This window comes from Brucella tritici (assembly GCF_008932285.1).
Taxonomy (GTDB): domain Bacteria; phylum Pseudomonadota; class Alphaproteobacteria; order Rhizobiales; family Rhizobiaceae; genus Brucella; species Brucella tritici.
Map to the genome: position 1 here is coordinate 1 of NZ_WBVY01000002.1, position 114612 is coordinate 114612.

Sequence of the window (114612 nt, forward strand, 5' to 3'; positions counted from 1 at the left end):
CATCAACAGAACTCTCATCCCGCCAATGCCGCCGATCTACTCAAGCCAAACATCGCTGTCAAACTCTTTCAACCAACTCAAGGGACGAACCAGTCTGCCGCTAGCAGCGTCGCCGCCCTCGTTGTGGCGCCATATAGACCCCACTAAACAAATCTGTCAACGCAGTTTCGTAAAAAAGCAGGAATTTTCTTTCCACAGCCAATATGGTCCTTTTTAACCAAATTTCAACTGGGAAAAACTGGCCATTCGAACGGTTGCGACGATTCCATGACAGTTACCATGACAATTGGATGAACGAGCATGAGGCCTATGCCCTATATACTGGCAGTCGATGGCGGCGGCACCGGATGCCGGGCGCTACTTGCCGACAGCAATGGTGACCCCATAGGCCGAAGCACGAGTGGCCCTGCCAATATTGGCGCAGATCCGGCGACGGCTCTGGATAATATCATGCGCGCAGCGACACTGGCCGTGCACGATGCAGGACTGGATGTCTCTATATTGAATGAGACCTGCGCCGTGTTCGGGCTCGCAGGCGCAAACTCGCTCCCGGACAAGGATCGCGTTGAACAGAGCCTACCCTTCGGCAAGGTGAAGATCGTTTCCGACGCTGTTACCGCCCTGCAAGGTGCTCTCGGTTCGGATGACGGTGCGATCGTCATTCTCGGCACCGGATCGGTCTTCGTTAAAAGAGAACAGGACGCATTCGAGATTGTCGGCGGGCGCGGCTTCATGCTGAGCGATCATGCGGGCGGCGCGCGGCTTGGTCGGGAACTTCTTGAAGAGACGCTGCTTGCTCTCGACGGCATGACGGAGCACACGGAACTTGCCGATGCCGTGCTGGCACGGTTCGGCGGTGACATGCGCCAGATCATCACCTTCTCGCGCACGGCGACGGCCGCAGACTACGCCACCTTCGCTCCCATCGTCTTCGACTATGCGCATAAGGGCGATGCGCTCGGCCTTTCGATCCTGCGCCGCGCCTGCTCTTATATTGCCCGTGGTCTGGATCGGCTCGACATTGAAACGCTTGGCCGGTTCAGTCTGACAGGAGGTCTTGCACCATCCTATGCAGCGCTGCCATTTCTGCCGCATCGGGAACTCTTTCGGCCCGCACTTGGCGATGCGTTGCAGGGAGCATTGTCGCTCGCCATGCTGGCAAACCGACGAAATTAGCCGCCAGAACGCCATGCGCCGTCGCGGATGCTCCACACTATAGAATTCACGCATCCTGCTTGCTGAAAAGCGATTCCGATTTTCGGGCCGATGCTGTAGCGGCAAAAAGACTTGTCGCGGCGGGGTTTACCCCCTAACTTCTTATATACAGGCACTAACAGATATTCGGCCTGATTTTGCGAAACGGTGCCGGTTCACACTGGCGGCGTGTGTGGTGTATTCTTTTCTTGCATTTCCGGACGGAAACCGGTTTCCGTTCCCAGAGGAAATGCCCCACAGGGGTGGCATGCTGACTAAAAAAGGCAAATATGGTCTGAAAGCCATGGTGCATCTGGCGGGCGTTACAGATGGACAACTGGTTTCGGCCAGCGAAATCGCCGAAAAGCACCATATACCGCGCAAGTTTCTCGACAATATTTTCACCGAGCTTCGCAATGCCGGATTCGTCCTGAGCCGCAAGGGCAAGGGCGGCGGCTTCTGTCTGGCCCGTCCGGCCAACGAAATCGCCATCGGCAATATTATCCGCGCACTCGACGGAGCACTTGCCCCCATCGCCTGCGCCAGCAAGACAGACTATCGCCCGTGTGACGATTGCGATGAGGACGAATGCGAAGTGCGCCATATGATGCTGGATGTGCGCGAAGCCATTGCCAGCGTTCTGGATCACCGGACGCTCGCTGACAGCAAGGCCATGGATATAGCCTCACTGTCTGAATAGGCCTCAGGCGGCTGCCGACCAGTTCGGGAACGGATCATTCAGCCCCGACCAGCGCTCCGGCACGAAGTCTTCTTCCTCAAGGAGACATTGATCCAGCTCATCGACGAGCGCATCTTCCTGCATCGGATCGACACCGATGAACACAATCTCCTGACGCCGATCACCCCATATTTTATGGAAGTACGGTTCCATGGCGCGCTGCCATTCGGGTTCTGCCGGCCAGTATTGTCTGGGCACGGATGACCACCAGCGCCCTCTTTTTCCGGTGCGCACCAACGCGCCCGCCTGACTGATTTCACCGACAAAATCCGGACGGGTGGCAAGCCAGAAGAAGCCCTTTGCCCGCACGACGCCCGGCCAGCCCTTATCGATGAAGGACTGGAACCGTTCGGGATCAAAAGGACGCCGCGCGCGATAGACAAAGGAGCGAACGCCATATTCCTCGGTCTCGGGCGTATGCGAGGCAAAGCCATGCAGCTCCTTGTACCAGAGCGGATGCTCATGCGCCTTGTTGAAGTCGAAGAGCTTCGTGTCCAGTATGGCGTCGAGCGTCACTTCACCGAAATCGACCTCCTCGATGCGGGCATCGGGATTGAGCGAGCGGATGACCTTGTGCGCCAGATCACGCTCCTCTTTTGAAGCGGTCGATATTTTGTTCAACACGACGACGTCGGCGAACTCGATCTGTTCGACCAGAAGATCGACAAGCGTGCGCTCGTCATCTTCACCAAGGGATTCTCCGCGATCGCGCAGAAAATCGCTCGACGCATAGTCCTTCAGCAGATTGGCGGCATCCACAACCGTCACCATCGTATCGAGCCTGGCGACATCCGAAAGACTGTTGCCCTTCTCGTCGCGGAACTCAAACGTGGCGGCAACCGGCAACGGCTCGGCTATGCCGGTTGATTCGATCAGCAGGTAGTCGAAGCGTCCCTGCGCTGCCAGTTGCGAAACCTCTTTCAGGAGATCATCGCGCAATGTGCAGCAGATGCAGCCATTGGTCATTTCAACCAGCTGTTCATCCGTGCGGGAGAGATTGGCGCCGCCCTCACGAACGAGGGCGGCATCTATATTCACTTCACTCATATCATTAACGATCACCGCGACGCGGCGACTCTCGCGGTTATTGAGCACGTGATTGAGCAGTGTGGTCTTTCCGGCCCCGAGAAAACCGGACAAGACCGTAACAGGCAGTCTCTTTCTCATGACTCCGTTCCTCATCAAACTGGGTAGAATCAATCGTGATGGTGATGATCGAGGTTGAAGGTCAGCGTGGTGAAATAGCTGAGCTTGTCCGCTTCCTTAGAATCAGAGAGCGGCCTGGAATAGCCCGCCCCAACAACATTGAGGCCTGCGTTGCGGATATTGATTCTGGCGATGCCTTCCGCATCGGTTTTCGCCGGTGCCGCATGACTGTCATTGACATAATCCGCCGTGACCTCGACGCCTTCGACCGGCTTTCCGTCAAACAGAACCTGCACGTGAAGCTCATTGCCTGCCTGCAATATTGTCGGGTCCATCAACGGAACGATTTCGAAGGGCAAGCCTTGGGCCTCTGGCTTTTTGCGCAGATGATCCAGAATGGCGACAGCGAATTTCTGACTCTGGCTGGACTGTTTTGCGCCCGGCACTTCCGATTTCGGCTTGTTGACCCACTTGCCGTCCGGACCCTCAGCCCAGAAGCCATTGTCGAACGTGCCGCTGACCACGACTGCGTCCTGGGGCACGCCCAGCAGAGCATGATCTTCCTGTCGCCTGATTTCCACGGCGACATCCTTGCCTGTTACATCCTTGGCCGTAACCGTTTTGAGCTTCTGCGGATCATAGGCCTCGTCGCTTGCGCCGTGACCGTAAACAACAGCCTGCGTTCCGTGTCGCTCGGCAATCCAGATGCCATGCGCACCCGCAACTGCGGGTGCAAGAAAAGTTAAAACCGCACCGGCTTGAAGCGCCCTCACAAAGCTACGCATTCTCTTCTCCTTAATGTTATATCATTACAACTCTAGCGGCGAAAATAGGCGGCCTGAGCCGCCCTTGGGTGTGTGGAAATGAAAGTTTCGATCTGCGTCAATCAGATCGCTTCGAACTCAACAGTGCCGGGCTTCCCGTTAGTTAAAGCAGGGTACAGCCCGGCACATTTGCAGCCGCCTTCTGAATGCGCGGACATTCAGCAAATCGGCAGCAAAGGGAAGCGGCTGCGGCTGTTATTTCGAAAGACAGCCCTTCAAAGAATCCGCCAGATTGCGGATGAGTTGCGGATAGAGATCCGGACCATCCTTCAATTCTGCCCCCAACGGATCGAGAACACCGGTCTTGGCATCCGTGCCGTCGATAACGGTTTTCACCAGCTTCGGCTCGAACTGCGGTTCGGAGAACACGCAGGTTGCGCCAAGCGTTTTGATTTTCTCGTGAATTTCCTTGATGCGCGCAGCGCCCGGCGCCTTTTCCGGGCTGACCGTGATCGACCCAGCCGCCTTCACACCGAAACGATTTTCGAAATACTGGTAGGCGTCATGGAAGACGATAAACGGCTTGTCCTTTACCGGCTCAAGTTCGCTGGCGACGTCCTTGGTCAGCGCATCGAGTTTCTCACCATAATCCTTGGCGTTCTTTTCATATTGCGCGGCATGTTCGGGGTCGCTTTCGCCGAGCGTCCTGGCGATATCCGCCGCCAAAACCTTGCCATTTTGCGGGTCGAGCCAGAAATGAAGATCATATTCACCGTGACCATGGTGATGCTCATGCCCGCTTTCCGAAGCTTCGGCGGCATGATTGTGCCCCTTGTCGGCATCCGCGGCATCCTTCTTGTCATTGTGAGCATGGTCATGACCTTCGGCGCCATGGTCGTGGCCTTCATGGCCATGGTCATGCGCCTCGAACGGGCCGCCTTCGCGGAACTTCAGCTTGGTCAGGCCATCTGCCTCGCCAAGCGCGACAACCTTTGCGCCATCGCCAAGCGTATCGATGGGCTTGTCGAGGAAGGTTTCCATCGACGGGCCGGCCCAGAAAATCACCTTGGCGTGCTCGATTGCTTCGGCATCGGACGGTTTCAGGCTATAGACATGCTCCGAACCCGCCCCCTGAACGATCAGTTTCGGCTCGCCCACACCCTGCATGACGGCGGAAACGATGGAATGGAGCGGCTTGATCGATACCACGACGCCGTCGCGTTCTGCGGCAAGTGAGACATTTGCCGTACCGGACAAAAATGCTGAGGCGAGGAGGAGGGAGCGGAGATGTTTCATGGTCTCTCTCTTGTACGATTGGGGAAGGGCATCATATTCAAGTGATATGTTATTTTATTACGTCAGTTGCGTTATGCTATAACGTCTGCCATAAGGTGAGGCAACCCCCATTTTGGAAAAATCACAGCGGCGGATGATCCGTGTGTGGGACAAGAACATGCAGGCAGTGAAAGCCCCGAACAGATGAGCAGGAAGACCGCCCTCCCCGCCGAAAAGGCGCGGGAAACATTGATCGAACTGAAAGATGCCGGCGTCTATCGCGACGGGCGCTGGCTTGTGCGCAATGTCGACCTTGGTGTCGAGCGCGGGGAGATCGTCACCCTGATCGGTCCGAATGGCGCGGGCAAGAGTACTGCCGCCAAGATGGCGCTGCGCATCCTGAAGCCCGACGAAGGAAGCGTGATCCACGCACCGGGCCTGCGCATCGGCTATGTGCCGCAAAAGATCAATATCGACCGTACGCTGCCACTTTCGGTCGAGCGCCTGATGACTTTGACGGGGCCTCTCTCACGCCAGGATATTGAGACGGCGCTGGAAGTGGTGGGCATTCCGCATCTTGCAAAGGCGGAGATCGCCAACCTTTCGGGCGGCGAATTCCAGCGGGCGCTGATGGCGCGGGCACTTGCCCGCAAGCCGGACCTCATGGTGCTGGATGAACCGGTGCAAGGCGTCGATTTCTCCGGCGAAGCGGCGTTGTACGAACTGATTGCGAAACTGCGCGACGATACAGGCTGCGGCGTGCTTTTGATCTCGCATGACCTGCATCTGGTCATGGCGGCGACCGACCGCGTGATCTGCCTCAACGGACATGTTTGCTGCAGCGGGACGCCGCGCGACGTGACGGCAAGCCCTGAATATATGCGGCTGTTCGGCAGCCGGGCCGTTGGGCCGCTTGCCGTTTATGAGCATCACCACGATCACACGCATCTGCCCGATGGGCGCGTGCTTCATGCCGACGGTTCGGTGACGGAACACTGCCATGCCGATGACGGCCATCATCATGAGCATGCACACGGACATGACCACGAACATCATCATCACGAAGGGAGCGCGCCGCGTGCTTGACGATTTCTTCACCCGCGCCATCATCGCCGGTGTCGGACTGGCGCTCACCACTGGCCCGCTCGGCTGCTTCATCGTCTGGCGACGCATGGCCTATTTCGGCGACACCATGGCCCATTCCGCCCTGCTCGGCGTGGCGCTGGCGCTTGTTTTCGACATCAATCTGATGATTGGCGTGTTTGCGGTTGCGGTGGCCATTTCAGCCATTCTGCTGCTTTTGCAGCGTCGGCATACATTGTCGGCGGATTCGCTCCTCGGCATCCTGTCCCATGCCACGCTGTCGCTTGGCCTCGTCCTCGTCGCCTTCATGACATGGGTGCGTGTTGACCTGCTGTCGTTCCTGTTCGGCGATATTCTTGCCGTCTCGCGAATGGATATCGCCTTCATCTATGGCGGTGGAATATTCGTGCTGGCGATTCTGGCCTGGCTGTGGCGACCTTTTCTTGCCGCCACCGTCAGCGAGGATATTGCGCGCGCCGAAGGCATGAACCCGGCCCTGTCGCGCATTGTTTTCATGCTGCTTCTGGCCATCGTCATCGCCATTGCGATGAAGATTGTCGGAATTCTATTGATAACTTCGCTGCTCATCATTCCGGCTGCGACGGCACGCCGCTTTTCCTCCACGCCCGAGCAGATGGCCATTCTGGCCTCATTGATCGGAGCCGCGGGGGTTATCGGCGGGCTTTATGGTTCCATTCATTTCGACACGCCATCCGGCCCTTCCATCGTGGTCGCGGCGCTTGCCATTTTCATTTTGAGCCTGCTACCCCTACATAAGAGGGAACAGGCATCACCGAAACGGATCGCTGGACAATGAGCACGCATCACCATCATCACGCCCCGCAGGACCTGACCCGCAATCAGACACTGGTTTTCGACGTTTTGTCCAAGGCGGAAGGGCCGCTCAGCGCCTATACGATCCTCGACCAGTTGCGAGACGACGGTTTCCGCGCACCGCTGCAGGTCTATCGCGCACTGGAAAAGCTGCTCGATTACGGGATGATCCATCGCCTCGAAAGCCTCAATGCCTTCGTTGCCTGCGCGCATCCGCAATGCCATCAACAAGGTCTGGTGGCTTTCGCGATTTGCGAGAAATGCGGTCAGGTGACTGAGTTCTCCGACGCGGCCATCGAGAATCTTGTCAGCGCATGGAGCCTTCAGAACGGTTTCAAGTCGCGCAAGACGACACTGGAGCTGCGCGGCCTCTGCGAAGCCTGCGGCGAGCACTAACAAACAGGAACCTGTTCAAGGTAACCATGTCCGCAAAATCCCGGTTTAAAAAGTAACGCATCGGCAATCGAAACCTGCTAGATTAGCCTCGGGAAACTGCGCATCGTACTTTCTGAAAATCGTTTCCGATTTTCAGGCCGATGCAGTGGGGAATAGCAGGTAAGATTTCGATATGGCACGGGTTAAGCCATCGCATGAACGTCGCAGGGAAGAGAGGCAGCGTACAAGGCTGCGCTCCGGAAAGATTGTGGGCCTCGACGGACGGTTTATCATTGAATGCCAGTTCAGCGATATAGCACCCCATGGCGCCAAGCTGAGAACTGTCGAAGTTCCCACCCTGCCTGAACGCTTCTGGTTGTTTGACGATTATTATGGGCGCGCGCTTCTGGCCCGCATTGCCTGGCGCAATGGCCGTGAATTGGGCGTGGAGCTTGTATCTGACCCGGCAGTCGCACCGCTGGACGAAGAGCGCCTCGCCCAGCTTGCAGGAAAATACTATTCGCTGTGACTGACAGGCTCTGCATTTGCCTGCTTCTCCGGCTCATGTTTGGCCGGTGCCGTCGGTGTCGGCGTGCCGCGCATGTTCATGGCGCGGATTTCTTCCGCTGAAATATAGTTGAACTGCTCGACCAGAAGGTCCTTGATGACCGGCTCGGGGAACCGCGCATTGAGATCGGTGATGATCGAGGCGCGTACGTCCTCGAAACTCACCTTCTCGACCTCTTTCGTATCCGAATAGCTGCCATAGAACTTGCGGAAGATTTCATCGCTGATGAAGAATTCGAGCGGCACGGTCAGCTTCTTGCGAATGTTCGAATCGATCGTATAGACAAGCTGCGTCACCACATAACCGGCAACGCCACCATTCGAGATGATCGGCACGCTCATCACATCAGTCTTGACGTAATCCACGCCGCCAAATCCGCTGGTCGCGGCCTGCACCCCATCCGAAGATGAGGCATTCTGGCGAACCGCCAGGAAAAGCGAGCCGAAAGCAACGGCGCAGATCCACAGACCGATGGCAATGATGCGGATCATCTTGCGTGACCGAGCCTCACGCTCTGCATGCTGTAGGTGCCGTCAGCTTCCTGCGTTTCCAGCGCACCGCGAATGAGGTCGGCCAGTTCACCGACGGCACGCAGATGCAATTGCAGCGCTTCGCAATTCTTCTCGAGCTTCTGCTTCAGGCTGTCGAGCAGCGGCTGAAGCCGCTTCATCGTCGCCGGTTCGGCAGCGCTGGCCGCTTTCTTGATCGCCTTGTTGAAATCGTAAAGCCCACGGCTCTTGCGGGAGTTGATTTCCGCCAGATCCGGATTGCCGCCTTCCAGCAGAAGACGCGTTTCAGTATCGATGACATCTTCCAGACGTTGGATTGCCCGCACGACCGGCTTCAATGTGGGGTTCTCGGCCTGTTCCTCTGCCAGTGCCTGACCCGGTTCGCTCGTCATAGCGACGATTTGCGAATCCTCTGGCGGCAGGCTGTTTTCAGAGCTTGTCTCGGTCATTTAGGGGTCCTCAATTATGAAGCATGGCGGACGCTTGTCGTTGCGGGCCAATCAGCCGCGCGCGCTGTCCGTATCGCTGTTGTTGTCTAGAGCGGTCCCGGTAGAATAGAGCCCTGGGAACCGCTCTATCTCTTTATTTTTACGCATGTCTTTTTCCCATCGTAGCGGGATCAGAAATCAGTCCAGTGGACTGATTTCCCCGCGAAGGCGGTTCCCGCTTTTGGGAGACATGCTCAAGTTGCTTTTGAATGAGCTTGCGTTCGAAGCCATGCACGATGTCCTTCGATACGCCGTTCTGGCTCACACTTTCTCCCAGATTATTGATCACGTCTCCTAACGCTATCGTCGTCGGCGCGTCTGCCCGCCCGTTGCGCGCCGCCTGTTCTTCAAGCAACTTGGCAATGCCGACACCGCCGCCATCCGCCATCTTGTTTGCCATGGCTTCCGCCATCATGGACTTCCAGTATTCACCGGCAATCCCCTTCCCGAAGGTCGCCGTCGTGTCACTGGTGAACATCGACTGCACGAAGGATTGCAGCATGAAGGCCTCAAACTTGCGGTAGGCCGGATTGGCCACATTTTGCGCATCCGGTCGCACGCTGACCCCAGCCGCAAGGCTGTCGGAAAAGCTGGCGAAATTATCCCGCGTCAGCCCGTCACCGGCGGCGGATGCCACCATGGTCCCGGATGCGGACGGCGCTTTCAACCGTTCCGCTGCCATACGATAGGCTTGCGGATCGGCGGCACGCGCCACGTCCATCACCAGATCTGACGGCGGGTTGATCGCCATGCACCATTCCTTCTTCTGTTGATTGCACCATAATGGGTCAAACTTGACTGAAACTTGTGCGTGCGTTCAGCCTCGATTTTGCGCTCAATCAGGGTTTTGCGGCCTATTTGTCGTTTTCCGGCTAATAAATTCCTCGATCAGGCTGAAAAGTTCGCGCCGTTCGCGATCATTTTCAGCATCCGTCAGGCGATCTTCCAGCAACTCGACACGTCTTTGTTCCTGCAAAAGTGCTTTGCGTTGTGATTCGAGACGCTGCTCAAGCTGCTGCGATTCGGCAGCGTTATTGCCGAGGCGCTTGATGAGCAGCGACGGATCGATATTAAGCGCATCGCCATCATAGCGGCGATCCTGCATGGCGATCAGCGCCTCTCGCTCTTCATCCAGCGCGCCCTTGCGCGCATTGGCTGCAGCAAGAGCCTGTTCCAGCCGGGCGCTTCCGAGCTTTTGCAGTTCAATGAGCTTCTTGAGATTGCGCGGATTCGTCATAGCTGCCCTCAAAACAGCTCGCGAAGCTGCGTCGCAGTTTCGTTGGTGAAGAAACGCAGGAGTTCCGGCAGGATGAAATAGACCACCAGCAACCCTCCCCCCAGCACGAATGGCATCGATACGAAGTAAACGGGTATGGTCGGCGTCAGCTTGTTCACCAGACCGATGGCGAAATTGACGAGAATCGCAAAAACGATGAACGGCGCTGCGATACGCAGCGTTGCCAGAAACGCCGCCGAAAGCGCATCGGTGAAGTCGATCATTGCCGCATCGGGGCGAAACTGCCCGTCAACCGGAATCGCCACATAGGAATTGAGCAGTGCCCGGAAGATTTCCAGATGCATATCGGTAATGAAGAACAGGAACAGAGCGCTGAAAGTGACAATGGTTGCAAGTGTCGCCTGCGGTTCGCTTTCGGTGATGGCATCGGCAGGAGAACCGGAATAGCCGACTGAAACCGCCATCGTGCTGGCCATGAATTGCAGCGCCCAGAAATAGATATGCGCCAGAATGCCGATCACCGCGCCGACGAACATTTCGCTCGCCATCAGGCGGAACAGGGTCCACGGCTGCCCGGCATCGACAACGGTAACGATACGCTGCAACACCAGCGGCAGAACCGCGAATGAACAGGCCAGTGCAATATAGAGCCTGACCTGCAACGGAATGCGCGCACTCGAAAGCCCCGGCATCAGCATCAGGCACGCGCCAATGCGGCAGAACGCCAGAACGGCGGCCAGGATGATTTCGTTGAGCGGCAGTTGCGCGACAGGCACTCAAGGCCCTTTCATCGTATGAAGCAATAACTACTCCCCCTCGCCCTTCGAGACGCCAAGCCTCGGCAAGCTCGACATGGCTCCTCAGGATGAGGGGTGTGGACGCTAGAACTCTTTCCTCATCCTGAGGAAGTGCCCTGAGCGCGGGCAGGGCGTCTCCAATCCTCGCTCCCCTCATCCTGAGGAGGTTCCCTGAGCAAAGCGAAGGGAACCGTCTCGAAGGATCGAAGGATCAGAGGATCGACGAACGCTGACCTTCTACGAAATCGCACCCAGTGACTTCACCTCCACGCCACGCGCGATTTCAACATGGGACAGCACCGGCAGGGTGGCGAACAGCCGCTCGATAATCATGCGAATATACGGTCGCGCTTCCGGTGACGAAACCAGCACGAAACGCTCGCCATTGTCGAAATGCTTGCGAATGACGGTGGAGGCCTCCGTACCGAACTGTTCCAGCAGGCGCGGATCGATGTCGAATTCGACGATTTCACCTTTGGCGTCACGCTTGAGGCTCTGGTGGAAGACCAGATCCCAGCGATTGCCGAGACGCAGAACGTTCAGCACGCCATTGTCGGAAAGATCGCCGCAAATCTGCTGCGCCATGCGCATGCGGACATGCTCCACAATCATTTCCGGACGGCGAACGAGCGGTGCGATTTCCGCAATGGCTTCAAGGATCAGATGCAGGTTGCGGATGGAAATGCGTTCGGCGAGCAGCAGCTTCAGCACCGCCTGCAGGCCCGAATAGGAAATATGCGTCGGACAGATATCTTCCAGAAGCTTGCGATATTCAGAGCCGAGACGGTCCAGCAGAATGCGCATATCCTTGTAGGAAAGAAGCTGGGCCAGATTGTTGCGGACGATTTCGCTCAAATGTGTCAGCAGGACTGAGAGATTGTCCACGGTCATATAGCCATCGCGGCGGAGATCGGACGCAAAGGTTTCCGGTACGGAATAGGCGCGCATACCGAAGGCCGGTTCGCGCACTTCCTCACCCGGAATGGACGGGATCGGGCGGTCGCCAAGCACGACAAGCGTTTCACCGACACGCAGCTCGTGACTGGCGACTGCCGTGCCGTGTATCTTGATGCGATAGCTTTTCGGCGGAAGCGCGATATCGTCCGTGACCTTTATTTCAGGGATGACGAAACCGTATTCCTGCGCAAACTTGCGGCGCATCTTGTTGACGCGGTGCGCCAGCTCCTGCTGCGATGCGATCAGGCGGGCAGAAAGCTGCTTGCCGAGGCAAAGCTCGATCTGGTTGGTTTCGAGCGATGCCTTGACGGAATTGCGCTCCTGCTCTTCCGCTGCGCGCTGCTTCTTGCCGGCCTCATTGGCTTCCGCCTCGCGCTGGCGCGCTTGTCGACGGGGCACGGCGATGCCGATGAAAGCCATTGCGCCACCCAGCATGAAGAACGGGAAGGCTGGCAGGCCCGGCATGATGCCGAGGACGAAAAGCAGCATCGCCGCAACCAGAAGCGCCTTCGGATAGGCGCCAAGCTGACCGAAGATCGCCTGATCGGCGGAGCCGCGCGTGCCGCCCTTCGACACCAGAAGACCGGCGGCAAGCGAGACGATCAGGGCCGGAATCTGTGTGACCAGACCATCGCCGACCGACAGCTTGGTGAAGACATCGGCTGCGTGCGCAATATCCATGTCGTGGCGCGTAGCGCCGATGATGATGCCGCCGAAAATATTGACGGCGGTGATGATGAGACCCGCAATCGCATCGCCGCGCACGAATTTGGAAGCACCGTCCATGGAGCCGAAGAAGGAGCTTTCCTCTTCCAGCTCGCGACGGCGCGCTTGCGCTTCCTTTTCATCGATCAGGCCGGAGGAGAGATCGGCATCAATCGCCATCTGCTTGCCGGGAATGGCATCGAGGGTGAAGCGCGCGCCCACTTCCGCGATACGCGTCGCGCCCTTGGTGATAACGAGGAAGTTGACGATGATGAGAATGCAGAAAACGACCAGACCGATGACGAAGTCGCCGCCCATCACGAATTGCGAGAAACCATGGATCACATGCCCGGCGGCGAGATAGCCCTCATTGCCATGGGTGAGAATCACGCGCGTCGTCGCAATATTGAGCGACAATCGCATCATGGTGGCGATCAGCAGTACCGTCGGAAAGGCGGAAAAATCGAGCGGGCGCTGAATCCAGAGCGCAACCATCAGGATCAGAACCGAGAACGCGATCGAAAATGCCAGGCCGATATCCAGCACGACAGCCGGAACAGGCAGGAAAAGCACCGTCAGAATGATGATGATGCCAACCGCCAGACCCATATCGCTGCCGGTCAGAAGTCCGCTTTTCATCAAGGGTTTAGCCGCTGCCTGCTGCACATCCGTCTCCTGTTACGAAGCGGACCTTAGCTCGCGAAGCTTGCGCGAAGGCTACGCGGAGGAAGGGGAAGCCTTAGCCACCAAGGAGTTGGCATTGACGGTCTTCCCACCCGGGAGAACACTGGTTCTTTTGAAAGAACAAATCATGGATACATGCGGGAGCGGACCTAAACGGTCAGACACAGCGGTTGTTTTCTGCTGGTATGATGGCTTCCCAGACCCGGATGAAATTGCGGCATTCTTCACCCGAAACGCCGGATCAACCTATATTTCCCACACGGATATTCAGTGGGGCCGTGCGCTGGACGCACAAAGATGGAGTCCCGATCTCCACCGGAAGATTGCAGATCTCGCCATTCAGGCCAAAGGGCGTGGGGGTGGGACATCGCCGGGAATCCGGCTTGTCACAGCCAAAGCCGGTCATGGATTGGCAGGCATCGCCTTTCTTACGGCACGACCCGACGCGGATCGGCCTTATGCGATACTGGAGGACCTGCTGGTCGGCAGCGACCATCGCGGCATGGGGATCGGCTCATCCATGCTGCAATGGGTGCGGGATCAGTGCCGCCTCGCCGGTATCGAAAAGATGTTTCTCGAAAGCAATCTCGGCAACGAGCGGGCACATGCGCTGTTTCACCGGTTGGGTTTTACGCCGCTTTCTGTCGTCATGTCCTGCGACTTATGAAGGCGGTCAGAAACCCTTCTCGATGCGGGAATAGGCCAGCAGCGTGAAGGAATTGATCTGTGCACCGACGAATGGCGCGGTCAGGGCCAGCACAACGAAAATGACGATGATCTTCGGCACGAAGGTCAGCGTCATTTCCTGAATCTGCGTCAGCGCCTGGAAAAGCGCGATGCCGATGCCTGCAAGCATGGCGGCAAGCACCGCCGGGCCGCTTGCCATAAGCACGGTCCAGATTGCAGAATTGACGATATCTAGCGCGTCGGCTTCGTTCACCGCGTCGGTTCCTAGCTGATCTTGACGCCTGCGCCGATCATCAGCGTCTTGCCGTCTTCCAGTTCGGCCAGCATGCCGTTCGACTGAATGGTAACGGATTTCACGACGCCCGATATGCTGCCATCGGCATTGGTCAGCGTGCGGCCGATCCAGCCTTCGGCCTGTGTCAGAGACGTGTTGGCGATCAGCGTTTCAAGCTTGCTGTTCATCTGGACGGACTGCTCGACATTGGAGAAGGTCGCAAGCTGCGAAACATATTGTGTCGCATCCATCGGCTGCGTCGGGTCCTGATTCTGCATCTGGGTCACCAGAAGCTTCAGGAAGGAATTATAATCGACGCTTGCCTTGTTGGCCGCAGAATTGCTGTTGTTCGTCGTGTTGTTATTCGTCGTATTCGTGCCAATCGGCGATGTCGTGGTCATGGGTTTGCCTCCGCAGATTTCCGGGTTGCAGCCGCGGGCAAAGCCGGGCTTTCATGGCCCATCAGTTCGGCCTCGCGTGGATATTGCGCGCGAATTGTCTTGAGCGCCTCGAAGACACGCCCGTTATGAACCAGCTCGTCGACCAGCTTCAGCGCGTTCAGGATTTCCGCATCCTTGAACGTCGAGAACATACCCTTCAGCATCTGCGCGAAAGTGGTGTGGGCCTGCTCTCGCATGGCCGGTTCGATCAGCATCACCTGCGCCGCGAAATAAAGCTGGCGTAGCGGCGTCGTCGTGTCCTCCGGCTGGAGAACATGATTTTCCAGGAGAAAGGTCGCATCGTTCAGAAGTTCGAGCGAAACCTTGCGGTCGGCTCTCAGTACTGCACCATTGATAAAGATTCTTTCACCTGCGCGCAGCGAAAGGCGAATGGCCGGCTTTCCGTTTGGGGTCATTTCAAAGCCCATCCCGGATCGACTGCGTGATCTCGATCAGCGTGGCGTAATCATTGCTTTCGCCCTGGCGGATGCGCTCGATTTCCTTCAGCACGAAAATACCGACGGAAATGATCGCGGCCTTCAGTTCCTTCGGCAGCACATTTTCCTCGGACCCCAGATCGTCGATGATCGTGGTCCAGAGCTTTGTCGTGAAATAGGTCGCGTCAATCGCCTCGCGCGAGCCGCTGCCATTTTCCTTCGCCGCCTCGAGCATTGCGATGGAACGGTCGAACAATGCCCGTTCCCGTTCCTTGGCGCTCGCCATATCGTCATTCATGACATCTTCGTAGCGCATCTGATACATGGTTTCTCCGTCTATCAGTTCGGACGGGCTCGCATCATGCTGCGTCCGTCCTCATTTCATCTCAACTATCTGAGATAGTTGAGCAGGCTCATATTCTGCAGCTGGACCGTCAGCGAATAGGACGTTTCGATCTGCGTCTTCAACGCGTTGACACGCGTCGCCGCTTCATAAGGATCGACTTCCTCGAGATTGAGTACGGACTGGTTCAGGATCTTTTGCTGCGCCGCGATGCGTGTCGTCGCCGCCTCGGTGCGCGACTGGGCGAGACCGAGCGTCGTCTGTTCCGAGGTCGTTTCGGTGATCGCCGTCGTCGTCGTCTGCATGGCCTGATGCGTCAGGGCTTCGAAAGCCGAGTTATTTAGGCCGATGGTTGCAAATTCGGCCACCATGACCGCCGACATGATCGTCTTGCGGAAACCGTCCGCATTGGCAGAAATCGATGTATCGGCAGTTTCGGTCGGCGAGATGCGGCTCTTGATGACCGTGTCCGACGCATCCGACCAGTTTGCGGCCCAGTTGGCATCGTTGAACTCGTCGGCGAAATCACCCTCCAGAAAGGCCTTCATCTCGTCGCCGGTGATGTTCGCCACCTGCGGATCGTCGATGGCAAAACCGAAATGCGTCTGAAACGCCTGGCGCACCGCTGTCTGCGCTGCGCTGCCTTCGGTATAGTCGGCAACCGGCTTCACATCGGTGTTTACACCGGCAAAGATATATTCGCCATTATAGCTGGTGTTGAGCAGGCCGGTGACGGAGTTGAGAATGGACTTTGCCGACTTTGCAATCGTGGCAGCACTTTCAGCGGTATTGTTGGCGCCCGTCAGGTCGCCCAAAAAGTTCTGCGTATTCTCGATGATCGTACCGGCAGCGGTCTGCGTCGCATTCATGCGCTGCTGCACCAGCTTGTTCATGTCTGTGAGCACGCTCAGGCGATCATATTCCTTGCGCAACGATACGGTCTGGCCGGACTTGGAGCCGAGCGACAGGCCGACATCGAACACGGTTCCCGTGGTCGCTTCCTGCTGCGCCTTCAACATTTCGGCCTTGTTCTTCGCCACAAGGGCTCGCAGGGCTGACGTTGCGCCATAGGTGGAAATCGATTGCGCTTTCATTGGCCTCACACCGCGTTGAGAAGATCGTCGAGCATTGCGCTGATCGTGGTCAGCACCCGGCTCGATGCCTGATAGGAATGTTCAAGATCGAGAAGCAGCGCCATTTCGGTATCCATATCGACACCGTTGGCGTTGGAGAGGGCTGCATCTGCCTGGCCGGCAATCGTCGCATTATAGGAGAATTCGCTGTTGGCCTTCTGGCGCTTGCCTTCAAGCCAGCTTATCGACGATGAGCTATAGTCCGTCAGGCTGGAATTTGTCGCCAGACCCGCCACCGAATTGAAGGTCATCGGCTCGGAAAACGCTTCATTGAGCGCGCGCAGGCGATCGCTGAAACCAGCCGCACCTTCGGTATTGTATTTGTAGTCAGTCCCGTTAGCTCCGCCATCACGTAGAAGAAGCGAACTGCCGCCTTCAGATGTAACGAAGGCCGAAGATACCTTGATGGTGCCTGCAATGCCTGCCGAGATGCCCGCGCCTGGAACATCCGGCGATCCGGCCCAGCTGAACAGACCCGTCTTGTCTGCGCCAACGCCGGTCTGGTCGCTTTCGGCAAACATCGTCACCAGATTGCGCGCAATTTCGTCAAGCTGCATCTGGTATTGCGGGGCGATCTGGTCGCGCAACTGAAGCAAGCCGCTCAGACGACCCGTTCCATAAGGCTGGTCGAATGTCTCGTGGTTGAGCGGAACGCCATCCACCAGCACCGCCTTGCCTGCAATGCCCGGCGCCAGCACGGTCGATTGCTCGAAGCTCACCTTGCGCGCCGTCGTCTCGAACAGCGTCACGCCGTTTTCAGCAAAAATGACCATATCATTGTCGCCGCGCATCATGGTGGTGATGCCAATCTCGCCGGAAAGCTGCTTCAGGATCGAGTCGCGCTGATCCATATAGTCGGAGACATCGCGATTGGCCCGCGTGCCACCGACGATCTCCTGGTTGACCTTTTCGAACTTGGCGAGAAGATCATTGATGTTGGCAACAGAATCCGCGATTTCGCGGTCCGCATCATTGCGCAGGGACTGGACCTGCTTGGTTCCGGCATTGAGCGCATTGGCAAGCGATTGCGCCGTGGATACGACACTGTCGCCGAGCGCGCTGTTGGACGGCGATGCGGCATAGGTCTGAAGCGCATCGCGCAGATCGCCGATCAGCGCCGACGGCGAGCCGGAATAATTATCCGCCGAATAAAGCGACGAAAGGCGGTCAAGCCCGCCTGCGAGAATGGAAGAGGAAGAGGCCGTGCTGTTCGACTGGATGAACTTGTTGAACAAGGCCTCATCCGCCGACCGGCTGATGCCCACGTAGAGGGAACCGTAAGGCCCCGATACGAGAGAAGCCGTGCGCCGGGAATAATCCGGATCGTTGGCGCCCGCAATATTGCGAGAGACAACGGAGGTCTGCTTGGACGTTGCCGCAAGCGAACTTTTGGCCGTCAGAAGAGCAGAACTAAGCGACATCTTACCCCATCCTACAAGTGCATCCCCGAAAAGCGCGAAGCGGTTTCGCGTCCGGAAATGCGGCTAAAACAAACACCTGGAAAGCCCCTGATAATTCCGCTGGTATCGGAACTGCCCCATGTGCGGACCGTGTCTGTTGCCTGAACGGTCCGTATTCTCAATGCTGCAATTCCGGGGAAGACTTCTTTGCCATCCCCGGAATCGTCTCGACTTATCTCTTCAGATTGACCAGCACGTCCATCAGTTCGGAACCGGTCTGGAATACTTTCGAATTGGCCGTATAACTGCGCTGCGCCTCGATCATGTCGGTCAGTTCCTGCGCAATATCGGCGTTGGATTCCTCCAATGTGCCCGACATGACCTTGCCCATGCCATCGCTCTGCGGGAAACCAAGGCGGACATCGCCCGATTCCGCGCTTGGCAGGAACACGTTTCCGCTCACGACCGTCATGCGATCCGGGCTTGCGACATTGGCGAGCGGAATGCGCGCCAGAACCTTCTGCGTGCCGTTTTCGTAGATGGCGACAACCGATCCGTCATTGGCCACATCCACGCCCTTGACCGAAGATGGCGCCTGACCGTTAATCTGAGCCTGCGAGATCGTGTAGTCACCGGCGCGCTGCGTCGATGCACCCAGATTGAGGTTGAGGTTTTGACCGCCATAAGGTCCAAGATCGATCGCAATGCCACCGGCAGACGTCATGTCGCCCGTTGTCGGATCGAATGTGAGCGTCGTCGGGCCACCGACCACGGCATCGTCCGCTGCATTCTTGACCGTGACGCTCCATTCATCCGCACCGGTCTTGGTGAAATAGACGTCCAGCGTGATCTTCTCGCCCTTGTCATTATAGGAGATCAGCGACGTCTTGTGATTGAACTCGCCCGCCGCCGGGATCTGATCGGTAGACGGCAAATTGACCGTGAAATTGCCGGACGTGCTGGCCTCCGGCGGAAGTGCTGCGCTGTTGACATTGATGATGTTCAAACCGGCCATTGTCAGCGCGCCAGCCGGATCGTTCGGGCCTGCGCCCAGCAGATAATAGCCGGCTGAATTGACCAGGTTGCCGTTCTTGTCGGGAACGAAGGAACCGGCGCGGGTCAGGAAGGTCGAGCCATCCGCTCCCTGCACCACAAAATAGCCGTTGCCGTCGATGGCAAGGTCGGTCGTGGAGGAGGTGGAACGGATGCCGCCCTGATCGGAAATGCCGTAGCGCACATTGGTCAGAACGCTGCCGGAATTATATTGTCCGCCAGTGCTGGGCAGAACGAGCGACGAAAACTGGGTTTCCGCGCGCTTGTAACCGACGGTGCTTGCATTCGCGATGTTGTCAGCGACCGCCGACAGGCGGTTTGCCTGCGCGTTCATTCCCGAAACACCGGTCCGCATCATACCGTAGAGGCTCATTGGCAGCTCCTGATTAGTTGTAGCAACCAGCTCAAAGTCTGAAACTTTCAAGCTGGAATTCGTAAAACCGAGCGGTGGAATCGGCGCGGCGACCCACTCATCCGCGATAAAGCTAACGGACCACGCTTGCGTGAAACTGTAGCCTCGGGATTTTCTACGCTTTTACTGGGGGACCGACGCGATTCCGGGAATTCGTAAAAAGGCTCGAAATCGCGATACTGGGGAATGCGGAAGATGCAGCAATATCACTCGATATTGATGCAGTAGCCGAGGAAGCGCTTGGAATCGATCGGATCGAACCCCATCTGCTCACGCAGCTTCTTGCGCAACTTGCTGATATGGCTTTCAACGACGTTCTCTTCGACTTCACTGTCGAAAATACCGTAGATCGCGCTGAAAATCTGCGCCTTGTTGAGGCGGCGACCGCGATTGGCGATCAAATATTCCAGAATGCGGCGCTCGCGGCGCGGCAGCGGAAAATCGATGCCATTGATCTGCGGGTCGCGGCCATCGGAGAAAACACGGATCGGGCCAAGCTCGGTGCCGCTGTCGTTGGAAGCGGCGGACGCGCCTGCGCGGCGGCGGATCGCATTGATGCGCGCAAGGATTTCACGCACATGCACCGGCTTGCGGACAACATCGTCAACTCCGGATTGAAACAGCTCAAGCGTATGTTCCAGTGACGGGCGGTCGTTGACGGCGATCACAGGCGCCTTGCAGCGTTCACGAATCCGGGCCGGAAGCCGATGCTGATCCGCACATTCGCCAATCAGGAAGGCCTCGACAGCCATGATATCCTGCTGCGGAACGCTCTCCACCCATTCATCGAAATCGGTAGGGGTAAAACCCGTTGTCGTGATGCCCTCGCGACCGAACCAGGAAGAGTACCCTTCAGTCACTAAATCTCTGTCGTCTACGACAACAATCATCGGCCCGCCTTCCGAATCAATATGTTAGCCCAAGCAAGCTAGGAATAACTGGGGGAAGGAATCAGCAACAATGGCAATATATTGCCCGCAATATATTGGGAGGTAAATTAGCATATTATAATTTATGAGGAATCGCGCTGATTGCAAAGCGCCTACCTCTTTAGACGTAAGAACCTTAACCGGATGTTAACGGCTCACAAACTTTTACGATTCTTTACAAGGGCTTAAAAATCCACCCGCTAATTTAGTGCATATTATGCACACCAATCACAGGTTGAGTTCTATTCAGTCGGGTGCATCTGACGATCTGTTACAACCTGTAAAATTTTAATGGATTGCTATTCAGCCGAAGCAGAAGCTTCGCGCCTGCGGCGTCCAGTTTCCGAAACCGGAGGCGACCATATTCGTCATCACGCGACAGACGTAACGCTTCTGGGCGGGGTCGTTATTCGGGCCTGCGTGATAGCGCGCGACAGCCATCGTCCAGTTGCCCTCGCGCTGACGAAGCTGCTTTAGAAAACGAGCCGCATAATCAACATTCAGGCTTGGCATCAACATCGCGGCGACTGACGGAAATTCCTTACCGTGATAGTGGTAATTGATCTGCATGCAACCGAGGTCGATCAGTTTCGCACCTTCGGCCCGCACCTCGTCGAAACGTCTCACCGCTGCCATCTGCGACGGCATGAATTCGGCACGGCCTTCAATGTTCATCGCATAGGGTTGCAGGGAATTCTTGCGGCCGGTTTCCGTGAGGCCGACAGCATAAAGGATGCCAAGCGGAACATCGTAGCGGGCGGATGCCCGGTGCATTTCGCGCTCACAGATGTTTTCGGCGCGAGCCGGGTTGCTATCAGACAACCAGGCCGCGGTTGCGACCACCATTGCGAGAAGTGCCGTTCCCGCTGTCCTGAGCGGCTTGCATGTCCGAACGCTCATGTCCTGCCTGACCGGATTCGCCATTCTGCCTGCCCTCACCGCCCATAAAACCAGCCTGCGCCTGGGCGCCGTTTCGCCCGTCGAAGCCTTGCTGCATGTTGAAAGCCTGCTGCTGGCCCGGTTGCTGGCCCGCATTCTGCGATGCCTGCGCCTGCTGCACGGCACCCGCCGCGTTGCGGTCGGCGACGGTCACTGAAATTTTCGCATCGTCTGCAATGCCCGCCGCCTTCAGGGCTTTCTCGATCATCGAGCGGTCAGCAGCGAGCGCGTCCGCCCCATGGGTCTTTTCAGCGACGAGATGCACCTCGACACCTTCCGACCCCACGCGAATGCGGGCCGTCACCGCGCCAAGTTCCACCGGATCAAGCCTGATCTGCAAGGTCTTGACCGTGCCGAAGCTGCGCTCGGACACCACCTGAATGTCTGCAATCCGGGCCGCCGCCTGCGATGGCGTAGTGGCCGCCTTGATGTCCGCAGGCGCATTGCCCTTTACGGTTGGCTGCTGCTGGATATCGGTTCTGTCAGGCATCTGACCTGACTGCTGCTGCGCCTGTCCCTTATCTGTTTTCAGAAGGCTGGCGAGATCGTCCCCGGAACTTTCGGCCTGACTATCGCCGATGGCCGTCGATGCATCTCGATTGGTTGCCTGATCCGGTTTGGCGCTGGCCGATGGGGTTGCCGCCGTCTTCGATGACACCGGTTCAAGCGCGCGTTTCTTCTGATCAGCCTGTAGATCGGCTTGTAGCTCGCCCCCCTGCCCTTCGACCTGTTTCGGGTCGATGTCTTTAATTAAGGCAGAAAGCGGATCCGAGGCATTTGTGTCGTTTTTCGCAGTATTCGGCGTGGAAAAGCCGCGATTAGCCCCTTTCAAATCAGGCGAAGAAGCGTCCAAAGAAAGGAGATTTTGTGGCAGGGCAAACAGGGCGACCGGCTTTGAGCCTTCCTCATCCTTCGCATCTGCCTCATCCGAACCCGCATTGGCTTCGCTGTCATCCTTCTTCTCGACCTTGCCCTGCGGCCTTTCGAGAAGTGAACTGAACAATTTTGCCGGATCAGCATTATCCTGTCCCTCGCCCTCGGTTTTAGCCTGGGAAGGACCCGAATTCCGGGCGAGCGAAGCAAGTCGGCTGGTGGAGTTCAGCAAAATATCAATGCTCATTGAACGGTCTTTCCTAGCAGGGCATCGATCTCGGCAAGCTTGCGCCGCGCATCTTCCATCGTTTTCTGCAAGTCGTCTTCCGGCTGGTTCTTGACCGGCTTCATGCTGATTGCCACCGGGGTCGGCTCAGGCTTTACGGCCTCATGCTCCTGCGAATCCGCCACTGCCATCGAAGGCACATCCCGTTCGGTGAGGGCCGGTTTTGCAGGCGGCAAAGCATCTGGAGTGCGCGTAACCACCGTGCCCACCGCTTCGGCGGCCTTCAGCAATTTCCGGTCACGCTCCTGCAATTTGTCGGGCGAAATCTGTGACAGCTCGCGCAGCGCGCTACCCGCCGAATCCGAAGCCACATCGCTTGCCGCCGCATAAAGATTGGCGCGGGTGGGGTCGGTTTTCAGTCTGTCGGCAAGCTTTTTCGCCTCGGATGACATGAACCGTGCCCGTTCCGTCTGGCCATCAACGAGCGCACCGCGCGCGATTTGCAGATAAAGCGAATATTGCATCACCGGATCAGCCGATCCGATCAGTTTTGCCAGTTCCGAATTGCCGATACGGTCGTTGAGCTTCACTGCGGCATCGACAAATTGCGCCATGAAATCACGCATATAGGGCGAACGCGGAAAGCGCTGGAGATAGTTGCGCGACAGGAGCCTGATCTTGTCGGCATCGCCAAGCTTGGCAGCAATCGGCATCGAACGACGGATCGCCGCTTCCTCAAACAAGGTGCCCGGCGCATCAAGCCGCACCTGATCGAGCCGCATCAAGGCCGTCGCCGGATCGAAGGCGGTCATCTGGCTGGCGGTCACGAGCACGATGGATGCCTTCAGTTCTGCCGGAACATCGTCTGACAGCGGAACCGAGAAAAGCTTCACCACTTCAATCGTCTGGCCGGAAGCATAGGCCAATGCGCCCTTGACCAGTTCCGGCGGCACCGCATCCGTCTTGAGGTCGGCAAGAACCTTGCGCACCGCTTCCGGATTACCGCCGTTGAAGAGATAGATGATCGCCGCATAGACATTTTCCGGATTGCTCCAGACGTCATTCGACGCTCGGCCCATATCCGCACTGACAAAGCCCAGAAGCTTGTTCAGCATCACCACCGCTTCCGGCTTTCCGGCAACAACCTGATCCTGCAACATGCGCAGCGAACGCACGAGCTTGTAGGGTTCCAGCACTGGCAGCGTACGGGTCTCGGCCAATGCCTGCGTTTGCGCAATGGCTGGATAAGCCGCTCCCATCAGGGAGAAACCTGCAACACATGCCAGCAAAGAGCGCATGGCGAGCTGCCTCCCGGATTGCCTCATGGAGCGGACTTCAGGAAAATATCGATGCGGCGGTTCTCAGCCGCATTCGGATCGTTGGTGTTCTTGGGCTGGCGGTCGGCATAGCCTTCCACACGCAGCACACGCTTTTCATCGAGCCCGCCGCGCACCAGCATATAATAAGCCATCTGCGCGCGCGCCGAAGACAGACGCCAGTTGTCATAGGTTGCGCTCTTGAATGGGCGCGCATCCGTATGTCCGCTGATGATGACGTCGCCCGGCTGGCGCGCAATAACCTGCGCTATACGCTCCAGCATCTGCACCACGCGGGCATCCGGCTTGGCCGATCCGATGGTGAACATGCCATAATCGATCTTGTCGGTGAGCTGGATCATCACGCCGCCATCGACCGGAACGACCGTCACATCGGGCATTGGCTCGGCTTTCTTCGCCTCAGCGCCTTCTTTCGCGGCTTCACCCTCAGCCGCCTTTTTCAGGTCGGCAATCAACTGTTCCTGCGTTTCTGCGGGTTTTGCAGCCTCTTCCGGCTTCGCCTGGGCTGCTTCCGGCTTGGGTGGCGTGGCAGGCGCAGCATCGGGCGGGGTCAGGTCTTCGACAGCCTTGCTCGACCAGTAATCCGGGCTGAACGGATCGCGATAGGCTTCACCGCCTTCGGCACCGGTAGCGGGGCCGGATTGCGACGTGCCGCCATCGCCCTTGGCCGACTGGTTCTGCAACACACCGGTTTCGTGGGCGAGTTCTGAGAGGACTGCATAGGGTTCGCGGAAAAGCTGGCGCTCTTCCTGGTCGCTTGGCGGAGAAACAGTCGTGTCGTTGATGACCTTGGTGCTGTTTTCGACCTGCTGGTCGCTTTCATAGCGAACCTTGCCGTCTTTCTCCTCGACATCCTGCACGCCCTTGGGGCTTGAATGCCGGTCCATCAGTTTGACGGGGTTGAAGTAGCTGGCAACCGCTGCCTTGGTTTCCTCATTGGCGGCATTGATGAGCCACATGACGAGGAAGAAGGCCATCATTGCAGTCATGAAGTCGGCATAGGCGATCTTCCACACACCACCATGATGGCTGTCATGGTCGTCATGTCCACCCCGGCGAACAATGATGATCTCACGTTTGGTTTCGGGATCGATGCTCATTGAACCGCAGCCTTCAATTCTTCAAGAAGCGGCGCGATGCGTGTTTCAAGCATCCGGTCGCCAAAGGAAAAGGAAAGTTCGTCCGCACCGGTTTCCGAAAACCGGCAACCATGCGGCAACAGGGCTGCATGATCGCGAAGCGGTGCAACCAAACGCGCCGGGCCGGAGATTTCCGGTGCTTCGCCATCGAGCGCCAGCGCCGCAATGCGCCGCGCAAATTCCGCGACAGCCTCGCGTTCCATTTTTTCAACCAGCAAAGGCATCAGGATTTCGGCAATCTGGCCGGAATAATTTCGCTCAAGCGCGGTCAGTGCTTCGGTCAGACTACCCGCCAAGAGCAGGGCCTGCTCACGCGAGAATGCAGCACGCAAGGTCTCGATTTCGGCCTCGTGCTCGCGGACAAGCCGTGCCTTCTCGGCCTCGTAAAGCGCCTGTGCTTCCCGGTGGCCGTCCTCGCGCCCTGCTTCGAATGCCAGGCGCTTTTCTTCCTCGATGGTGATGATGGCGGCGACCTCGGCCTGCTCGGCAGCGGCGGCTTTTTCAGCCGAGACGGGGCACTTCGCTCCATCGCCGCCCGCCTGTGGCGAGGGCGTTTCTTTCAGCGGCTTCGGCGGCACAGGTGCAGCAATGATCTCGACCGCCTCATCCTCGATATGATGGGTCGAAAAATCGGGAAGATAACGGCTGAGGGAAAGCGCGCTCATCGTCAGGCCGCCTCAAGCTCCGGCATGGCCGAAGCCTTTACGGCCGATTCCCTCAATGGTTGGGCTTCGCGGCTGGCAGCGGTTTCGTGAATCCACTGCTTGAGAATGGAGGCAACGCGCTCCTCATCCATGTCGATCATCTGTTCCAGACGCAGCTTGGCAGGCATGCGCATGCGTTGGCGAAGATCGCTGAGGCTGGTCTTCATCTGGTCGGCATAGGCTTCCGGTCCGCCAATGACGGCCTGCACGCCTTCACCAGCCGCCTGACCACCGACGAAATTCGGCATCGCCACTTCGCTCGTCTCGCGGACTGCCACTTCCGTGCCGGTTGGCTTGGCATTCTGGTCACGCAGCAATGGACGCAGGCCGAACCAGATCAGGAGACCGACAGCGGCAAGAATGGCGAGCGCATTGACATAGGAACCGCTCTGGCGAAGCACCGTATCGGTCCATGGCGTGGAGACCGGCTCCATGTCTGCACCGGCAGGATCAAGGAAGTTCACCGCCGTTACATTGATGACATCGCCACGATCAGCATTGAGACCGGCAGCGGTTGCAACGAGATCACGGATCTTGGTGATCTGCTGATCGACAAAATTGGCTGGCGGCGGCGTGGTTCCCGCAGTTTCCAGAAGCCGCGCCTGATCGATGACCACGGCAATGGACAGCCGCTTGACGGCATAGCCGTCGCTAACGGTGGAGACCGTCTTGCTGTTCATTTCGTAATTGGTCAGCTCCTCGCGGCGGTCGGTCTTTTCCGTCGAGCTTTCGCCATTGCGGTTCTGGATTTCTTCCTGCGGAATGTTCTGTTCGACGCCGGTTGCATTGTCGTTGCGGTTGTTACGGGAATCGCCGCTTTCACGGACGACACGCACGGAACGCTCAACGCGGGATTCAGGATCGTAGGTCGTCTCGTTGATCTGGCGGCGATCCGTATCGAGTACGGCCTGAACGCTCGTCTGGAAATGGCCAATGCCGAGATAAGGCGCCAGTGCCTTGCGAATGCTGTCATCCACATTGCCTGCAACCTGTTGCTCCAGAGAAGCGGTCATGAGGGCTGCGCCGTTGGCGGCTTCGCCAGCCGATGCCAGCAGGCGGCCGTTGGTGTCGAGAACGGTCACGGCAGAAGCATCGAGAGATGGAACGGCGGCGGCGACCAACTGGCGGATGGATTGGGCGGATTCGGCAGCAAAGCCGCCTTCGGCGCGAATGACGACCGAGGCGGATGGCTTCTGGTCGCCACGACGGAACGACCCTTTTTCTGCCATGACGATGTGAACGCGCGCAGCTTTCACGCCACGAATGGCCTGGATGGTGCGGGCAATTTCGCCTTCGAGCGCACGCACGCGGGTGATTTCCTGCATAAACGAGGTGAGGCCGAGCGAACCCATATTGTCGAACAGCTCGTAACCGGCATTGTTCGAGGTCGGCAGGCCCTTTTCTGCCAGATACATACGGGCATTTTCAGCCTTGCCGATGGGCACGAGGATGGACGAGCCGTCGGCTTTTACGTCGAAAGGAATGCCTGCTTCACCGAGCGCAAGACCCATGCGGTTCACGTCGTCGCGCGAAAGGCCGACATAGAGCGTCTCGTAGGATGGGCGGCTCAGATAGATGCTCGTATAGAGGATCGCGCCCATGAGTGCTGCGCCCACCAGTCCGAGCGCGATGAGTTTTCGCGCGCCGAGCTTGCCGAGCGTACCCCTGAGCTGTTCGATCAATTGCTGGAAATTCTGCTGCATCCACACCACCGCCATAATGATGGATGCAAACTAGCCCGCGAAGCTTGCGCGAAAGTGGCGGCTGATGAAGCAAGTGCTTCCGGAAACTGGAAATGAGCGCAAAGAATTGGGGCGCGGAATAAATCCCGCGCCCCGTTTTCCGCCCAAAGACATCCGATCCGATCAGGTCGGTTCGGATGCGAACCCCTGATTTACCTGAGAACTCGCGAGCGCCGGCAACCCGGCGCCCTTGCTGTCTACTCAGATTAGCCGCGGAACAGCGACAGGATCGACTGGTTCGACGAGTTGGCGATCGACAGAGCCTGGACGCCGAGCTGCTGCTGAACCTGCAGAGCCGACAAACGTGCCGATTCCTTGTTCATGTCAGCGTCAACAAGCGTGCCAACGCCCTTTTCGATGGAGTCCTGAAGACCGGACAGGAAGCTCTTCTGGCTGTCGATCTGCGACTTGGCCGCACCAAGCGCTGCTGCGCCGGTGGTCAGCTTGCTGAGAGCGTCTTCCACCTTGTCAAGAAGACCTGGCGTGCGAGTGCCATCAGTCGCCACCGAGCCACCGATCTCAGCGTCGGTTAGGGTCGACACAAAGAAGTCATCGGCGATGATATCCTTCACCATCTCCTTGGCATCGGTGTCTTCCTTAGCCACTGTGATCTTGTCGATAGTAACTTCCGCGCCCTTACGATTGTAAGAAGCAACCACCGCCAGATCTTCAGTTGGTCCGTTTAGCAAGTTTGAACCGGCATAATTGGCATTGCTAAGCGCAGACTTGATATTCGAAACGATCGATTCGATTTCAGTCTGGATCTTAGCTTTGTCGTCAGCGCTAGCACCAGTTGCAGTAACAAGCTTTTCTTTAATCTGATCGACAGATTCCTTGATCTTGTTGATCGCGGAATAAGCGGTATCGACCTTGCCTGCGCCGAGGCCGAGAGCGTCCTGAACTGCCGAGTTGGCCTTGTTGTCGGACTTCATCGACGTCGCGATGGACCAGTACGAAGCATTGTCCGAAGCTTCGGAAATGCGAAGGCCGGTCGAGATGCGGTTCTGGGTCGATTCCAGCGACTTGTTGGTCGAAGAAAGCGTCTGGAGAGCGGTCAGAGCCGACGAATTTGTAAGAATGCTAGCCATAGTATTTTGCCCCTTGGGAAAAACAATCTGAGGGACAGGCCGGATTTTTAGATTACCGGCATGGTGGAGCGGCATCATGCCTGTTACCGCGTAACGCGCGGAAACCCACCATGAGCCGACAGTTAGAACCCAAACATTAATTAAAGGCTAATTTATTCGGTCGAAATTTAATGGATTCGCAGATTCTCACTCAGAATTCTGGCTTGCGCGATCCGAAGCGTACCAAAATGGGTCAGGAGAAGGATCGTATGAGGCTTCCGACCAGAATATTCCAGCCGTCGATCAGCACGAAGAACAGAATCTTGAATGGCAGCGAGATCACCGTCGGCGGCAGCATCATCATGCCCATGGACATGGTGAGCGTCGCCACGACGAGATCGATCACCAGAAATGGCAGTACGATCAGGAAGCCGATTTCAAAGCCACGCCGCAGTTCCGAAATCATGAAGGCTGGAACCAGCACGCGGAAATCAACGATGCCGTCATCGCCGGTGCGGAAAGACGGATCGGCGAGGTCTTCAAAGAGCCGCAGGTCCTTGTCACGCACCTGCCCCATCATGAATTCACGGAAAGGCTGCGATATTTCACCGAATGCAGCTTCCTGCGTGATTTCATTGCGCATCAAAGGCTGCACGCCATTGTTCCAGGCCCGGTCGAAGGCGGGTGCCATGACATAGAAGGTCATGAACAGGGCAAGCGAGATCATCACCATGCTGGCAGGCGCGGTCTGGAGACCAAGCCCTGAACGCAGCAGCGAAAAGGCGATGGCAAAGCGCGTGAAGCTCGTCACCATGATGAGCAGGCCCGGCGCAATGGAAAGCACCGTCAGAAGCCCGAACAATTGCACGATCTGCCCGCTCGCAGCACCGCTGCCCGCAGGCAGAAGATTGTCGAGCGTCAGCGCCTGTTGCGCCTGTTGCGCTTGTGCTGAAACGGTAAGAGCGAGCGTCAGGATGAGGCCGAGGCCAAGGAGTTTTTTCATTCTACGACCAGTGCCGAAATAAAGACCCGGTCGACCGCACCTTCCGAACGCAGGCGCGCACGTTCTTCCAAATCAGAGCGGAGATAGGCAAGCCCCGCCGCGCCCTGCAATTGCATGAGATTGACGCTGCGCAGGAAGCTCATGAAATCATCGCCCACGCTTGCCGCCACCGCAGCCGGAATTTCATGACCTGGCTTTGCCACCAGCGAGGCTTCAAGACGCACCCATGTGTTCTGCGGAATGCCGAGATTGGTGATGATCGGCTGCAAAGGCACGACAGTACCGATGGAGCGCGATTCGAAATCGCCCTGCTTCGGCTTGTCTTCCTTGCCGGAGTGCTTGGCCGATGCGAGCTGATCGGCGGAAATCATGCCGCCCATATACCAGCCGCCACCGCCAGCGATGACGGTCAGGACCGCGACAGCCGCCAGCAGCCCCGTCAGGGAGCCTTTCGCCTTGCCGTCTTTTTCCGTTGCCGTCGTGTCACTCATGTGCGGCGTACCTTAAAAGGGAGAAACCTGATCGAGAATCTGCTGGCCGTAAGGCGGCTGCTGAATCTCGCTGAGACGCCCACGACCGCCATAGGAAATGCGGGCCTCGGCGATCTTGTCGTAGGAAATCGTGTTGTTGCCGGAAATATCGCGCGGACGCACGACACCGGCGACATTGAGCACGCGCAGCTCGTTATTGACGCGCACTTCCTGCGACCCGCGAATAATCATGTTTCCGTTGGGCAGCGTATCGGTGACGATGGCCGCGACCTGCAGGCGGATATCTTCACTGCGCTCGATGGTGCCCTTGCCCTTCGACTTGCTGTCGGAATGGGTGTTGACCGAAGCATCCATGTCGCCGCCAGCGCCAGCACCCGTGCTGCTGCTGGTCGCGAACGAGCCGCCAGCGCCGTAAATGCCCTTTGACACTCGCTCGCGATCCGTCTTGTTATCCAGATTGGCGCGGTCGTTGATAGAAATGATAACCGTCAGGACATCGCCCGGCGTGGCCGCACGCGGGTCCTTGAAGAAATTGGTCGAACGCTGGTCCCAGAGCGAATAGGTCGCCTTGCTCGGGCGCGCCGGATAGCCGTTGAACTGCGGATTGTTCTGCATGCCAAGATGCGCCGCGACCGGGGACAGATCGGGCGCCCGACCGATTTCCTCCGGCTTGGTGGCGCAACCGGCCAGAAGAACCGCTACGGCTGCCGCAAGAGTCGCTTTGTTCATGTTGTTTTTCATTGAACCGTATTCCCGGACTGTGCCGCGGCACGCTGATCCTTCACAGCCTGCGGCGCGGTCGTCGTGCGCTGCGAGCCGACGATGACGCGCGCCAGTTTGGCCGCCTTTTCCGGCGGCATTTCATTGAGGATGATGCTGGATACGCGCGGATTGAGCTTGAGGATCAGGGCTGCCGCCGCTTCGTCGCCGATCAGCGTCATCTGTGCTGCCGCTGCTTCCGGCTTCATTTTCGAAATGATGTCGACCAGCGAATCCTGTGCCTTGCTCACGAACTCGTCCCGGCGCTTCAGCCACATTTCATATTCCCGGCGCTTTTCCTCAAGCGCGCGCATCCGTTCCTCGACATCGGCCTTCAGATCGGTCAATTGCCTGGCCTGCAGCGCATAGCGGGCATCCGCCGCCTGATCGTCGATATTGCCGCAGAACTTGCGAATCTCATCAAGGTTGCCGAGCGGCGGCGGAGAGGCAAGCTGCTGTGCCGCCGATGCTTCGACCGGCGCAGGAGTAGGCGTCTGCGCGAAAGCCGGAGCAGAGGCAGCCAGAAGCAGCGCCACTGCCGAACCATACCGGATCATTTTATGAGCCATGGTCATTGCACCACCAGTTCCGCATGAAGTGCGCCGGATGTCTTAATAGCCTGCAATATTGCGATGATGCCGGTCGGCTTCACGCCGATCTGGTTCAGGCCCTTCACCAGATTTTCAAGATTTGCTCCGGTCAGAATGCCGATCTTGGCGTTCTGCTGGTTGACGGCGATATCGGTGTTCGGTTCGACAGCCGTTACACCGTCGCTGAACGGCTCCGGCTGAACAACCATCGGCGTTTCCGTTACACGAACCGTCAGGCTGCCATGGCTGATCGCCACTTTGGAGATACGCACCTTCTCGCCGATGACGACGGTTCCTGTCCGCTCATCGACCACCACACGCGCCACTTCGTCGGTCGTGATCGGCAGACCTTCAAGTTCTGCAAGAAAGCGCGCGGCAGGCACGTTTTTCGGACGCGACAGGCGGATCGTCTTGGCATCGCGCGCGATGGCGACACCGCGACCGTAACGGCGCTTGGCAAAGACGTTGATCGTATCGGCAGCGCGCACCGCAGTGGTGAAATCGGGATCGCGCAGCTCGACGATCATTTCGGTTTCCTTGCCGAAATTGCCCGCCACTTCGCGCTCGACCAGCGCACCATTGGGGATACGACCGGAAGTCGGGACGCCCTGCGTCACGCTTGCGGCATCACCTTCCGCCGAAAAGCCCGACACGATCATGTTGCCCTGCGCGACAGCATAGATCTGGTTGTCGGCACCCATGAGCTGGGTCATGACCAGCGTGCCACCCTGCAGCGACGTGGCATCGCCGAGCGACGATACAGTCACGTCGATGCGCGAACCCGCACCGGCAAAGGCAGGCAGATTAGCCGTCACGATGACCGCAGCCGTATTCTTGGAACGGGTGGAGTTGCGCGGCGCGCTGATGCCGAGATTGTCCAGCATGGCGCGCATGGACTGTTCGGTGAACGGCGAATTGCGCAGGCTGTCACCGGTGCCCTTGAGGCCAATGACAAGACCATAACCCACAAGCTGGTTTTCACGCACGCCCTGAATGGTGGCAATATCCTTCAGGCGCGCAACCGCGCTGCCCCGGCCAAGTTCGGCATAGGCCATTTTCGACGGATCGCCGCCCGAGCCGAGCCAATCGGCATCGGCATCCACTGCGGAACCGAATTCCCGCGCATTCTTCGACGACTCATCAGCAAAGCCCGCGACGGGCTGGAAAACGAGCGCCAGGACGGCGAACAAAGTGGCGATCTGGGCGGCGCAAGTTTTTCTCACTGCATCCCCACCTGAATGCGCCCATTGGCCAGCACCGTGCCGGACACGATGATGCCGCTGTCGACGTTACGAACCTTGATGAAATCGCCAGCCGCACCGGATTCGAGCGGCGTCCCCATGGCGGTTATGGTCAGCGTGCCGGCGGTAAAGACCAGCGGTGCCGGAACGCCGCGTGTAACCAGAGACGGCTCGCCCAATGCGGAAACGAGGATCGGCTTGCCGGGCAGCAGCGTCTTGCGCGCTACCTTGCCTGCCGCCTGATCCGCCGACAGAACATATTGGTTCGCCGCTGGCGCATTGATAAAGAACTGTTTTTCCAGCAACGCCGTATCGCTCACGATCTGGCCAGGATAGACCGTGGCCGAAGGCACGACAAAAGCGATGCGGTCCGCAGCACCCGCGCCAGCCATTGCGGCAAGCAGGAAGCCACCGGCAAGAGCCAGCCTTTTCTTTTGAAAGATCGCCTTCACACAGCCCATCGCCATCACCGTCAGCGCAAGTTCTTCGACACGGTTGCCGCCATTTCGTCGGCAGCCTGAATAACCTTGGAATTCATTTCATAGGCACGCTGCGCCGTGATGAGATCGGTGATTTCCTTCACCGGATCGACGTTCGACGCTTCGAGATAGCCCTGCTTGATCGAGCCATAGCCCGGATCGCCCGGAACACCAACCAGCGGACCGCCGGATGCTTCCGTCTCGCGGTAGAGATTGCCGCCGAGCGGCTCCAGACCCGCTTCATTGGTGAAGTTGGCGAGGGTCAACTGGCCGAGATCTACCTGATTGACCTGATCCTGCAGCTTGGCGAAAACCTGTCCGGTATCGGTGACCGTCACTTCAACGGCGTCTGGCGGAATGGTGATCGCCGGTTCGACCGGATTGCCGTCGAGTGTCACAAGCTGACCATCGGCATTCTTGTTGAACGCGCCAGCGCGCGCGTAAAGCGTCTCGCCGGTCGGGCTTTGAATCTGAAACCAACCCTTGCCGGTCAAAGCCAGATCGAATGGATTGCCGGTCTGGTTGAAACTGCCCTGCATATGGAGATTGCGCACCGCTGCCGTCTGCACGCCAAGGCCAACCAGAGCGCCTTCCGGCACGATGGACTGGTTTGCCTGATTGGGCACACCTGCCGTACGCTCGGACTGGTAAAGAAGGTCGGAAAATTCCGCACGCGCGCGCTTGAAGCCCGTTGTGTTGATATTGGCGATGTTGTTGGCAATCACTTCCAGATTGAGCTGCTGGGCGTTCATGCCGGTGGCGGCAATCGTCAGGGCTTTCATAGCTTATTTATCCTTGGCTACCGCAAATCAGATGGGCATGCGGCTGATTTCGAGATAGGCCTGCACGATCTTGTCGCGGATCGCGATGGCCGTCTGAAGCGACTGTTCGGCTTCCATGACGGAACCGACCACATCGCGCACCGGCGCATCGCCCTTGATGCCCTGAATGGATGTCGCTTCAGCCGCCTGCAGCTTCTGGCCGACGGAATCCGTCATCTGCGACAGAACTTCGCCGAACGAGGCACCGGGAGCCGCCGGAACAGCCTGCGGCGCGGAAGTGGAACCCACGCCCTTTTCGGCTACGGTTTCCGAGAGGCGCGACAGGGCATTGCGCGCCGAAATGCTCATGATCGAGTCGTACATTATGTGCTCCTCAAGAGATCGATGGTCATGGAGATCAGCTCGCGGGCTTGTTTCACGACCTGCAAATTAGCTTCATAGGAACGATTGGCTTCACGCATGTCCGCCATTTCGACGACCATGTTGACGTTTGGATAGCGGACATAGCCGCGCTCATCCGCTGCGGGATGGCTCGGCTCGTATTGCTCGATAAAGGCCGATGTGTCCTTGCCGACTTCGGCAATGCGAACTTCGGCTGCACCGGTGCCCTGCTCCAGCTCGGTACGGAAGGACACCGTCTTGCGGCGATAGGGATCGGCGTCGGCAGTCTTGGCGGTGGACTGCGCATTGGCGATATTCTCGGAAACGATGCGCAGACGCGTCGATTGGGCCGAAAGGCCCGACGCTGCGATCTTCAATGTGCTTTGCAAGGCATCGGAAGACATAATTACCCCTTCGCGACCGAAAGCATCATGCGATGAAACGCTTTGACGATGCTTGTGTTGAGCGAATATTCGCGGGCGATTTCACCAGCCTTCATCATTTCCTGTTCGACATCGACCGTATTGCCGGAATGGGTCTGCTCGGTGATGTCATCCGGGCGCAAGCGCGCACCGGCGATCCCGTCCGCCTCGGCTTCCAGATGCAGGGGGCTGGTGGCAGCCATGGTGAGCTGCGTCTTGTCCAGCACATCCGCGAAGGGCTGCACGTCCCGCGCCCGGAAGTCCGGCGTGTTCGCGTTGGCAACATTGCCCGCAACGGTGGCCTGTCTCACCGACAACCACTGCGCCTGCCTTGCAGCCAGATCGAAAAGATGAATGGAGCTCATGGAGTTTCCCGCCTTTACAGTTGGTTAACTTAAAGGCCGGAACTTGCGTCAAGCTTGCGGGGTGTAGGGCAGTAGGGCAGTAGGGCAGTAGGGCAGTAGGGCAGTAGGGCAGAGAAGGGTATGGCCGGCGCTGTCATCCGCAATCAGAACATATTCCCTGTTCACATAATGCCTTACTGCCCTATTGCCTTATTGCCTTCCCCTTACCTCCGCATCTCAATCACATCGCCCGACGATGTCGTAAGCTGCCAGGTGCCAGCACCGCGACCGATCGAAACAAGGTGACTGCCATCCGGCAGCAGCGAGCCTTTTTCGACAAACCAGTAGCCCGACGTGTCCTCGATCATTGCCATGCCGCCGACGACTTCGCGCAGCGCGAAAACCGGCTTCGGAAACGCCTGCCCTTCCCCGCCGCCGTCGCCACCAGTGCCCATCCCGGTTCCCGGAAGCCCCTTGCCGTTCGACATGACGGAACCTGTCATCGTGTTGTCCACGTCAGCATTCGGCGCGACTTGTTCGGACGGGCGGAAGGACGGGAAACGGCGCACGGTTTTCTGTTCCGAGCGGTCCAGCGGATCGATGATCTTGCGTTCGGCCTTTTCGGGCGACCCCAGATCAACGCGCTGAAGATAGGTGACGAAAGGCAGCATCGCACTTCCGGCGGCGAGCGTGATGGCCGCGATCTTCAGGTAGCGATCCACCTTGCTTTGCGGCTTCTTCATGCCTTCCTGTCGCGCAGCGGCCTCGACCTCCGCCGTCAGGTCTGCAAGGAGTTTCTCTTCCTTTGTCTTGCGAAAGCCCGTCATCATGCGTGTTGCGCCTGTCTGTCGCCGCGCAGAGCCGCGGCAAGGTCGTTATAGGGATCGTCCGATAGGCCGGTTTCCGGCGATTGCTGCAAGGCGTCGTAAATGCGCGGCACGAGATCGACCGCCTGATCCAGAAGCCCGTCATGGCCTTTCTGGTACGCCCCGATGGCCCGCAGGTCGCGCGTTTCCTCGAAACGGGCAACCATGCCCCGCAATTGGCTGACCAGCTTGCGTTGTTCCGGCGTCCAGTTGTGCTTCGCAAGACGCGAAACCGAGCCGGGAATATCGACTGCCGGAAAGCGCCCCTGTGCAGCAATCGCGCGGTCGAGCACGATGTGACCGTCCAGCGTGCCGCGGATCGTGTCGGAAACCGGATCATTGTGATCGTCTCCATCCACCAGCACCGAATAAATGCCGGTGATGCTGCCGCCTGCTTCCGTAATACCGGGACCTGCACGCTCCAATAGGCGCGGCAACTGGCTGAAGACGCTTGGCGGATAGCCGCGCGAAACCGGCGGCTCCTCGGCGGCAATCGCCACTTCGCGCGCGGCATGGGCAAAGCGCGTGACGGAATCGACGATCAGCAGGACATTCTGGCCAAGATCACGGAAAAATTCGGCAATGGCCGTCGCCGTATTGGGTGCGAGGCGGCGCATCATCGGGCTTTCATCGCCCGTTGCAACCACGGTTATGGTCTTGTCGAGATGCCCCGCCATGGTCTCTTCCAGCATCTCGCGCACTTCGCGTCCGCGCTCGCCGGTCAAAGCCAGCACCACCGTGTCGAAATCTGCCGCGCGTGTCATCATGGCAAGCAGGGTCGATTTACCGACGCCCGATCCTGCAAAGATGCCAATACGCTGGCCAAAGCAAAGCGGCGTGAAAATATCGATGACATTGACACCTGTACACAAGCCACGATCCACCCGCCCGCGGCGCAAGGCAGCCGGTGCAAGGCTCTCTGATGCCATCGGTCGGGTGCCGGGCTGCAATGCGCCCTTCCCGTCAACTGCCTGCCCAAGCGCATTGATGACACGCCCGCGCCATTCCGGTGCCGGGTGAATACGCAGCGGCCCTTCCTCGAAAACCGCAGCGCCAAGCGAGGGAATGATGCGGTCATCGAAGGGCTTCACCAGCACCTGCGTGTCAGCCACCCGGATGATTTCGGCAAGGCTCTGACCGCCTCGCGCGTGGATCGCCACCGCATCGCCCAAACGCGCATCGCGCGAAAGCCCGCGCACGGCAATCGCCGAACGTGAAACGTCGCTCACCGTTCCGCCGATACCGGTCAGCGGCTTTGGCGCCACCAATTGCTGACGGGCAAAAGCGGCCAGACGGGAGAGCGGCAGATCAGGCGTCATCCGTTTCTGGAGCCCAGGGTCTTGATCGCTTCAGAGACAGTGCTTTCCTGCTGCGACAAGAGATTGTTAACCTGCTCGAAGGCGCGGCTCACGCTGATGAGGCGGGTCATCTCCGTCATGGCATCGACATTCGATCCCTCGATCATGCCCTGTACGACGCCAACGCTGTTGTCGTCAGCCACCGGCTGCGCGGGTTTGTTCGGGATAACACCGGATGTGCCTGCATAGGTCAGGTCGGCATCGGCCGGGATAGTGTAAAGACCGATGGCGCCAATCTGCGCGCCGTTCTGATAGATCGCGCCATCGCTCGAAATCTTCGGTGCACCGCCACCTGGATTGAGCACGATGGGCGCACCGCCGACATCGAGAACCGGATGTCCGGTGATGGAAACGAGATCACCTGTCGGCAGCATGTTCATGCGCCCGTCGCGGGTGTAAATCTGTCCCTGCGGCGTCGAGACCGACATCCAGACATCGCCCTTGACCGCAACATCCAGCGGATTGTCGGTCTTGATCATAGGGCCTGCTTCGGTACGGATGAAGCTCTTGCCCGCCGTGGCGAAACTCACATCGTCGCTGGCCTTGTTTGAAACGATGGTATCGAACTTGGTGCCCTCGCCCCTGAACCCGACCGTTGAGACATTGGCGACGTTGTGAGCGATGGCATCCATCCGCCGTTCCAGCGTGATGAGCGACGAAAGCCCGACATAGATCGAATTGCTTTGCATTGCCTAACGCCCGCCCGGCTTGAAATTCTGCAAGGTGCTGAGAATATCCATCGAAATGCCGACGGACGAGGTTCCGCCCAGAAGCAGGGACGCAATCGACGCCGGGCTGCTCGCCGTTGGATTGTTCATCTCATACATGGCGGTAAAGCGCGAAATGAGCTTCGACACGTAATCGGGATCGGACATCTTGGTGAAGTCGATCTTGTCCTCGATCATCTTCGCCTGCTTGTCGATATCGGCATTGGATATGCTGGATGGCCAGCCAAAAGTCGTCTGGATCATCGACACCAGCGCCTTGTCGCCAAGGATTTCGTAGGCATTGGTGATGGTCGGCGCCTTGCGTGCAAAATAAAGTGCCAGCCGCACGCCTTCATTCTGGCTTCCGGCTTCCGTTTCCAGCGTCTGACGAAGATATTTGTCCACGACGCCTTGTTGGGCCGCCGTGCTCTCGGTCGCCTCCGCACCCTTACCGGCGAAATCGAAGACGGTCGCAAATTCCTTGTAGCGCTTGTCGGTCAGCTTGTTCGCCATGGCATCATCGCTTGTGATGCCTTCGGTCAAAATCTTGCGGACAAACGCCTTGGCGAAGGCCATGTCTTCCAGGCCAAACGCCTTCATCGCGTAATTATAAAGGCGACTATCGGCCATGAAATCATCAATGGATTTCACCTTGCCGATATTCTCCTTGTAGTAGGCGGTTTCCCGCTCCACCAATGGTTCCTTCGAAACACGCTGCAACGACCGCGTCATATCAGCCGCGATCAGGCGATAACTCGTCATCGTATCGACCATGCGCATGACCCCCTTCCGGTATTTCGATCCTTTATGAAAGACCAAGCTTGTCCGAAGCTGATTTTATTTGCGCGCTACAGACAAGGTTCGCGCAAGCCGCGGCGCTTAGGTTCCAGACAAACAGAATGTACGCGGGAGTCTCGAGCATTGGGCATTATAGTCGGTCTTGTCATCACACTGGGCTGTATGCTGGGCGGCTTTATCGCCATGGGCGGACATGTCAGCGTGCTCATCCAGCCCTGGGAATTCGTCATCATTCTGGGTGCCGCACTCGGGACCTTCTTCATCGCCAACCCTTTCTCGCTCGTGAAAGACACGGGCCGCGCCTGCATGGAAGCATTCAGCAACGCGGTTCCCAAGCAGCGTGACTATCTCGATGTTCTGGGCGTGCTCTACAGCCTGATGCGCGAGCTGCGCGCCAAATCGCGCAACGAAGTGGAAGTGCACATCGACAATCCGAAGGAATCGTCGATCTTTCAGGCCTATCCGAGCGTATTGAAGAAAGAGGACCTCACCAATTTCATCTGCGATTATTGCCGTCTCATCATCGTCGGCAATGTGCGCTCGCACGAAATCGAGGCGCTGATGGATGAGGAAATCCACACCATCGCCCGCGACAAGCTCAAGCCCTACCACGCAATGGTCAGCATTTCCGAAGCCCTGCCCGCACTCGGTATCGTTGCCGCCGTGCTGGGCGTCATCAAGGCCATGGGCGCACTCGACCAGTCGCCGGAAGTGCTGGGCCACCTGATCGGCGCCGCCCTTGTCGGCACCTTTGCCGGTATCTTCTTCTCTTACGGCGTCGTCGGCCCGATCGCAGCCAAGATCAAATCGACCCGCGAAAAGAACAATCGCCTCTACATCGTCGTGAAGCAGACGCTCCTCGCCTATATGAACGGCTCCCTGCCGCAGATCGCCGTGGAATATGGCCGCAAGACCATCTCCGCCTATGATCGCCCGACCATCGATGTGGTCGAGCAGGAAACCATGGCGAGCGCGCCGACCCAGCAGGCAGCGTAAGATGACTACGTTGGGGCAAAACCGCAAAAATGATGTTCTGGCCGAGAACCTGCTGCGGGCAGCGGGCCTTTCGGGCGACGACCTGAAATCGCTTGCCCATGTGTTTAAGGATGCCTCAACGCATTTCTGTGACCGGCTGAAACATGGCTGCGCTGCCGCATTCGACGTTGAGGCAGGTCAGGTGGAAAGCACCGACGATGCTGCCTTTACCGATATTCTCGACAAGGCCGCGATCATCGCACCTCTGAAGGCCGAGCGTTGGGGCTGCACTGTTTATCTCACTGCCGATGCGACGCTCGTTTTCTCCGTGATCGAAGCCATGTATGGCGCCCAAGGTAATATGGGCAATGTCGGCTCTGTCGACGAGGACCGACCTTTCGGCATGCTGGAACAAAAGATTTCCGCTCTTCTTGCCGGTCATCTCGCCAGTTCGCTTGATCAGGTTTTTGCCGGAAACGGACGGGCGAACGGACAGGCGCTTTTTGCCGCCGGTGAATGCACTGACACAGCCGAATTCGACCGTGAGAATTTCGAGCGCTCGCGCCTTTTCGCCTGCCGCATCGATGTTACTGCCGCGGGCAAAACCGGCCAGGTGCACCTGCTTCTGCCCCGCAGCACACACAAGCCGATGCAGGATGCCGTGGCAGCCTTTTTGCGCCGCCCCATGAACCAGACCGATCCGAGCTGGGCGAAGAAGATGCGGCAGGAAGTCAGCCGTGCGCGCATCGAACTCGAAGCTTTCATCCAGCAGGGATCGATGACGCTGGACGCATTGTCGATGCTCGAAATCGGTCAGGTTCTGAAATTGCCCGCCGATGCCATGGAACAGGTGCGCCTGCGCGCCGGCGATCAGCAGCTTTTCAAGTGCACGCTCGGCAAATCGGGCATTCATTTCACAGTCAAGGTCGGCGACCCGGTCAATCAGGAAGAGGATTTCATCGATGAGCTTGTTGCTGGCTAACGTGCTTTCCACATTGATGGCTCTTGCCTCGCTTGCCGCGCTCATCGTGGTTGGCCGCAAGGCCAACGAGACGATCAAGCTTGGCAAGGTGCTGGCGCTGCGCGTTGCAGCCGCATCCAACGGTTTGGAGCGCGCCGTCAAGGCGATCCAGAGCGAACGCACCGACCTGACGGACGAAAGCAACAAGCTTGAAGCCCGTCTTGCCGAAACGCAGCGCGTGCGCCGCGAAATGGAAGAGGCCATCGAAGAACTGAACAGGCTGCGCAAGGCCCTGACTCGCGACATCCGCCATGCGCGCAACGTCGCCGACAGCACGCCACGAGCACAAGAAAAGATCGCGACCGCCACCGAACAATCGCTCCCGAAGGAAAAGAACGCGCTGCCGGTCTTCGTGCGTCGCGCGGTCAAGAAGGCAACAGTTGAGATTGCGGGACAGGCATGAGCGCTGACAACAAGGACAAGAACATGCAGCAGGAACTGGACGAAGCCATCGAGGAACTGCGCGAAGAAAAGCCGCGCAGCACGCAGAAAGGTCCATCCAAGCCCAATCTCGAACTCATCATGGGCATTCCCGTGGATGTTCAGGTTGTTCTTGGCGGTACGACCATGCCGGTTGCCAATCTGATGAAGCTCGGTCGCGGTGCGGTTATCACCCTCGACAAGCAGATCGGTGATCCGGTCGATATCGTGGTCAATGGCCGCGTCATCGCCCGTGGCGAAGTGATCGTCCTTGAAGACGATTCCTCGCGTTTCGGTGTCAGCCTTACCGAAATCATCGGCAAGTAACGGACGTGACCATGGCCGACCATGAACAGCAAGCCCTCGCGGAAGATATTGAAGGTAGCGCTACCGGCCTCGTCGATACGTTGACCGGCCCGCAAAAGGCTGCGGCGATCCTCGTTGCTATCGGACGGCCTGCCGCCGCCCGTCTTCTGAAGCATTTCAATGCCGAGGACCTGCGCAAGCTTGCCGGTCATGCCCGCACGCTGGAACCAATTTCTCCGCTTGATTTCGAACAGCTCGTCAAGCAGTTCGAGGATTCCTTTGCCGAAGGCGCGCCGGTTTCAGAAGCCGCCCAGCGCTTTGAAGGCCTGTTGCGCGAAGCACTGCCGCAGGAAGAAGTCGATGCGGTTCTTGAAGACCGCGTGCAGCCACAGCTCGTTCAGGAATCGGTCTGGGTGCAGCTTGGACGCCTGCCGGTAGAAAGCCTGCAAGCATATTTGACGGATCAGCATCCGCAGATCATCGCCTATATCGTGTCGAAGCTGCCTTCCGACCTTGCAGCCCGGCTGTTCGTCGTCCTGCCGCCGCAACTGCGCAATGCCGTCGTGCAGCGCTCACTCCATATTGGCAATGTGGCGCCAGCGGCTGCGGAACTTCTCGAAGACGTGCTGCGGCGTGATCTTCTTGGCCGCAGCGATTCCGGACCGGTCAAGGCTCATCACGGCCAGATCGCCAACATCTTCAACCAGCTCGACAGAAGCGAGATGGAAGAACTTATGGCGAGCCTCGAAGACCTCAACCGTGACGATCTCAACCGCATCAAGGCCAAGCTCTTCACCTTTGAAGACATCGAGCGCCTGTCGCAGCGCGCGCGCCTGCTGCTCTTCGATGAAGTGCAGACGGAACAGATCGCCACCGCGTTGCGCGGAGCCGATGCAAGACTTCAGGAACTTGTTCTCTCGTCGCTCTCGACCCGTGGCCGCCGCATGGTGGAAACCGAGCTTGGCGCCGAGCAGGGCAACATAACCGCACAGAACATTGCCGATGCGCGCCGCACGATAGCCCGTATCGCCATCGATCTTTCCGAACGCGGCATCATCACCCTCGACGCTGGCGAAGCTTCGTCCTGATTGCGGTGACCCATGGCAGATGATGCTGACAAGGAAAGCAAAACAGAAGAAGCCACCGAGCAGAAGATCCGCGACGCCTTGGAAAAGGGCAATATGCCCTTCTCCCGCGAAACGCCGATCCTCGCCGGTATTGCTTCCTTTCTGATTATCGCAGTCTTTGTCGCTGGGCCTGCCACCACGAAGCTGGCTGTCTTCCTGCGCGAACTGATCGACCGTCCCGAAGACTGGCTCCTCAACAGCGCGGAAGATGCAAGCCGCCTGTTTGGCGTGCTGGCGCTGGCCGTCGGTGCAGCCCTGGTGCCGGTGTTCATCATCATCCCGCTTGCCGGTATTGCAGCCTCCGCATTCCAGAATGCGCCGCGTTTCGTTGGCGAACGCATCCGCCCGCAAGCGTCCCGCATATCCCCGCTCAAGGGCTGGCAGCGGATTTTCGGGCGCGCCGGTCAGGTCGAGTTTCTCAAATCTCTCGCCAAATTTCTGGCTGCGAGCGTCATCGTGTTTGTTGTTTTCTTCAACGGCAACAGTCTTTTCACCGACGCGGTTGCTTCCGATCCAAGCGCCTTGCCAGAATTTCTGCGTGAGAACATGGTGCGCCTGCTCGTCGCCAATGTTCTGGCCATTACCGCAATTGCGGCTTTCGATCTTGCGTGGTCACGCATTCACTGGCGGCAGGAACTGCGCATGACGCGACAGGAAGTGAAAGACGAACTGAAGCAGTCGGAAGGCGACCCGCTGGTCAAATCGCGTTTGCGTTCGCTTGGCCGCGACCGTGCGCGCCGCCGCATGATCAACACCGTTCCGACGGCAACGCTGATCGTCGCAAATCCGACTCATTTTTCCGTAGCACTGCGTTACAAGCCCGATCAGGATGCCGCTCCGATTGTCGTCGCAAAGGGACAGGATCTCATAGCATTGAAGATCAGAGAAATAGCAGCACAGCACTCCATCCCGATATTCGAGGACGTTCCGCTGGCGCGCGCGCTCTATAAGCAGGTCAATGTCGACCAGATGATCGCGCCGGAATTCTACAAGGCGGTGGCCGAGCTTATCCGGGTCATCAATACGCGGCATGCGATACATTGATGGTTGGCCATGATATTTATATATTTCAGAACAGTGACAGCCTGTTCCCCCAGATCGGCGGTGAGACCATGAAGAGCCTGCAATTCTCGAACGAACGCGAGGCGATCATTGCCCGGAACCTGTGCGAGGTCGCAACCGATCTTCGTCTGGTCGATCCAGCGGATTACATTGCTTTCATACGCTGCGAGCTTTTCGCCAATATTGCCGATATCGTCAGTTCGGCGACCGAGCTTTATTTCTTCCCCGGCACGCTGGAACTCGGCCATGGCGGCGAATATCTCTGCGACTGGCAGTCAGCACCCGCTATCGTGCTCGACATGGAGTTTCGCAATCAGGGCGTCTATGCCTATTTCCGCCTGACGCTGACCGACAAGACTGCCGGTGTGGAGCTGAACCATATCGCGTTTGAGGACGCGGACGAAGACCCTGCCAAAAATACGGCGAGGCTCGCCAATGCTTTCGACGCAGCGCGCCTGCCGCTTCGAAAGCGGGCTTGAACAAAAAACACCGGATGCATGAAACACCCGGTGTTGCTTTCATCTCACATCGCTGTCGCAACTACACCAGATGGTGAACCTCCGGCATTTCGATGATGCCGAGCGACAGCGCCGTTGCCACCGCCGAAGTACGGTTGGAGCAATTGAGCTTGATCTTCGCGTTCTGGAGATAGGTCACGACGGTCCAGCGCGCGATGCTAAGAATTTCCGCGATCTCTCCATCCGTCTTGCCACTTGCAGCCCAGCGCAGGCAATCAACCTCACGCGGGGTCAGAAGGCTCGCAACCGTCGCGACATCCTTGCAGCCACACAAGGCTGAATGAATGATCCCCGACAGGCTCAGCAGTCGCGGGCGAAACTTGGCCACAAACTGTTCGCGATCCTCATCGGGGCTGATCTCGAAGCTGAATAGGGAGCAGCCGACTGCACCTTTCTGGCTGCGAGCCGACACGGCAATGAGAATATTGCCAAGCCCGTGCTTCTCGGCGTCCTGCAGGTACTCAGCAATGTCCGGGCAATTGCTGGCGTCTTCCTGAAGATCGCGAACAATGCCGCTGGCATCGTTTTGAAAATAAGGCGCGTCTTCGTGAAAGATCGGATCGATGACAAAATAGTTCCTGGCGGAATAACGCGCAGCCCAGTTGGTGGGTACTGTCATCACAACCGTAAGATCGGAGGAGTTGGTCTTTGCGCAATCGCCCATACGTCCGCGATAGGTGTGCAGGATATGACGGCAGCCGATCTCGTCGCGAATTCGCGTCAAGAGAGCCAGCGTATCGCTTTGGAAGGCCGTTCCAAAGAAGGTCTTTTTGAAATTCGGAAAATGAATGAGATCGAGTGTCATTTCTATAATATCCTTGGTACTCAAGCTCAATCGCTACCAGTTACTGTATTTGAAATATCAGCGAATCGCAGCCAAAGAGCTTTTCAATCATTTATAAGTGACATAAAAAATGGGGCCTCTGACAACCCGCAACTAATAGAGTGCAAACCATTACACACAAGAACAGTGCGTAAATTAAGACCCTCACGCGAAATTTATAGGCTGAGTGAAAAATAAACGTATCTAAAGTGATTTTTAAAAATCAGCTGTTCTCTTTTTGAACACTTCGCTGATCCCGACCGTAAGCACGGTAGAGAAACTCGATCGCCAGTTCGACATTCCTACGAATCGTTTCCGCTGACGGCGGCTCGGACAATACGCCGAACAAGCGGGGCCTATAGAGGCCTGAAAGAAACAGGTCGGAAAGCTGATAGGCCATCTTTTCAGGATCGAAAGGCTCCAGTTCCTCCCTCTCGATCATATCCTTGAGATATTCAGCCATCAGGACGAGACTACGCTTCGGGCCACGCTCATAGAAACGTGCCGCAAGTTCCGGCTTGCGCTCGCTGACGCCCAGAACGATACGCTGCGCGCGCACTGCCGTCGGTGACGTTATCAGCGTCACCAGCGCCACGCCAAAATCGGTCAATTGCTGGCGTGAGTTGAAACCCTTGTCGAGTTTGTCGATCAATTCACGAAACATTGTATCGCGATAATGCTCGCATAATGCGACGAACAAATCTTCCTTGCTGTTGAAGTAAACGTAGATCGTTCCCTTCGACACGCCAGCCTCGCGCGTGATGTCGTTCATGCTGGCTGCATCGAAACCCATGCGCAGGAACACATCCTGAGCGCCTTCAAGGATTTGGCGGCGTTTCGCGGGGTCCTGACCAGCGCCAAGCCGTGTGCGACCGCATTCCGTATCGGAGCAGGACGATTTTCTATCACCGGGTCGGCCGACACCTTTTTCATCATGCCGGTTCCGGTCATGCATCATCGTATCTGTCGTTCCTTTGGCGTTGCGATCGGGCTTCATTCTTCGAGACTCTTAACTTTTTTCGAACCAAGCGGTTCGATATGCTCTTGATATGCGCATCTTATTGATCTATGTCAACATCGAACCGAGCGGTTCAATCCTATGGATGTGCAGAAAGTTTCCCTATGTCCGCCCCGAAGTCCGTTGATAAGGCCGATATTCATCCGTTCCCCAACGCCAAGAACTTCGCCTCGGCAACCCAGCCGGCGACGAGTGAGGCGCCTCTGAACGAGAGATCGCAGCCCCATACCGTACCGAACCCGCAGGAAGCCGCGCCCAAGGAAACCGGTGAAACCGCCAAGGGCGGCAAGAAGAAGGGCTTCGGCAAACGTGTCCTGCTTCCCGGCATTCTGGTGGTCGCTGTCGCTGGCGGCCTCTGGTACGCCTATGACTGGTGGACGGTCGGACGTTTCATGGTTTCGACCGACGACGCTTATGTGCAGGGCGACATCGCGTCCATCGCACCCAAAGTTACCGGCTATGTCGAAAACATCCCGGTGGTTGCCAACCAGAAGGTCAAGGCTGGAGATGTGATCTTCCAGCTCGATGCAGGCGATTACCAGATCGCGCTCGACGAAGCCGAAGCCAAGCTCGCGACACAGAAGCAGACCCTCATCCGCATCAAGGCTGAGACGGATGCCGCGCAGGCAGTGCTCCAGCAGGCCAACGCAGACAAGCAGGCCGCAACCGCTGTCCTGACCAACGCGCAGAACACGATTGCGCGTGTACAGAAGCTGCATGAAACGCGTTTTGTCGCGCAGGCCGATCTCGATACCGCCCAGTCCTCTCTGGATCAGGCACGCGCCAAGGTCGCCGGTGGCGATGCGCAGATCGCGTCTGCCAAGGCCAATATCGAAGTGCTCAACGCTCAATATAGCGAAGCCGAAAGCACAATGAAATCGCTGGAACTTGCCCGCGATAAAGCCGCACGAGATCTTTCCTTCACGACGCTGCGCGCGCCGTTTGACGGTGTCATCGGCAATCTTGCAGGCAAGAAGGGCGATCTCGTTTCGCCCGGCCAGAAGATCGCGGCCCTTGTTCCGGTCAATGAGCTTTATATCGACGCGAACTTCAAGGAAACGCAGCTCGCAAAGATCAAGACCGGTGAAACCGCGCATATCTATGTCGACGCTATCGACGGCACGAAGTTCGACGGCAAGGTCGCGTCCATCGCGCCTGCCTCGGGTGCGGTATTCTCGCTTCTGCCGCCTGAAAATGCGACCGGCAACTTCACCAAGATTGTTCAGCGCGTTCCTGTTCGCATCATGATCCCGAAGGAAGCGCTGGAATCCGGCAAGATTCGCGCGGGCTTGAGTGTCGTGGTCGATATCGATACGCGCACTGCGCCTGACGAAAAGGCCAACTGATCGAACCTGCGGGTTGACTTGAAATAACAGATGGCGGCGCGGCGAAACGGGTTTCGCGCCGCCTTTCTCTTCCATTCCGGAGTGCGCCGTCATGGCCGCAGACACGACAATGGGGCCAATGGCCCCCGCAGATGACCGCATAGACCCGAAGAAGGCCATCGGCTTTCTGGCCATGGTGTTCGGCATGTTCATGGCGATCCTGGACATCCAGATCGTCTCGGCATCGCTGGCCGAAATCCAGGCGGGCCTGAGCGCCAGTTCTGACGAAATCTCGTGGGTGCAGACATCCTATCTGATCGCGGAAGTGATCATGATTCCGCTCTCGGGCTTCCTTGGGCGCCTGTTGTCGACGCGCGTGCTCTTCACTTTCTCGGCGGCGGGCTTCACCCTTGCCAGCATGCTCTGTGCGACCGCGACCAACATCGAGCAGATGATCGTCTACCGCGCCATTCAAGGCTTCATCGGCGGCGGCATGATCCCGAGCGTGTTTGCAGCGGCCTTCACCATCTTCCCGCCTTCCAAGCGTTCGATCGTCTCACCGATGATTGGCCTTGTGGCAACGCTTGCCCCCACAATCGGCCCGACGGTCGGTGGCTATCTCAGCCACGCCTTCTCATGGCACTGGCTGTTTCTGGTCAATGTCGGCCCCGGCATCCTCGTCACCATCGCCGCATGGAACCTGATCGACTTCGACGAAGGTGACAGCTCGCTCCTGAGCAAGTTCGACTGGTGGGGCCTCGTCGGCATGGCGGCATTCCTCGGCTCGATGGAATATGTTCTGGAAGAAGGCCCGCGTAACGACTGGCTGCAGGATGATGCGATCTTCTTCCTTTCCATCGTCATGACTGTCGGCGGCATCGTCTTTTTCTACCGCGCGTTCAAGGCGGAACAGCCCATCGTGGATTTGCGTGCCTTCAAGAACGTCAATTTTGCCTTCGGCTCGCTATTTTCCTTCGTGATGGGCGTCGGCCTTTACGGCCTCACCTATCTTTATCCGCTCTATCTGAGCAGCGTTCGCGGCTATGATGCCCTGATGATCGGCGAGGCGCTTTTCGTCAGCGGTCTTGCCATGTTCTTTACCGCGCCGGTGGCGGGTTTCCTGTCCAACAGGATGGACCCGCGCCTCATGATGATGATCGGCTTCCTCGGCTTTGCGGCAGGCACATGGATGGTGACTGGCCTTACCGCAGACTGGGATTTCTACGAACTGCTGCTGCCGCAAATTCTGCGTGGCTGTTCGCTGATGCTTTGTATGGTGCCGATCAACAATCTGGCGCTCGGCACGCTGCCACCAGCCTTGCTGAAAAACGCATCCGGCCTATTCAACCTGACCCGTAATCTGGGCGGTGCTGTCGGCCTTGCCGTCATTAACACGATCCTGACCCGCCGTGGCGACATGCATTACGAGCGTCTGGCCGAGCATGTCCGCTGGGGCAATGCTGAAGCGGAAAAGATGGTCGCCAATCTGACGGCCAAGTACAATGCCGCCGGTATGGACGGCGCAACAATCGCTATCGCCAAGCTTTCCGGCATGGTGCGCCAGCAAGCCACCCTGCTCTCCTTCATCGACGTGTTCTTCATCCTCACGATGATGTTCTGTTCGCTCGCTGTCTGCGCCATCATGCTGCGCAAGCCAAAACAGGTTGCCGGTGGCGGTGGGGGGCACTAAGCCCTCCACCTTCCAACTTCATACGAAACCCGTGAAGGTTCACTCATCTTTCGGAAATTTTCGTTTATCCTCAATATCCCGCATTGATGCCGCGCTGGGACAAACCCTTGTCGCGCAGGGAAAAGCCTCCCGCAGAATTATGACAGTAACGAATTTGCTGTCACATTTCCTGTCATAAAAATGCTGTTCCGGCAAACGGATGAATTGCTAAGTCCCTGAAAACGTGTTTCACTTTCCACCGCTGACAGTTTGTGACAAGCCACAAACTGTCATCCAACCGTCATGTAGGGCGGGTATCGGGAATGCGCGAGCACCGGAATCGACCGGGGGCGTTCGCCGGACCTTAAACAGGGGAGTCAAACAATGCTTGCTTACACAGCGCGTCTGCTGTCGCTTTCGACGGCAATCGCCGTTGCCGGGGTTTCCATCGCCGCTGCCGAACCGTCAGCCGAACTGATCGCCGCAGCCAAGGCAGAAGGCGAACTGACCACCATCGCACTCCCGCATGACTGGTGCGGCTATGGCGAAATCATCCAGAGCTTCAAGGACAAGTATGGCCTCAAGGTCAACGAACTGAACCCGGACGCCGGTTCGGGCGATGAAGTCGAAGCCATCAAGGCCAACAAGGACAACAAGGGCCCACAGGCTCCTGACGTCATCGACGTCGGCTTTGCGTTCGGCGCTTCGGCCAAGAAAGATGGCCTCATCCAGCCTTACAAGGTCGCGACCTGGGACGAAATTCCGGACAGCGCCAAGGATGCCGAAGGCTACTGGTACGGCGATTATTACGGTGTTCTCGCATTCGAAGTGAACAAGGACATCGTCAAGGACGCCCCTCAGGACTGGGAAGACCTCCTCAAGAGCGACTACGCAAACTCCGTTGCGCTTGCAGGTGACCCGCGCGTTTCGGCACAGGCTATCCTCGGCGTTCATGCCGCCGGTATCGCCCGCGGCGCAGAGCCGGGTGAAGCTGCCGGCAAGAAGGGCCTTGAATTCTACAAGGAGCTGAATGCCAACGGCAATTTCGTTCCGGTCATCGGCAAGGCCGCCTCGCTGGCACAGGGCTCGACCCCGATTGTCATCCGCTGGGACTACAACGCGCTCGCCGACCGCGACACGCTCAAGGGCAATCCGGAAGTCGAAACCATCATTCCGAAGTCCGGCGTTATCGCTGGTGTCTATGTTCAGGCAATCAGCGCCTACGCACCGCATCCCAATGCTGCGAAGCTGTGGATGGAACATATCTATTCGGATGAAGGCCAGCTCGGCTATCTGAAGGGCTACTGCCACCCGATCCGCTTCAATGCAATGGCGAAGGCTGGCAAGATCCCGCAGGAACTGCTCGACAAGCTGCCACCGGCAGAAGCCTATGAAAAGGCTATCTTCCCGACCCTGGAACAGATCGAGGCCGCACAGACCACGATCACCAAGGAATGGGACAGTGTCGTGGGCGCAAACGTCCAGTAAGGACCTGTAAGCACCAAGTACACACTTGGCGCATCGAAAATATATCGCGTCGGCCTTCGAACGCATCCCGAAAAGTGTGAAACGGTTTTCGGAAGAGATGCGCGATGCAGAACAAAAGTTGAGATATATTGATCTGGTTTATTCAGATCGGTGTATCTCAACGGTCGGCGCGATATCAAAGCGGCTTTCATCTGAGCCGCCGGTCCTCTTTTCCAAACAGCGCCAGCTTTTTGGCAAACAGGAAATGCTCTAGTGGATTGAATTTGACGTTTGAATCCTGACTGAATGAGACGCTGTTTCAAACGTCAAATTCAATCCACTAGCTATTTCCGGCAGGGGCGAATGGCGGCCTGCCGATCGCAAAAATAAAAACAAAAAGTCGGAACGGTTCTGTCAGTTCCGTTCTGACGGGAACCGGTCTAAAGAAAGAACGCATGAGTTCAATAGCCGAAACATCAACCCCCAGCGGAGCGCGCAAGCGCCAGCTTCCGTTGTCATGGCTTGGCGTGACACCGTTTTTCATCTTCGCCATTTTGTTTCTGATCTGGCCGACGATGTATCTCATCATCGGTGCATTTCAGGACCCGGCCGGAAATTTCACGCTCCAGAACATCCACGACCTGTTCCAGCCGCAAATCATGAGCGCCTACTGGATATCGATCAAGGTCAGCCTCGCATCGGCCATAGGCGGCGCGATCATCGGCTTCTTTCTGGCTTGGGCGGTCGTTCTCGGCAACCTGCCATCCTGGCTGCGTCCGACGGTATTGACCTTTTCCGGCGTGGCGTCGAACTTCGCGGGCGTACCGCTTGCCTTCGCCTTTCTGGCGACCCTCGGACGAACAGGCTTTGTCACGATCCTGCTCAGAGAGTGGTTCGGTTTCAATCTTTATTCGACAGGTTTCAACCTGCTCTCCTTCTTCGGCCTGACGCTGACCTATCTGTTCTTCCAGATACCGCTGATGGTGCTGATCCTGACGCCAGCGCTCGACGGCCTGAAAAAGGAATGGCGGGAAGCCTCATCCATTCTGGGTGCGACCACCGCGCAATATTGGCGCATGGTGGCCTTCCCGATCCTGTGGCCGAGCCTGCTCGGCACGACGCTTCTGCTGTTCGCGAATGCCTTCGGGGCGATTGCAACGGCCTACGCATTGACGGGCTCCTCGCTCAATATCGTGCCGATCCTGCTCTATGCCCAGATCCGCGGCGACGTTCTGCATAACCAGAACCTCGGCTACGCGCTGGCACTTGGCATGATTGTCATTACGGGTGTTTCCAACCTCATCTATATCTGGCTGCGCATTCGCGCCGAGAGGTGGCAACGATGAAAAAGAAAGGCATAAACCTCCAGAAGATCGGTGCCTGGATCGCCTTCCTGATTGGCGCGATCTACTTCCTCGTCCCGCTGATCGGCACGTTCGAATTCTCGCTGCGCATGCGGCGCGGCGAATATTCCTTCGATGCCTATCGGGTCGTGTTCTCCGATCCGAATTTCCAGGCCACCTTCGGCTATTCGATCCTGCTTGGCCTGCTGACCATCGTTTTCGGTGTGCTGCTGGTGGTGCCCACCGCCTATTGGGTGCGCCTGCGCCTGCCGCAATTGCGCCCGGTGATGGAATTCATCACGCTGTTGCCACTGGTCATTCCGGCCATCGTCATCGTGTTCGGTTACCTGCGCATCTATAATTCGTCATCGTGGCTGCCATTCACGGCGTCCACGCGGGCAACAGACGTGCTTTTGATGTTCGGCTATATGACGCTGTCGCTGCCCTATATGTACCGCGCTGTTGATACGGCGATGCGCACCATCGACGTCAATACGCTGACGGAAGCCGCGCAAAGCCTCGGCGCGGGCTGGGGCCGTATCATGTTCAAGGTGATCTTCCCGAACGTGATTTCCGGTGTGATGAGCGGTGCCTTCATAACATTCGCCATCGTCATCGGCGAATTCACGCTGGCCTCGCTTCTGAACCGCCCGGCCTTCGGCCCTTACCTGCAGTTGGTCGGCGCAAACCGCGCCTACGAACCGTCAGCGCTGGCAATCATTTCGTTCGGCATCACGTGGCTCAGCATCATCATGCTGCAGCTCGTCTCGCGCCTCAATAAATTCAAGACAACCGCCGGGTAACATTCATGGCTTTTCTCAATATCAAAAACCTGAAAAAGAGCTTCGGCGCCAATACCGTCGTCCACGATTTCAACCTCGCCGTGGAAAAGGGCGAATTCGTCTCCTTTCTCGGTCCATCTGGCTGCGGAAAGACAACCGTTCTGCGCATGATCGCCGGTTTCGAGATGCCCGACAGCGGCGCCATCGAAATCAATGGCAAGGATGTGGTCGATCTGAAGCCCAACCAGCGCAATATCGGCATGGTGTTTCAGGCCTATGCGCTGTTTCCCAATATGACGGTGGCGCAGAACGTGTCATTCGGCCTGCGCGTTGCCGGAAAGCCGAAAGCGGAAATCGACGCCACCGTAAAGGAAATGCTCGGCCTCATCCGCCTCGATCATCTGGCGGATCGTTATCCCTATCAGATGTCCGGCGGCCAGCAGCAGCGCGTCGCACTGGCCCGCGCGCTTGCCACCAAGCCGCAGGTTCTTCTGCTCGACGAGCCGCTATCGGCGCTGGATGCGAAAATCCGCATATCCTTGCGCGAAGAAATTCGCGCCATCCAGCAAAAGCTTGGCATTACGACCGTCTTCGTCACCCACGATCAGGAGGAAGCGCTGTCGATTTCCGACCGCATCGTGGTCATGCATGAAGGCCGCGCCGACCAGATCGGCTCGCCCTTCGACATCTATAACCGCCCTGCCTCGCGCTTCGTGGCATCCTTCGTCGGCACGCTCAACATGCTGGAAGCCTCAGTCAGCGAACCCGGCAAGAACAGCATTGATCTCGACGGGCGCACGATCACCGTGCAGGAGAAGCTTGACCATCATCCGAAGGGCAAGCCGTTGACGCTGGCCTTGCGCCCGGAAGCTGTCAGCCTCGAAGCTCGCAAGAGCCACGATACCTCGCTGGACGCGACTATCGAGGACGTGCACTTCCTTGGCTCTGTCATCCGCACGCGTGTGGCGCTTGGCAAGAACCGCCTGTCGTTCGACACGTTCAACGACCCGACCCAGCCTCCGCCGCAGCGCGGCGACAAAGTGACAGTGCATTTCGCCTCGCATGATCTGCTGGTGTTGGCGGATTAGAATCTCTTGCTGCCTTTTTCGAATGAAAATGAAATGGAACATCAACATTCAGCTAGCGCCAAGCTCAATGAATGTAAGTATCTATATCTTGATAAAGCGGAAACAGGCCCTGACCACAGTCTTCTTATCCATGTCGTAGAAGCCAAAGCACAATCCACACCGATTGCTACCGGGTTGCCCGAGATTGATAGCGGCGATATTCCGGTTTTCCCAATCTCTGTCGATGAAACTTGCAACGCTTTCAAAATAACTTTTGAGGGATACATCCTTTACGCTGTAACGGATGAAACACATGCTCTTGTAGAGGAGACTGAAGATTACTCCTCACCGTTACGCACATACGAATCATCCCGGTTTCTAAATTTTGTGGAAAAGAAAACATGGGATTTTGAAGATAGTCCAAGCATCAAACATTACGCGATTGTTTGCTTGGACCATGTTATCGATGTGGCTTGCAAATCGGAACCTATGATAGAAATTAGGCCGATAGATCCTGATATTCTATGCAAAATGCAAGACTGACAGTCTGAATTTCGGAACCTACAAAAAAGCCGCCCCGTGGGCGGCTTTTTCAATTACAGCGAATTTTATTCGCCCCAGGGACCGTGGAAATCGCCATCCTTGTCGATACGCTTGAAGCCGTGCGAACCGAAGAAATCGCGCTGGCCCTGAATGAGATTGGCCGTGCCGAGCGCCTGCGTGAAGCTGTCGAAATAGCTGAGCGCCGAGCCGAGCGCTGGCAGAGGCAGGCCCGCGAGTGCCGCCTTGGCGACGATCTGGCGAAGGCCCTTGGAAGCCTTGCTCATGCGCTCCACAAAAGCAGGTGCCAGCAGCAGATTGCGGCTTTCGCTGTCTTCGAAGGCATGGGCAATATCGTCCAGAAGCTGCGAACGAATGATACAGCCTGCGCGCCAGATGCGCGCCGTTTCGGCAAGCGGAATGTTCCAGCCATGCTCCTGCGAGGCGGCTTCCATCACCGCGAAGCCCTGGGCATAGGCAGCAATTTTGCCAGCAAGCAGGCCCTGCTCCAGATCGGCAAGGAATTTTGCCTGATCGGAAATGTCGAGGTTGCGCGAACCCGGCTTATAGGCTTTCGCGGCAAGCTCACGCGTGGCCTTCAGCGAGGACAGCGAACGGGCGGCAACTGCGGCTTCGATTGCCGTTGCCGGAACGCCGAGCATCTGTGCTTCGATGGCTGCCCAGCGGCCCGTGCCCTTCTGACCGGCTTCATCGAGGATCATGTCGACCATCGCCTTGCCGGTTTCCGGGTCGGTCGCCTTCAGCACCTTGGCGGTGATTTCGATCAGATAGGAGTTGAGCGGGCCTTCGTTCCACTTCTCGAACACATCACCGATGGCAGGGGCCGAAAGTCCGAGGCCGTCGCGCAGGATGCCGTAGATTTCGGCGATCATCTGCATATCGGCATATTCGATACCATTGTGGATCGTCTTGACGAAATGACCGGCGCCATCCGGGCCGACCAGCGCGCAGCAGGGCTCGCCCTTATATTTGGCGGCAGCAGCAAGCAGGATCGGCGCGATGCGCTCATAGGCTTCCTCGGTGCCACCGACCATCATCGACGGACCATGGCGTGCACCTTCCGCACCGCCGGAAACGCCCATGCCGACAAAGGTTGGGTCGTTGGGCCCAAGCGCCTTCAGACGGCGCACCGTATCGCGGTAATCGGAATTACCGGCGTCAATCATGATATCGCCCTTCTCAAGATAAGCCTTGAGGCGGGTGGTCTCAGTATCGACGGGAGCGCCTGCCTTGATGAGGAAAATGATCGGGCGCGGCTTGCGGATATTGGCAGCCAAATCCTCGAAAGTGGGGCAAGGGATGATCTTGTCGCGCAGCGGGCCAGCCTTTTCGATAAAGGCTTTGAGCACAGGCTCATCACGGTCATAGACGGCTACCGTGTAGCCTTTCTCGGCTATGTTCAGCGCCAGGTTGGAACCCATGACGCCAAGGCCGACCATTCCGATATCTGCTTTTTCCATTTTGTGCCCTTCAGAAATGCAACCGACCGGCCGTCGTCTAGACACATGCAGAACATCGAACGCCGACAAGCCGAACCGATAAGAATAGGCTGCAAGCCGGATTTCGGCAGCAGCGCATGTCAATCTGTATCCTATTGTGGGATGATCTAGGGCATATGACGCAAAGTTGATAGACCTCCTATGACGAAAATCACCGGTTTTGCCCGTGGAAGCGTCTGGTTAAATCGGTTAGCTCACCCCAAAAACCTGTATTTCGCGCACTTCACACCCGTTCCAGCTTGCGATGCAGCAGCGGCGGCAATTCGACAATTATCGCGTCATCCGCCTTCACCATACCGCCCGCAAGAACGACGGTCATGATGCCGGACTTGCGAACAAGTTCGCCATCGGGCGTGCGATCCAGCACTGCATCGAGAAGCCCGGTCTGGAAATTCTCTATCTGGGCGCAAGGGTTGCGCAGGCCCGTTGTTTCCAGAACGACCTCGTCACCAATGCGGATCAAAGCGCCCTGCGGCAGCCCCAGCAGATCAACGCCGCGCGTGGTGACGTTCTCGCCAAGATCGGCGGGTGCGATATCAAAACCCTTTTCCGCGAGCTCGTCGAAAAGCTCGGCATGAATAAGATGCACCTGCCGCAGATTGGGTTGCGTCGGGTCGGCCCGCACGCGCGATCGGTGCTTCACCGTCACGCCCTGATGCGCGTCGCCTTCGACGCCGAGTCCTGTGACGATGCGGATTTCCGGCACGACCTGCTTTGAAAAACGATGCTCGCCATCCCGCGCCACAGCCACGACAAATCCACGCATCACGTCCACCTCCCCTGACAGGATAAACAAACTTCGTTAGCCGCATTACATGGGTTATATAGCACCTGTATGAAGCTGTGGGGCAAGCACGTGAATCGCGACAAGCAGGTAAAAACGGATTTCCGCTGGGGCATTTGGGGCACAGGCACGATAGCCGCCGCCTTTGCTGCCGATATTCAGGCAAGCACTGGAATGCGCGTTACCGCAGTCTGCTCGCGAGCATCAGAAACCGCCGAAACATTCCGGCGACGTATCGGCGCCGACAAGGCGTTTGGCGATTCCGGTGAATTTCTTTCCGACGCGGATATCGATGCCGTCTATATTGCGACGCCCAGCGCCATGCATGTGCTGCAGGCCATGCAGGCAATCGCAGCCGGCAAGCCCTGCCTGATCGAAAAGCCGCTCTCGCTGGATGCCGCTGGCGCACGTCAGATCGAAGCTGCGGCAAAAGCAAAAAGCGTCTTCGCCATGGAGGCCATGTGGAGCCGTTTTCTGCCGGCGATCCGCGCTGCCAAACAGCATATCGATAGTGGTCGCATCGGCACCGTGACGCGCATCGAAGCCGATCTTTCCTATATCCGTGCCTACGACCCGCAAAGCCGCTTCTTCAGCCCGGACCTTGGCGGCGGCGCAGCATTCGATCTGGGTGTGTATCCGGTTTCGCTTGCATTGTATTTTCTCGGTCTGCCGGATCATGTCGATGGTCGCTGGCAGTGCGCCAAAAGCGGCGTGGACATGCGCACCGAGTTCCAGCTTGGCTGGCAGGGTGCCACGGCCAGCCTCTCCTGCGGCTTCGACCGCGACGGCGACAATCGCATGCTGATCGAGGGAACCAAGGGCACGATCCTTATCCACGCGCCGTTTCTGAAAGCCCAGAGGCTGACCCTGTTTTCAGCCTTTGCGGCGCGGTCGTCGCTCGGGCCGAATGGCGGCAAAGGCCTTGTCGGCAAGGTTATGAACCGCCTGCCCCTGCCGGGCCGCACAATCGAGACTTATGTCTTTTCCGGCAACGGGCTGCAGTTTCAGGCCGAAGCGGTTCGCGATGCAGTGCAAAGCGGCCAGATTTCCAATGCGACCATGCCGCTCAACCAGAGTGCCGCCGTTGCCGATATCGTTCGCAAGGTGCTGGCTAGAGCATGATTCCGAAAAGTGGGAACTGGTTTTCGGATAAAATCATGCTCAAACAAAAGTTTAGAGCGGGATAACGATTCAAACTTAAAAACATCACGCTCTAAAGGCTAGAAGCTGCTTCTCATCCTGTAAGGCTGTGCATTTTCGCCAGCATTGTTCAAGGCAAGCGCGATTTCAGTGATATGCAGTGCCACATCACCGGAAAAGAATGCCTTATCGCCAGTTTGGATAGCCCGAGCCTGATCGGCAATACCGCGCACGAAATCGATCTGCGAAGGATACATCGGCAGCGCCCGCTTGTCGGCCTTCGGATAGGAGAGCTTTTGACCGACGGTCGGTTTCCATGACAGGAACTTGCCGATGCGCATTTCCAGAATACCGAACAGGCGCGCCAGAAAACGGCGTTTTTCTTCCGTGCGCTCAAGACGGACAGCCGAGCGATTATCCCAGAGATCATCCACCACAATCGAGCCCTTGTCGGCAACTATTGTCAGGCTGCGATCCTTCGGCATCGCAAGCCCGGATGTGAGGCGTGCCACCAGCCCCGACCTGAAAACAAGACAGCCAACCGAAAAATCGGGCGCCATATGCAGATGTTCGGTCCCCGGCCCCTTGTCGGGAAAGGTTATGGCAGAAAATGCCGAAACGCTCTCGACCGGGCCGAACAGCGACACCAGCCATGACAGTGCATAGCCTGCATGTTCCAGCGTGCAACCAATCTCAAACTCGTGCAGGCCCGGCCATGGCGCTCCCGACTGCGAACGCCAGGTCGACCATTTGTCACGAAATACCGGCCCGTCTTCCATTTCGGCATAAACCAGCCGCGGCATGCCGATCCCGTTGATCACGCTTGCTACCAGACGATAGGCTTCGCTGAGGCCGTTTGCCGGGGCTGCCGCCAACGTGAGGCCGGCTTGCCGTGCAAAAGCGACCAGCGCTTCCGCATCCTCATAATTCATAGCCAGCGGTTTTTCGGAGTAGACATGTTTTCCGGCGGAAAGCGCTGCATGCGAGATTTCAAAATGGCTTTCAGGTGTTGTCAGATTGACGACGATCTGCACGTCTGGATCGGCCAGCACGGCCTCGAAACTTTCATAGGCGCTAACTGAATAGTGCGCGCAGAACGCTTTCAGTCGTTCAGGCGACCGATCATAGACCCCGCGCAGCGTCAGCTCGGGATAATTGCGCAGCGTGGTCATGTAATAGTCGGCAACAAACCCGGTCCCGACGATTGCGATATTCATGAAGTGGCTCCGGCTACCCTTTTAGGAATGATAATTTTCGCAGTCAGTCTGAGGCCGAAAATCGCAAAGACGAGCGTAAGCCAGACCGGGTCCATGCGGCGGAAGAAAAAACTTTCCAGCATGGCATTCAGCGTTCCGAAGAACACGATCATCAGGAAGAAATCGGCAAGCAGCAGATTTTCGCGAACCGGACGGCACCGCACATAATTGACCAGCGGCATCACGATGATGACCAAGATCGCGCAGATCAGCGCCGGAATCCCCATCGATACCGCAATATCGAGATAGCCATTGTGTCCATGCACGATGCCGCGCACATCCCAATCCAGATAATAGGGATTCGCCGCCTCTTTCACGATTGGCGTGCCCCAGAAGCTTTCATAGCCGAAGCCGGTCCACGGACGATGCGAAAGCGCCTCAACAGCAAAAGCCCAGATGGAGGTGCGTCCGGTGAAGGTGGGATCGACATCGAGCTGCAGAACGAACTGATGCATCGGCTCGAAAAGAACCGTACCGAAGGTGAACAGCGCAAGCAGAAACTGGATCGCGAAGACTGCCACCGGTGCAAGAAAACGGAGACCGAAAATGCCGGGAACGATCACGAGCAGCATGGCGAGAGGCACCAGTGCCGCAGTGGTCTTCGATCCGGTTTGCGAAACAAAGATCAATGCCGAGACCGCAATCAGAAAGCCGCTCACGCGCCAGCCGCGCCGCCACAGATAGACACCGGCAAAGGCAAAGGCGGCCATGACCGGGCCAGCGATATTCTTGTGCGTGAAGACGCCGCGCCAGAGATAGGCGTTTTGCGGTTCCAGCGCGTCGGCGCCATGGGTGCCGAGATTGGGCAGGAGGACGACGCCCGCATAGGAAATGACAATCACGATCGAAGCCACCGTGACCAGCATCGCCGAATAGGCGTCGCCATCCTGTGGCAGGCTCAAAACAGCAATGACGGTCAGAATGCCGATCATCGTCAAAAGCACGCCGCGTATGGCGGTTGACGGATCGGGGCTTGCGAAAACAGAGGCGAGCAGGAAGGCGAACATCAGCAGCCAGCCGGGGCTGACGATGTTGACCACTTTTTTCGGGTCGGCGAACATCGCAAGTGACAGAAGCGCCACCGCGCCGAGACAGCCGAAGCCAAGCTGGTTGATGACGTCGCCACCGCCCGATGCGTCACCGTCCGCCGCAGCACCCAGCGGATTGAACGGACGGAACGAAATCAGCAGGATGCAGAATGTTATCGTGGCGATAACGAGCGCAATCATGCGGATCGTCGCCCGCATATCGGTTTGCGCCGCAACGTCGGAACGGGTGTCAGTTTTTGTCCGGGTTGCGGTACTGCTCATTCAAATATCCAAAATGGGCCATGACACGGCCCAGCCCGATATGGATGAAATAGGTCCCGACCGGCACGAAACGAGCTGCGAAACCGCGCCGCACGGCCTTGATCGGAGAATAGCCAAGAAGTGCAAGGCTCTTCAAGAAGACGCGCACCTGGCCGAAAGGCTCGTTCTTGCGCTGGCGTTGTTCGATCAGCGTAGACAGAACGCCGTTGCGCAAGCCACGCGCCCTGATCCAGTCGTTCTCCAGCCGCCGCGCCGGAATGGTCTCACGGACAATGCCTTCATTGCACCAGGCGATATTGAAGCCCTTGGCCCGCGAGCGATTGATGAAATCTGAATCGCCGCCCCCGGTGAAGTTGAACTTCAGGTCCATGAATGGATAGCCGATGGCTTCCAGCACCGGATGCGCAATCAACAGATTGCCGGATGAATAAATGATCGGAACCGGACCGGTCTTGTTGTAATGCGGCAGGAAGACGGGGTGTCTCGCCCATTTTTCCGCGCCTGGCTTCTCGAAGATCGGATATTGCGGGCCGCCAACGAGGCTGGCGTTATAGCGCTCCGCCGTGGCTACCATGTTCTCGATCCAGGCCGGATCAGCCAGTTCATCGTCATCGATGACGATGACATATTTGAAGTTCGGGAAGTAGGTCATCGCCGTCAGCCAGCCCGCATTATACGCGTTGCAGTTGCCGCGATGGGATTCGACGATCAGCATGCCGGTATATTTTCCGGCCTCGAACTGCGGTGCCGCAACCTTGGCGCCTTCCCGGTCCTCAGCCTCGTTCTCGATCACGACGACCGCAAAGCGACGGTTCGTGACCTGAGCGTTAAGCGTATCCAGCGTGCGGATGACGTGTTCCGGGCGGCGGAACGTCGGCAATGTAACGACTACCTCGACTTCATCGAAACGAAGCCCCGGTGTTTTAGCAATTACTTCTATATGACTAGGTAAATCAGACATAAACGCTACCGGATATTTCGAACTTCTATATTTGTTTATCCGCCACTATTGAAAAACATTTAAAGAAAAGTTCACCGCAGGGCTATAAACACTGGCCAAAACTATCATAGAGCATGCCAGCCCGAAATGTTAAGGGTTTTAAGATGAATAATGCATTAGGAAAAGAGTAAACGCAGCCCATGATTTTTCATGCGCTTGCGCCAGAATGATTGTTCAGGAGTTGAATTGCCGTCCCCTCACCTTGTTTTCGTAACATCGATTGTTCCACACGGAGTACCGACGACCGGTTATGAAGTGGCAAACGCCGCTGTGGTCGATGGCCTGCGTCGTTCAGGCGCAAAGGTGACCGTTCTTGGCTTCACATGGCCAGGCGTGAAGGCCGATGCTGCGGATACTGTCGTTCTGGGTGAAGTCGAGGTGCGAACCGAAGGTGCTGGCATCAGGCGCAAAATCGGTTGGGTACTGAAATCCTTTCTGACAGGGCTGACGGTTTCCTCGGCGAAGCTGCGGGTAATACCGGTTGAAACATTGCGCGCAGCCATCGCAAAGATCGGCCCGTTCGATGGCTATGTGCTGAACGGCGTGACCCTGCCCGGTGCGTTTGAAGACATCTTCAAGGACAAGCCCTCGCTTTTCGTGGCGCATAATGTGGAATATCGCTCGGCAGAAGAAAATGCCGCCGATGCCGGAAGTTTCATCCAGAAATTCCTGTTTGGCCGCGAAGCTCGTATTCTCAAAGGACTGGAAAGTCGTCTTATCGGGAACGCCCGTTTCGTCTTTACTTTTGCCGAGGATGACGGCCCGGCGCTCGGCCTCGGCCTTGATCGGTTTGCGACAATGCCGCTTGTTACGCCGGGCGGGATGCAAGCCGCACAGCAGCGGCCTGTCAAATACGACCTCGCCCTGATCGGCACATGGACTTGGCACCCGAACCGCATCGGGCTCGAATGGTTTCTGCGCGAGGTAAAGCCGCATCTTCCCGACGATATTTCCATCGCGATTGCTGGCAACACGCCTGCCGATCTGATTGCGACATGGTCTGGCGTTGGGTCCGGAGTCAATTTCGTCGGCAAGGTACCGGACGCGACCGAATTTGTGGAAAGTGGCGCGCTCGTGCCGCTTATCAGCCGCGCGGGAACCGGCGTGCAGCTCAAGACCATCGAGACATTCGAACTGGGCATGCCAAGCGTCGCCACGTCACATTCCGTACGCGGTATCGGCCATATTCCGGACAATTGCACTATTGCCGACACCCCGCAGGCATTCGCTGCGGCAATCGTCGAGCGCATTGAAAAGATAAGATCGGGGGATCGCCAGAGACTGGACGGCAAAGCCTTTACAGGGTCACAAATCGAGGGCATGGACCGCGCAGTTGCCAGAGGTCTGCAAGCACTTCGTGGCGAAAAGAGAAATACGGACCAGGCATGATGCATACCGAAAATGTCACTTACCGCAATATTCTTGGCGTGAAGGTCGCCTGTTTCGACTGGAACAGCGCCTTCACCTTTTTCGAGAACCGCATCAATGAAGGCCGGTTCATGAAACAGGGCTGGCTCAACGCCAACAATTCCAACATTGCGGATACTGACCCGACCTATCGCGCTGCGCTGGAGGATTTCCTGATCCTGCCAGACGGCGTGGGGGTCGATATTGCCAGCAAGGTCGCCTATGGCAGCAAGTTTCCTGCCAACCTCAACGGAACGGACTTCATTCCGGGCCTGCTGCAACACATGAAGCGTCCGCTTAAAATCGCCCTTTTGGGCGGCGGTCCGGCCGTTGCAGCCGACGCCGCGCAGCTTTTCATGCAACAGATTCCGCACCACGACTATCGCGTCATTTCCGACGGCTTCTTCAAGCCCGCCGATCTCGACGGCATTCTCGGCCAGCTCAAGGATTTTCATCCCGATATATTGCTCGTCGCCATGGGTGTGCCACGTCAGGAACTCTTCATCGACAAGCATATCACCGCGGAGCATTGCACAGTCGCCAGTGCTGTCGGCGCGCTGTTCGATCTGCATACGGGTCGCGTGCAGCGCGCTCCGCAATGGGTCCGCAAGATCCAGATGGAATGGGTACACCGGCTGTTGCAAGAGCCGCGACGGCTTGCAAAACGCTATCTCATCGGCAATCCCGTATTCCTGTGGCGCGTCGCCAAAGGCTGGATGAAGGGAGAACCCCGGTGAAAACCGCAATCGTCACAGCCAGTTGGGATCAGGATTTCGAGCGCTGCAAGTTGCTTTGCGAAACCATAGACAAATATGTCAGCGGTTTCACGAAGCACTATATCCTTGTCGACAGCAAGGATGTTGCCTTGTTTCGCAAGCTCGAAAGCGCGCACCGCGTCATCATCGATGAACGCGATCTGCTGCCCTCATGGCTGCATGCCTTCTGGGACCCGACCTATCTGTGGCGCAGGCGGGTCTGGCTCTCGCTCCGGACCAAGCCGCTGCGTGGCTGGCATGTGCAACAGCTACGCCGCATCGCACTTGCCGGTGCCGTGGAGGAAGACGGATTTCTCTATACGGATTCCGACACGGCCTTTCTGCGTCCCTTCGATTGCGGCACGCTTTGGCATGGCGAAAAGCTTCGGCTTTTCGTGCGTCCCAATGCGCTTGCCAATCCGGAATGGCCGGAACATCCGGTCTGGGCTGCCAATGCGGCAAAGCTGCTTGGTATCAAAAACGGGAAAAGCGGGTTGAACGACTATATCGGTCAGCTCGTCTCATGGCGGCGAGACAGCGTGATCTCGATGTGCGAGAGGATCGAAGCGCATACTGGACAGCATTGGGTAGCAGCCCTTGGCAACATACGCCGTTTTTCCGAGTGCTTCATCTATGGTCGCTACGTCGATGACGTGCTGCATGGGTCCGGCCACTACAGCGACACCCATGATCTGTGCCGGATGCAGTGGTTCGCACCGCCACCGAGCGAAGAGGAATTCCGCACCTTCATCGCCGAAATGGAGCCGCATCAGGTCGCCATCGGCATGCAGTCTTTCCTCGGTCTTTCGGTCGACGACATTCGGCGCATTATCGGAGCTTAGATTCTCGGATCATTGAGACCGCCCTATCTGTTTTTCAGCATTTCCGAACGCAAAGCCGGTCCCCACTTTTAGCGGCAATGCCTAAACCCGCTTTGCCGGCAAACGAATGCTCGTATAGGTGAAAACCAGCGACAGAAGATATAGCCCGGCAAACACGATATTGAGGCCGAGAATCCAGTCGTGATTATCGGCATAATTCACCAGCAGAAGCCAGACGAAGAATGCCTTGGCGGCAGTCATCAGCACCATGCTCAGCGTCCTGAGACCAGACTGGCCGCGCGCATAAAGAATTTCCGTCTGATACTCGATGAGATTGCGGAATCCCGGCACGAGCAGCACCAGCGGCAGCAGCCCGACAATCGGCGCAACGCTTGAACCGAGTGCATTCGGGAAGATTTGCAGGAACACGACCATCGCGCCGAGGCCCACCACCGAAACGGCAAAGACTGCAAGTTCCAGCCCGGCGCGGATGCGCAACGAGGACAGCATGTCCGGCGTGCGCATCAGCTTTTGCACCAGCATCATGTTGAAGGAGCGCACCGGCAGAGCCGTCAGATCGACAAGCCGCATGATGATCGCATAAAGACCTGCCGTCGCTGGCCCGCCGACGGTCAGCACCAGCAGCTTGTCGAGCTCGGCCTGAATATAGAACAGCAGTTCGGCCCCCATGACCGCAATCGCATCGGAAAGCCGCCGCATATAAAGCGCTGGTTTGAAACGAAGACGGATAGACGGAAAGAATTTCAGCGCCGTCAACAGCGCAACGCCATTGGCCGCCGCATACCACCACGCCCAATGGGCGATGTCATGAACACTCGCCAGCCACATGAACAGGACTGCCGCCATGGCGCGCGTCGCTGTCCCGAAAATCACTAGTCCTGCCGATATGCCGAACCGGCGCAGGCCGTTGTTGACGATGATGATGATTTCCGTCGAACGCCAGAGCAAAGCCTCGGCAAACACCACAACCGCAAAAGGCAGAAAGGAAATGTCGCGGCTGAAAAAGACGAAATAGACCAGCCAGGACGCCAGCGCGAACAGCGGCAGCGAAGCCAGGAGGGCGACCAGAAAACCAGCCGTATAGATACCGAGCAGGCGCGGCTTCACCGTTGATATGCGGTAAAGCGGCGAACTGAAGCCCAGAGAAACGAGACGTGACAGAACCACGCCTGTGCCCGATGCGGTGGCAAATATACCGAAGTCACCGGTCGGCAGTGTGTTTGCAAGCGCGATGAAATAGACGAGTGAGACGACCAGCCTGCCAGCGGAGCCGGAAAACAGGGACAGGTAATCACGCACCATTCCGGCGTTATTGCCTGACAGTTTCCGGAGCGCTTTCGCTATCAACAGGAGCCTCATCTATCATAGTCTGGTGCATGTGCCTGTTCATTGGAACGGAGGCATAGTCGGGGTTTAGCTAAAAAGACTTAAACTCTTCTTTGCAAGCTCAAAGAGTAAACAAGCAAAAGCTAAAGTTGCAGATTCAAGGAATTGGCACTTCGCCTCGACATTATTTTAACGTTTTGTTTTCTATAAAAAATTACATTCGGCCATCAGGTGCGGGCTGACCGGATTCCGGTTTGGCATGCTTGAGCCTTGGCTTGTGAATTTCAAAGCAGCGGTTGATACCGAAAACGGTAGAGACGGCTTACAGATACGGACGATTTCGGCGATGAGCGATCACGAGGAGCGCAGAAAGGCGGGAGTTGAGAAACCTCTTCTCGCATTCTCCGACGTTCGCCCGACTGGTAGCTCCAGCGCTCGCCCGGCTAATCGTCTTGACAGCGAAACCGTACCACCATGGACACCGCCAGCGACACCGGATGAACGCGCTGCATTCTTTCGCCAGCACGATCATGCCACGCAGGAAACGCCAGAACCTGCAAAATCCGTTCTCGAAGAAGAACTGGATGATGCCGATGTCACCGAGCTTCAAAAGCGCGTCGCGCTGATCGAAGCGGAGCTGGAACGCAAGGTTCAGGAACGCGAACGCCGCAAAATCATAGTCGAAACTCCCGCTCCGCCCCCTGAGCCGGTCCGCGAGTTGGTCGAGCGCGAGCGTTCTGTCGCTGACAGACCTGTCCCGGATGCCGAGTGGAAACCGCTGATCGATCCGCGCATGGCTATCGACGTGTTGCGAGGATCGCGCAGGCTCCTGCTTGTCAGCACGTTGCTGGGTGGTGTGGTTGCAGCGCTCTATGCATTGTCCCTGCCGCAGATGTATGTCGCTTCGACCGATATTCTGGTCGATCCGCGCAATATCAAGACCGTTGGAGACGAACTGACGCCGGGTCAGCTCCCGACCGATGCGTCGCTTGCCGTTGCGGAAAGCCAGGCACGTATCATCGATTCCAGCAGCGTGCTGCTGAAGGTCATCGACAAGACAGACCTGACAAAAGACCCCGAATTCAACGGCACTCTGGTCCCGACCGGCATTGCCGGGCTGTTTGCACAGATCAGGGACATGATGTCGCCCAGAAAGGCCAGCGACAGCCAGACGCTGCAAACCCGCGTTCTGTATAATCTGCACAAGAGCATCGCCATTGGCCGCGACGCCAAGACCTTCATCTATTCGATCTCGGTGAAAACGCGAGACCCACAGAAATCTGCATCGCTTGCGAACACCATCAGTTCTGTTTTCCAGAGCGAGCTTGCATCGCTGCAATCCGATGCCGCACGGCGCACTTCGGACGAACTGTCGAACCGCCTTGCCGATATGCGCGCCAATGTCGAGCAGGCGGAGCGCGCAGCGGCTGACTTTCGCGCCTCGCATGATCTCGTCAATGTGGACGGTAAGCTGATCAGCGACAACGACCTGACGCGTCTCAACGACCAGCTGACTAACCAGCGTGCCGAAACGATGCGGCTTCAGGCCCGCGTGCAGGTGCTCAGCAGTGCCACTTCCGACAGCGTGGTGTCCGGGGTTTTGCCGGAAGACCTGCGCTCCAACACGCTGACGGCGCTGCGCGCCCAATATGCACAGGCCCGCCAGACGGCAAGCGGCCTGTCCACCCAGCTTGGGCCACGCCATCCGTCACTCATTCAGGCACAATCGCAGGCCGGCACGGTTTTAAACGACATCGATGCCGAATTGCGGCGCATACGCTCCTCGCTGCAAGTCGAGGTCGCCCGGTCCGTACAGCAGGAAAAAGACCTGACCGCCCGTCTGGCGCAACTCAAATCGCAGCAGGCGAACAATAGCGGCGATCTGGTGAAATTGCGTGAGCTTGAGCGCGAAGCGACAGCGCGGCGTTCGGTCTACGAAGCCTTCCTCCTGCGCTCGCGCGAAACGAACGAACAGGAAGGTCTGAATACGGCCAATGTCAGGGTTCTGTCGGAAGCCCGCCCGCCGCTTGATCCGGCAGGCACATCGCGCAAGCTGATCGTCATTGCCGGGCTGATCGCAGGCTTCCTCGCAGGGCTTGCGATTACAGCCGTCCGCAACTTCGGACGGCTGCTGCGTTTATCTTAATTCACGCGGACTGCCGCAAAGAGGTCTCGACGCGTGGCACCTTGCGTCCGCTGGCACGCAGAATGCCATATGTCCCGTCAAGATGGCCGGGCTTCAACTCCAGCGCCAGAAAGCGCCGCTTCTCATAAGGGCCGGGCATGGCGAGATCCCCGGTCTTTTCAGCGGTAAAACCGAAGCGCTTATAATATTCCGGATCACCGACGAGCAGGATTGCACCATGGCCGCGGTCTTTTGCTTGATCGATTGCATGACGCATCAACGCCGAACCGATACCGCAACCGGCAGCGGAAGGATCGACCGCCAACGGTCCGAGCAGCAAGGCCGACACCGGAAAGCCGAAAGCATCCAGACCGGCATGGACGTTCCACAGCCGCACTGTGCCCGTAAGCAGGCCGTCATTACCAACCGCTGAAAACGCCAGACCTTCTGCAGGCAGGCGACCGCGACGCAGCTTCTCCGATGATTTCCGACGGCGGCCCTCGCCCATCGCACGATCAAGCAAAGCTTCGCGCGCAAGCACGTGCTCCAGCGTTTCGCCCGCTATTGTGAAAGCCGGAGCGACAACAGTTGCGATATTTTCCTGAATTTCCAGAGTTACGTTCATGACATCTATCCCCGCAAAGCGGCAGCAGCACACCCCACCCAGCGCCTTGCAGCACTGGGCGGATTGAGAGGATCATTCGGGACTTTCAAAGGTATGATCTAATCCGAAAACCGGTTCCCACTTTTCGGGATCATACCAAGTCTGAATGATCAGATGACGTAGGATCGGAGCGGTTCGAAGCCGTTGAACGCCACCGCCGAATAGGTGGTGGTGTATGCGCCCGTGCCTTCGATGAGGATTTCATCACCGATGGTCAGCGAGACCGGCAGCGGGTACGGCGTCTTTTCATAAAGCACGTCCGCACTGTCGCAGGTCGGGCCAGCCAGCACGCATGGTTCGGTTTCGCTGCCGTCATGCGGGGTCACGATCTGGTAGCGGATCGCCTCGTCCATGGTTTCGGCGAGACCGCCGAATTTGCCGATGTCGAGATAGACCCAGCGCACATTGTCATTGTCCGCCTTGCGCGAGACCAGAACCACTTCGGTCTTGATCACGCCTGCATTGCCGACCATGCCACGGCCCGGTTCGATAATGGTTTCCGGGATACGGTTGCCGAAATGCTTGGACAGCGCATCGAAGATCGCCATGCCGTAGGCCTGTGCGGTCGGTACGTCCTTGAGGTAACGGGTCGGGAACCCGCCGCCCATATTGACCATGCGCAGAACAATGCCTTCGTCAGCAAGGGTGCGGAACACCGATGCCGCATCGCCGAGCGCGCGATCCCATGCGGTAAGGTCCGTCTGCTGCGAGCCGACATGGAACGATACACCGTAGGAATCCAGACCGAGCGACTTTGCGCGGCGCAGAACGTCGATGGCCATGGCAGGCACGCAACCGAACTTGCGCGACAGCGGCCATTCAGCACCTTCACCGTCCGTCAGCACACGGCAGAACACACGGCTGCCGGGAGCAGCACGGGCAATCTTCTCGACTTCTTCAACGCAATCGACTGCATAAAGGCGAATACCCAACTCGAAAGCGCGCGCAATATCGCGCTCCTTCTTGATGGTGTTGCCATAGGAGATACGGTTTGGCGTCGCGCCTGCTTCCAGAGCCATTTCGATTTCAGCAACAGAAGCGGTATCGAAGCACGAGCCCAACGAAGCGAGCAGGCGCAGGATTTCCGGCGCAGGATTTGCCTTCACCGCATAGAAGATGCGCGAATAGGGCAAAGCCTTCTCGAAGCTCTGATAGTTGTCGCGCACGACGTCGGTGTCGACGACGAGGCAAGGACCGTCCGGACGGCGGGTGTTGAGGAAGTCGATGATACGCTGCGTTGCCATGGTCGTTCTCCCGCACGGCTTGATCTGCCGCATCTGGAGCGCAATCCCGAAAAAGGTTGCGCGAAAAAACACTTAGGGAATCGGACCGGGTCTTCCGTGGACCCGAAATTCTCTAAGAGACAAAGTAAGCATAAGCGCATCCACGGTGAGGCCAGCCTTTGGAGGTGCTGATGTCACGCGAAAACTCATGCGGCGATGGAACAACGCTAAGTCCGCGTTACTCCGCTTTGTCTGCCTTGGATTGGAATTGGAGAACCGCATCCGCACTTCTGGCAATGAAGGTGTGCCTCTTCAGTAATTTCGGCTTTTGGACAGCCGAAAGACACTAGAAAGGCCCGCACCGTCGTTGCTTCAAGATGTCCTCGATCTGGCGGTTGGCCAACAGATCGACTGGAGCGGTTAGGTCCAGGTACCGTACCGAATTCCTCACCATTCGAGGATCGGCGGACACCCACAGGCACGTGCGACTTTGGGCAAGCGCGATATAAGCGCAAAGTCGTGTCCATTCAATGACAAAAATTTCTCCGGACGAATTTATTTTTGGCCGGATCAGGTTGAACGACACGCTTGCCATTGTTCAATATTAGTGAAACATTCTCAGCGCATATCCGTCTCGAAAGAGCGTAAATAGACCGTTAATTGCTGCATGTTGTGAACAATGGCCAGTTTCGATCCCTTCAATGCCATCATTGCAAAACCCGAAAAGTCACCCGTTCATGCGTCGGACGGACTGCTTAAAGGTGAGCGGCTGGCCGTAAAAGACATTTATGACGTCGCCGGAATGACAACCGGATGCGGCAATCCGCAGATCGAGGCCGAATCACCTCGCGCCGAGAAGTCGGCTCCGGTGGTAGAGAAGCTTCTCGCCGCAGGCGCCGAATTTGTCGGCAAGGCGCAGACTGACGAACTTGCCTTTTCCCTGATGGGGCAGAATTCGCATTTCCCCTATCCGATCAATCCGGCAGCGCCGGACCGCGTCACTGGCGGCTCATCGTCCGGTTCAGCGGCGGCAGTGGCGGGCAAAATTGCCGACATTGCGTTCGGCTCCGACACGGGCGGCTCCATTCGGGCGCCTGCAAGCTTTTGCGGTCTCGTGGGCTTGCGCACCACCCACGGCCGCATTCCGCTCGAAGGCATCATGCCGCTTGCGCCCTCGCTCGATACGATTGGATGGTTTGCACGCGATATCGACCTTTACGACCGGGTCGGCTCACTCCTGCTTGGCGACGACGCCCGAGAATTCAGGCTGACGCAACTGCTCTATATGCCAGTTCTGGAACAGCTTCTGCTCGGCCAGGAAGAAACAGACGCCTATCGCGCCATGTTTGCCGAAGTGCGCCCGCAATTCGCGGGTCTCAAGGCGGCGAGCCAGCCGACGCTCTCGATAGACGAACTCTATCTGGTCTTCCGCCACATTCAAGGCGCGGAAGCCTGGGCGACGCATGGTGACTGGATTTCGTCAGGTGATCGCAAGCTCGGCCCCGGCGTCGCGGATCGTTTTGCCTTCGGTGCGGGAATCGCCGCTGATCTCGTCGCCAGCCAGCGTGTGCGCCGGGCACAATTCACGCAGGAACTGGAACAGATTATCGGAAATGACGCCGTGCTGGCATTGCCGACTGTACCGGGTGCTGCTCCGCTGACAAAAGAGCCTTTCGAGACCTTGCAAGCCTATCGCGAGCAGGCGTTGCGCCTGCTTTGTATTTCGGTGCTTTCCGGCCTGCCGCAGATCACACTACCTTTGGGACAGGTGCAGGGCGCACCTTTCGGCATTTCCTTCATCGGACCACGCGGCAGCGACCGGGCGCTGATCGCACTGGCCAAAAACATCATTGGGAAGCGGGGCTAGACCATGGACACCCTCACACGTATGCGCGCCTTCATCGACGTGGTCGAGGCGGAAGGCTTTTCCGCCGCCGCGCGAAAAATCGGGCGCTCCAAGGCACTTCTTTCCAAATATGTGCGGGAACTGGAAGACGAACTCGGCGCACGGCTTCTCAACCGGACAACCCGTCAGTTCTCGCTGACCGAAGCCGGGCACACCTATTATCACCGCGCAGTTGAAATCATTCGCGAGATCGACGCGCTGCAAGATGCTGTCAGCGAAACCAGTTCAGATGCGCGCGGGCGCATCAAACTGTCGGCCCCGCGCACTTTTGCGGATGCCGTGATTGGCCAGTCGCTGATCGACTTTTGCCTCGCCCATCCGGAAATCGTGCTCGACGTTCGGCTGGATGATCGGTTTGTCGATCTGGTGGAAGAAGGCTTCGACCTTGCGATCCGCATCACGCGCTTGCAGGACTCTTCCCTCATTGCCAAGCGCCTGTCACCGTTCCACTCCATCCTGTGCGGCGCGCCCGAACTCATCGCCCGCGTCGGCAAGCCTGAACGTCCAGAAGATCTGGCGGATCGGCCCTGCATCATCGACACCAATGCACGCTCGCGCAACAATTGGCATTTCCGTAATACCGATGGTTCGATGATGACCGTTCCCGTCAACGGTCCGATTGAGGTGAACAGCCCGGTCGCCACCAAGAACGCTGCATTGGCCGGCCTCGGTTTCTGCATGCTGCCAGCTTTCATTGCCGAAGAAGAAATCGAGCGCGGCAGGCTGGTCGCCTGTCTGGACGAATTCATTGTGAAGGATGGCGGCATCTATGCGGTCTATCCGCATCGGCGCTATCTGCCGGCAAAAATCCGGGCATTGGTCGATTTTCTGACCCAATGGTTCAAGGAGAGGGAATAGAGCGCATTCCGAAAAGTGTGAAACGGTTTTCAGGACTAAGATGTACGATAAAACAAGTAAAGCGTCGCACTTTCGCCGCCTTCGGGCATAAGCGTTATCTGATGGAATTTTCTATGGTGGTTTCCTCTCGGCTCAAGCATGGTTCCATCCGGGCTGCAGCAACTGCGTTGCTGGCCGGTCTTTTGCCGACGGCTGCGCTCGCTCATCCGCATGTCTTTGCTGACGCACGACTGGAACTGACCATCGCACCTGACGGCACTGTGCAGCAGCTTGCGCATGTATGGCGTTTCGACGACGTTTTCTCCTCGACCGTGCTGATGGAATTCGACAAGAACGGCGACCTGCAACTCGATAAGAATGAACTGATCGACCTTGGTCATGTCATCAATAGTTCGATTGCCGAATTCAAATATTTCCAGACCGTTCTGGACAATGGCAAAGACGTTAAAATGGCGAGGCCAACCGACCTTGCAGCCGATTTCACCGATAATCGCCTGTTGATCGTTTTTACCAGCAAGCCTGAAAAGCCGCTGAAACTGGCGGCAGGACACAAGGTCAGCTTCGGCGTCTATGATCCGACTTTCTATACCGCCATCGATTACATGAATGACGGCGATCTGGTTGTAAAAGGCCTGCCCGCAGGCTGCACCTCCAAGGTCATACGCCCCAATCCGGATGAGGCGCTGGCGCAGAACCAGGCAACACTGACCGATGCCTTCTTCAACGATCCGGCAGGCACGGACATGTCGAAAATATTCGCCACCCGTCTTGAGATAGACTGTGAACCGAAGGGAAAGACAGGCTGATGAGAAAACCGGCTACCTTCATTCTAGCTCTTTGCCTTACGATGATCGTTGCGCAAGCCTATGCGCAATCATCGCTCGGCATTGGCGCGAATGAGGTGGCGATGAAGCCAACCGGGCCTTTCGCGCATATCATTCTCTGGATGAACGAGCAGCAGCGCTCGTTTTATCTCGCCATGACCAACGCGCTGAAAGCCATGCGCGAAGATCCATGGCAGGCTTCGGTTCTGATCGGGCTCTCCTTCATCTATGGCATTTTTCATGCGGCAGGGCCCGGCCACGGCAAGGCTGTCATCTCCTCCTATATGATCGCCAATGAAACGGCGCTCCGGCGCGGCATTTTCCTGTCGTTCATTTCATCGCTTTTGCAGGCGATCATGGCGATTGCGGTCGTCGGCCTCGCATGGTTCCTGTTGCGCGGCACCGGCATTTCCATGAACCAGACTGCCCGCTACATGGAAATCGCCAGTTTTGCACTTGTCCTGTTTTTTGGCCTCTGGCTTCTGGCGCGCAAATTGCCGCTGCTTTTCAAGAAGCAGGACAATGCAAACCCCAGCCCGGCCTCATCGCTTTTTGCCGCAGCACCCGAACCGGCAATGGCTTCCGGCCCGGCATGGCAGGGCAGCATTTCGCAAACCACGCGCGCGGCAGCGGTCGGAAGTACGGTAAAGCTCAACTACAAACCCGCAACGGCCGCTGCATCGGATCATATTTTCATCGGCGAAGGCGATGTATGCGCCGCATGCGGCAATGCCCATATTGCCGATCCGTCGACGCTCGGCGACGATTTCAACTGGAAAACGGCGTGGTCGGCGATTTTCTCGGTGGGCCTGCGTCCCTGCTCCGGTGCGCTGATCGTGCTGACGTTTGCGTTGTTGAATGGCCTGATGGTCGGCGGGCTTCTCTCGGTTTTCGCCATGGCGTTCGGCACATTCATCACCGTGGCTGTTCTCGCCACGCTGGCCGTCACCGCAAAGAACACGGCACTCAGATTTGCAGGAAGCAGTGCCATGTCGGGACGCCTGAAGGCGGCAATCGAAGTTGCCGCCGCCCTGTTCATCGCGCTGACTGGCGCTCTGCTGCTCAGCGCTTCGCTTGTTGGTTAATCCTTGTTCTGACGGCGCGAGCGCAGCCAGAAAATGGCGAAGAAGCTCAGAACGAAAACAATCGGGAAGATGATCGCCGCGATTTGCGAGCGTTCGCCCAGCGCCAGCATGATGCTGGGCACGAAATAGGCAAGCACCCCGAAGCCGATCAGGATAATGGCAGCGGCAATTGCCGGGTTGCTCTTCTTAGGCTCAGCCAAGATCACGAAACTCCTCAAGCTTCTTCTTCTGCTGACCGTCACTATCAAAGTTTTCCGGCGCAAGCCATGCCTGATAGGCTTTCTTCAAGGCAGGCCATTCGCTGTCGAGAATGGAAAACCACGCCGTATCGCGGTTCTTGCCTTTCGCCACCATATGCTGGCGGAAAATTCCCTCGAACGAAAAGCCGAAACGTTCGGCAGCCCGCTTGGAAGGTTCGTTTTCGTTGTGGCACTTCCATTCGTAGCGGCGATAGCCAAGCTCATCGAAAATATACTGCATGAACAGGAACTGCGCTTCCGTGGCAGCAGGCTTGCGCGAAATCAGCGGTCCCCAATAGATGTTGCCGATTTCGATAACGCCATGGGTCGGGTCGATGCGCATCAAGGTCTGGCGTCCGGCAACCTTGCCGCTTGCCTTGTCTACGACAGCGAAGAACAGCGGGTCTTCGCTCTTCGCTACCTTTTCCAGCCAGGGCTCGAATTCTTCTCGGGTTGCAGGCGGAAACTCGAACAGCCACGTAAAGCGCTGATCCGCATCAGCAACCGATGAAGCGGCGAAAAGTTCGTCCCCATGCTTCTTCGGGTCCAGCGGTTCCAGCCGCACATAACGGCCTTCAAGCACTTTGCGTTCCGGCTTGGGGCGCGGCGTCCAGTTCTGCAAATCAGTCATGCATATTCTCCCATTCGCCAGAGACAGGAGCATAAAAGAGGCGGGCCGAAAACCGGATTATTGTCCCCGCGTCATTTTTCCCGAATAGCTGCCCGATCGACGGAAACCGCCTTCACCAGCGCAACCACATGGTCCCCCGATCGCAGCGCCAATTCGTCAACCGAGCGCCGCGTCAGCCGCGCACCAAGACGACGTCCCTGAAAGTCCAGCGAAACATAGGCATTCGGGCCGTCATCCATCGTAATGGCAGTGACGGTCACCGGCAGCACATTGCGGATGCTGATCTTCTCCGGCGCCTTGCGCGCTATGGAGACGTCACGTGCTCGCACGCGCAACCGCACATGCATGTTATGTTTGAGCCCTGCATCGCTGAGCTGGAATGACGCGCCACCGAGATCGATTTCCGCCAGCTTGTAGCGCTCGTCATAGGACGAAACCATCCCCTCCAGCAGCACGCCGCCGCCCTCGCCCTCTGCGTCGATCAGCGGAAACACATCCGCCGCCGCACCGCTTGCCGTCACCCGTCCAGCAGACAGAAGCACGATTTCGTCGGCAAGTCGCGCGACTTCATCGATTTCATGGCTCACATAGACAATCGGCACGTGGCTTTCATCGCGAAGACGCTCGATGAAGGGCAGGATTTCCTGCCTGCGCGCATGGTCGAGCGATGAAAGCGGCTCGTCCAGCAAAAGCAGCGCCGGATCGGATAAGAGCGCGCGGCCAATGGCGACACGCTGGCGCTCGCCGCCGGAAAGCGTCGACGGCCGCCTGTCAAGAAGATGGTCGATACCGAGCAGCGCCACCACCTCATCGAAGCTACGCGTCGCCTGTCTATGTCCGGCCCAGCGCGCATAAGTCAGGTTCCGCTTGACGCTCATATGCGGGAAAAGCCGCGCTTCCTGAAATACATAGCCGATGCGGCGCTTTTCCGGTGGCAGATTGATGCCCTTTTCGGCATCGAACAACGTGAAATCACCGACCGCAATGCGCCCGCTCTCTGGACGAAGTGTTCCGGCGATCATTTTCAGAAGCGTCGTCTTGCCCGCGCCGGAATGACCGAACAACGCGGTCACACCCCAGTCGGCAGCGAAATCGGCCTCAACAGGAAACCTGCCATTGCGGCCCGTAATTGAGACAGCAAGCCCGCTCATTTCGTTGCTCCTGCAAGCCTGCGTTGCAACCATTCGGAAAGGACCACGGCCACAATCGAGATAGCTGCAGATATGGCGATCAGGCGGAATGCTTCGGCATCGCCCGATGGGGTCTGCATCAGGGCATAGATGGCAAGCGAAAGGGTCTGCGTTTCGCCTGGAATGTTGGAAACAAAGGTTATCGTGGCGCCAAATTCACCCAGCGCCTTGGCAAAGCCAAGCACTGCGCCAGCCAGCACACCGGGCAACAAGGGCGGCAGAATGACCGTGAAGAAGGCCGTGAAGCGGCTGGCGCCAAGCGTGCGCGCCGCTTCTTCAAGCCCGCGATCCAGCCCCTCTATCGAAAGCCGTATCGGGCGAACAAGCAGCGGAAACGCCATGACTCCGGCGGCAAGTGCGGCACCCGTCCAGCGAAAGGAAAAGGAAAGGCCGAACCATTCCTGCAAGGGTGCACCAAGGGCGCCTCGCGCCCCGAACAGGATCAAAAGCAGATAGCCCGTCACCACCGGCGGCAGGACCAGCGGCATGGTGACGATAGCCTGCGCCAGAGACTTGCCCGGAAAATTGAACCGGGCAAGAATCCAGGCGACGATAAAGGCAACTGGCAGCGCGACAATGATAGCTATTCCGGCAACCCGGAGCGACAGAGACACAATCTGCCAGACATTACTCTCAATCATCTTTGGCCATCATTATTCAGCAGCCTCCGCAGCTCCCACGAAACCCTTGTCCTTGATGATCGCCTGACCGGCATCACTTTCAAGGAAAGCAAGGAAAGCCTTGGCAGCATCGGTTTCGTTCTTCGCAACAAGCGCTGCCGGGTAAAGGATCGGTGCGTGGCTGCTAGCAGGGAAGCGATAGACTTCGACCAGTTCCGGTGCTGCGGCACGGTCCGACGCGTAAACGATGGCAGCCTTCACTTCGGCGCGGCTGACATATTGCAGCGCAACGCGCACGTTCTCGGCAAAGACTGCATTCTTCTCGACATCCTTCCAGATATCGAGCTTTTCAAGCGCTGCCTTGCCGTATTTGCCCGCCGGGACATTCGACGGGTCACCCATGGCAAAGCGACCGGCGCTCAAAAGCTCCTTGGCGTCACCCTTCGGCGTGTCTTTCTGCGTTGCAATCACCAGCGCATTGCCAGCGATCACCTTGCGTGAAGCCTTGTCGATGGCATCGGCCTTTTCGACATAATCCATCCAGTCGAGATCGGCGGAAATGAAAATCTGCGCCGGAGCGCCCTGCTCGATCTGCTTGGCCAGAACCGACGAAGACGCAAACGACGCAACCACTTCAGTGCCGTCCTTGGCCTTCATCTGCCTGGCGGCTTCCTCGATAACGTCTTTCATGCTGGCGGCAGCGAAAACAGTCACCTTCTCGGCAGCGTGAGCGACCGAGGCGGCCCCCGCAGCAATGGTGATGAGAAATGCGGCGATCAGTTTTTTCATAAATGTCCTCCATATTGCCCGTAGCAACGGGCAAACCATCATCCGCCGGAAAGCCGGCGTTGTTTCTGTGCGAGCATGGGAGATTTCCTATGCCCCGACTTGCGATGATGGGTGTGATGGAGGCAAACGCGACCCGGATGCCGTCAGACCCTTGATGCACGGGCGTCCATGCAAAAGCCGCCCAAAATTCCGTAACGAATTCAGATCGTTCCGGAACCAGAGCCACCATAATGCGATGAAATCTGTTTGACCAGCCCTATGCGGGCATATGCGGCAATAGATCATTTCCTGTTTTGATTAAAACATTGGAAATGCTCTATTGTTTTGTTCTGACGCGCATCTTGTCCGAAACCGTTTCACACTTTTCGGGATGCGCTTTAGATCATTGCCGCAAAACGCCGTCAGCTACCGATGTGTTTATGCGCCCCGCGCAGCTCGGCAAGCTTCACCTGCTTCTGGCGCTCTGCGTAACGTGCGCGATCTTCCGGCGTGCGTTCGTCATAACAACCGGCACAGGAAACGCCTTCCTCGAAAAACTGCGAAAGCTTGTCTTCGGGCGAAATCGGACGACGGCAGGCACGGCAAAGTTCAACGTCGCTTTCAGCAAGGCCGTGGCCTACGGCAACGCGCTCATCGAACACGAAGCACTCGCCGTTCCACATGCTTTCCTCGCGCGGGACTTCTTCAAGATACTTCAGGATACCGCCCTTGAGATGGAAGACATCGTCGAAGCCGAGCCCCTTGACGAAGGCCGTCGCCTTTTCGCAACGAATACCGCCCGTGCAGAACATGGCAATTTTCTTACCTTCCAGCTTGTCGCGGTTCTGTTCGACCCATTCGGGAAACTCGCGAAAAGTCTTGGTCTGAGGGTCGAGCGCTCCTTCGAATGTGCCAATGGCATATTCATAATCATTGCGCGTATCGACCACGACGGTGTTCTCATCGGCGATGAGTGCGTTCCAGTCCTGCGGCGCAATATAGGTGCCGACGCTTTTCAGCGGATCGATACCATCGACACCCATGGTGACGATCTCACGCTTCAGCCGCACTTTCATGCGATGGAACGGCATTTCGGTCGCATGGGAATATTTGAGCTCCGGGTCAGCCAGACCGGGGATAGCCGTGATGTGCTGCACGAGTTTCTCAATCGCCTCGGCAGTGCCTGCAACAGTTCCGTTGATGCCTTCCGCCGCCAGAAGCAACGTTCCCTTGATACCATTTGAGCAGCAAAGCTGCGCCAGCGGCTCGCGCAGGCTTTCATATTGCGGGAGCGGCGCAAAGCAATAAAGGGCGGCAACGGTGAAAGGCAAATTGCTCATCGGTTCTATCTTCTTTGAAAATTTACCCCGCAACTAGCCCCCACACACGGCGAATTCAAGTCAACTTTATCCTCATGCGGCCAAGTCGCCTCAAAATCCGCTTCGAAGAGCAACTTTTCGAGGAGAAATACATGTTCGACAGCCAGACGATTGCAGCCCTGGTGACAATGGCAAACGAGGCGGAAACCGACCCGGCGGCCTTGCTGGCAACTGCGGAAGTGGAAAGCGGCGGGCGGGCGCTGTTCGATATCAACGGAGGCAAGGAACCGGCCATCCGGTTCGAGGGCCATTATTTCGACCGCAGGCTGTCCGGCCGTCTGCGCGACTATGCCAGAACCAACGGCCTGTCGGCGCCAGTCGCAGGCCAGATACGTAATCCGAAATCGCAAACCGCGCGCTGGCTTCTGCTTGAACGTGCGATGGGCTTGAGCAAAAAGGCAGCGCTTGAATCCACCTCCTGGGGGTTGGGGCAGGTTATGGGTGCGCATTGGCAATGGCTTGGTTATGCCACTGTCGATGAACTTGTGGCGGAAGCACGCGGATCGGTTGCCGGGCAGGCGCGGCTGATGCTGCGCTTTATTGAAAAGGCAGGACTTCTGGATGTGCTGAAGGCTCGCAACTGGAGTGAATTCGCCCGGCGCTATAACGGCCCGGCTTTTGCCCGCAACGAATATGACAAGCGGATGGCCGAAGCCTTTCAGCGCTGGCAAAAGCAGCTCGACAGTTTTAAAAGAGCCGCATGACAACAATCCCTTCGGTGGTGGACAAACCGTCGAAGGAGATTTAAATCGATTTATACACTCAAACAGCCGAGCAAGCCGATGTCCCAGAAAACCGATCTTCTCGTCCCCATCATGACAGGCCAGCCGGTCATTCCGGTTCTGTTGATCGACAAGGTGGAGCATGCTGTTCCGCTGGCACGCGCGCTTGCCAAGGGCGGATTGCCCGCAATCGAAATCACCCTGCGCACGGCTGCGGCACTTGATGCCATCCGCGCGGTTGCGTCGGAAGTACCGGAAGCAATCGTCGGCGCTGGCACGATCCTCAATGCCAAGCAATATGAGGATGCAGCGAAGGCTGGTTCGCGCTTCATCGTCAGCCCCGGCGCGACGAAATATATCGTTGCCGCGGCCAATGACAGCGACGTGCCGCTTCTGCCCGCTGCGATCACGCCGAGCGAGATGCTGGCGCTGCGCGAAGAAGGCTATACCCATCTGAAATTCTTCCCCGCTGAACAGGCAGGCGGCGCATCGTTTCTGAAAGCGCTGTCCTCACCGCTGGCTGGAACCGTCTTCTGCCCGACAGGCGGCATCAGCCTTGCCAACGCCAAGAGCTATCTATCGCTGCCCAACGTCGTCTGCGTCGGCGGCTCGTGGGTTGCACCAAAGGAACTCGTTGAAGCTGGCGACTGGGATGCAATCACCGATCTTGCAAGTGAAGCGGCTGATCTGAAAAGCTGAACAAGGCCAGATAGGAATGCAAAAGGGGCCTCGAAGGCCCCTTTTCTTTTGGTCTTTTCGAATGGCCGACGGTCAGTTGGTTTCCGTGAACTTGGCCACCGTCAGGAAGGTAACGGCATTACCGCTGAACTGGTTGGCGCGTTCAGTCGGCAGATTGCCGCGCTGGAACCCTGCCGTGTAGACCATGGCCGGTGCAGAGCGCATTGCATCATTGCGCAAGACCGGATTGGTCACCGGCACGGTGCTCGACACTGATTCCGTCGACATAGCGACTTCCGAAGTCGGCATCACGGCTGGCTGGACAACCGCACGCGGCTTGGACTGAGCCTTGGCCACATAACGCCCGCCTTTAGCGGTGGTGCGGACGCCGGTTTCGGCGGCCTTGCCAATCGCCGCGACCTGTTTATGGACTGCTGCTGGTGCGGTCGCCGTGGGCTTGGCCGATGCCGTACGGGCAACCGAAGCCGTCTGCACCGGTGCCGGAACCTGTTTCGGCGCAGCATCTGCAACCGGCTTGCTGTCATAATCGTCGTCCGAAGGCGGTGCGATCAGTTCACCGATCTCGTCTTTCTTGGAAAGCAAGGCAAGTTGCGTATTGGCGCGCGGCGCTTCCTTCGGCAGCGGGAAAGCTGCCGTTTCACCCGGCTGAGGCACAGCCACATTGCCTGCATCGGCAACCTGGGTCGGTTCGGCCTGCTCGCTATTGACCAGCGCGGCAATCGCGTCCTGACCGCTTGCGGCAGGGTTTTCACCCGGACGTGCCGGACGTGCCGACGGGATCACTGCGGCTGCAAGCTGCACATTGTCCGTTTCAAGCTGTGGGCGGGCCGATGGGATCGGCACAAAACCATTCATCAGCGGCGAAGGCGTACCGGCATCGGCAACCTGAACCGTGTTCGCATCGACCGCAGCGCGGGCGGCAGCCGCGGCATCGGCGGCAGGTTCGGCTGCGGCCAGCGCAACGGCATCCTGCGGTGCCATTGCCGGCTTGCGGGCCGGGATCGGAACATTGAGCGCAGCAACCGGAACTTCGGCTGCGGCCTGCGCCTGGGCATCAAGGCCCGTTTCCGGACGCGGCGCCTGCACTGGAAGCGGAGCGTCACGGGCTGGCAGAGCGGCAACCATGGTTTCACGCGGCTGCTGGACCGGCTCCTCCGGAACCGCTTCCGGGGCCTGACGCACAGGCGCTGCGCGAGCCGGACGGGCGGTCGCCGGTGGGGCACCTACATCGCCAGTATCTTCTTCTTCATCAGCGCCGCCGCCAAACAATGCACCGAACAGGCTCTTGCTGCGACGTGGGGCGGAATTGCTGGCCACCATGACCTCGCCGCCACCAGCCTTGCGCTTTTCGATCATGGCCAGTGCCTGCTCATAGCCAGGCAACGGCTTGCCGTCTGCCGGAAGGTGGGCAGTCTTGCCATCGGGGAACAGTGCGAGCAACTCGCGACGGCTCATGCGCGGCCAGGAGCGAACATTGCCGACGTCCATATGGACGAATGGCGAACCGGAACGCGGATAATAGCCGACACCACCGATCTGATAGCGCATGCCGATGCCGCGCAGCTTCGCCAGTGGAACACCGGGGATGTAAAAGTCCATTGCGCGGCCAAGCATGTGCTGGCTCTTCTTGGCAACCCCGGTATGCGCCGAGCGCGAACGCAGCATGGCGTTGGTGGCCGGTGAACGATAAGCGGAGACGACAGTGATATACTGGCTCGATCCGCTGGAGCGATAAACCTGCCAGACCAGATCGAACAGGCGCGGGTCCATCTTTGTCGGCTCGTTACGGCGCCAGTCACGCAGGAAAACGTTCAGCTTCTTCAAGCCCTGGGCATCGAAGCGCCCGTTCCTCTTGAAAACGATTTCCGCCTTTTCGCCCGTATGGACGTAATAAAGCTTGAGAGAACGGGTTTCAGCCGAAGCCTGCGAAGGAGACAGCGCCATGAGAACCGCAGCAGCGGCAAGGGCAGACGGAACAGACATAGATGCCTTCATCCCGGTCCAAACCTTCGCAAAGCGCGCTTTAATGGTCGATATGCTGTTCATCGAATCGTATCGCCTTACCGTTTTTCCGCCCCAGAAGCATTCTCCAGGCATCCCTCGGGACTTTCTTTGTGGTGCCACAAAAAGCCTGCGTCCCAGTTCCGCTCGAGCTCCGATTGTCGGATTTAATGGTTAATGGACGCTTAGTGAACAACAAATGAGGAAACACCATGGCAAAAAAGCCACACACGTGCATCTATTTTCACCATGGTTAAAAAATTATTAACAGTCTTTAATCCGCAACACCACCTGCGAAGGGCTACAGCGAATCCATCATAAATAACTAAAATTCAATCAGTTAGATGCGGTTTGACTAGCTGGCGGCACGGTTGAAAGGGGTGTTTTCACCCTCTTCCTCACCCCCCAACCCCTTGCCGGAAATCGACGCCACATCGATGCCATATTCCTTCAATTTCCGGTAAAGCGTGGTTCTTCCGATACCTAAACGCCGGGCAACCTCGCTGATCTGACCGTCATAATGAGCGATCGCGAACCGGATCATCTCTTCTTCGGCCGCAGCAAGCGTGCGCACCTCACCTGCTCCATCGACCCCGCTGAACAAGCCTGCCGAAGCGCTCACGCTTGGATCGTGATCGACAAGATTGAACCGCGCGGACTGCTGTGCAGTCCTTGCCGTCTCGGTCCCTGTACCGATCTGTGCGAAGTCAGCCGCCGTCAGTTCGCCAGTTTCGCAGAGAAGGACGGCGCGATAAACGGCATTTTTCAGCTCCCGCACATTGCCGGGCCAATGATAGGTCTTCAGCTTTTCCAGCGCATGGGTGGTGATGCCGGTTATGTGCCCCACCCGCTCTTCGCTGACATAGCGCATCATGAACTGATGCAGCAGGATCGGGATATCTTCCAGGCGATTACGCAGCGGCGGCATGGCGACGGCAAAAGAGCCGAGCAAATGGTAGAGACCGGCGTGAAAACGCCCCATATCAACGAGATCGGCCAGGGGACGACTGTTCGATGCCATGATGCGGGCATTGGAAAGCGTGCGCTCACCTCCACCGCCAGCCTCGAACTGGCCGGACTGCATGGCGGCAAAAAGCTTGATCTGCGTATGGCGCGGCAGCGCGCCCACCTCATCAAGGAAAAGCGTACCGCCATCGGCTTCCACAAGCTTTCCGAGGCTGCGGATGACATCATCCTCACGGCGGTCGCGCCGTGCCGTCGAAAAGCCGAAAAAGACTTCGTCGGCATTCTCCACAGTCAGGGTGCGACAATCGACCGTCACGAAAGGACCGCGCCAGCGGGCACCGCCACTGCAAATGGCGCGCGCCAGCGTTTCCTTGCCGCTGCCGGGCTCTCCCTCGATCAGAAGCGGCGCATCGAGCGCCGAAGCGCGACGCGCCAGAATGCCGATCCGCTCCATTTCCGGGCTCTTGATCGCCATGTCGGACAGCGTGAGATGAGATTTCAGGGATGAGCGAGCGCGACGGATCTCCTGCGTCAGCGCGTCAATCTTCAGCACATTGGAAACGGACACCTGTACGCGCTCGAAGGCAACCGGCTTGGTCACGAAATCGACCGCACCCATTTTCATTGCCTGTAGAACCGGCTGCAGATCATCGTTTTGAACCAGAACGATAACGGGAACATTATTTCCAGCTTCGCGCATCCGGCGCAAAACGGTCAGGCCATCCATGTCCGGCATCGACAGATCGAGCAGCATCAGGACGATGTCCTTGCGCTGGCTTACAAAGCTGAGTGCGCTTGCTCCGCCATCCGCAAGAATGGTCCGATAGCCCATGCGCATGACTATCGCTTCCAGATTGCGTCGATGAATCGGATCGTCATCCGCTATGAGTATGCGCGTGGCCATTAACAGCTATCATCAACCTATGGAGTTCCCGCGCCCAAAATCCTTAAACAGTTTAAATGTCTCATATTCCAGGCGCGTTATTTGGGGCCAAGCCTTCAACGAATGCAAGGTACTAAAATGTGCCTTAGTGTCCCATTCACAAAATTTGTATCCTGAATCCACTTTCTGATTCAGGCATTTGCTTTCTGCAATCCACCGCCAGACATAACATAGCAAGAATGCGAGGCGCTTTTCCCACCTCTTGGCGATCCTGGCAAGACATGCGAGAAGGAACCTAATAGGAGTATGTTCATGACCCGCTTTTCAGAATCCGTTTCCTTCAACAAAGTTTTACACGCACCTGCCGGCGATGCGGTTGCCGCCGCAAAGACCGACCTAGGCGCCCTGCCAGAATGGAATCTGGGCGATCTTTATCCGTCTGCGGACAGCGCGGAACTGAAAAGCGACATCGAAAAGGCCATGAAGGATGCAGCGGCTTTCGAGGAACGCTGGAAAGGCAAGCTCGGCGATGAAGCAGCCAAGGCAAATGGCGGCAATTTCGTCGATGCGATCAAGGAATTCGAGGCGCTGGACGAACTGATGGGCCGTATCGGCTCCTTCGCGGGCCTCTATTACTACGGCGACACGTCTGATCCGAAGCGTATGAAGCTTTTCGGCGACGTGCAGCAGAAGCTCACCGACGCCAGCACCCATCTCATTTTCTTCGGCCTGGAACTGAACCGCATCGACGATGCTATTCTCGAAAAGGCGATGAACGACAATGCGGCCATTGGCCATTACCGCCCATGGCTGACCGATCTGCGTATGGACAAGCCGTACCAGCTCGATGACAAGCTGGAGCAGCTTTTCCATGAAAAGTCGATTACCGGCTATAGCGCCTGGAACCGGCTGTTCGATGAAACCATGTCGGGTCTTCGCTTTGAAATCGACGGCGAGGAGCTGAGCATCGAGCCGACGCTGAACATGCTTCAGGATGCCGATGGCGCTGTGCGCAAAAAGGCCTCTGAAGCCTTGGCAAAAACTTTTGCAGCCAATCTGCGCACATTCACACTGATTACCAACACGCTGGCCAAGGATAAGGAAATATCCGATCGCTGGCGCGGTTTTCAGGATATTGCCGATAGCCGTCACCTCGCCAACCGCGTCGAGCGGGAAGTGGTGGACGCGCTGGCCAAGGCGGTGGAAGATGCCTATCCGCGCCTTTCGCACCGCTATTACGCCTTGAAAGCCAAATGGCTCGGCCTTGAAAAGCTTGAAAACTGGGATCGCAATGCGCCGTTGCCGGAAACGCCGCAGGCGCTTATCTCGTGGGATGAAGCGCGCGAAACGGTGCTGTCCGCCTATGGCAATTTCGCACCGGAAATGGCCGAGATTGCGAAGAAGTTCTTCGACAGGAACTGGATTGACGCGCCAGTCCGCCCCGGCAAGGCGCCCGGTGCTTTTGCGCATCCGACTGTTCCGTCTGCGCATCCCTATGTGCTTCTCAACTATATGGGCAAGCCGCGCGATGTGATGACGCTGGCACATGAGCTTGGTCATGGCGTGCATCAGGTTCTGGCGGGCGGTCAGGGCGCGTTGATGGCTTCAACGCCGCTCACGCTTGCTGAAACCGCATCCGTATTCGGCGAAATGCTGACTTTCCGTTCGCTTCTGGAGCGCACGAAAGACAAGCGCGAGCGCAAGGCCATGCTGGCACAGAAGGCCGAGGACATGATTAACACGGTCGTGCGCCAGATCGCCTTCTACCAGTTCGAGCGTCGTGTCCACACCGAGCGCCGCGAAGGCGAACTGACGTCTGAGCGCATCGGCGAAATCTGGATGGATGTACAGCGCGAAAGCCTTGGCGATGCCGTCAATCTCAATCCGGGTTACGAGACCTTCTGGACCTATATCCCGCATTTCATCCATTCGCCGTTCTATGTCTATGCCTATGCTTTCGGTGACTGTCTGGTGAACTCGCTCTATGCGGTTTACCAGAACTCGGAAAAGGGCTTCCAGCAGAAGTATTTCGACATGCTGAAGGCTGGCGGCACCAAGCACCACAAGGAATTGCTTGCGCCGTTCGGTCTGGATGCAAGCGATCCGAATTTCTGGAGCAAGGGCCTGTCGGTGATCGAAGGCATCATCGACGAGCTTGAAGCCATGGAAGACTGAGCACTTGCGTGACTCACCAAAGCAATAAGCCGCTTATCCTGTTCCGGGATGACAAGGCGGGCCGCGATGTGCTTTTCACGGCCCCCTCATCGATCATTCGCGCCGACATACCTGATGAATTTGAACCCGCATGGGATGCGATGCAGGCGGCCCATAATGCCGGAAAATGGCTTGCGGGTTATCTATCCTATGAAGCCGGCTATCTTCTCGAGCCCAAGCTGAAGCCGTTGCTGCCAGAGGGGCGCGATGCCCCGCTTCTCTGCTTCGGCGTGTTCGATGGCCCTTCCGACCAGTCTATGCACGGCCGCGGCGAAGACAATGCCACCTTTCTGCGCAATCCGGTCGCGCAATGGTCGTTTGACGACTATGCGCCCCGCTTCGAACGCTTGCACCAGCACTTGCGCGAAGGCGATTGCTATCAGGGCAACCTCACCTTTCCGATCCATGCGGAATGGGGCGGCGATCCGCTGATTCTGTTCAACATGCTCGCAAAGCGCCAGCCGGTCCGCTATGCGACCTATTGCGATCTCGGTGGGCCGATTGTCCTGTCGCGCTCGCCGGAACTTTTCTTTGAAGTCGACGGCGACGGGTGGATTGAAACCCATCCGATGAAAGGCACCATGCCGCGCGGTGCGACACCTGAAGAAGACGAGCAGAACCGCCAGTTTCTGCTGAACGACCCGAAGAACCAGGCCGAAAACCGCATGATCGTCGATCTGCTTCGCAACGACATTTCGCTTGTCAGCGAAGTGGGATCGCTGGACGTGCCGGAACTCTTCCGCGTCGAAACCTATCCTACGGTTCACCAGATGATCAGCCGCGTGCGGGCCAGGCTGAAAGAAAGCCTGCCACTGCGTTCGCTTTTTGCCGCCTTGTTCCCGTGCGGCTCGATCACCGGCGCGCCGAAGATCAGCGCCATGGAAATCTTGCGCAAGCTGGAAACCGGGCCGCGCGACATCTATTGCGGCTCGCTCGGCTGGATCGAGCCAAGCGGACGGATGCGTTTCAACGTTGCTATTCGCACGATCTCGCTTCTCGATGAAAATCGTGCGATCTTCAATGTCGGGGGTGGCGTGGTCTTCGATTCCACGGCGCAAGCGGAGTACGAGGAATGTCTTCTGAAAGCACGGTTCGCGGCATTGTCGAGCCACATGGGGCACAGGCCGTAATCATGGAGCCGGATTATCAGCTCATCGAAACCATGCGCTGGGAGCCGCTCTCCGGCGTTTTGCGCTTCGATCTGCATATGGCGCGGCTTGAGAATTCTGTCCGTGAACTTGGCTTTTCCTGCAATATGGAAGCCGTCCGGCAGAAGATTGCGGAAAGCGGAACCGGTGAACAAGCCCTGAAACTGCGGCTGACGCTTGCGCCGGACGGGGTCGCCACGGTCTCCAGCACTCCATACGAACCACTCTCCTGCCAGACGATCTGGCGGATCGCAATTGCCCGCACACATCTCGATCACAACGATCTCCTGCTGCGTCACAAAACGACGCGGCGGCAGGCTTATATCGCCGCACGCGAGGAGTATTCACCGGCGGAGGTCGACGAGGTCATCCTGCTCAATGATCGGGGCGAAGTCTGCGAAGGAACAATTACGTCGATATTTCTCGATGTTGGCGGCACGACCTGCACGACACCCGCTCTTTCATGCGGCCTCCTTGACGGAGTGTTGCGCCGCGAATTGCTGAACAACAATGTCGTCGAAGAGGGTATCGTTACCGTTGAAGCGCTCAAAAGCGCGCGCAACATTCTCGTCGGCAATTCGCTGCGCGGTATGATCCGCGCGAAGCTGGTCGAGGCTTAAAAAGCTAAAACACGTTAAACATGTATTGATGTCATCGACTTGTGACGTTTCTTTCTTTCTATGAAGTTGTGTTATCGTTCCCGCGCATAAGCTAAACCGGGCTAAGGATAACCCGACACCGCAATCCTGCGGCTCTCAAGAGGAAGAAAATGGCGAAAGCGAAATGGCAAGTCTATGGCGAGATAACCGGCCCCGTCATCATGATCGGCTTTGGGTCGATCGGGCGCGGTACCCTGCCGCTGATTGAGCGTCATTTCAAATTCGACAAAACCCGCATGGTCGTGATCGATCCGAGCGAAGCCAACCGCAAGATCCTCGACGACAAGGGTATTCGCTTTCTCAAGGAAGCGATCACCAAGGACAATTACAAAAAAGTTCTCGGGCCTCTTCTGAAAGAAACAGAAGGCCAGCCTTTCATCGTCAATCTTTCGGTCGATACCGGATCACTCGATCTGATGCGTTACGCCCGAGAGCATGGCGCGCTTTATATCGACACGGTGGTGGAACCATGGCTCGGCTTCTATTTCGATACCGATGCCGACAATGCCTCGCGCACCAATTATGCGCTGCGAGAAACGGTTCGCGCTGAAAAGCGCAAGAACCCCGGCGGTACGACCGCCGTTTCCTGCTGCGGCGCCAATCCGGGCATGGTCTCGTGGTTCGTCAAGAAAGCGCTCGTTGATCTTGCGACTGAACTGAAGCTCGATTTCGCCGAACCGGCAGCCGATGACCGCCACGGCTGGGCGAAACTGATGAAAAAGGCAGGCGTCAAGGGCATTCACATCGCGGAGCGCGACACCCAGCGCGCAAAAGAGCCGAAGCCTTTCAACACGTTCTGGAATACATGGTCCGTCGAAGGGTTTATTGCTGAAGGCTTACAACCGGCAGAGCTTGGTTGGGGCAGCCATGAAAAATGGATGCCCAAGAATGCCCGCAAACAGAAGAAGGGCAACAAGGCCGCAATTTTCCTCGAACAGCCCGGCGGCAATACCCGTATTCGCACCTGGTGTCCGACGCTCGGCGCGCAATATGGCTTGCTCGTCACCCACAATGAAGCGATCTCCATCGCCGATTTTTTCACGCTGCGCGACAAGAAGGGCAAGCTCGACTTCCGCCTCACCTGCCATTATGCTTATCATCCGAGCAATGATGCCATTCTGGCGCTTGATGAAATGTTTGGCGCTGCTGGCCGGGCGCAACCTGTGCAGCATGTTCTTGAAGAGCATGAAATTCTGGACGGCAGCGACGAACTCGGCGTGCTGCTCTATGGCCACGAAAAGAATGCCTATTGGTACGGCTCGCAGTTAACCGTCGAGGAAGCGCGCAAACTTGCGCCTTATCAGAATGCAACCGGACTGCAGGTTTCCTCGGCTGTTCTGGCGGGCATGGTCTGGGCGCTGGAAAATCCACGAAGCGGTATCGTCGAGACCGACGAGATGGATTACCGTCGCTGCCTCGAAGTTCAGATGCAATATCTAGGCCCATTGAACGGCTATTACACCGACTGGACGCCACTGGAAGGTCGCGGTCATCTGTTCAAGGAAGACCTCGATACCAAGGACCCATGGCAATTCCGGAATATTCTGGTTCGCTAAACTGAATAACTGCCCGGCAAAGCCGGGCAGTTTTCATTGCGGCAGTTTCGCAACAATCGCGTAATCCTCACATTGAGGGCTTGTTTTCGTGCAAGTTTCAATACATCAAACTAATCATCCCCGAGCGGTTCCAATCAGCACGGAATCGTTGAAGCCGCTCTGAGTACTTGGTTTTACGCATTTCAAAGGTCAGACATCGTACAGTTCTGGCCGGAGATGTTCTAATGGAGAGCATGGATATGAAACGCTTCCGCATCATTGCCCCTCTTGCAGTCATGTCGCTGGCGTTGGCCGCGTGTGAAACGACTGGCCCGGTTGGCGGCAATGCCCCGACCGTCTCTCGCGCCCCGGCAGGCATCGAAGGCAGTTGGGTGGATCCAAACGGCATCGTTTCGTCATTCAACGGCGGTATTTTCGAGACCCGCTCCACCGATACGAACGAAAAGCTTGCCGAGGGCAACTACCGTTACCAGTCGCCGCAGCTTGTTGAAATCGACATGCGCTCCATCGTGCGCGGTACGTCGTCGAAAGTGAACTGCGCACTCGTCTCGCCGACGCAGCTTAACTGCACGTCATCGTCGGGCTCGCGCTTCTCCCTGACGCGTCGTGCTGCAGCATAAGCACCCGATATCTTGCGTAATTTTCAAATATTTACGGCGCGGGAAACACCCGCGCCGATAGAATTTCGCAAGCGGCAATTGTCAGGATTGTAATTTGTCTTTTTTTCTCTAGTTTTCCGGCTGAACAGGAGTCGGAAGATGAGTGAGATGGATAAAGTGCAGGAGAAACCCAGCCAGACGACCAAACCGGAGATGCAGGCAAAACTGCCGAAGGTCGGTGTCCTGCTGGTCAATCTCGGCACACCGGATGGCACGGATTATGGCCCGATGCGCCGTTATCTGGCCGAGTTTCTCTCGGACCGCCGTGTCATCGAATGGCCGCGGCTCATCTGGTATCCGATCCTTTACGGCATCGTTCTCAACACTCGCCCGAAGCGTTCCGGCAAGCTTTACGACCGTATCTGGAACCGCGAGAAAAACGAATCCCCGCTGCGGACCTATACCCGCGCGCAGGGTGAAAAGCTTGCCAAGGCGCTTACCGACTATCCGAACGTGGTCGTGGACTGGGCAATGCGCTATGGCCAGCCCTCCATTGAAAGCGTGACCGACCGCCTGCTGCAGCAGGGTTGCGAGCGGATCGTCATGTTCCCCCTCTACCCGCAATATTCGGCAACGACGACCGCGACGGTGAATGACAAGTTCTTCGAAGCGCTCATGAAAAAACGCTTTCAGCCGGCAGTGCGTATCGTTCCATCCTATGAAACGGAATCCGTTTATATCGAAGCACTGGCCCGCTCCATCGAGAAGCATCTGGAAACACTTTCCTTCAAGCCGGAAGTGATCCTTGCATCCTATCACGGCATTCCGAAAAGCTATTCGGACAAAGGTGATCCCTACCGCCAGCAATGTCTTGAAACATCACGTCTTTTGCAGGCCCGGCTGGGCCTTGATGACAGCCAATTTCGCTCCACATTCCAGTCACGCTTCGGCCCGGAAGAATGGCTCCAGCCCTATACCGACGAAACGGTGGAAGAACTGGCCAAACACGGGGTCAAGTCGATGGCTGTTCTCAATCCGGGTTTCGTTGCCGACTGTCTGGAAACAGTGGATGAGATCGGCAATGAGGCCGCTGAAGAATTTCTTGAAAACGGCGGCGAAAATTTCAGCCACATTCCTTGTCTCAACGACAGCGAAGACGGCATGAAGGTCATCGAGACACTGGTGCGTCGCGAATTGCAGGGATGGGTGTAAGGAAGTAAGGCAATAGGTAATTAGGGCAGTATGTTTGCCTCGCTAAAGCATCTATTGTCATATAGCCCTACTGCCTTATTGCCTTAAAAGGGAAATAATCAATGACCGGTTTCGATATCACGCTGCTCATTCTGGCTGCACTGGTTCTGGCAACGCTGTTTGCCGGTATCAAGACCGTGCCGCAGGGGTTCAACTACACGGTTGAGCGGTTCGGACGCTATACGCGCACCCTCAATCCCGGCCTCAATCTTATCGTGCCGTTTTTCGACCGCATCGGGGCACGCCTCAACATGATGGAGCAGGTGCTCGATGTGCCGACGCAAGAGGTTATCACCCGCGATAACGCTATTGTCGGCGTTGACGGCGTGGCTTTCTATCAGGTGCTGAACGCAGCGCAGGCAGCCTATCAAGTAGCGAACCTGCAATATGCGATCCTCAATCTGACCATGACCAATATCCGCACCGTCATGGGCTCGATGGATCTCGATGAACTGCTATCGAACCGCGATGCGATTAATGATCGCCTGCTGCGTGTCGTCGACGAGGCCGCCCATCCGTGGGGCCTTAAAATGACCCGCGTGGAAATCAAGGATATCAATCCGCCGGAAGATATCGTCACCTCGATGGCGCGTCAGATGAAGGCGGAGCGTGACAAGCGCGCGCAGGTTCTTGAAGCCGAGGGCGATCGTAACGCACAGATTCTGCGTGCTGAAGGTCAAAAGCAGTCACAGATTCTCGAAGCTGAAGGCAAGCTGGAAGCGGCCAAACGCGAAGCAGAGGCACGCGAACGTCTGGCCGAAGCAGAAGCGAAGGCCACCACCATGGTTTCCGATGCCGTTGCCAACGGCAATGTGCAGGCGCTTAACTACTTCGTGGCGCAGAAATATACGGAAGCGCTCAGCAATATCGCCAGCGCCAAGAACCAGAAGATCGTACTGATGCCGCTTGAGGCAAGCTCCCTCATCGGTTCGCTCGGCGGCATTGGCGCAATTGCCAAGGAAGTCTTTGGCGATGGCAGCAGGCCGGTCGACCCGGCACCACAGCCACCGAACCCTTCCCGTCCGCGCAGCGTTCCGTCCGCTGGACGCTAAAGCTGCTCAACAAAAGGAAGAGAGGGCGCCATGATTATTGAATATCTGTCCGGTCTCGGCATCTGGAACTGGCTCGTTTTCGGGCTGATCCTGCTGATACTGGAAATCTCGGCGCCGGGCTTCTTCTTCATCTGGTTCGGGCTTGCAGCGCTTGTGACCGGTGCGCTTGCCTTTCTCCTGTCTTCGACAATAGGATTTGGCTGGCAGTTTCAGACGGTCGTTTTTCTGGTTCTGGCGGTTATTTTCGTGCTGGCGGGACGTCGTTTCTTCGGATCGCGCAGCACCGATGCCGATGAACCCTTGCTCAATCGTCGTGGCGAGCAACTCGTCGGCCAGCGTACCACCTTGACGGAGCCGATCGTCAATGGTCGCGGGCGTATCCGTATCAACGATACGATGTGGCGCGTGAAAGGCCCCGATCTGCCAGCCGGAACAGAAGTCCGGATCGTTGCCTTCGATCCGGTTTCGCTGGAGATTGAAGTTGCTGAATAGGGGAATAGGGGAATAGGGGAATAGGGGAATAGGGGAATAGGGGAATAAAAAGGAATCGGATAAGCTAAAGCAAGTGATTTTTAGCTTACTCCCTTACTCCCTTACTCCCTTACTCCCTTACTCCCTTACTCCCTTACGCCACGCCTATCCGCAACAGATCGTGGAAATGCACGAGCCCGATGGGGCGCCCGGCGTCCACCACGATCAGCGCGCCAATATGATTTTCATTGATGGTGTTGAGTGCCGCGGTCGCCAGCATGTTCTGGTCAACCGTCTTGGGCTTGCGCGTCATGATGTCGTCAACCGCCAAAGCCGCAAGATTGCGGCTCAGATTGCGCGAGATGTCGCCATCTGTGACGATGCCCGCCAGATCGCCACCATCATCGACAACCACCACACAGCCAAAGCTCTTTTGCGCCAGAACCTTCATCGCGTCCGGCAGGGACGTACCCACTTTAACCAGCGGGAGACGTTCGCCGCGATGCATGATATCGCGGATATGGATGAGACTTGCTCCGAGCGAACCACCGGGATGAAAGGTCTTGAAATCGCTCGGTGTGAAGCCCCGCGCTTCCAGAAGCGCGATGGCCAGCGCATCACCGATGGCAAGCTGCATCATGGTCGAGGTTGTTGGCGCCAGACCGTGCGGGCAGGCTTCAGCCGTTTTCGGCAGGAGCAGCACAACATCCGCCGCGCGACCGAGCGCCGAATTCTCGCCTGCGGTAATTGCGATCAGCGGAATGCGGAAGCGCTGCGAATAATTGACGATCCCCTTCAATTCCGCCGTTTCGCCTGACCAAGATATGGCCAGAATGACATCGTCGCGGCCGATCATACCGAGATCACCGTGATTGGCTTCTGCCGAATGCACGAAGAATGCCGATGTGCCAGTGGAGGCAAAGGTGGCGGCAAGCTTGGAACCAATATGGCCGCTCTTGCCCACGCCCGTCACGACCAACCGTCCATTTGAGGCGACAATACGCTTCACCGCTTCGACAAAAGGGCCGGAAAGGCCATCATTCAGCGCTTCTTCAAGCGCCGTGAGGCCCGCATTTTCGGTCTTTATGGTACGCAGCGCCGAAGCGATGGCCGCTTCCGCATCTGCCGGAGGGATGATCTGATCGAGCTTTTCCATGGCGGCAAGGGTTAACTTCTTCGCAGCCGGTTGTCCAAACATTTGTGCTGTGTACATGGTCATGAATTAGGCCACAGCAACCAAGAATTAACCATGTGCCTTTACCGTTCATCTACCACGTTGCGACGGTTTGAAAACACGATATGCTTTTTGCCAAGACCCCATCTGGCGGTTCGACGCCCATTGCCCGCAGGCTGCAAAGCCTGTTTTTGTCGGGCATGGCGATGGCAATCTGTCATGGTTCTGCATTTGCTCAGGAAGCTTATCTGCGCGGAAGCGTCGCCGAAGATGTGCTTTCCGCATCTTCGCCGGAAACGCTTGCAAATCGCGGACTTGCCGCGCCCGGATATGACGACGGCGCCGGCGAGACGACTGACGACACTTATACCCCGCCTGAAAACACGACAGCGGCAGACCCGGCAACCGCAACACAAGCCGCTCCGACAGTTCCCATGCCGCAGGACCGTCAGCCGCTTCAGCCCGACAATATTCGCGTCGGCTCGATCGATACCGAGACAAGCGAAGAGACGGGTCGCGCGCAGCGTGAAAACCTCCGGCAATCGCCCGAACAGGGGCGCGGCTCCACGCAGGAAGCCGATCCTTTCGCGCCGGTCGGCATTCGCACCGGTTCGTTCATCCTGCGGCCGTCGCTGGAACAGGGTATCCGTGCCACAACCAACGGCGACAATAGCGCAAGCGGTTCCAGCGCTGTTCTCAACGAAACCACATTGCGGCTCAATGCACAGTCGGACTGGGCGCGTCATCAGGCAACGCTCGACGCATCGGGCACCTGGGCCAAGTCCATTTCGGGAGAAGACGTCTCCGAACCACAGGTCGACATTCAGGGTAAGCTGCGCTTCGATCTTGGCGACCAGACGACCGTCAACACTGGCGCAGGCTACAGGCTGCGTCGCGAAAGCGCGTCGAGTCCTAACGGGGTCGTCGGCGCCTTGCAGCGGCCTCTGGTTCATACCCTCAACGGAAGTCTCGGCGTCGAACGCGATATGGGCCTGATTTTCGGCAGTGCAACCGGGCGGGTCGAGCACAATATCTACGGCGATGCGGAGCTGTCATCCGGCGGTACGGTCAGCCAGAAGGACCGCGACAACACCTATGCCAGTATTACGCTGCGCGGCGGCTTCAGCCTGTCCCCGGCGATCAAGCCCTTCACCGAAGTTGAATTGGGCAAACGCATCTTCGACGAGAAGGTGGACAGTAATGGCTATGAGCGCAGTGGATCGCAATTTGCCCTGCGCGGCGGCATGATGCTGGATATGGGTGAGAAGCTGAACGGCGAATTCGCCGCCGGTTACATGCGTGCAAACAGCGATGATTCTCGTCTCAGCGACATCAGCGGCCCGTCGATCAATGCGGCGCTCAACTGGTCCCCGTTGCGCGGAACCGATGTACGCCTCTATGCGCAAACACTCGTCGATACCTCGACCACGCCCGGCATTGCCGGGTCGCTCCTTCATTTTGCAAGCCTCGATGTCACCCGCCGCATACGCTCCGACCTCAGCCTCAATGGCAGGCTCGATGCAAATATCCGTCAGAACAAGGATGGTACCGGAACCGATTACACGATCGGCGCGCAGATCGGCGCAACCTACTGGATCAATCGGTTTGTCGGGCTGGATGCACGCTTGCGCCACGAGTTCCTGACGAGCAAAATCTCCGACCGCGAATATAGGGCTGACAGCGTCTATCTCGGCGTGAAGGTGCAGCGCTAGAGCATGTCTCCCGAAAGTGGGAACCGGTTTCGGGATAAAGACATGCTTAAAAACAAACAGATAGAGACGAAACGGCACCCCTTCCGGGATGCCGTTTTATCGTGCGTTTAAGCAAGCCAGAACAGAATACACGCCATGCCGAACCCAAGAAGCCCGATAAGGGTTTCCAGCACGGTCCAGGTTTTCAGTGTTGTCTTGACGTCCATGTTGAAGAAACGCCCGACGAGCCAGAAGCCTGAATCGTTGACATGGGACAGCATGACGGACCCTGCAGCAAGCGCGATCACCACCGCTGCCGTCTCAAGCCCGTGATATCCGGCGGCCTGAACGGCAGGCTGGATAAGCCCGGCAGCCGTTATCAGCGCCACTGTCGCCGATCCCTGCGCCACACGCAAAATCGTTGCAATCAGGAAACCTGCCACAATGACAGGCAGTCCCGTATTGGCGAATGCACTGGACAAGGCGTCACCAATGCCGGAAGCACGCAGGACACCGCCAAACATGCCGCCTGCACCCGTAATCAGGATGATGGAACACACCGGACCGAGTGCCGAATCGAGAATGCGTTCAACGCTGGCAAGGTCTCTGCCGCGTCGTGGTCCCAGCACGTAGGAGGCCACCAGCACTGAAATCAGCAGAGCAACCGGCGTCGATCCGATCATTCGAGCCAGTTGATACCAATTGGCATCGGCACTGACCCAGCCTTGCGCGCGGGCAAAATCGAGGCCCGTATTGATGAAGATGAGAACCAGCGGCAGCAAAAGAAGCAATATGACCAGACTGGAGCTCGGAGGGTTTGCGGCCTCTTCTGCGTTCTTCCCGGCATCAAAACTGTCAGGGATAGGAAGATTGATCCGCTTGCCGATCCACGCGCCAAAAAGATGTCCGGCAATGAACCAGACAGGTATGACGACCACGATCCCGACGAGGATGAGAAGCCCCACATCTGCACCCAGAAGCTCGGATGCGGCCACCGGGCCCGGATGCGGCGGCACGAAAACATGCATCACCGAAAAGGCCGCTGCGACCGGAATACCGTAGAGAAGCAGGCTTCCCTTGAGGCGTCGCCCAACGGTGAAGACCACGGGAAGCATCACGACCAGCCCTGCATCGAAAAAGATCGGAAAGCCGAAGATGAGCGATGCGATGCCAAGCGCCATGGGCGCGCGTTCTTCGCCGAACCGCCGGATGAGATCGTCTGCGAGCGCCTGCGCGCCGCCGGATATTTCAAGCAAACGCCCCAGCATCGCACCAAGGCCAACCAGCAGCGCCACCCCGCCAAGGGTTGATCCGAAGGCGGACGTGATGGTCGTCAGAATATTCCCTGCGGGAATGCCTGTCGCCAGCGCCGTCAGAAGGCTGACGATCACAAGTGCTACGAAGGCATGGACGCGAAACCGGATGATGAGCAAAAGCAATAATAGGACGGCGCCAACCGCTATCGAGATGAGCGCGCCTGCACCCAACGTCTGCTGGAATTCCTGCATGCTTTATTCCTTATGTGGGGGAGGAACCTGGTTGATCGATTGCACCCGAAAATGTTTCACACTTTTTGAGGGACCTACTAGGTCAAAACCCTATTGTCATTGTAAAAAAAAGCAAGTTTCACGGAAATCTTACCATCAACCATAAAAAAACGCCCCCTTTTCAGGGGGCGTATTCAAAGACCAGACCGATTCTATCAGGCTGGTTTGATGGTATTCAGCAGATTACCGATCGAGCCTTCGACCGAAGGACGAATGTCGTTGCGCCACAGCGCGAAGGCAACATTGGCCTCGATGAAGCCAGCCTTGGAGCCGCAATCGAATGTCAGGCCTTGATAATCGAAGCCGAAGAATTTCTGGGCGTCGGCGAGCTTCAGCATTGCATCCGTGAGCTGAATTTCGTTGCCAGCGCCCTTTTCCTGCTTGCTCAGCAGTTCAAAGATCTCCGGCTGCAGAATGTAGCGGCCATTGATGTAGAGATTGGAAGGGGCCGTGCCCTTGGCAGGCTTTTCAACCATCTGCGTGATCTCGAAACCGCTGCCGATGGCTTCACCCTTGCCGACGATACCGTATTTATGCGCTTCTTCCGGATCGCATTCCTGCACGGCAATGACGTTGCCGCCGGTCTTTTCGTAAAGCTCGACCATCTCCTTCAGGCAACCCTTTTTGGACTGCATGACCATATCCGGCAGCAGGAGAGCGAAGGGTTCATCGCCAACGAGTTCGCGGGCGCACCAGACCGCATGGCCAAGGCCGAGCGGCACCTGCTGGCGGGTGAAGCTGGTGGTGCCTGGTTGCGGCTGGATATCCTGCAAATGCTCAAGCTCAGCCTTCTTACCGCGCTCGGCAAGCGTGGAATAAAGCTCAACCTGCGCATCGAAATAGTCTTCGATGACCGCCTTGTTGCGCCCAGTGACGAAAATCAGATGTTCGATACCAGCTTCGCGCGCCTCATCGACCACGTACTGGATGACGGGCTTATCCACGACCGTCAGCATTTCTTTGGGGATGGATTTGGTGGCAGGCAAGAAGCGAGTGCCAAGACCTGCGACAGGGAATACGGCCTTACGGATTTTGCGGATCGAACTCATTCCTCTCCTCGATTTCACTATTTCAGGTTTGCTATCAAAGCATTGAAACGACTGAATTTCAAATAAGGCCTTTTCATTAAAGAACGACGAAATTGCGTGACCCATCCCATCACATTCAATGACCCGACCTTAATGTTGCTTGATTCAAAAATTTTTCGAAACTTCAGGCAAATTTTGAAGCAAGGCCGGTGATGGTAAACCAATTGCTAACCGACAAGTTCTAATTTGAACGTTCAACAGTTCGATCCGGAATTTTCTGCTGGCTCAACTTCAACACAGGATGGTATTAATTGATTAATGCAATCCGGGGCGAGCAGAATCCAGGTCGAAGGGAAACGCGCCGGTATCGGCTAAATTTGATTGCAGAAGGGAAACACAGAATGCTGCGATTTCCATTCACGGTGGGCCAGACGATGAAGCTGAAAGCAGCTGCAACGGTTGCGATAGCTGTGCTCGCCTCAACGCTGACAACCGGTTCCGCACTGGCTGATGCGCAATTTCGCCAATGGGTCGCCAGTTTTCGGCCTGTCGCCATAAAGGCAGGTGTTTCGCCGTCCACTTTCGATCGCGCATTTCGTGGTGTGGACGCGCCAGACCCCGTCGTGCTGCAGAAGGCACGTTATCAACCCGAATTCACCGAACCGGTCTGGAACTATGTCGATAACCGCGTGAACGAGCATTCCGTCTCGGTTGGCCAGAGCATGGCCCGCAAATGGGGCCCGTGGCTTCAGCGCATCGAGCAGCGTTTCTCGGTCGACCGCAATATTCTGCTCGCCATCTGGTCGATGGAAAGCAATTACGGCGAAATTCTCAAGCGCGATGACGTCATGCGCGACGCCGTGCGCTCGCTGGCAACGCTTGCCTATGCGGACCAGCGCCGCGCCAAATATGGCCGCACACAGCTCATTGCCGCGATGAAGATCCTCCAGACCGGCGACATTGACCGCGGCCATCTTTCCGGCTCATGGGCCGGTGCGCTCGGCCACACGCAATTCATTCCAACCAGCTATCAGGCCTATGCCGTCGATGTGGACGGCAATGGCAAACGCGACATCTGGAACTCCGTTCCCGATGCGCTTGGCACAGCGGCAAATCTTCTGCAGCGCAATGGCTGGCAGCCGGGCCGTAGCTGGGGCTACGAAGTCGCGCTGCCGCAGGGACGCAAGTTCCCTTCCGGCTCGCTTTCTATCGCCGAGTGGCAGAAGATCGGTCTCGTCCGGGCCAATGGGCGCGCCTTTCCTGATCCCAACGAAAAGGCAACGCTGAAAGTGCCGGATGGCCGTCAGGGCCCCGCCTTCCTGATGACGAAGAACTTCTTCGTCTTGAAGCGCTATAACAACGCCGACAAATACGCACTTGCCGTCGGTCTGCTTGCCGACCGCATCGGTGGCTATCAGGGATTGCGTCAGGACTGGAATCGCCCGTTCACACCGATTACCATGGATGAGCGACAGGAGTTGCAGACGCATCTGAAAGCACTCGGCTATTATGACGGTAATATCGACGGCAAAATCGGCTCCACTTCGCGGGCCGCTATCGAGGCATTCCAGCAGCGCAATGGACTTCAGCCAGACGGTCATCCGAGCAAGGAAGTTCTGTCGGTCCTGCGCCGTCGCTAGGGTCTGATTCTGACATTTGCGTCCCTCAGATACAGGCGCCGAGCAAATGTCGGAATTGTAAAGACCACGAGTAATTTAATGTATCTATTGGATTGAATTATCGAATGGGGCACACTTGTTCAGAAGTGCGCCCCATTTTGTTTTTCCAAGCAGCCAAGCTAATATACAAGCCATGAAGGCAAGACGGATGCGCGAAAATCGGATTGTGAGGCGACTGGTCAACGCTGCTGGCGTCATGCTTGCGGTGGCAGCGCTGATGTTTTCAGGCATCGCCACGGCATCCGCACAGGAACGTCCGCGCACACTTTTCGATCTCCTATTCGGCTCGCGGCAAGCGCAACCGCAGCGTCAATATCAGCAGCCCTCTCCACAACGCGCCCGGCCAAAGGCCAAGCGCTCCAAAGCGAGTTCTCCCGCTTCACGCCCGGCACCGCCACCAGCGACGAGCCCTGCGGTCGAGTTTGTGGAGAAAAAGCCGGACGCAAAGAAAATCCTCGTAGTCGGTGACTTCATCGGCAATGGTCTGGCCGAAGGCCTCGACATCGCTTTCGCGTCGGACCCTGACTTCCAGATCGTAACCCGGATAAATGGCTCCTCCGGCTTTGTGCGCAACGATCATTTCGACTGGCCCGACAATATCGGCAAGATATTGGACGAGGAGAAACCGGCTGCTGTCGTCGTGATGATCGGCTCCAACGACAGGCAGGCGATCACCGAGAAGGGCGCGAGCCTGCCGCCGCGGTCGCCGGAATGGAACGAGGAATATCAAAAGCGCGTCACCGCCTTCATCAAGGTAATCAACGACAAGCATTTTCCTCTGGTGTGGATCGGTCAACCGCCGTTCCGCCCGAAAGGCATGTCGCAGGATATGCTGGCGCTCAATGAAATCTATCGCAACGCCACCGAAAAGGCGGGCGGAAAATTTGCCGATGTCTGGGATGGCTTCGTCGATGAAGAAGGCAATTTTACCCAGACGGGTTTCGATATTAACGGTCAGACCGCGCGTTTGCGCGGCAATGACGGCATCAACATAACTTCGGCTGGTAAACGCAAGCTCGCTTTCTATGCGGAAAAGCCGCTTCGCGCCTATCTCGGCGGTGCAAAGGAAGAAGACCAGCCTCTGCCCGCCGCAGGCACTCATGACCCGTCCAAACCGGTTGATCGTGTTGCGCCGGTCAGCATTCGGGACGTCGACAAGGATGAAAGCGGCGTTCTGCTTGGCGGCAGCCTCGTTGCGCGTCCGCAAGATCCACGCCCGGCCCGGAATGAGAGCAAGCCTTCACCCGGACGGGCAGACGATTTTTCCTGGCCGCAGAAGAGCGCAAATCCCTAAATTTTTGAGCCAAGTCAGCGTGATAGAGCTATCACTTTATTGATAGCCAGCGGCTTTCTCTATTCAATATGATTCTAATTGCTACATTCCGCGCTGTTCACAGGAGTGCTTTCATCGTCTATCAGAAGGCACCGTCTGCCTGAAAGGGCTGGACAGGAAGGACGCTTTTCCTCGCCCGAGCGAGGTTGTTTTCAGCGTCCGCCAGAAACAAGAGGCGTTTGAATGAATATCGCATCAAAGCCTTCTGTCGATCCACATCGGGAGGAGGAACCCCATCTTGCACGTAATCTGTCCAATCGACATCTGCAACTGATCGCCATCGGTGGCGCCATCGGCACCGGCCTTTTCATGGGGTCGGGCAAGACCATTTCGCTGGCAGGCCCTTCGATCCTGCTTGTCTATGCGATCATCGGCTTCATGCTGTTTTTCGTCATGCGCGCACTGGGCGAAATCCTGCTGTCCAATCTCGAATATCGTTCCTTTGCGGATTTCGCAGGCGATTATCTCGGGCCATGGGCTCAGTTCTTCACCGGCTGGACCTATTGGTTGTGCTGGATTGTGACCGGCGTGGCCGATGTGGTTGCCGTTTCGGGCTATGTCTCATTCTGGTTCCCGGAACTGGCGCTCTGGATACCGGCGCTCGGTCTGATTTTCACGCTTCTGGCGCTCAATCTGCCAACCGTGCGCAATTTCGGTGAAATCGAATTCTGGTTCGCTCTCATCAAGATCGTCGCCATTGTCGGGTTGATTATTGCGGGTGTGTACATGCTCTCGACCGGCTTTACCCTGCCCAATGGCAGCCAGGCATCGGTCGCCCATCTGTGGAACCATGGCGGGTTCTTCCCCAACGGTTTCCTGGGCTTTGTTGCCGGTTTCCAGATCGCAGTTTTCGCCTTCGTCGGTATCGAACTGGTCGGCACCGCCGCTGCGGAAACCAAGGACCCTGTGCGCAATCTGCCCAAGGCGATCAACTCCATTCCGATTCGCGTGGTGCTGTTCTATCTCGGCGCGCTGTTCGTCATCATCACGGTCATTCCCTGGGATCAGGTCGACCCGAATTCGAGCCCGTTCGTCGCCATGTTCTCGCTCGCCGGTCTCGGCATTGCAGCCCATGTCGTGAATTTCGTCGTGTTGACTTCGGCAACGTCGAGCGCAAATTCCGGCATTTACTCAACCTCGCGCATGATCTACGGCCTTGCCACTTCCAAACTTGCGCCGAAGGCGCTCGGCAAGCTGAACAAGCGGAAAGTACCGGTGAACTCGCTGTTCTTCTCGTGTGTTTTCCTGCTGGCAGGCGTGGTTCTGCTTTATGCTGGCCAGAGCATCATCGAAGCCTTCACAATCGTCACGACGATTTCAGCGCTACTTTTCATCTTCATCTGGTCGGTCATTCTGGCGTCATATCTGCAATACCGTCGCAAGCGCCCGGACCTGCATGAAAAGTCCACTTTCAAAATGCCCGGCGGGCGCGCAGCCGTCGTGATGGTCTTTGCCTTCTTCGCCTTCATTCTCTGGGCGCTGGCGCAAGAGCCGGACACCGCAGCCGCACTGAAAGTCACGCCGCTTTGGTTCGTGCTTCTCGCCATCGCCTATCTGGTGATGAAGTCGCGACGCAGCCAAGACTGATCCCCAAAAGACACAAAAAAGCCCGGAGGAAACTCCGGGCTTTTTATTTTCAGTGCGCTCATAAAAGCTGATGAGATTGCGGCACTGGCGAGCCGAAAATGGTGGAGTTTGAGAACCGGAGCGGAGGGTACTTAAAGGTACATGAGCACCGGAAGCGCAAAACAACGCCATTTGCAGGCCGCTAGGGCCGCAACATAGCAGCTTTAGCGAGGAAGGACGGAACTTCCCATTAGATCAGCATCGATGGCGTGTGCTGCTTGACGGCCTTCGCGGATTGCCCAGACAACCAGCGACTGGCCGCGGCGCACATCACCCGCCGCATAGAGCTTATCGACATTGGTGCGGTAGTCGCGCTCATTGGCCTTCACCGATCTGGAGCCACGACGGTCGGTCACGATATCGAGCTTTTCGCCCAGTTCCTTGACCACGCTGTCTTCTGCCGGTCCGGCAAAACCGATTGCGATAAAGGCAAGATCGGCCTTGATGAAGAACTCCGTCCCAGCAATCGGCTTGCGCTTTTCATCCACCTGACAGCACTTCACATGCGTGAGGCGGCCGTCTTCGCCAATGAACTCCAGCGTTGCGACCTGAAACTCGCGGGAAGCGCCTTCCGCCTGGCTGGAGGAGGTGCGCATCTTGGTCGCCCAATAAGGCCAGACGCTGAGCTTGTCTTCCTTTTCCGGCGGCTGCGGACGAATATCGAGCTGGGTGACATTGACCGCACCCTGACGGAACGCCGTGCCCACGCAGTCCGACGCGGTATCGCCACCGCCGACCACCACGACATGCTTGCCGCCAGCCAGGATCGGAGCCGAAGTCCAGGCAACGGATTCGATATTCTCGCGCCCGACGCGACGGTTCTGCTGAACCAGATAAGGCATGGCATCATGCACGCCTTCAAAATCCGCACCCGGAATGCCCGCCGGACGCGGCGTTTCCGAGCCACCGCTGTAAAGCACGGCATCATAGGTATCGAGGAGACCGCGCAGCGGCTTGTCGACGCCGATGTTCACACCGCACAGGAAGCGAACGCCTTCACCTTCCATCTGCGCGACACGGCGGTCGATGTGGTGCTTTTCCATCTTGAAATCGGGAATGCCATAACGCAGCAGACCGCCGGGGCGGCTTTCGCGTTCGTAGACATCGACCATGTGACCAGCGCGTGCCAATTGCTGTGCAGCCGCGAGGCCAGCGGGACCAGAACCGATGATGGCAACCGACTTGCCAGTCTTGTTGGCAGCGGGCTGCGGCACGATATAGCCGAGCTCATAAGCCTTGTCACCCAGCGCCTGCTCGACTGTCTTGATCGCAACCGGCGTGTCCTCGAGGTTCAGCGTGCAGGCTTCCTCGCAAGGCGCGGGGCAGACGCGACCCGTAAATTCCGGGAAATTATTGGTCAGATGCAGGTTGCGGATCGCCTGATCCCAGTTGTTGTTATAGACGAGATCATTCCAGTCCGGAATCTGGTTGTGCACCGGGCAGCCCGTCGGGCCATGGCAGAACGGAATGCCGCAATCCATGCAGCGTGCCGCCTGCTTCTGCACTTCACCATCCGTCATCGGAATGGTGAATTCGCGGAAATGACGGATACGATCCGACGCTGGCTGGTACTTCGCTACCTGCCGGTCGATTTCAAGAAAGCCAGTTACCTTACCCATTCTCTTACTCCCCTCGGCCTGCGACCAGCGCATGGTCGGCTTTGCCGGAAGTTGCCCTGTCCGCCGCATCATCTTCCAATGCGCTGGCATGCAAGGACGTTGTTATCTCTCACGTGGCGAAGGGTGCCCGACCCGAAGGCCGGGCTCCACTTTTCAGGATCTTGCCCTATTCAGCCGCAACACCGATCTGCATACGCTCCATCTCTTCCAAAGCGCGGCGGTATTCGACCGGCATGACCTTCACGAATTTCGGGCGATAGCTCTCCCAATTGTCGAGAATGTCCTTCGCCCGCGTCGAGCCGGTGTAGTGCAGATGATTAGCGATCAACTGCACCAGACGTTCCTCATCATGATGGGTCATGTTGGCTGAAACGTCCACACGGCCCTTGTGCATAAGGTCGCCGCCATGGTGATGCAGCTTTTCGAGGATGTCGTCTTCTTCGGGGACCGGTTCCAGCTCGACCATTGCCATGTTGCAGCGCTGGGCGAAATCGCCTTCTTCGTCGAGCACATAGGCGACGCCGCCCGACATGCCCGCCGCAAAATTGCGACCCGTCTGGCCGATAACCACGACGACACCGCCAGTCATGTATTCACAGCCATGGTCACCCACGCCTTCGACAACCGTGACCGCGCCAGAGTTGCGAACAGCGAAACGCTCGCCTGCAACGCCGCGGAAGTAGCACTCGCCTTCAAGCGCACCGTAGAGCACAGTATTGCCGACGATGATGGAATCCTCGGCAACGATACGCGTGTCTTCCGGCGGGCGGATAACGATGCGACCACCCGAAAGGCCCTTCCCGACATAGTCGTTGCCATCGCCGATCAGCTCGAACGAGACGCCGCGCGCCAGGAACGCGCCGAAAGACTGGCCAGCCGTACCGCGGAGCGTAACGGCAATGGTGTCTTCCGGCAGCCCCTTGTGACGGAAGCGCTTCGCCACTTCACCGGAAAGCATCGCGCCGGCAGAACGATCGACATTCTTGATGTCGATGTCGATCTTGACCGGCTGGCGGTCTTCCAGCGCGGGCATAGCCTCGGCAATCAGCTTGCGATCAAGGACATCCTCGATCGGGTGATGCTGCCGCTCGGTCCAGTAGATTTCGTGCTTCTCGGCTTCAGGCTTGTAGAAAATGCGGCTGAAATCGAGACCCTTCGCTTTCCAATGGTCAACCATGGCCTGCTTTTCCAGAAACTCGGTCTCGCCGATGATCTGTTCCAGCTTGGTGAAGCCCATCTCTGCCAGCAAAGCACGAACTTCTTCCGCGAGATAGAAGAAGAAATTGATGACATGTTCCGGCGTGCCCTTGAAGCGCTTGCGCAGAACCGGGTCCTGCGTCGCCACGCCCACCGGGCAGGTGTTCAGATGGCACTTGCGCATCATGATGCAACCGGCGGCAATCAGCGGAGCGGTCGAGAAGCCAAACTCGTCGGCACCGAGCAGCGCACCGACTATGACATCGCGACCTGTACGCAAGCCTCCGTCCACCTGCAATGCCACGCGGGAGCGAAGCCCGTTCAGCACCAGCGTCTGGTGAGTTTCGGCAAGACCGATTTCCCAGGGGCTTCCGGCATGCTTCAGCGAGGTGAGCGGCGAAGCACCCGTACCGCCATCATAACCCGAGACCGTAATGTGGTCGGCACGCGCCTTGGCAACACCGGCAGCAACCGTGCCAACACCCACTTCCGACACCAGCTTGACCGAGATATCGGCAGCCGGATTGACATTCTTCAGGTCGTAGATGAGCTGCGCCAGATCTTCGATCGAGTAGATGTCATGGTGCGGTGGCGGCGAAATGAGGCCTACACCCGGCGTCGAGTGACGGGTCTTGGCGATAGTCGCATCGACCTTGTGACCCGGCAACTGGCCGCCTTCGCCGGGCTTTGCACCCTGCGCGACCTTGATCTGGATCAGATCGGAGTTGACGAGATATTCCGTCGTCACACCGAAACGGCCCGATGCCACCTGTTTGATGGCAGAACGTTCAGGGTTCGGCTTACCATCCGGCAGCGGATAGAAGCGATCTGGCTCCTCACCACCCTCGCCGGTGTTCGATTTGCCGCCAATGGCATTCATGGCGCGCGCCAGCGTTGTGTGGGCTTCTCTGGAGATCGAGCCGAAGGACATCGCACCCGTCGAGAAGCGCTTGACGATTTCCGTCGCCGGTTCGACCTCATCGATGGAGACCGGCTTCAGACCGCGCTCTTCAGCGAAGCGAATATTGAACAAGCCGCGAATAGTCTTCGCCTGCGCCGACTTGGAGTCGAGCATGCGCGTATATTCGGTGAACGTCTCCGGATTGGAGGTGCGCACGGCATGCTGCAGTCTGGCAACCGCATCCGGCGACCACAGGTGCGCCTCGCCGCGCATACGGTAGGCATATTCGCCGCCAACTTCCAGCGAGGTCAGCAGAACCGGATCGCTGCCAAAGGCATCGGTGTGGCGACGTACGGTTTCTTCCGCGATTTCATCGAGACCGACGCCTTCAATGCTCGTTGCCGTGCCGAAGAAGAACTTGTCGACAAAGCCCGTCTGCAAGCCAACTGCATCGAAAATCTGCGCGCCGCAATAGGACTGATAGGTCGAGATGCCCATCTTGGACATGACCTTGAGGATGCCCTTGCCGATGGACTTGATGTAGCGCTTGACGACTTCATTCTCGTCCACTTCCGGCGGGAATTCGCGACGGCGATGCATGTCGAGCAGCGTGTCGAAGGCAAGGTAAGGATTGATCGCCTCGGCACCGTAACCGGCGAGGCAGCAGAAATGGTGTATTTCGCGCGGCTCGCCCGATTCCACAACGAGGCCGACCGACGTGCGCAAGCCCTTGCGGATCAGGTGATGGTGCACGGCTGCCGTCGCCAGAAGAGCCGGGATCGGAATGCGATCCGGGCCAACCTGACGATCCGACAGGATGACGATGTTGTAGCCACCGTGAACAGCCGCTTCGGCACGGTCACAAAGGCGTTCAATGGCGCCATGCATACCGGCTGCACCTTCACCCGTATTATAGGTGATGTCGAGCGTCTTGGTGTCAAAGCGATCTTCCGTATGACCGATGGAGCGGATCTTTTCCAGATCGCCATTGGTCAGGATCGGCTGGCGCACTTCCAGACGCTTGCGGCGTGACGTGCCGACAAGGTCAAAAATATTCGGACGCGGGCCGATGAAGGAGACAAGGCTCATCACCAGTTCTTCGCGGATCGGATCGATCGGCGGGTTGGTGACCTGCGCGAAGTTCTGCTTGAAATAGGTGAACAGCATCTTCGACTTGTCGGACATGGCCGAGATCGGCGTATCCGTGCCCATCGAACCAATGGCTTCCTGACCAGTCGTAGCCATGGGCGACATCAACAGCTTGGTGTCTTCCTGCGTGTAGCCGAAGCTCTGCTGGCGGTCGAGAAGGCTCACATCCTTGCGCAGCGCACGCGGCTCGACCGGATTGAGGTCTTCCAGAATGAGCTGCGTGTTGGCAAGCCACTGCTTGTAGGGATGCTTCTGCGCGATCTGGGACTTGATTTCCTCATCCGAAACGATGCGGCCTTCTTCCATATCGATCAGCAGCATGCGGCCCGGCTGGAGACGCCACTTCTTGACGACTTTCTTTTCCTCGACCGGGAGAACACCGGCTTCCGAAGCCAGAATGACGAAATCATCGTCCGTCACGATATAGCGCGCTGGACGCAGGCCGTTACGATCAAGCGTCGCGCCAATCTGGCGACCGTCCGTGAAAGCGACAGCCGCAGGGCCGTCCCACGGCTCCATGAGCGCCGCATGATATTCGTAGAATGCACGGCGTTCATCCGACATCAGCTTGTTGCCCGACCATGCTTCCGGGATCAGCATCATCATCGCATGCGCAAGGCTGTAGCCGCCCTGATGCAGGAATTCGAGCGCATTGTCGAAGCAGGCCGTGTCCGACTGGCCTTCGTAGGAAATCGGCCAGAGCTTGGAAATGTCGTTGCCGAACAGTTCCGAGTCCACCGAAGCCTGACGCGCAGCCATCCAGTTGACGTTACCGCGCAGCGTGTTGATTTCGCCGTTATGTGCAACCATGCGGTATGGGTGCGCCAGACGCCATGACGGGAAGGTGTTGGTGGAGAAGCGCTGATGCACCAGCGCTACCGCGCTTTCAAAACGCGGGTCCTTCAAATCCTGATAATAGGCACCGACCTGATAGGCGAGGAACATGCCCTTGTAGACGACCGTACGTGCCGACATGGACACGACATAGAAGCCCTTATCGTCGCCGTCGTTTTCCTGATAGATACGGTTGGAAATGACCTTGCGCAGAACGAACAGGCGGCGTTCGAAATCGTCGTCCGTCTCCAGCATCGGATTGCGCCCGATGAAGACCTGAACGTGAAACGGTTCGGTTGCGGCAATATCCGGAGCCTTGGAAAGCGATGAATTGTCGACAGGCACTTCGCGCAGGCCGATAAAGGTCTGGCCTTCTGCGGTGATGACCTCCTTGACGATCTCTTCAATATGGGCGCGCAGTTCCGCATCGCGCGGCATGAACAGATAGCCGACGCCATAATGGCCGGGCTGCGGCAAATCGATGCCCTGACGCGCCATTTCCTCGCGGAAGAAGCGATCCGGAATCTGCACGAGAATACCTGCGCCATCGCCCATCAGCGGGTCGGCACCAACAGCACCGCGGTGGGTGAGGTTTTCCAGCATCTTGAGGCCGTTTTCCACGACCTGATGCGACTTCTTGCCCTTCATATGCGCAATAAAGCCAACGCCGCACGCATCATGTTCATTGCGCGGATCGTAAAGTCCTTGCGCTGCGGGCAAACCCGCGGCTTTCGTTTTTCGCGTCGTTCGGTTGGGAGCGGTCGTCGCAGCTTTGACCGTTCCGTTCTGCACGTTGTGAGAAACCACATTCGATACAGATGGCGTCAAATGCGTCATCGTCATTCCCTCCGTTTGGCCCTCATCATGAGGTGCGCGATCAGTATATACCGAGATGGTGTGACAACCATCCCGCCGTTGCTTTACGTATAAAGGAAGCCTTATCGACAAGGCGTTGGACGAGGTTCCGGGCGAGCGGCAAAGCCGGTGCGAGGAACGATGTTTAGCGCCTTATTCTCATCAGGCTTGGACAGACGACACTCAGCCCACCAGAAAATGGCGCACTAGAATTCCTCCTGTCGCGGTCGGGGCGCCTGTTACCGCCAGGCTATATGCCTGCCAGTACGGCGCCTCTTTCTGAAACTTTTCGGAGAGCGTTGTGACGCTTCCGTTTGCATCAGCGTTTAATTGGACAGCATTGCTGTCCTAATTACGTATGACAGAATTCAAATTGCCTCACAAGATGGAAACGCAATTTTTCTCATCATCTTCCGTAATAAAATATCAAAAGCCGTGATTTTACTGGATTTTAATTGCGTTTAGCGGCCATTGCGTCAGTTTGGCGCGCTTTCGCCTGCTTCATGTATGCCTAAATAATAGGCAGCCTGATGAGATTTTTCGCGTAAGCGGGGCCTTAACCGCTTCTGTCAGACAGGTTATAGAAACATCGACTGTGCGACAGCCCATTCAACCCATCTGGAGGAACACGTGCATTTTGCGTCAGACAATTGGGCAGGCGCCCATCCCAAAATCGCCGAGAGCCTTTCGTTGCATGCTGCAGGCTTTGCGGCAGCCTATGGCGCAAGCGAAATCGACAGCCAAGTAGAACAACGCTTCAACGAATTGTTTGAGCGCGAAGTTGCCGTGTTCTTTGTCGGAACCGGAACCGCCGCCAACTCGCTGGCGCTCGCCAGCGTCAACCGCCCCGGCGGGGTATCGCTGGTCCACCGTGAAGCGCATGTCATTGAGGACGAATGCGGCGCACCTGAATATTTTACCGGCGGCGCCCGCTTGCATCCAATTGACGGCGCGCATGGCCGTATCGACCCCGAGCTTCTCAAGCGCGAACTGAAGCGCTTCAATCCGGCTTTCGTCCATGCCGGACAGCCTATGGCCGTCAGCATCACGCAAGCGACCGAAGTTGGTACGCTCTACCAGCCCGAACATATTGCCACCATTTCCGAGATCTGCCGCGATGCCAGTCTGCCGCTGCATATGGACGGTGCACGTTTTGCCAATGCGCTTGTTTCGCTGGACATGACGCCTGCCGAAATGACCTGGAAACAGGGCGTAGACATCGTTTCCTTCGGTGGCACGAAAAACGGCTGCTGGTGTGCCGAAGCGCTGGTCTTTATGGACCCCGCCCGCGCCAAGGACCTTCCATTCATCCGCAAGCGCGCAGCACAGCTTTTTTCCAAGACCCGCTTTGTCGCGGCGCAGTTTGACGCCTACCTGCAGGATAATCTCTGGCTGGAATTGGCTCGCCACTCCAATGCGCTTGCAACACGCCTCGCCGGTCATATCAATGCGTCGAGCCAGATGCGCCTTGCCTGGAAGCCGGAGGCCAATGAGGTTTTCGCCATCATGAAACAGTCGGTCTATGACCGCCTGCGCAATGCCGGAGCGATCTTCTACGACTGGAACCCGCCACATTCGGAAGTGAACCGCATCAGCGACGGCGAAATTTTTGCCCGTTTCGTGACGAGCTTCGCCAACACGGAAGAAGATGTCGACCGGTTCGCCGACTTGATCGCCTAACGCTCTGTAGTAGCTGTGAAAACGAAAAAGGCGGCGCTTGAAGCGCCGCCTTTTCTTATTCGTAATCCACCGAGTTTAAAGCGCCTTGTGCTTTAAACATCTACATCTACGCATGTCTTCGTCCCAAAACCGGTTCCCACTTTTGGGAGACATGCTTTAATGCGCGGTTTTTGCCTCGATCTGCTGAGCGCTGTCGGAGCCAGCCTTGGTAACTTCGATCTTGCGCGGTTTCATCTGTTCAGGAATCTCACGCTTGAGATCAATGTGCAGGAGACCGTTCTTGAGGCTCGCACCGGCGACTTCAACGAAGTCGGCGAGCTGGAAACGGCGCTCGAAAGCACGCGAAGCAATACCACGATAGAGAACTTCACCGATATCGGAAGCATTTTCATCCGCCTTCTGACCCTTGATGGTCAGCTGATTGCGATGTGCTTCGATTTCGAGTTCGCTTTCGGAAAAACCCGCGACCGCCATGGTAATGCGATAGGTGTTTTCACCCGTGCGCTCGATATTATACGGCGGATAGGACTGGTTACCCTCCGGCGAAGCGAGCGTATCAAGCATGGTGAAAAGCCGATCGAAACCGACCGTGGAACGATAAAGCGGGGAAAAATCTACGTGACGCATGTATTAGCCCTCCTTTAGAGCGACATGATGCTTGTTTCAGCATGATCTTTTCCGAAGGGCGCTAAGCGCATTCGGGATCATACACGGCGGCGAAATTCCCTTCTGGCGAATTCCTTGATGCCGACGGTCCCTTTCAGGCGACCGCAAAACTCATTTGGGAACGGTGCTTTTTCATTTCAAGTCCACATGCGCGTGAGATCACGAAAGATAAGCCTACACGGGCTGTCACGGCGCGTAATAACTCCTGATCCATAGGGGCCTACATTTTGGGGATTCGCCGCACAATGAACCCAAAATGAACATCATCTTTGGCGAGCGTTCAGCCGCTTGGGGCTAATGTCCCACCATGCCTGCTGCAAAGCGGGTTCATCAAAGGATCACGGTTATGAAAAAAGCTGTTCTCGCTTTTGCCGCACTTGCCACCGTCGCAACCGGTTTTGCGACATCATCTCTTGCAGCCGACAGCGGCCTGCGCGTTCAGGTTCAGTATTATGATGATGACGGCTATCGTCCGCCGCGTCCTTATCCAGGCCCGCGTCCCGGTTGGGATGGTGGCCCGGACCGCCGCCCAGGCTGGGGCGACGACTATGGCCGTCGCGAAATTATGGGGCCGCGCCGTATCGCACGTTCACTGGAACGCCGCGGCTATGATGTCGGCGATATACGCCTTAACCGTGACACCTATTTCGTTCGTGCCACGAGACCGAATGGTCGCCGCGTCATCGTGATGGTCGACGCTTATTCTGGCCGCATCGTCGGTGAACGCCGTCCCGGCGGGTACTAAGCGCTTTCCTAAAATTCTTTCTACAGACCAGCCGGCGTAACGTCCCTTGCACCAGCTGTTCTTTGAGCCGGAAGTTCGTTCTCGAACTTCCGGTTACTTTTTATCATCAATTGGCCCATTATGCTGGAAGCAATATCCCGATCTGAAACAGAAAGGCGCGCAATCGGATGTCGGAACTGCTTTTCGAAACCGATGCGAATCCCATTCCACACGGAATGAAGGCTGGCCTGCTTGAAGCGAGGGGCGGCAAGAGCCTGCGCTATGCCATACTGAAAGCGGAAACAAAGCCGATACGGGGAACGGTTGTCCTGCTTCAGGGACGCAATGAGTTCATCGAAAAATACTTCGAAACCATGACCGATCTCACCGCACGCGGTTTTACGGTCGTGACGTTCGATTGGCGCGGGCAAGGCGGCTCGCACCGGCTGCTGAAGGATCGCCAGCGCGGTTATGTCCGCAGTTTCGACGACTATTCCGACGATCTCGACCTTATCCTTGACCAGATCGCTTTGCCCGACTGCCCCCCGCCCTTCTACATCCTCGGCCATTCGGCTGGTGCGCTCGTGGCGCTTTCCTCGATGGGCAGGCTGACATCACGCATCAGTCGCATGGTGCTTTGTGCGCCCTTCATGGGGCTCGGTGGACAAAAGCTCAGCGATGACAATGTACGCCGCATCGCGTCTGCCTTCCGATGGCTCGGCCTCGGCCGGGTTTATGCCTCCGGCGGACGGAGGCTGGCCTCACGCCCTTTTGCAGGCAATCCGCTGACCAGCGACCCGGCGCGCTTCATGCGCAATATGGAAATCCCACGTCTTAACCCGGAACTTGCGCTTGGCGGTCCGACAGCTCGCTGGCTCTGGAGCGCTCTCGAAACATCTCGGCGCATCAATCAACCGGATTTCTATAGTGGCCCCACAGTGCCCGTTCTCGTCATTGCCGCTGGCGCAGACCGCGTGGTTTCCACATCGGTGATCGAACGCTTTGTTGCGCGCACGCGCAATGTCTCGCTAACGACCATTACCGGCGCACGTCATGAGATGCTTCAGGAAGCCGACTTTTATCGTGAGCAGCTCTGGGCCGCCTTCGATGCCTTCATTCCCGGATCGTCGGAAGTGGAAACCATGCCTGAGACGATTGAACCCTTGGCTTCCGGTATTTAAGGCGTGTCGCGCCTTTCATATTCAAACGACACGCTTTGAGCTTTTATTTTTAAGCATATCTTTATCCCAAAAGCGGTTCCCACTTTTGGGAGACATGCTTTAGCTATTCAGCAGATCAAGCGCTGCCCTGTGCAGTTCAGGAGAAGCGGCTGCCACGACATCGCCACCCTTTTCCGCCGGGCTGCCATCGCGTTGCGTCACCACGCCGCCAGCCTGCTCAATCAGCGGAATGAGAGCGACAATATCATAAGGCTGCAGACCCGCTTCAACGACAATGTCGGCAAATCCGCTTGCCAGCATCGCGAAGGCATAACAATCAACCCCGTAACGGGACAGCCGAACAGCGCCTTCCAGCCGATCAAATCCCTTGCGGCTTTCGCCTTTGAAAAGAGCAGGCGTCGTCGTGAACATCGTTGCATCGGCCAAGGCGGCATTCTTGCGGACCGACAGGCGGTGAGGCACGTCTTCGCCGCCATGGTGG

General features: G+C 57.4%; 110 protein-coding genes and 1 pseudogene (1 of these 111 only partly in view). 48 read left to right on the top strand and 63 right to left on the bottom strand.

Annotated elements, in window-relative coordinates; all coding sequences use genetic code 11:
- From F9K94_RS24590 to F9K94_RS05440, 3 genes are all read left to right on the top strand, one after another.
- On the top strand, positions 1–217 hold a 217-nt coding region (locus tag F9K94_RS24590), incomplete at its 5' end, for a hypothetical protein (protein WP_210250245.1).
- Positions 218–309: 92 nt separating this feature from the next.
- On the top strand, positions 310–1176 hold the full coding sequence (locus F9K94_RS05435) for an N-acetylglucosamine kinase (protein WP_151644151.1): 867 nt from the start codon (positions 310–312) through the stop codon (positions 1174–1176).
- 286 nt (positions 1177–1462) lie between these two features.
- Complete coding sequence (locus F9K94_RS05440) at positions 1463–1894, top strand: RrF2 family transcriptional regulator (RefSeq protein WP_061347683.1); 432 nt, start codon at positions 1463–1465, stop codon at positions 1892–1894.
- A 3-nt stretch (positions 1895–1897) separates the two neighbouring features.
- On the opposite strand, the gene zigA is transcribed toward F9K94_RS05440, so the two are convergent.
- The 3 genes from zigA to znuA all read right to left on the bottom strand — a co-directional run bounded on the left by zigA (position 1898) and on the right by znuA (position 5139).
- Entirely contained in the window at positions 1898–3100 is a 1203-nt protein-coding gene (gene zigA / locus F9K94_RS05445) for a zinc metallochaperone GTPase ZigA (RefSeq protein WP_061347682.1), read from the bottom strand.
- A 29-nt stretch (positions 3101–3129) separates the two neighbouring features.
- Entirely contained in the window at positions 3130–3864 is a 735-nt protein-coding gene (locus tag F9K94_RS05450; RefSeq protein WP_151644153.1) for a DUF4198 domain-containing protein, read from the bottom strand.
- 234 nt (positions 3865–4098) lie between these two features.
- Positions 4099–5139: a zinc ABC transporter substrate-binding protein ZnuA gene (gene znuA / locus F9K94_RS05455; protein ID WP_151644155.1), complete on the bottom strand. Its 1041-nt coding sequence runs from the start codon at positions 5137–5139 to the stop codon at positions 4099–4101.
- A 183-nt stretch (positions 5140–5322) separates the two neighbouring features.
- Here znuA and F9K94_RS05460 point away from each other — a divergent pair, with 183 nt between their 5' ends.
- From F9K94_RS05460 to F9K94_RS05475, 4 genes are all read left to right on the top strand, one after another.
- Complete coding sequence (locus F9K94_RS05460) at positions 5323–6204, top strand: ATP-binding cassette domain-containing protein (RefSeq protein ID WP_151644157.1); 882 nt, start codon at positions 5323–5325, stop codon at positions 6202–6204.
- The gene (gene znuB / locus F9K94_RS05465; RefSeq protein ID WP_151645294.1) at positions 6158–7018 is read left to right on the top strand and encodes a zinc ABC transporter permease subunit ZnuB; all 861 of its coding nucleotides are present in this window, start codon (positions 6158–6160) and stop codon (positions 7016–7018) included. Before F9K94_RS05460 ends, znuB begins: the two co-directional genes overlap by 47 nt.
- Entirely contained in the window at positions 7015–7431 is a 417-nt protein-coding gene (locus tag F9K94_RS05470) for a Fur family transcriptional regulator (RefSeq protein ID WP_010660758.1), read from the top strand. Before znuB ends, F9K94_RS05470 begins: the two co-directional genes overlap by 4 nt.
- A 172-nt stretch (positions 7432–7603) precedes the next feature.
- The gene (locus tag F9K94_RS05475; protein WP_061347678.1) at positions 7604–7939 is read left to right on the top strand and encodes a PilZ domain-containing protein; all 336 of its coding nucleotides are present in this window, start codon (positions 7604–7606) and stop codon (positions 7937–7939) included.
- On the opposite strand, the gene F9K94_RS05480 is transcribed toward F9K94_RS05475, so the two are convergent.
- The 6 genes and pseudogenes from F9K94_RS05480 to flhA form a co-directional block, all read right to left on the bottom strand.
- Entirely contained in the window at positions 7927–8469 is a 543-nt protein-coding gene (locus F9K94_RS05480) for a hypothetical protein (RefSeq protein ID WP_151644159.1), read from the bottom strand. The two genes, F9K94_RS05475 and F9K94_RS05480, sit on opposite strands and share 13 nt — an antisense overlap.
- Entirely contained in the window at positions 8466–8936 is a 471-nt protein-coding gene (locus F9K94_RS05485) for a flagellar protein FlgN (protein ID WP_151644161.1), read from the bottom strand. The genes F9K94_RS05480 and F9K94_RS05485 overlap by 4 nt, the downstream gene beginning before the upstream one ends.
- 235 nt (positions 8937–9171) lie before the next feature.
- Positions 9172–9726, bottom strand: a pseudogene (locus F9K94_RS05490) (rod-binding protein); the annotation flags it as partial.
- A gap of 84 nt (positions 9727–9810) precedes the next feature.
- Positions 9811–10212 carry a hypothetical protein gene (locus F9K94_RS05495; protein WP_151644163.1) on the bottom strand — a complete coding sequence of 134 codons (402 nt, stop codon included), beginning with the start codon at positions 10210–10212 and terminating at the stop codon, positions 9811–9813.
- Between the two features lie 8 nt (positions 10213–10220).
- Positions 10221–10988 carry a flagellar biosynthetic protein FliR gene (fliR, locus tag F9K94_RS05500; RefSeq protein WP_012093494.1) on the bottom strand — a complete coding sequence of 256 codons (768 nt, stop codon included), beginning with the start codon at positions 10986–10988 and terminating at the stop codon, positions 10221–10223.
- 258 nt (positions 10989–11246) lie between these two features.
- Positions 11247–13310, bottom strand: coding sequence for a flagellar biosynthesis protein FlhA (gene flhA, locus F9K94_RS05505; protein WP_192799482.1), 2064 nt, complete (start codon positions 13308–13310; stop codon positions 11247–11249).
- A 172-nt stretch (positions 13311–13482) separates the two neighbouring features.
- Between flhA and F9K94_RS05510 the strand changes: the two genes are divergently transcribed.
- A complete protein-coding gene (locus tag F9K94_RS05510; RefSeq protein WP_192799450.1) occupies positions 13483–14022 on the top strand; it encodes a GNAT family N-acetyltransferase in 540 nt (179 codons plus the stop codon).
- A gap of 6 nt (positions 14023–14028) precedes the next feature.
- Here F9K94_RS05510 and fliQ read toward each other — a convergent pair whose 3' ends face one another.
- From fliQ to F9K94_RS05660, 29 genes are all read right to left on the bottom strand, one after another.
- Positions 14029–14295 carry a flagellar biosynthesis protein FliQ gene (fliQ, locus tag F9K94_RS05515; RefSeq protein ID WP_006469393.1) on the bottom strand — a complete coding sequence of 89 codons (267 nt, stop codon included), beginning with the start codon at positions 14293–14295 and terminating at the stop codon, positions 14029–14031.
- 11 nt (positions 14296–14306) lie between these two features.
- Positions 14307–14717, bottom strand: a complete 411-nt coding sequence (gene flgD, locus F9K94_RS05520; protein ID WP_151644169.1) for a flagellar hook assembly protein FlgD — start codon at positions 14715–14717, stop codon at positions 14307–14309.
- On the bottom strand, positions 14714–15172 hold the full coding sequence (flbT, locus tag F9K94_RS05525; protein ID WP_151556689.1) for a flagellar biosynthesis repressor FlbT: 459 nt from the start codon (positions 15170–15172) through the stop codon (positions 14714–14716). Before flbT ends, flgD begins: the two co-directional genes overlap by 4 nt.
- A 1-nt stretch (position 15173) precedes the next feature.
- Complete coding sequence (flaF, locus tag F9K94_RS05530) at positions 15174–15518, bottom strand: flagellar biosynthesis regulator FlaF (protein ID WP_061347671.1); 345 nt, start codon at positions 15516–15518, stop codon at positions 15174–15176.
- Between the two features lie 65 nt (positions 15519–15583).
- Positions 15584–16630, bottom strand: a complete 1047-nt coding sequence (locus tag F9K94_RS05535) for a flagellar hook-associated family protein (protein ID WP_151644171.1) — start codon at positions 16628–16630, stop codon at positions 15584–15586.
- Between the two features lie 5 nt (positions 16631–16635).
- Positions 16636–18090, bottom strand: coding sequence for a flagellar hook-associated protein FlgK (flgK, locus tag F9K94_RS05540; protein WP_151644174.1), 1455 nt, complete (start codon positions 18088–18090; stop codon positions 16636–16638).
- Between the two features lie 211 nt (positions 18091–18301).
- Positions 18302–19495, bottom strand: coding sequence for a flagellar hook protein FlgE (locus tag F9K94_RS05545; protein WP_151644176.1), 1194 nt, complete (start codon positions 19493–19495; stop codon positions 18302–18304).
- A gap of 245 nt (positions 19496–19740) precedes the next feature.
- Complete coding sequence (gene ftcR, locus F9K94_RS05550; protein WP_061347667.1) at positions 19741–20424, bottom strand: flagellar transcriptional regulator FtcR; 684 nt, start codon at positions 20422–20424, stop codon at positions 19741–19743.
- A 342-nt stretch (positions 20425–20766) separates the two neighbouring features.
- Positions 20767–21309 carry a transglycosylase SLT domain-containing protein gene (locus F9K94_RS05555; RefSeq protein WP_151645296.1) on the bottom strand — a complete coding sequence of 181 codons (543 nt, stop codon included), beginning with the start codon at positions 21307–21309 and terminating at the stop codon, positions 20767–20769.
- Complete coding sequence (fliK, locus tag F9K94_RS05560; RefSeq protein ID WP_151644178.1) at positions 21278–22522, bottom strand: flagellar hook-length control protein FliK; 1245 nt, start codon at positions 22520–22522, stop codon at positions 21278–21280. Before fliK ends, F9K94_RS05555 begins: the two co-directional genes overlap by 32 nt.
- Positions 22519–23826, bottom strand: a complete 1308-nt coding sequence (locus tag F9K94_RS05565; RefSeq protein WP_151644180.1) for a chemotaxis protein — start codon at positions 23824–23826, stop codon at positions 22519–22521. The genes fliK and F9K94_RS05565 overlap by 4 nt, the downstream gene beginning before the upstream one ends.
- Complete coding sequence (locus F9K94_RS05570; protein ID WP_151644182.1) at positions 23823–24938, bottom strand: flagellar motor protein MotB; 1116 nt, start codon at positions 24936–24938, stop codon at positions 23823–23825. The genes F9K94_RS05565 and F9K94_RS05570 overlap by 4 nt, the downstream gene beginning before the upstream one ends.
- The gene (locus tag F9K94_RS05575) at positions 24935–25642 is read right to left on the bottom strand and encodes a hypothetical protein (protein ID WP_151644184.1); all 708 of its coding nucleotides are present in this window, start codon (positions 25640–25642) and stop codon (positions 24935–24937) included. The genes F9K94_RS05570 and F9K94_RS05575 overlap by 4 nt, the downstream gene beginning before the upstream one ends.
- 2 nt (positions 25643–25644) lie before the next feature.
- A complete protein-coding gene (gene fliF, locus F9K94_RS05580) occupies positions 25645–27399 on the bottom strand; it encodes a flagellar basal-body MS-ring/collar protein FliF (protein ID WP_151644186.1) in 1755 nt (584 codons plus the stop codon).
- Positions 27400–27629: 230 nt separating this feature from the next.
- Entirely contained in the window at positions 27630–28511 is an 882-nt protein-coding gene (locus F9K94_RS05590) for a flagellin N-terminal helical domain-containing protein (RefSeq protein WP_151644188.1), read from the bottom strand.
- Between the two features lie 232 nt (positions 28512–28743).
- On the bottom strand, positions 28744–29493 hold the full coding sequence (fliP, locus tag F9K94_RS05595) for a flagellar type III secretion system pore protein FliP (protein ID WP_061347659.1): 750 nt from the start codon (positions 29491–29493) through the stop codon (positions 28744–28746).
- Entirely contained in the window at positions 29490–29984 is a 495-nt protein-coding gene (locus F9K94_RS05600) for a flagellar basal body-associated FliL family protein (protein WP_061347658.1), read from the bottom strand. The genes fliP and F9K94_RS05600 overlap by 4 nt, the downstream gene beginning before the upstream one ends.
- Before the next feature lie 12 nt (positions 29985–29996).
- A complete protein-coding gene (gene flgH / locus F9K94_RS05605; protein WP_061347657.1) occupies positions 29997–30725 on the bottom strand; it encodes a flagellar basal body L-ring protein FlgH in 729 nt (242 codons plus the stop codon).
- A complete protein-coding gene (locus tag F9K94_RS05610) occupies positions 30722–31318 on the bottom strand; it encodes a MotE family protein (protein ID WP_151644190.1) in 597 nt (198 codons plus the stop codon). The genes flgH and F9K94_RS05610 overlap by 4 nt, the downstream gene beginning before the upstream one ends.
- A complete protein-coding gene (locus F9K94_RS05615; protein WP_192799452.1) occupies positions 31315–32556 on the bottom strand; it encodes a flagellar basal body P-ring protein FlgI in 1242 nt (413 codons plus the stop codon). The genes F9K94_RS05610 and F9K94_RS05615 overlap by 4 nt, the downstream gene beginning before the upstream one ends.
- Positions 32553–33035, bottom strand: coding sequence for a flagellar basal body P-ring formation chaperone FlgA (flgA, locus tag F9K94_RS05620; RefSeq protein WP_061347704.1), 483 nt, complete (start codon positions 33033–33035; stop codon positions 32553–32555). The genes F9K94_RS05615 and flgA overlap by 4 nt, the downstream gene beginning before the upstream one ends.
- An 11-nt stretch (positions 33036–33046) precedes the next feature.
- On the bottom strand, positions 33047–33835 hold the full coding sequence (gene flgG / locus F9K94_RS05625; protein WP_012093514.1) for a flagellar basal-body rod protein FlgG: 789 nt from the start codon (positions 33833–33835) through the stop codon (positions 33047–33049).
- 27 nt (positions 33836–33862) lie between these two features.
- Positions 33863–34198 carry a flagellar hook-basal body complex protein FliE gene (locus F9K94_RS05630; RefSeq protein ID WP_061347654.1) on the bottom strand — a complete coding sequence of 112 codons (336 nt, stop codon included), beginning with the start codon at positions 34196–34198 and terminating at the stop codon, positions 33863–33865.
- On the bottom strand, positions 34198–34620 hold the full coding sequence (gene flgC, locus F9K94_RS05635) for a flagellar basal body rod protein FlgC (protein WP_061347653.1): 423 nt from the start codon (positions 34618–34620) through the stop codon (positions 34198–34200). The genes F9K94_RS05630 and flgC overlap by 1 nt, the downstream gene beginning before the upstream one ends.
- Before the next feature lie 2 nt (positions 34621–34622).
- Positions 34623–35003: a flagellar basal body rod protein FlgB gene (gene flgB / locus F9K94_RS05640; RefSeq protein ID WP_061347652.1), complete on the bottom strand. Its 381-nt coding sequence runs from the start codon at positions 35001–35003 to the stop codon at positions 34623–34625.
- Between the two features lie 203 nt (positions 35004–35206).
- On the bottom strand, positions 35207–35812 hold the full coding sequence (locus F9K94_RS05645; protein WP_061347651.1) for a hypothetical protein: 606 nt from the start codon (positions 35810–35812) through the stop codon (positions 35207–35209).
- Entirely contained in the window at positions 35809–37167 is a 1359-nt protein-coding gene (gene fliI / locus F9K94_RS05650; RefSeq protein ID WP_151644192.1) for a flagellar protein export ATPase FliI, read from the bottom strand. Before fliI ends, F9K94_RS05645 begins: the two co-directional genes overlap by 4 nt.
- Positions 37164–37895, bottom strand: coding sequence for a flagellar basal-body rod protein FlgF (flgF, locus tag F9K94_RS05655; RefSeq protein WP_061347649.1), 732 nt, complete (start codon positions 37893–37895; stop codon positions 37164–37166). The genes fliI and flgF overlap by 4 nt, the downstream gene beginning before the upstream one ends.
- Positions 37896–37898: 3 nt before the next feature.
- A complete protein-coding gene (locus F9K94_RS05660; RefSeq protein WP_151556761.1) occupies positions 37899–38687 on the bottom strand; it encodes a DUF1217 domain-containing protein in 789 nt (262 codons plus the stop codon).
- Between the two features lie 147 nt (positions 38688–38834).
- Here F9K94_RS05660 and motA point away from each other — a divergent pair, with 147 nt between their 5' ends.
- The 7 genes from motA (at position 38835) to F9K94_RS05695 (ending at position 44101) form a co-directional block, all read left to right on the top strand.
- A complete protein-coding gene (gene motA, locus F9K94_RS05665) occupies positions 38835–39707 on the top strand; it encodes a flagellar motor stator protein MotA (RefSeq protein WP_061347648.1) in 873 nt (290 codons plus the stop codon).
- 1 nt (position 39708) lies between these two features.
- A complete protein-coding gene (locus F9K94_RS05670; protein WP_151644194.1) occupies positions 39709–40668 on the top strand; it encodes a FliM/FliN family flagellar motor switch protein in 960 nt (319 codons plus the stop codon).
- Complete coding sequence (locus tag F9K94_RS05675; RefSeq protein WP_151644196.1) at positions 40649–41110, top strand: BAB2_0123 family type IV secretion system effector; 462 nt, start codon at positions 40649–40651, stop codon at positions 41108–41110. The genes F9K94_RS05670 and F9K94_RS05675 overlap by 20 nt, the downstream gene beginning before the upstream one ends.
- Positions 41107–41454 carry a flagellar motor switch protein FliN gene (gene fliN, locus F9K94_RS05680; protein WP_061347645.1) on the top strand — a complete coding sequence of 116 codons (348 nt, stop codon included), beginning with the start codon at positions 41107–41109 and terminating at the stop codon, positions 41452–41454. The genes F9K94_RS05675 and fliN overlap by 4 nt, the downstream gene beginning before the upstream one ends.
- 11 nt (positions 41455–41465) lie before the next feature.
- Complete coding sequence (locus F9K94_RS05685; protein WP_061347644.1) at positions 41466–42521, top strand: flagellar motor switch protein FliG; 1056 nt, start codon at positions 41466–41468, stop codon at positions 42519–42521.
- 12 nt (positions 42522–42533) lie between these two features.
- Positions 42534–43604: a flagellar biosynthesis protein FlhB gene (gene flhB / locus F9K94_RS05690; protein WP_061347643.1), complete on the top strand. Its 1071-nt coding sequence runs from the start codon at positions 42534–42536 to the stop codon at positions 43602–43604.
- A gap of 68 nt (positions 43605–43672) precedes the next feature.
- Positions 43673–44101 (top strand): hypothetical protein, encoded by a 429-nt coding sequence (locus tag F9K94_RS05695; RefSeq protein WP_151556763.1) that lies wholly within the window; start codon positions 43673–43675, stop codon positions 44099–44101.
- Between the two features lie 61 nt (positions 44102–44162).
- On the opposite strand, the gene F9K94_RS05700 is transcribed toward F9K94_RS05695, so the two are convergent.
- Positions 44163–44945, bottom strand: a complete 783-nt coding sequence (locus F9K94_RS05700) for a helix-turn-helix transcriptional regulator (protein ID WP_151644199.1) — start codon at positions 44943–44945, stop codon at positions 44163–44165.
- Between the two features lie 241 nt (positions 44946–45186).
- Entirely contained in the window at positions 45187–45960 is a 774-nt protein-coding gene (locus F9K94_RS05705; protein ID WP_151644201.1) for a TetR/AcrR family transcriptional regulator, read from the bottom strand.
- A gap of 125 nt (positions 45961–46085) precedes the next feature.
- On the opposite strand from F9K94_RS05705, the gene F9K94_RS05710 reads away from it, so the two are divergent.
- The 7 genes from F9K94_RS05710 (at position 46086) to F9K94_RS05740 (ending at position 54177) form a co-directional block, all read left to right on the top strand.
- Positions 46086–47327, top strand: a complete 1242-nt coding sequence (locus F9K94_RS05710; RefSeq protein WP_061347640.1) for an HlyD family secretion protein — start codon at positions 46086–46088, stop codon at positions 47325–47327.
- Between the two features lie 91 nt (positions 47328–47418).
- On the top strand, positions 47419–48996 hold the full coding sequence (locus tag F9K94_RS05715; RefSeq protein ID WP_151644203.1) for a DHA2 family efflux MFS transporter permease subunit: 1578 nt from the start codon (positions 47419–47421) through the stop codon (positions 48994–48996).
- Between the two features lie 363 nt (positions 48997–49359).
- Positions 49360–50463, top strand: a complete 1104-nt coding sequence (locus F9K94_RS05720) for an ABC transporter substrate-binding protein (RefSeq protein WP_061347638.1) — start codon at positions 49360–49362, stop codon at positions 50461–50463.
- A 434-nt stretch (positions 50464–50897) separates the two neighbouring features.
- Positions 50898–51788: an ABC transporter permease gene (locus F9K94_RS05725; protein WP_151644205.1), complete on the top strand. Its 891-nt coding sequence runs from the start codon at positions 50898–50900 to the stop codon at positions 51786–51788.
- A complete protein-coding gene (locus tag F9K94_RS05730) occupies positions 51785–52588 on the top strand; it encodes an ABC transporter permease (RefSeq protein WP_061347637.1) in 804 nt (267 codons plus the stop codon). The genes F9K94_RS05725 and F9K94_RS05730 overlap by 4 nt, the downstream gene beginning before the upstream one ends.
- 5 nt (positions 52589–52593) lie before the next feature.
- Complete coding sequence (locus F9K94_RS05735) at positions 52594–53655, top strand: ABC transporter ATP-binding protein (RefSeq protein ID WP_061347636.1); 1062 nt, start codon at positions 52594–52596, stop codon at positions 53653–53655.
- A 33-nt stretch (positions 53656–53688) separates the two neighbouring features.
- Positions 53689–54177: a hypothetical protein gene (locus F9K94_RS05740; protein WP_151644208.1), complete on the top strand. Its 489-nt coding sequence runs from the start codon at positions 53689–53691 to the stop codon at positions 54175–54177.
- Between the two features lie 65 nt (positions 54178–54242).
- Here F9K94_RS05740 and gndA read toward each other — a convergent pair whose 3' ends face one another.
- Together gndA and F9K94_RS05750 are read right to left on the bottom strand one after the other, a co-directional pair.
- Positions 54243–55655, bottom strand: coding sequence for an NADP-dependent phosphogluconate dehydrogenase (gndA, locus tag F9K94_RS05745; RefSeq protein WP_151644210.1), 1413 nt, complete (start codon positions 55653–55655; stop codon positions 54243–54245).
- Positions 55656–55917: 262 nt separating this feature from the next.
- Positions 55918–56460 (bottom strand): MOSC domain-containing protein, encoded by a 543-nt coding sequence (locus F9K94_RS05750; RefSeq protein WP_151644212.1) that lies wholly within the window; start codon positions 56458–56460, stop codon positions 55918–55920.
- Between the two features lie 90 nt (positions 56461–56550).
- Between F9K94_RS05750 and F9K94_RS05755 the strand changes: the two genes are divergently transcribed.
- The gene (locus F9K94_RS05755; protein WP_151644214.1) at positions 56551–57600 is read left to right on the top strand and encodes a Gfo/Idh/MocA family protein; all 1050 of its coding nucleotides are present in this window, start codon (positions 56551–56553) and stop codon (positions 57598–57600) included.
- 98 nt (positions 57601–57698) lie between these two features.
- Here F9K94_RS05755 and F9K94_RS05760 read toward each other — a convergent pair whose 3' ends face one another.
- From F9K94_RS05760 to F9K94_RS05770, 3 genes are read right to left on the bottom strand one after another with little or no spacing between them, the layout of a single operon-like run.
- The gene (locus F9K94_RS05760) at positions 57699–58835 is read right to left on the bottom strand and encodes a Gfo/Idh/MocA family protein (protein WP_151644216.1); all 1137 of its coding nucleotides are present in this window, start codon (positions 58833–58835) and stop codon (positions 57699–57701) included.
- Positions 58832–60184, bottom strand: coding sequence for an O-antigen ligase family protein (locus F9K94_RS05765; protein ID WP_151644217.1), 1353 nt, complete (start codon positions 60182–60184; stop codon positions 58832–58834). The genes F9K94_RS05760 and F9K94_RS05765 overlap by 4 nt, the downstream gene beginning before the upstream one ends.
- Complete coding sequence (locus F9K94_RS05770) at positions 60153–61145, bottom strand: glycosyltransferase family 2 protein (protein ID WP_151644219.1); 993 nt, start codon at positions 61143–61145, stop codon at positions 60153–60155. The genes F9K94_RS05765 and F9K94_RS05770 overlap by 32 nt, the downstream gene beginning before the upstream one ends.
- Positions 61146–61334: 189 nt before the next feature.
- On the opposite strand from F9K94_RS05770, the gene F9K94_RS05775 reads away from it, so the two are divergent.
- The 3 genes from F9K94_RS05775 to F9K94_RS05785 are packed head-to-tail and all read left to right on the top strand — an operon-like array spanning position 61335 to position 64188.
- Positions 61335–62573: a glycosyltransferase family 4 protein gene (locus F9K94_RS05775; RefSeq protein WP_407922030.1), complete on the top strand. Its 1239-nt coding sequence runs from the start codon at positions 61335–61337 to the stop codon at positions 62571–62573.
- A complete protein-coding gene (locus F9K94_RS05780) occupies positions 62570–63328 on the top strand; it encodes a WecB/TagA/CpsF family glycosyltransferase (RefSeq protein ID WP_061347630.1) in 759 nt (252 codons plus the stop codon). The genes F9K94_RS05775 and F9K94_RS05780 overlap by 4 nt, the downstream gene beginning before the upstream one ends.
- Positions 63325–64188, top strand: a complete 864-nt coding sequence (locus F9K94_RS05785) for a DUF6492 family protein (RefSeq protein ID WP_192799454.1) — start codon at positions 63325–63327, stop codon at positions 64186–64188. Before F9K94_RS05780 ends, F9K94_RS05785 begins: the two co-directional genes overlap by 4 nt.
- Positions 64189–64269: 81 nt before the next feature.
- Here the strand turns inward: F9K94_RS05785 and F9K94_RS05790 are convergent, their stop codons facing one another.
- Complete coding sequence (locus F9K94_RS05790; RefSeq protein ID WP_151644223.1) at positions 64270–65535, bottom strand: lipopolysaccharide biosynthesis protein; 1266 nt, start codon at positions 65533–65535, stop codon at positions 64270–64272.
- A 325-nt stretch (positions 65536–65860) separates the two neighbouring features.
- On the opposite strand from F9K94_RS05790, the gene F9K94_RS05795 reads away from it, so the two are divergent.
- Positions 65861–67660, top strand: a complete 1800-nt coding sequence (locus F9K94_RS05795; protein ID WP_151644225.1) for a GumC family protein — start codon at positions 65861–65863, stop codon at positions 67658–67660.
- A 1-nt stretch (position 67661) separates the two neighbouring features.
- Here the strand turns inward: F9K94_RS05795 and F9K94_RS05800 are convergent, their stop codons facing one another.
- Positions 67662–68264, bottom strand: coding sequence for a GNAT family N-acetyltransferase (locus tag F9K94_RS05800; RefSeq protein ID WP_061347628.1), 603 nt, complete (start codon positions 68262–68264; stop codon positions 67662–67664).
- A 149-nt stretch (positions 68265–68413) separates the two neighbouring features.
- Positions 68414–69547, bottom strand: a complete 1134-nt coding sequence (gene odc2, locus F9K94_RS05805) for an ornithine/lysine decarboxylase (RefSeq protein ID WP_061347627.1) — start codon at positions 69545–69547, stop codon at positions 68414–68416.
- A gap of 658 nt (positions 69548–70205) precedes the next feature.
- On the opposite strand from odc2, the gene F9K94_RS05810 reads away from it, so the two are divergent.
- The 4 genes from F9K94_RS05810 to F9K94_RS05825 all read left to right on the top strand — a co-directional run bounded on the left by F9K94_RS05810 (position 70206) and on the right by F9K94_RS05825 (position 74199).
- On the top strand, positions 70206–71393 hold the full coding sequence (locus F9K94_RS05810) for an amidase (protein ID WP_151644227.1): 1188 nt from the start codon (positions 70206–70208) through the stop codon (positions 71391–71393).
- A gap of 3 nt (positions 71394–71396) precedes the next feature.
- Positions 71397–72290 (top strand): LysR family transcriptional regulator, encoded by an 894-nt coding sequence (locus F9K94_RS05815; RefSeq protein ID WP_061347625.1) that lies wholly within the window; start codon positions 71397–71399, stop codon positions 72288–72290.
- A gap of 101 nt (positions 72291–72391) precedes the next feature.
- Positions 72392–73096: a DUF1007 family protein gene (locus tag F9K94_RS05820; protein ID WP_151644229.1), complete on the top strand. Its 705-nt coding sequence runs from the start codon at positions 72392–72394 to the stop codon at positions 73094–73096.
- On the top strand, positions 73096–74199 hold the full coding sequence (locus F9K94_RS05825) for a nickel/cobalt transporter (protein WP_151644231.1): 1104 nt from the start codon (positions 73096–73098) through the stop codon (positions 74197–74199). Before F9K94_RS05820 ends, F9K94_RS05825 begins: the two co-directional genes overlap by 1 nt.
- Here the strand turns inward: F9K94_RS05825 and F9K94_RS05830 are convergent.
- The 6 genes from F9K94_RS05830 to trhO form a co-directional block, all read right to left on the bottom strand.
- On the bottom strand, positions 74196–74405 hold the full coding sequence (locus F9K94_RS05830; protein ID WP_151644233.1) for a hypothetical protein: 210 nt from the start codon (positions 74403–74405) through the stop codon (positions 74196–74198). The two genes, F9K94_RS05825 and F9K94_RS05830, sit on opposite strands and share 4 nt — an antisense overlap.
- Positions 74392–75069, bottom strand: coding sequence for a GNAT family N-acetyltransferase (locus F9K94_RS05835; RefSeq protein WP_151644235.1), 678 nt, complete (start codon positions 75067–75069; stop codon positions 74392–74394). Before F9K94_RS05835 ends, F9K94_RS05830 begins: the two co-directional genes overlap by 14 nt.
- Positions 75070–75140: 71 nt before the next feature.
- The gene (gene modC / locus F9K94_RS05840) at positions 75141–76220 is read right to left on the bottom strand and encodes a molybdenum ABC transporter ATP-binding protein (RefSeq protein ID WP_151644237.1); all 1080 of its coding nucleotides are present in this window, start codon (positions 76218–76220) and stop codon (positions 75141–75143) included.
- The gene (gene modB, locus F9K94_RS05845) at positions 76217–76900 is read right to left on the bottom strand and encodes a molybdate ABC transporter permease subunit (protein ID WP_151644239.1); all 684 of its coding nucleotides are present in this window, start codon (positions 76898–76900) and stop codon (positions 76217–76219) included. The genes modC and modB overlap by 4 nt, the downstream gene beginning before the upstream one ends.
- A 12-nt stretch (positions 76901–76912) precedes the next feature.
- Complete coding sequence (modA, locus tag F9K94_RS05850; RefSeq protein WP_151644241.1) at positions 76913–77668, bottom strand: molybdate ABC transporter substrate-binding protein; 756 nt, start codon at positions 77666–77668, stop codon at positions 76913–76915.
- 401 nt (positions 77669–78069) lie between these two features.
- Positions 78070–78987, bottom strand: coding sequence for an oxygen-dependent tRNA uridine(34) hydroxylase TrhO (trhO, locus tag F9K94_RS05860; protein WP_151644243.1), 918 nt, complete (start codon positions 78985–78987; stop codon positions 78070–78072).
- A 131-nt stretch (positions 78988–79118) separates the two neighbouring features.
- Here trhO and F9K94_RS05865 point away from each other — a divergent pair, with 131 nt between their 5' ends.
- Entirely contained in the window at positions 79119–79730 is a 612-nt protein-coding gene (locus F9K94_RS05865; RefSeq protein WP_151644245.1) for an N-acetylmuramidase family protein, read from the top strand.
- Between the two features lie 78 nt (positions 79731–79808).
- On the top strand, positions 79809–80447 hold the full coding sequence (locus F9K94_RS05870; protein WP_151644247.1) for a 2-dehydro-3-deoxy-phosphogluconate aldolase: 639 nt from the start codon (positions 79809–79811) through the stop codon (positions 80445–80447).
- A gap of 72 nt (positions 80448–80519) precedes the next feature.
- Here F9K94_RS05870 and F9K94_RS05875 read toward each other — a convergent pair whose 3' ends face one another.
- Positions 80520–82442, bottom strand: a complete 1923-nt coding sequence (locus tag F9K94_RS05875; RefSeq protein ID WP_151645300.1) for a DUF882 domain-containing protein — start codon at positions 82440–82442, stop codon at positions 80520–80522.
- Positions 82443–82803: 361 nt separating this feature from the next.
- Entirely contained in the window at positions 82804–84318 is a 1515-nt protein-coding gene (locus F9K94_RS05885; RefSeq protein ID WP_151644249.1) for a sigma-54-dependent transcriptional regulator, read from the bottom strand.
- Positions 84319–84609: 291 nt separating this feature from the next.
- On the opposite strand from F9K94_RS05885, the gene F9K94_RS05890 reads away from it, so the two are divergent.
- From F9K94_RS05890 to F9K94_RS05925, 8 genes are all read left to right on the top strand, one after another.
- A complete protein-coding gene (locus F9K94_RS05890) occupies positions 84610–86472 on the top strand; it encodes a M3 family oligoendopeptidase (protein WP_151644251.1) in 1863 nt (620 codons plus the stop codon).
- An 8-nt stretch (positions 86473–86480) separates the two neighbouring features.
- The gene (locus F9K94_RS05895) at positions 86481–87641 is read left to right on the top strand and encodes an aminodeoxychorismate synthase component I (protein ID WP_151644253.1); all 1161 of its coding nucleotides are present in this window, start codon (positions 86481–86483) and stop codon (positions 87639–87641) included.
- Positions 87584–88279, top strand: coding sequence for an aminotransferase class IV family protein (locus tag F9K94_RS05900; protein ID WP_151644255.1), 696 nt, complete (start codon positions 87584–87586; stop codon positions 88277–88279). Before F9K94_RS05895 ends, F9K94_RS05900 begins: the two co-directional genes overlap by 58 nt.
- A 149-nt stretch (positions 88280–88428) precedes the next feature.
- Positions 88429–89874 (top strand): homospermidine synthase, encoded by a 1446-nt coding sequence (locus F9K94_RS05905; protein ID WP_061347608.1) that lies wholly within the window; start codon positions 88429–88431, stop codon positions 89872–89874.
- A 239-nt stretch (positions 89875–90113) separates the two neighbouring features.
- A complete protein-coding gene (omp10, locus tag F9K94_RS05910) occupies positions 90114–90494 on the top strand; it encodes an outer membrane lipoprotein Omp10 (RefSeq protein WP_061347697.1) in 381 nt (126 codons plus the stop codon).
- A gap of 138 nt (positions 90495–90632) precedes the next feature.
- Complete coding sequence (gene hemH, locus F9K94_RS05915; RefSeq protein ID WP_151644257.1) at positions 90633–91685, top strand: ferrochelatase; 1053 nt, start codon at positions 90633–90635, stop codon at positions 91683–91685.
- Positions 91686–91786: 101 nt separating this feature from the next.
- Positions 91787–92776 (top strand): SPFH domain-containing protein, encoded by a 990-nt coding sequence (locus F9K94_RS05920; RefSeq protein ID WP_151644259.1) that lies wholly within the window; start codon positions 91787–91789, stop codon positions 92774–92776.
- A gap of 30 nt (positions 92777–92806) precedes the next feature.
- Positions 92807–93268, top strand: coding sequence for an NfeD family protein (locus F9K94_RS05925; RefSeq protein WP_151644261.1), 462 nt, complete (start codon positions 92807–92809; stop codon positions 93266–93268).
- Positions 93269–93401: 133 nt separating this feature from the next.
- Here the strand turns inward: F9K94_RS05925 and F9K94_RS05930 are convergent, their stop codons facing one another.
- The gene (locus F9K94_RS05930; RefSeq protein WP_151645302.1) at positions 93402–94403 is read right to left on the bottom strand and encodes a KpsF/GutQ family sugar-phosphate isomerase; all 1002 of its coding nucleotides are present in this window, start codon (positions 94401–94403) and stop codon (positions 93402–93404) included.
- 143 nt (positions 94404–94546) lie between these two features.
- On the opposite strand from F9K94_RS05930, the gene F9K94_RS05935 reads away from it, so the two are divergent.
- Positions 94547–96133: an outer membrane beta-barrel protein gene (locus F9K94_RS05935; protein WP_151644263.1), complete on the top strand. Its 1587-nt coding sequence runs from the start codon at positions 94547–94549 to the stop codon at positions 96131–96133.
- A 107-nt stretch (positions 96134–96240) separates the two neighbouring features.
- Here the strand turns inward: F9K94_RS05935 and F9K94_RS05940 are convergent, their stop codons facing one another.
- Both F9K94_RS05940 and galU read right to left on the bottom strand, forming a co-directional pair.
- Positions 96241–97620 (bottom strand): GntP family permease, encoded by a 1380-nt coding sequence (locus F9K94_RS05940; RefSeq protein WP_151556379.1) that lies wholly within the window; start codon positions 97618–97620, stop codon positions 96241–96243.
- Between the two features lie 194 nt (positions 97621–97814).
- Complete coding sequence (galU, locus tag F9K94_RS05945) at positions 97815–98708, bottom strand: UTP--glucose-1-phosphate uridylyltransferase GalU (protein ID WP_151644265.1); 894 nt, start codon at positions 98706–98708, stop codon at positions 97815–97817.
- 380 nt (positions 98709–99088) lie between these two features.
- Between galU and F9K94_RS05950 the strand changes: the two genes are divergently transcribed.
- The 3 genes from F9K94_RS05950 (at position 99089) to cycA (ending at position 103286) form a co-directional block, all read left to right on the top strand.
- Complete coding sequence (locus tag F9K94_RS05950) at positions 99089–100327, top strand: lytic murein transglycosylase (RefSeq protein WP_151644267.1); 1239 nt, start codon at positions 99089–99091, stop codon at positions 100325–100327.
- 187 nt (positions 100328–100514) lie between these two features.
- Entirely contained in the window at positions 100515–101660 is a 1146-nt protein-coding gene (locus tag F9K94_RS05955) for an SGNH/GDSL hydrolase family protein (RefSeq protein ID WP_151644269.1), read from the top strand.
- A 222-nt stretch (positions 101661–101882) separates the two neighbouring features.
- The gene (gene cycA / locus F9K94_RS05960; RefSeq protein ID WP_151644271.1) at positions 101883–103286 is read left to right on the top strand and encodes a D-serine/D-alanine/glycine transporter; all 1404 of its coding nucleotides are present in this window, start codon (positions 101883–101885) and stop codon (positions 103284–103286) included.
- A 203-nt stretch (positions 103287–103489) separates the two neighbouring features.
- Here cycA and F9K94_RS05965 read toward each other — a convergent pair whose 3' ends face one another.
- Together F9K94_RS05965 and gltB are read right to left on the bottom strand one after the other, a co-directional pair.
- Positions 103490–104944 (bottom strand): glutamate synthase subunit beta, encoded by a 1455-nt coding sequence (locus F9K94_RS05965; RefSeq protein ID WP_061347598.1) that lies wholly within the window; start codon positions 104942–104944, stop codon positions 103490–103492.
- Between the two features lie 166 nt (positions 104945–105110).
- Positions 105111–109862, bottom strand: coding sequence for a glutamate synthase large subunit (gene gltB, locus F9K94_RS05970; RefSeq protein WP_151644273.1), 4752 nt, complete (start codon positions 109860–109862; stop codon positions 105111–105113).
- Positions 109863–110510: 648 nt separating this feature from the next.
- Between gltB and F9K94_RS05980 the strand changes: the two genes are divergently transcribed.
- Complete coding sequence (locus F9K94_RS05980) at positions 110511–111560, top strand: threonine aldolase family protein (RefSeq protein ID WP_151644275.1); 1050 nt, start codon at positions 110511–110513, stop codon at positions 111558–111560.
- Positions 111561–111716: 156 nt separating this feature from the next.
- Here F9K94_RS05980 and F9K94_RS05985 read toward each other — a convergent pair whose 3' ends face one another.
- Positions 111717–112187 (bottom strand): Hsp20 family protein, encoded by a 471-nt coding sequence (locus tag F9K94_RS05985; RefSeq protein WP_151556384.1) that lies wholly within the window; start codon positions 112185–112187, stop codon positions 111717–111719.
- Positions 112188–112572: 385 nt separating this feature from the next.
- Between F9K94_RS05985 and F9K94_RS05990 the strand changes: the two genes are divergently transcribed.
- Together F9K94_RS05990 and F9K94_RS05995 are read left to right on the top strand one after the other, a co-directional pair.
- Entirely contained in the window at positions 112573–112971 is a 399-nt protein-coding gene (locus F9K94_RS05990; RefSeq protein ID WP_061347694.1) for a hypothetical protein, read from the top strand.
- A 167-nt stretch (positions 112972–113138) separates the two neighbouring features.
- Positions 113139–114131, top strand: a complete 993-nt coding sequence (locus tag F9K94_RS05995; RefSeq protein ID WP_151644277.1) for an alpha/beta fold hydrolase — start codon at positions 113139–113141, stop codon at positions 114129–114131.
- Positions 114132–114230: 99 nt separating this feature from the next.
- On the opposite strand, the gene hisN is transcribed toward F9K94_RS05995, so the two are convergent.
- Positions 114231–114612: the final stretch of a histidinol-phosphatase gene (hisN, locus tag F9K94_RS06000; protein WP_151644279.1), read on the bottom strand. Its footprint extends 404 nt past the window's final position; only the last 382 of its 786 coding nucleotides appear in the window; its start codon lies off the right edge, out of view; its stop codon occupies positions 114231–114233.

Coding starts and splice junctions, on each gene's coding strand:
- flgK (WP_151644174.1), bottom strand. CDS start 18,090: ATGTCGCTTAGTTCTGCTCTTCTGACGGCCAAAAGTTCGCTTGCGGCA.
- flaF (WP_061347671.1), bottom strand. CDS start 15,518: ATGTATCAGATGCGCTACGAAGATGTCATGAATGACGATATGGCGAGC.
- F9K94_RS05725 (WP_151644205.1), top strand. CDS start 50,898: ATGAGTTCAATAGCCGAAACATCAACCCCCAGCGGAGCGCGCAAGCGC.
- F9K94_RS05965 (WP_061347598.1), bottom strand. CDS start 104,944: ATGGGTAAGGTAACTGGCTTTCTTGAAATCGACCGGCAGGTAGCGAAG.
- F9K94_RS05985 (WP_151556384.1), bottom strand. CDS start 112,187: ATGCGTCACGTAGATTTTTCCCCGCTTTATCGTTCCACGGTCGGTTTC.
- F9K94_RS05870 (WP_151644247.1), top strand. CDS start 79,809: ATGTCCCAGAAAACCGATCTTCTCGTCCCCATCATGACAGGCCAGCCG.
- flgD (WP_151644169.1), bottom strand. CDS start 14,717: ATGACCACGACATCGCCGATTGGCACGAATACGACGAATAACAACACG.
- galU (WP_151644265.1), bottom strand. CDS start 98,708: ATGAGTTCGATCCGCAAAATCCGTAAGGCCGTATTCCCTGTCGCAGGT.
- flbT (WP_151556689.1), bottom strand. CDS start 15,172: ATGACCCCAAACGGAAAGCCGGCCATTCGCCTTTCGCTGCGCGCAGGT.
- F9K94_RS05645 (WP_061347651.1), bottom strand. CDS start 35,812: ATGATGACGGGCTTTCGCAAGACAAAGGAAGAGAAACTCCTTGCAGAC.
- F9K94_RS05630 (WP_061347654.1), bottom strand. CDS start 34,198: ATGTACGACTCGATCATGAGCATTTCGGCGCGCAATGCCCTGTCGCGC.
- gndA (WP_151644210.1), bottom strand. CDS start 55,655: ATGGAAAAAGCAGATATCGGAATGGTCGGCCTTGGCGTCATGGGTTCC.
- F9K94_RS05990 (WP_061347694.1), top strand. CDS start 112,573: ATGAAAAAAGCTGTTCTCGCTTTTGCCGCACTTGCCACCGTCGCAACC.
- F9K94_RS05865 (WP_151644245.1), top strand. CDS start 79,119: ATGTTCGACAGCCAGACGATTGCAGCCCTGGTGACAATGGCAAACGAG.
- modB (WP_151644239.1), bottom strand. CDS start 76,900: ATGATTGAGAGTAATGTCTGGCAGATTGTGTCTCTGTCGCTCCGGGTT.
- hemH (WP_151644257.1), top strand. CDS start 90,633: ATGAGTGAGATGGATAAAGTGCAGGAGAAACCCAGCCAGACGACCAAA.
- cycA (WP_151644271.1), top strand. CDS start 101,883: ATGAATATCGCATCAAAGCCTTCTGTCGATCCACATCGGGAGGAGGAA.
- F9K94_RS05485 (WP_151644161.1), bottom strand. CDS start 8,936: ATGACCGAGACAAGCTCTGAAAACAGCCTGCCGCCAGAGGATTCGCAA.
- F9K94_RS05565 (WP_151644180.1), bottom strand. CDS start 23,826: ATGAGGCAATCCGGGAGGCAGCTCGCCATGCGCTCTTTGCTGGCATGT.
- fliF (WP_151644186.1), bottom strand. CDS start 27,399: ATGGCGGTGGTGTGGATGCAGCAGAATTTCCAGCAATTGATCGAACAG.
- modC (WP_151644237.1), bottom strand. CDS start 76,220: ATGAGCGGGCTTGCTGTCTCAATTACGGGCCGCAATGGCAGGTTTCCT.
- F9K94_RS05610 (WP_151644190.1), bottom strand. CDS start 31,318: ATGACCATGGCTCATAAAATGATCCGGTATGGTTCGGCAGTGGCGCTG.
- F9K94_RS05440 (WP_061347683.1), top strand. CDS start 1,463: ATGCTGACTAAAAAAGGCAAATATGGTCTGAAAGCCATGGTGCATCTG.
- F9K94_RS05900 (WP_151644255.1), top strand. CDS start 87,584: ATGTCTTCTGAAAGCACGGTTCGCGGCATTGTCGAGCCACATGGGGCA.
- F9K94_RS05780 (WP_061347630.1), top strand. CDS start 62,570: ATGATGCATACCGAAAATGTCACTTACCGCAATATTCTTGGCGTGAAG.
- F9K94_RS05730 (WP_061347637.1), top strand. CDS start 51,785: ATGAAAAAGAAAGGCATAAACCTCCAGAAGATCGGTGCCTGGATCGCC.
- F9K94_RS05750 (WP_151644212.1), bottom strand. CDS start 56,460: ATGCGTGGATTTGTCGTGGCTGTGGCGCGGGATGGCGAGCATCGTTTT.
- znuB (WP_151645294.1), top strand. CDS start 6,158: ATGACCACGAACATCATCATCACGAAGGGAGCGCGCCGCGTGCTTGAC.
- F9K94_RS05925 (WP_151644261.1), top strand. CDS start 92,807: ATGATTATTGAATATCTGTCCGGTCTCGGCATCTGGAACTGGCTCGTT.
- F9K94_RS05885 (WP_151644249.1), bottom strand. CDS start 84,318: ATGGCCACGCGCATACTCATAGCGGATGACGATCCGATTCATCGACGC.
- F9K94_RS05920 (WP_151644259.1), top strand. CDS start 91,787: ATGACCGGTTTCGATATCACGCTGCTCATTCTGGCTGCACTGGTTCTG.
- F9K94_RS05715 (WP_151644203.1), top strand. CDS start 47,419: ATGGCCGCAGACACGACAATGGGGCCAATGGCCCCCGCAGATGACCGC.
- flhA (WP_192799482.1), bottom strand. CDS start 13,310: ATGAAAAGCGGACTTCTGACCGGCAGCGATATGGGTCTGGCGGTTGGC.
- F9K94_RS05710 (WP_061347640.1), top strand. CDS start 46,086: ATGTCCGCCCCGAAGTCCGTTGATAAGGCCGATATTCATCCGTTCCCC.
- F9K94_RS05470 (WP_010660758.1), top strand. CDS start 7,015: ATGAGCACGCATCACCATCATCACGCCCCGCAGGACCTGACCCGCAAT.
- F9K94_RS05675 (WP_151644196.1), top strand. CDS start 40,649: ATGAGCTTGTTGCTGGCTAACGTGCTTTCCACATTGATGGCTCTTGCC.
- F9K94_RS05555 (WP_151645296.1), bottom strand. CDS start 21,309: ATGGTGGTCGCAACCGCGGCCTGGTTGTCTGATAGCAACCCGGCTCGC.
- F9K94_RS05435 (WP_151644151.1), top strand. CDS start 310: ATGCCCTATATACTGGCAGTCGATGGCGGCGGCACCGGATGCCGGGCG.
- F9K94_RS05760 (WP_151644216.1), bottom strand. CDS start 58,835: ATGAATATCGCAATCGTCGGGACCGGGTTTGTTGCCGACTATTACATG.
- flhB (WP_061347643.1), top strand. CDS start 42,534: ATGGCAGATGATGCTGACAAGGAAAGCAAAACAGAAGAAGCCACCGAG.
- F9K94_RS05575 (WP_151644184.1), bottom strand. CDS start 25,642: ATGAGCGCGCTTTCCCTCAGCCGTTATCTTCCCGATTTTTCGACCCAT.
- F9K94_RS05695 (WP_151556763.1), top strand. CDS start 43,673: ATGAAGAGCCTGCAATTCTCGAACGAACGCGAGGCGATCATTGCCCGG.
- F9K94_RS05480 (WP_151644159.1), bottom strand. CDS start 8,469: ATGATCCGCATCATTGCCATCGGTCTGTGGATCTGCGCCGTTGCTTTC.
- F9K94_RS05535 (WP_151644171.1), bottom strand. CDS start 16,630: ATGAAAGCGCAATCGATTTCCACCTATGGCGCAACGTCAGCCCTGCGA.
- F9K94_RS05570 (WP_151644182.1), bottom strand. CDS start 24,938: ATGAGCATCGATCCCGAAACCAAACGTGAGATCATCATTGTTCGCCGG.
- flgF (WP_061347649.1), bottom strand. CDS start 37,895: ATGCAAAGCAATTCGATCTATGTCGGGCTTTCGTCGCTCATCACGCTG.
- F9K94_RS05450 (WP_151644153.1), bottom strand. CDS start 3,864: ATGCGTAGCTTTGTGAGGGCGCTTCAAGCCGGTGCGGTTTTAACTTTT.
- zigA (WP_061347682.1), bottom strand. CDS start 3,100: ATGAGAAAGAGACTGCCTGTTACGGTCTTGTCCGGTTTTCTCGGGGCC.
- F9K94_RS05600 (WP_061347658.1), bottom strand. CDS start 29,984: ATGAGTGACACGACGGCAACGGAAAAAGACGGCAAGGCGAAAGGCTCC.
- F9K94_RS05835 (WP_151644235.1), bottom strand. CDS start 75,069: ATGACTGATTTGCAGAACTGGACGCCGCGCCCCAAGCCGGAACGCAAA.
- F9K94_RS05995 (WP_151644277.1), top strand. CDS start 113,139: ATGTCGGAACTGCTTTTCGAAACCGATGCGAATCCCATTCCACACGGA.
- F9K94_RS05765 (WP_151644217.1), bottom strand. CDS start 60,184: ATGAGCAGTACCGCAACCCGGACAAAAACTGACACCCGTTCCGACGTT.
- flgH (WP_061347657.1), bottom strand. CDS start 30,725: ATGAAAAACAACATGAACAAAGCGACTCTTGCGGCAGCCGTAGCGGTT.
- F9K94_RS05955 (WP_151644269.1), top strand. CDS start 100,515: ATGCGCGAAAATCGGATTGTGAGGCGACTGGTCAACGCTGCTGGCGTC.
- znuA (WP_151644155.1), bottom strand. CDS start 5,139: ATGAAACATCTCCGCTCCCTCCTCCTCGCCTCAGCATTTTTGTCCGGT.
- F9K94_RS05810 (WP_151644227.1), top strand. CDS start 70,206: ATGGCCAGTTTCGATCCCTTCAATGCCATCATTGCAAAACCCGAAAAG.
- F9K94_RS05700 (WP_151644199.1), bottom strand. CDS start 44,945: ATGACACTCGATCTCATTCATTTTCCGAATTTCAAAAAGACCTTCTTT.
- F9K94_RS05740 (WP_151644208.1), top strand. CDS start 53,689: ATGGAACATCAACATTCAGCTAGCGCCAAGCTCAATGAATGTAAGTAT.
- flgA (WP_061347704.1), bottom strand. CDS start 33,035: ATGGGCTGTGTGAAGGCGATCTTTCAAAAGAAAAGGCTGGCTCTTGCC.
- F9K94_RS05825 (WP_151644231.1), top strand. CDS start 73,096: ATGAGAAAACCGGCTACCTTCATTCTAGCTCTTTGCCTTACGATGATC.
- F9K94_RS05820 (WP_151644229.1), top strand. CDS start 72,392: ATGGAATTTTCTATGGTGGTTTCCTCTCGGCTCAAGCATGGTTCCATC.
- F9K94_RS05495 (WP_151644163.1), bottom strand. CDS start 10,212: ATGACGAATCCGCGCAATCTCAAGAAGCTCATTGAACTGCAAAAGCTC.
- F9K94_RS05670 (WP_151644194.1), top strand. CDS start 39,709: ATGACTACGTTGGGGCAAAACCGCAAAAATGATGTTCTGGCCGAGAAC.
- F9K94_RS05950 (WP_151644267.1), top strand. CDS start 99,089: ATGCTGCGATTTCCATTCACGGTGGGCCAGACGATGAAGCTGAAAGCA.
- F9K94_RS05815 (WP_061347625.1), top strand. CDS start 71,397: ATGGACACCCTCACACGTATGCGCGCCTTCATCGACGTGGTCGAGGCG.
- ftcR (WP_061347667.1), bottom strand. CDS start 20,424: ATGATTGTTGTCGTAGACGACAGAGATTTAGTGACTGAAGGGTACTCT.
- F9K94_RS05800 (WP_061347628.1), bottom strand. CDS start 68,264: ATGAACGTAACTCTGGAAATTCAGGAAAATATCGCAACTGTTGTCGCT.
- F9K94_RS05775 (WP_407922030.1), top strand. CDS start 61,335: ATGCGCTTGCGCCAGAATGATTGTTCAGGAGTTGAATTGCCGTCCCCT.
- F9K94_RS05940 (WP_151556379.1), bottom strand. CDS start 97,620: ATGCAGGAATTCCAGCAGACGTTGGGTGCAGGCGCGCTCATCTCGATA.
- fliN (WP_061347645.1), top strand. CDS start 41,107: ATGAGCGCTGACAACAAGGACAAGAACATGCAGCAGGAACTGGACGAA.
- F9K94_RS05460 (WP_151644157.1), top strand. CDS start 5,323: ATGAGCAGGAAGACCGCCCTCCCCGCCGAAAAGGCGCGGGAAACATTG.
- F9K94_RS05935 (WP_151644263.1), top strand. CDS start 94,547: ATGCTTTTTGCCAAGACCCCATCTGGCGGTTCGACGCCCATTGCCCGC.
- flgC (WP_061347653.1), bottom strand. CDS start 34,620: ATGTCTTCCGATGCCTTGCAAAGCACATTGAAGATCGCAGCGTCGGGC.
- F9K94_RS05685 (WP_061347644.1), top strand. CDS start 41,466: ATGGCCGACCATGAACAGCAAGCCCTCGCGGAAGATATTGAAGGTAGC.
- gltB (WP_151644273.1), bottom strand. CDS start 109,862: ATGACGCATTTGACGCCATCTGTATCGAATGTGGTTTCTCACAACGTG.
- F9K94_RS05705 (WP_151644201.1), bottom strand. CDS start 45,960: ATGAAGCCCGATCGCAACGCCAAAGGAACGACAGATACGATGATGCAT.
- odc2 (WP_061347627.1), bottom strand. CDS start 69,547: ATGGCAACGCAGCGTATCATCGACTTCCTCAACACCCGCCGTCCGGAC.
- F9K94_RS05905 (WP_061347608.1), top strand. CDS start 88,429: ATGGCGAAAGCGAAATGGCAAGTCTATGGCGAGATAACCGGCCCCGTC.
- F9K94_RS05890 (WP_151644251.1), top strand. CDS start 84,610: ATGACCCGCTTTTCAGAATCCGTTTCCTTCAACAAAGTTTTACACGCA.
- omp10 (WP_061347697.1), top strand. CDS start 90,114: ATGAAACGCTTCCGCATCATTGCCCCTCTTGCAGTCATGTCGCTGGCG.
- F9K94_RS05510 (WP_192799450.1), top strand. CDS start 13,483: ATGGATACATGCGGGAGCGGACCTAAACGGTCAGACACAGCGGTTGTT.
- F9K94_RS05660 (WP_151556761.1), bottom strand. CDS start 38,687: ATGGTCGATACGATGACGAGTTATCGCCTGATCGCGGCTGATATGACG.
- F9K94_RS05735 (WP_061347636.1), top strand. CDS start 52,594: ATGGCTTTTCTCAATATCAAAAACCTGAAAAAGAGCTTCGGCGCCAAT.
- flgB (WP_061347652.1), bottom strand. CDS start 35,003: ATGAGCTCCATTCATCTTTTCGATCTGGCTGCAAGGCAGGCGCAGTGG.
- fliI (WP_151644192.1), bottom strand. CDS start 37,167: ATGACGCCTGATCTGCCGCTCTCCCGTCTGGCCGCTTTTGCCCGTCAG.
- F9K94_RS05795 (WP_151644225.1), top strand. CDS start 65,861: ATGAGCGATCACGAGGAGCGCAGAAAGGCGGGAGTTGAGAAACCTCTT.
- F9K94_RS05930 (WP_151645302.1), bottom strand. CDS start 94,403: ATGGAAAAGCTCGATCAGATCATCCCTCCGGCAGATGCGGAAGCGGCC.
- F9K94_RS05770 (WP_151644219.1), bottom strand. CDS start 61,145: ATGTCTGATTTACCTAGTCATATAGAAGTAATTGCTAAAACACCGGGG.
- fliK (WP_151644178.1), bottom strand. CDS start 22,522: ATGAGCATTGATATTTTGCTGAACTCCACCAGCCGACTTGCTTCGCTC.
- fliP (WP_061347659.1), bottom strand. CDS start 29,493: ATGAAAAAACTCCTTGGCCTCGGCCTCATCCTGACGCTCGCTCTTACC.
- F9K94_RS05875 (WP_151645300.1), bottom strand. CDS start 82,442: ATGAAGGCATCTATGTCTGTTCCGTCTGCCCTTGCCGCTGCTGCGGTT.
- modA (WP_151644241.1), bottom strand. CDS start 77,668: ATGAAAAAACTGATCGCCGCATTTCTCATCACCATTGCTGCGGGGGCC.
- trhO (WP_151644243.1), bottom strand. CDS start 78,987: ATGAGCAATTTGCCTTTCACCGTTGCCGCCCTTTATTGCTTTGCGCCG.
- F9K94_RS05475 (WP_061347678.1), top strand. CDS start 7,604: ATGGCACGGGTTAAGCCATCGCATGAACGTCGCAGGGAAGAGAGGCAG.
- flgG (WP_012093514.1), bottom strand. CDS start 33,835: ATGAAAGCCCTGACGATTGCCGCCACCGGCATGAACGCCCAGCAGCTC.
- F9K94_RS05545 (WP_151644176.1), bottom strand. CDS start 19,495: ATGAGCCTCTACGGTATGATGCGGACCGGTGTTTCGGGAATGAACGCG.
- F9K94_RS05590 (WP_151644188.1), bottom strand. CDS start 28,511: ATGGCTAGCATTCTTACAAATTCGTCGGCTCTGACCGCTCTCCAGACG.
- F9K94_RS05720 (WP_061347638.1), top strand. CDS start 49,360: ATGCTTGCTTACACAGCGCGTCTGCTGTCGCTTTCGACGGCAATCGCC.